We start from the raw sequence: 114,459 nt of genomic DNA, 5'->3' as shown, positions 1-114,459 counted from the left end.
ACACTGCTGGGTGGCCGGATTCTCGTTCGGTGCGTGGATCGGTATGCAACTGCTGATGCGTCGTCCGGAAATCACCGGCTTTATTAGTGTATCGCCCCCGGCCAACATGTACGATTTTTCGTTCCTGGCCCCCTGCCCCTCGTCCGGGCTGATCATCAACGGTTCCGCAGACCGTGTTGCACCACCTGCAGACACAACATCGCTGGTCAACAAACTGCACGAGCAAAAGGGCATCACCATCACCCATAACGAGGTTGAAGGCGCTGATCACTTTTTCCAGGATCGCCACATGGACACCCTGATCACCGATGTCAGCGACTATGTGAAACGCCGGCTGACCGAGACCACGCGCTGATGTCTGACACGCTCAACTCGCTTGCGGCGAAACTGGCCGAAGACACGTTGAAAGTCATGGATGAAACCGGTGACGATCGCTTCTTTGTCGAGGTCGGCGACTTGCTGGGCGCATCCTCTCAGACATTGGAAGAGGCATTTCTGACGGAAATCCGGGTGCGACTGGCCGAACGCAAGGCGCGACAGTTCGTCATCAAGCGCCTGTCGGAACACCGCAAGCAAGTAAAAGCGATTGAAAAGCAATGACTGACAGGCTGTCCGCGCAAGTTGAGTTCCTGAATCGCGCGGACAAACTGAAATCGGTTGATCGCGCCAACGCATTGTTGGATCAGTCCCGTGCCGAAAATGCGGCCGAGCATAGCTGGCAATTAGCTCTTTGGGCCTTGGTCATGCAGCCTTTGGCTAGCGATGACGTTGATATCGACCGCGTCATACGAATGCTTCTGCTGCATGATCTGGTTGAGATCATAGTCGGCGATCATCCGATCCACCTAGAGACAGACTGGCAGGCCGTTGAGCGCGCGGAACAAGCAGCGGCAGCAGAGTTGTTCGGGCTGCTTCCTGACGATCAGTCGCAGTCGTTCCTGTCGCTATGGCAAGAATTTGAGGCGGACACATCCGCAGACGCCCGTTTCGCCAAGATCCTTGACCGGTGCCAACCCATGTTCCAGGTACTGTGCGCGCCGAAACCGCGCTCTGACCATTTGGACGTCGTCCGCGACAACCTGAACGGCGGACGTGCGGCTTATCTGGAAACAGACTTCCCCGAAGCGTTCCGGCTTGCCCGTGCAATGCTGGAAAACACGGATGGCCAAGACACACCGTTTGCAAGACGTCTTCCTTTCCTAACCGAGTCTGACCAGCTCAAATCCGTGTCACGGGCGTCGCGGCTATTGTCCGGAGAGCGGTTCGAAAACTCTGCGGAGCATTCCTGGCACATCATGCTGTTTGCGTGGGTGTTGTCCGAGTACGCCGACCCGGATGTATCAATCGACCGGGTCCTCAAAATGCTCTTATTGCACGACATCGTCGAAATTGACGCCGGTGATCATCCAATCCACGGTCAGGTAGACCACGCCGCCCAGGAAGCCGAGGAACAGGCTGCGGCGACCCGGTTGTTCGGAATGCTCCCGCCTGAGCAGAACATGAAGTTTTATGCACTTTGGCAGGAGTTCGAAGCCGCGGAGACGACAGATGCATGTTTTGCCAAAGCGATTGACCGGTTTCAAACCCCGATCGGAAATCTGGAAACCGGTGGCGGATCGTGGGTGGATTACAACGTGACCTTTGCCCAGATCGAAAGCCGCGTCGGCAAACCTATTTCGCGGGGCGCCCCAAAACTGTGGTCATGGCTGCGCCCCCAACTGGATAGGTATTTTTCAGAAACGCTGGCCGAATAACGAAAGAAGGGGCGCAAATGCCCCTTCTCCCCGCAACCGGCGGGCGCTTAGACCCGAGCACCATTTAACCATTCAACATTGTCGGCCACACTGTCGTTTACTTCCCCTCCGTCAGTCAGCCGCCCCAGCGCCACAATCAAAGCCGATACAGCAATGACAGAAATTGCAAATTTCGTCATGAAAATTACTCATAAAATACAACCTTCTAACACCTCCCGAATGCCACAAATTTGCGTGTCTAAACAGTAAGGTAAACCGGACCTTCAACGGAGTTTCTTGCTCTTTCCCCCTCGAAAAACCTGATCATCCAAAAAGGTCTTGCAGTGATCAGAAAAACCGTGCTCAACAACGCTTGGTTCAATCATATCGAGACCTACCGTGCCCAAAGCCTATTTGATCCTTCTTCTGGCAGTAATTGCTGAAACCGTTGGGACAACGTCATTGCAAGCCAGCCAGCAATTCAGCCGATTCTGGCCATCAGTACTTGTTGTTGTGGGCTATGGCATCGCGTTCTATCTGCTGGGTCTGACGTTGAAGTACATGCCAGTCGGAATCGTTTACGCGATTTGGTCCGGTCTTGGCATCTTTCTGATTGCGATCATCGGGTTTATTGTCTTCGGCCAAAAGCTGGACTGGCCAGCCGTACTCGGACTGACAATGATATTGACCGGAATCCTTGTCATTCATCTGTTTTCAAAAACCGCTGGCCACTGATCGCCGGTTAGGGCTGGTCTATTTGGTCAAACCACGTTATGCGCGCGGCAACTTCCCGTTCAAAGGCTGACCTCTCATGGACCTGCGCAATATCGCAATCATCGCTCACGTGGACCACGGCAAGACGACCCTGGTGGATGAGCTGCTCAAACAATCCGGCGCGTTCCGGGAAAATCAGGCCGTGGCGGAACGCGCCATGGACAGCAACGATCTGGAGCGCGAGCGCGGGATCACCATCCTGGCCAAGGCAACTTCGGTCGAATGGAAAGGCACGCGCATCAACATCGTCGACACCCCCGGCCACGCCGATTTCGGCGGCGAGGTTGAGCGAATCCTGTCGATGGTCGACGGTGTGGTTCTGCTGGTCGATGCCGCCGAAGGCCCGATGCCGCAGACCAAGTTCGTGACCTCCAAGGCGCTGGCGCTGGGCTTGCGTCCAATCGTGGTGCTGAACAAGGTAGACAAACCCGACGCTGAACCCGACCGGGCGCTGGACGAATGCTTCGACCTGTTCGCCAATCTCGGCGCTGATGATGACCAGTTGGACTTCCCGGCGATGTACGCCTCGGGCCGATCCGGCTGGGCGGATATGGAGCTAGACGGTCCGCGCAAGGACCTGACCGCCTTGTTCGACCTGATCGTCGATCACGTCCCTGCCCCCAAACAGGCCGACAAGAAAGACGAGCCGTTTCGTATGCTGGCAACGACGCTGGGCAGCGACCCGTTCATCGGCCGAATCCTGACCGGCCGCGTCGAGAGCGGCACACTGAAAGCGGGCGACAGCCTAAAGGCGCTCAGCCGCGATGGCACGCTGATCGAGAACTTCCGCGCATCGAAAATCCTGGCCTTCCGTGGTCTGGCGCAACAACCGATCGACGTAGCCGAGGCCGGTGACATCGTCACCATCGCTGGCATGAGCAAAGCGACCGTTGCGGATTCTCTGGTATCCCCGCAGGTTGAAGAGGCCCTGCCCGCCCAACCCATCGACCCGCCGACCATCACAGTGACCTTTGGCATCAACGACTCGCCTCTGGCCGGTCGTGACGGAAAAAAGGTTCAGTCCCGCGTGATCCGCGACCGTCTGATGAAAGAGGCCGAATCGAACGTCGCCATCCGCATCACCGATACGCCCGGCGGCGAAGCGTTCGAGGTCGCAGGCCGTGGCGAATTGCAAATGGGCGTTCTGATCGAAAACATGCGTCGCGAAGGGTTCGAACTCAGCATCTCGCGCCCACAGGTTCTGTTCCGCGAAGAAGACGGTCAGCGCATGGAACCCATCGAAGAAGTCACCATCGACGTCGACGACGAATTCTCGGGCGCTGTGATCGAGAAAGTCACCGGCGCGCGCAAAGGCGAGTTGGTGGAAATGCGCCCTGCAGGCGCCGGTAAGACCCGCATTATCGCGCATGTGCCGTCGCGGGGTCTGATCGGCTATCACGGCGAGTTTCTGACCGACACGCGCGGCACCGGCGTGCTGAACCGCGTGTTTCACGGCTGGGCGGCCCATAAAGGCCAAATACCCGGTCGTCGTGCAGGTGTTCTGATCTCGATGGAAAACGGACAGGCTGTCGCCTACGCCCTGTGGAACCTTGAGGAACGCGGTCGCATGTTCGTGGCTCCGCAGACCGATGTCTATCAGGGCATGGTGATCGGCGAACATTCCCGCGACAACGATCTGGAAGTGAACCCACTCAAGGGCAAAAAACTGACGAACGTGCGCGCTAGCGGGTCTGATGACGCGGTACGACTGACGCCGCATGTCCAGTTCTCGCTAGAAGAGGCGATTGCCTATATCGACGACGACGAACTTGTTGAGGTTACGCCCAACGCCATCCGGCTTCGCAAGCGCTATCTTGATCCGCATGAACGCAAGCGGATGGCCAAGTCTGCATAGGGTTTTCAGTGAATAACTTCACAACCCAAAAACAATGACATGAGTGTTGTATTTTTGATCCCCATTTGGGGACAATCGCACCCTAAAAGCCCACCCACCCGGTGGGCTTTTTCCTTGTTTAGAAACGACTTTCTACCTATGGGCGATTAAAATTAACTTTTCTTTTACCCTCACTTCTTGAAATTATGGCGAAGGATGGATGTATTTGTGGTCAAACTGTGACATCATTGTGTCCAGTAGTGACGTGTTAAAGAGTTCGAAGGAGTGACGCTATGCGCGTGAAATCCCGTTTGTTATCTGTGGTCTTTGTGTCCGCAACTTTCCCCTTTCTTTCGGTCGGGGCCGCTCAGGCCAACGAAATGTGCACGGTCAAAACCGCGCGGCAATCAGTGTCCACCGAAACACTTTGTAGTTGCCAGACGGTAGACGCCCGAATGCTGCGTTACATTCAGCGCCGGCCAGACTTTGACGACATTCTCGCGCGCACTTTAGAGGCCTGCCCCGCGTTCGCGGCTGTTCTGACTGATATTCCGACAGCGGCCATTGGCAATTCACAACGCTCCGGCGACGGGCCTGCAAATAACGATCCTAGTTTTCAAACTGCTTCTGACGATTCGGGCGGCGGCGGTACTGGTGGTGGATCTGGTGGCGGTAATGACGGTGGTTCCGGCGGCGGTTCTGGCGGCGGATCTAGTCCGTCACCGACTAGCGGCGCACCAGGTGGCGGTAATAACGACGACAGCGGCGATAACGGAAACGGAAACGGCGACGATAACGGAAACGGTGACGATAACGGCGACGGAAACGGCGGCGATAACGGAAACGGTGACGATAACGGCGACGGAAACGGCGGCGACAATGGCGACGGCGACGACAACGGTGACGGAAACGGCGGCGACAATGGCGACGGCGACGACAACGGCGACGGAAACGGCGGCGACAATGGCGACGGCGACGACAACGGTGACGGAAACGGCGGCGACAATGGCGACGACAACGGTGACGGAAACGGCGGCGACAATGGCGACGGCGACGACAACGGAAATGGAAACGGCGGCACAAACCGCTCTGGCCATGACGACGGTACTAATCCCGGCGGCCAAACCAACAACCCGAATGGCTCCGATAACCCAGGTGGCGGTAACGGTGGAAGCAATAATGGCGGCAACACCAACGGGCGCGGCAACGGCGGAAACAACAACGTCGATATTTTCGGCGGAAACGGCCAGGGCGGAAGCAACGGAAACGGTGGCGGAGGCAACTCGCGCGGACCGGGCCGTGGTGGTATTTTCGACTGATACAATTTCGGTCGGGCCGGAGATACCTGCCTATAACTCAATCCAAAAGGGCGGCCCTACGGGCGCCCTTTTATTTTTCTCTCTACTCCAATCAAATTCGAGTTCCAGATTGGGTCTAGCTTTTTCTGTAGACACCAACCCAATTACTGGGCTGTCTTGGGTCCTGCATCCTAAGAAAGAGGTAACGCGTTGAAGACCAAGGTTTTATCCGGTTGGTCAGATTGTCCAGGATCAGATCCCCGCCCGCAGAGCGATACACCAAAACAGCATGTGCCCGCCGCCGAGTATCCAATACGGTCGCGATCAAAAGTTTGCTTGGATCAATGCCTGCCCGGATCAAATCCCGCTTCTTGAGTAGTGCAAAGTCTTCACAATCACCCCCGCGCGAGGTGGGCAGCGCCCATCGCTCGACGGTTCTGTACTGCGACTGGTCCGTGACTTCTCGGGTGGTTGCGTTGACTTGGCGATTAACCCTGTGGACGATCTGCATTTCCTGCTGGGTCGACAAGGAAAGCGACGCCTTACTTGAACACGCCCATGAATATTGTCTGCACAACTGGCGCGCACCCGACGGAGGGGGCGACGCAGCCACCGCGCGGATAAAGCTTCCTTCGCTTGCCTGAACATTCGAGCCACCAAACATGGCGGCGCATGCCAAAGCAGATATTCCAATGGCCCGCCCTAGCGACAGGGCCGACCTCTTAACAATTGCTCTGTTTTCAATCCCAACAGAATCCATGCCTGTCCCTCGATCCTTGTGTCTCCAAGCGATTGCAAACAGACCGGACCGTATCCCCAGTTCGGAAACTATCGGTAAACGGAACCGCCTGCGCAATCTGACGTGACCGTGCGAAGGAAAAGAGGCGGAATTTCGTGACTCAATTTGACCATTTGGAGCAAGAATTGCGTTGAGTCAGCCACAATTATGGCACGCAGGGCGCGAGTTGCGTTCAGAAACCTGACGCAACTCATTGTAAACAGTAAAATATTAGAATGACATTGTGAGATCGGCGAAGGCCACAATTGGGATTTTGCGCGTTGGCTGAAATCCGCGCAATAAACACAGCCGCCGGGTTTGTTGTTACCCGGCGACCGAAAATACTGATTCTACTCGGTTATTTCCACGACCACGAGTTCACGCTCACTTGCGCCGCGCGCGTGGTCCAGGGCTTCTTGATACTCGGGCGAGTTATAGCATTCGACCGCAGCTTCTACGGACGGAAACCGGGCAACCACGTTGCGCGGCCGTTCTTTGCCTTCAAGCTGCACATATCGCGCGGCGCGCGCGATAAATTCTCCGCCGTGCTTGGCTATCGCTGGTCCAGCAAGCTCGGCGTATTTTCCATAAGCCTCGGTGTCCGTCACCGTGACATGTGCGATCCAAAGTGCGGGCATCCTACCCCTCCAGTACCTGTTCCGCGGCTTTGATCGCCGCATCAGAATTCGAAGCATCCTTGCCGCCACCCTGCGCCATGTCAGGGCGGCCACCACCGCCCTTACCGCCCAGTTCCGCGACAGCGGCGCGAACCAGATCGACCGCCGAAACTTTTTCGGTCAGGTCCCGCGTTACACCAGCCGCGACAGCCGCCTTGCCGCCTGCATCCGCAATCAGCAAAACAGCCCCCGATCCCAGACGGCTTTTGTGTTCGTCGATCAATGCAGGCAGGTCCTTGCCGGACACACCAGTTAGCGCCTGCGCCAGGAAAGGCACGCCGTTCACGTCTTTTGCTTCAGCGCCACCCTGACCTGAGCCCCCGGCCATCGCCAAATCGCGACGCAACTGCGCCACTTCGTTCTGCAAGGCCTTGCGCTCGTCCAACAGGGTCTTCACCCGGCTGACTACGTCGTCGGGCTGTGCCTTTAGTTCGGACGCAATCTGCCCCAACCGCTGATCCTGCGCCGACAAATGGCGGAAAGCCTCATCCCCGGTCAATGCTTCGATACGGCGCACACCCGCGCTGCTGGCGCTGTCGCCAATAACAACAAAGGTTCCGATATCGCCGGTCTGTTTGACATGCGTACCACCGCATAGCTCGATCGACCACGTTTCGCCGTCCTGCCCTTTGCCTGTGGGCGCTTTGCCCATCGAAACAACGCGTACCTCGTCGCCGTATTTCTCGCCAAACAGCGCCTGCGCGCCCAGTTCGCGCGCATCGTCCGGCGTCATGATCCGAGTTTCCACGGTCGAGTTCTGGCGGATAAAGGCATTCACCTCACGCTCGACCTTTTGCAGTTCCTCTGTGCTCAGCGCCTTGGAGTGGCTGAAATCAAACCGAAGCCGATCAGAGGCGTTCAGCGACCCGCGCTGTGCCACGTGATCACCCAACGTTTCGCGCAGCGCCTCATGCAGCAGGTGCGTGGCCGAATGGTTGGCCCGGATCGCACTGCGGCGGGTATGGTCCACCTCAAGCTCGACGCCGTCACCCTTGGACAGCGCACCCTGACTGACCGTCACACGATGCGCATAGACCTTACCTTCGGCGAATTTACGAGTGTCTTCGACCTCGGCCACATCCTGCATATTCTCAAGCCGTCGGATTTCACCGGTATCCCCAACCTGACCACCGGCCTCACCATAGAATGGGGTTTGGTTCACGATGACCCAGCCGGTGCCGCCCTGTTCGATAGTGTCGACCAGCGCGCCATCCACGACCAGAGCAGCCACCTGCCCTTCGGCCTTTTCAGTATCATAGCCTAGAAAATCCGTGGCCCCGGCACTGTCCAGCACGTCAAACCAAACTGCCTGATCGGCGGCCTCGCCCGAGCCCGCCCATGCGGCGCGTGCTTTGGCCTTTTGTTCGGCCATCGCCTCATCAAATCCATCGGCATCCACGGTTCGGCCCTTTTCACGCAGCGCATCCTGCGTCAGGTCCAGCGGGAAACCATAAGTGTCATACAGTTTGAATGCCGCTTCACCGGGCAGAGCGGCCCCTTCGGGCAGGCCCGCAACCTCATCATCAAGCAGTTTCAGACCGCGATCCAGTGTCTGCTTGAACCGGGTTTCCTCAAGCAGCAGCGTTTCTTCGATCAGCGCCTGCGCCTGTCCCAGTTCCGTGTATTGCGCGCCCATCAGCTGCACCAAAGAGGGCACAAGGCGGTGCATCACCGGGTCTTTCGCACCCAGCAAATGCGCGTGACGCATGGCGCGACGCATAATCCGGCGCAGAACATATCCGCGCCCGTCATTGCTGGGCATCACCCCATCGGCAATCAGGAATGAAGTCGACCGCAAGTGATCAGCGATTACGCGGTGATGCACGTTTTGATCGCCGTACGGATCAACGCCGGTCGCATCGGCCGACGCCTCAATCAGCGTTTTGAACAGGTCGGTGTCATAGTTGTCATGGCTGCCCTGCAACAACGCGCCAATCCGTTCCAGCCCCATGCCAGTGTCGATGGACTGCATGTCCAGCTCCACCATCGAGCCGTCTTCGAACTGTTCGTTCTGCATGAAAACGATGTTCCAGATCTCGATGAACCGATCACCGTCTTCCTCGGCCGAACCCGGAGGGCCGCCCCAGATGTGGTCGCCATGATCATAGAAAATCTCGGTGCACGGACCACAGGGTCCGGTCGGACCCATTTGCCAGAAGTTGTCACTGGTGGCGATGCGGATAATCCGATCCTCGGGGACGCCGACCTTCTTCCAGATCTCAAACGCCTCATCATCAGTGTGGTAGACCGTTGTCAGCAGGCGGTTCTTGTCGATACCGAATTCCTTAGTGATCAGCTCCCACGCGAAGGGGATCGCGTCATGCTTGAAGTAATCCCCGAACGAGAAATTTCCCAGCATCTCAAAGAACGTATGGTGACGTGCGGTGTAACCCACATTGTCCAGATCGTTATGCTTGCCGCCTGCGCGCACACATTTCTGCGCCGTCGTCGCGCGCTGATAGTCGCGGGTTTCAACGCCGGTAAACAGGTTCTTGAACTGCACCATGCCCGAATTTACGAACATCAGTGTCGGGTCATTGCGGGGCACCAAAGGGCTGGACGCCACCACTTCGTGCCCTTGTTTGGCAAAGTAGTTCAGAAAGGTCGATCGAATATCGTTCAGCGTTGGCATAAGGCTCTCTCAGCGCGCAGTCATCTTGTTCCAGAAGGGTTTATCCCCGTCCCATGGGATAGTCCACAGGATTGGAAGACCAAACGAAACAAGGCGGCCCCGAAGGACCGCCCGTCAGTCAGAAATCGGGATCGGATCAGGCTTCGAGGATGTCGTCATCCTCGGCCGCACCGGGCGGCATATCAAAATCCAACCCATGCGCAGCTCGGATCTTGTCTTCGATTTCAAGCGCGATCCGGCTGTTGTCACGCAGGTATTGCTTGGCATTCTCACGCCCCTGCCCGATCCTCTCGTCGCCATAGCTGAACCACGAGCCAGATTTCTCGACCACACCAGCCTTGACGCCCAGATCCAGCAGCTCGCCCATCTTGCTGATGCCTTCGCCATACATAATGTCGAATTCCACCTGCTTGAACGGAGGTGCCACCTTGTTCTTGACGACCTTCACACGGGTCTGGTTGCCCACCACTTCGTCGCGATCCTTGATCGCACCAATTCGGCGGATATCAAGACGGACCGAGCTGTAGAATTTCAGAGCGTTGCCCCCGGTCGTGGTCTCAGGGCTGCCAAACATCACGCCGATCTTCATCCGAATCTGGTTGATGAAAATCACCATGCAGTTGCTGCGGCTGATCGAGCCGGTCAGCTTGCGCATCGCCTGGCTCATCAAACGGGCCTGAACGCCGACATTACTGTCGCCCATGTCGCCTTCCAGTTCAGACTTCGGCGTCAAGGCTGCGACCGAGTCGACCACGACCATGTTCACTGCGCCCGAGCGCACCAGCGTATCAGTAATCTCAAGCGCCTGTTCGCCGGTATCGGGTTGCGAGATCAACAACTCATCCAGATCAACGCCCAACTTGCGGGCATATTGCGGGTCCAGCGCATGTTCCGCGTCAACGAACGCACAGACACCGCCGCGCTTCTGCTGTTCTGCAATACAATGCAACGTAAGCGTGGTCTTACCCGAGCTTTCGGGTCCGTAAATCTCAACAATCCGGCCCATCGGCAGGCCACCGATTCCCAACGCGATATCCAACCCCAGCGACCCGGTTGAGCTAGCGTCAATATCCTGCTTGGCATCTTCGCCCAGCTTCATGATCGAGCCCTTACCGAACTGCCGTTCGATCTGTGCCAGCGCACTGTCGAGCGCCTTTTGCTTGTCTGCGTTTTTCTTGTCGCTCATCGTCAGAAGATCCGCCATTGTCCTGTCGCCTTCCCTTTTGTCACACCCTTTAACGGGCGGCAATCACTGCTTTGTTCGCCTCTTGTTCCTTATGGGACCAAAAAGAGAACATTTCAATAAAAACTTACAGAAAGTACTGTTCAGCAATTGTGTTAAAGAGTCGTTTACGCCACTCTGCCCTTGTGACAAACTTGGCCAAGGACGCGATAATTGCTTGTTTTCTATAAAGAACGTCTTGCGTTCCTGGCCGTACCTAAAACCGGAAGTACAGCGTACCACACGGCGTTGCAGGATCGTGCTGACTTTGTGATTACCGGCCCGCCGGACCTGAAACACGCGCCGGTCCGACGCTATGATCGTTTTTTTCAGAATATCTTTCGAAAAATGTACGACACCGAGATGGAAATCATGGCCGTCGTCCGAGAGCCGATCGACTGGCTTGGCAGTTGGTACAAGTTTCGCGCCCGGCCCGAGCGTCTGGGCCACCCTCATTCCACCCACGACCTGAGCTTTGATGATTTCGTTCAAGCTTACATGCAGACCCCGCGCCAGGACTTCGCGGATGTAGGCAGTCAGAGCCAGTTTTTTCGCACACGGAACAACGGTGTTGGCGCAAGTCACGTTTTCAAATACGAAAATCAGGACAAAATACTGGATTTCCTACAAGACCGACTTGGCACCGAGATTTCTTTGACCCAAGAGAATGTCTCGCCAAAACGCGATTTGAGTTTGAGCCCGGAAACGGAAATAGCATTTCGCCAATCACATGCCGCCGAATTCGCATGTCATGACGCCGCGCTCTGACCGTTTCAATTGATTTGTTGAAACACCGCTTCTGTAAGTTGGTTCAAAGAAAAGGGTTTCGGCAGGAAGGTCGAATTGCTGATATCGTGGTCCGAGTTCCCGAATGCGCCTTCGGTATAGCCTGACATGAAGATGACCCGGACATCGGGACGATCTTCCATCGCCTTGCGAACCCATGTCGGCCCATCCATGCCGGGCATAACGACATCGGTGACAAAAACGTCCACATTCAAGGACCCGTCTTCCAGCAACCGTAAAGCCTCTTCCGCACAATCCGCCTCAAGCACCGTGTACCCTTTCAACCTCAACGCGCGGGTGGCAAATGCGCGGACCGGTGCTTCATCCTCAACCAAGAGGACAACGCCTTCGCCCGAGCGAGCAACCTGAGCGTCAGGCAAGGTGGCTTCTTCGGGAACAACCCGCTCCTCTGCGCCAGAGACAGGCAGGAATACCGTGAATTCGGTTCCGCGCCCAATCAGACTGTCAACAAAGATGAACCCCCCCGTCTGCTTTACGATTCCGTAAACAGTAGACAGGCCCAGCCCGGTGCCTTCGCCGGTTCTTTTCGTCGTGTAGAAGGGTTCAAACACCTTTTGCAATTTGTCCGAAGCAATCCCGGTGCCGCTATCAATGACCTTAACAGTAACGTATTCGCCGGGTTGAACCGTCGCGCGGTCCCTGCGAAGTGGCTCTGTCATACGAACAACCTCAGTTTCAATTCGCACATCCCCCCCTTCCGGCATGGCGTCCCGTGCATTCACGACAAGGTTCATGAAAACCTGTTCCAGTTGGCGCTTATCTGCCCGCACGGGTTTGAGAACCGGATCATGGCTGAGGATCAGGCGAATTTTCTCTCCGACCAGTCGGTTCAACAGATGGATGAGGTCAGAAATTGTATCCCGCAAGTCCAGAACTTCGGGCTGAAGGGTCTGTTTGCGTGAGAACGCCAGCAATTGACTTACCAGCGCAGCCGCGCGGTTGGCGTTTTGGTTGATCTGAACCAAATCTCCGTAGTTTGGATCATTCTGATCATGTCTAAGCAGCAACAGGTCACAATGCCCCGAGATCGCCGTTAGCAGATTGTTGAAGTCATGCGCGACACCACCCGCCAGTTGCCCAACGGCCTGCATCTTTTGTCCCTGAACGAACTGGGCCTCCAAAGTCTTGAGCTCCGTCGCATCGTTCAGCACGGCGATCAGGCAAACTTCGCCCTTGTTGACGACCTTGCTCAGAGTGACCTGAACGAAGACCTCTTTATCCTTGCGACTTAACCTAAGAAATTCCGAACACGGTACTGCATCATCGGCGGCAGAACGTGCCAGCCATTCGTGGATTGGATAGCCCAGCCCTTGCATGATCTGCGCCACGTTCGTTTCACCCGGGCGGATATCCCCGACAAGCTTGGCGGCCAGACGGTTGACCTCTTTGATCTGCCCGTCAAGCGAAAGGCACATGAGGGGGACTGGTAAATCATCAAATGGGGCCTCAGGCGCGGGGCCGGCTGACACATTCACTGGAAGAATAAGTGTATCTTGAACTGATCCCGAGCGTGAAAGCTCACACACTGTCACCGGGATTGACGTATCGGCAGTTTCGGCACGCACAATTTCACCAGCAGGCGGGAGTTCTGTCGCAAAGACTTGCTCTATGGTCTCAGGCCGGAAACCAAGCAGACTTTCTGCAGCCCCGTTGACACGCAGCAGCGCGCCATTTCTTCCGTGCGTCAGAACAGGAACATCCGCATCGTCCCATTGCCCCCGCTCGTCCATTTTGAAGCGCCAGCAATATAAGCCGTGCCCAACATCAAAGACCGAGACCGGCACAGTCGACCCAATGGTGACAACGTCTTCACGTGCCTTTCCGTGAATTTCCGCCAAAGCTTGCAGACGAAGCAAAACCGCAGACGGGTTGGCAAACACGGACTTGAGAGAACTGTCCAGCCTGACCCCCGGAAAAGCACGGAACCGAGCCGAAGCCCTGGAATTCGCGTGGCGCACGCACCCTTCGGAATCCGCGATCACGCAGGAAAACATGTCCTGTTCTGCGAACGATGCCATGACCTTGATGGCCTGCCGAAGGAATAGTTCTGCGATCTGCCCCCTGAGCACGACCAAAAATGCAGTCGACAGAAATGAGGCACCGACGACCAGAAATCCAGTTGCAATAGCTTCCGGTAGGTCTTTGGCAAAGGGTGCGAAACTAAGTGCGCCACCCAGCATGACCAAAGCAACAAGCCTTACGTTGGCAGGAAATTTCCTGAGGGAATGTTCAGAAATCAAGGCTAGGGTTTCAGGCATTAACAACTCGGATCAAAAGATTTTTTGGAGATCAGCCCAAATTGATTAACACCCTATTAATTTTCTCGCCACAATCTACCCCAAGTTGTTTGATGCGTCAAAATTACCGCTTTAGATGTGATGCGAAGAAACCGTCCGCGCCCTCAGTCGGCAACCACCTTTTGCGAAATGCCTCTCTCCATTCGGAATGCAGCGCCGTAAACCTGTCGACGACTTCGTCGTTTTCGGGCCTCAACATCGAACAGGTCGCGTAGGCCAGTGTTCCGCCTTGACCGACCAGCGACGACGTTGCCTCCAAAATTTCAAACTGCAATTCAGTCAACTCAGTCAGGCGCTGTGGGGTCAATGCCCACTTCCCGGCAGGTGCACGCCGCCATGAACCGCTTCCTGAACATGGTGCATCAACCAACACGATATCAAAAGGACCGTGTTTCCGAACTTCTTGCGTGGACACTGTCGTAATCTTGGCACCAGCGCGGTCAGCGCGTGCAGGAATGTCACGCATCCGACCTGCGTTAACATCATGTGCGAAAACTTCGACACCGTCATGCGCAGCCAAGGCCAAAGACTTTCCTCCGCCGCCAGCGCAATAGTCGAGAACGCGCAGACCGGGCTGCAAGTCCAGCGCAGATACGACAGCTTGACTTGCCGCATCCTGAAGTTCGACAAGCCCTTCTTTATAAGCCGGACTTTGTGCGATCTTGCGGGCCCCTTCGACGACTTCAAGTGCAGTGTCACTGGCCGGATGAGCGCGTGCAACGATCCCATCCTGATCCAGTGCCACAATTGCGTCGGACCGATTGGTTTTGATCAGGTTGGCGCGTAGATGGATCGGAGCACGTCTTTGCAACGCTTCTGCAGCAGGAACAGCCTGATCCCCCAAGGAATCCTTGAACACCGGCCATAACCAATCGGGGATATCGTACCGCTCTGCATCAGATGCAAAGTCTCGCCCGGCTTCCGTTTCCAGCACAGCAGTCGGCGCGTGGCGTTCGCCGGTGAAAAGCGCGGCAAGGTCAGCCTGGGCTGCGCGTGACGCGCCAATCATCAGCCCCCGCCCGGTTGCCGCTCCGCCAAGTGCTGCAAAGGATCGTTTGCAACGAACAGCACCGAATACATGGTCACGAATGGCCGCACGATCTTTTGACCCCGCAAAACGGCTTCGGCGCGCCCATCCCGTAAGAGCCTTTTCAACCGGCGTTCCGCCAAGAATCTCGTCCAGAATCTCGATGGAGGCCTGAACGCGGGCTGCTGGTGTCATCGGGCTGTCCCTTGCTCTTTAGAAACACAAAACGGCGCCCAAACAGGCGCCGCATTGCACAATTCGAGAGTTTACATCACGCGGTAGTTCGGGCTTTCGCGCGTGATCTGAACGTCATGCACATGGCTTTCCTTCAGCCCCGCGCCCGTGATTTTGACAAAGTTGCAGTTGCGTCGCATCTCTTCCACGGTTGCGCAGCCCGTATAGCCCATCGCCGCCCGCAGGCCGCCAACCAACTGATGCACAACGGCGCTGGCCGAGCCTTTGTAGGGCACCTGCCCTTCGATCCCTTCGGGCACCAGCTTGTCGTTGGCGGCGTCTTTCTGGAAGTACCGATCCGCCGAGCCGCGCGCCATTGCGCCCAAGCTACCCATACCGCGATATGATTTGAACGAGCGGCCCTGATACAAAATCACTTCACCGGGGCTTTCATCGGTGCCCGCGATCATAGAACCGACCATCGCGCAGGACGCCCCCGCCGCGATTGCCTTGGCAAAATCGCCCGAGAATTTAATGCCGCCATCGGCGATTACCGGCACATCCCCGGCCGCCGCAGCGCAATCCATGATCGCGGTCAACTGCGGCACGCCCACACCGGCCACCATCCGTGTGGTACAGATCGAGCCCGGCCCAATCCCCACCTTGATCGAGTCCGCGCCCGCGTCGATCAACGCTTTGGTCGCCTCGCCAGTGGCCACATTACCGGCAATGATCTGAACCTCGTTCGACAGGGTCTTTACCCGTTTCACCGCGTCCAGAACGCCTTGTGAATGGCCGTGTGCGGTGTCCACAACAATGATGTCGACGCCTGAATCCACCAATTGCTCGGAACGCTCAAACCCGGCATCCCCGACCGAAGTCGCCGCCGCAACACGCAGGCGGCCCAGGCGGTCTTTGCACGCAGTCGGATTCAGCACCGCTTGTTCTGTATCTTTCAGGGTCAGCAGGCCAGTCAGTTTGCCTTCGGCGTCAACAACCAGCAGCTTTTCGATCCGGCGCGCCTTCATCAGGCTTTTAGCTTCTTCCAGATCGGCGGGTTCCTGCAGCATCGCCAGATTGTCGGCGGTCATCATCGCGTGGATCGGCGTGTCGTCCGAGGTCGCAAACCGCATGTCGCGGTTGGTCACGATACCGACAACGCGCCCCTCGGGGTCGACAACGGGAAAACCGGTGAAGTTATACCGCTCGACCAGCGCCTTGGCATCAGCCAGCGTCTGATCCGCGCGCAATGTCACAGGGTTATAGACGATGCCGGATTCGAACCGCTTGACCCGGCGTACCTCGCGGGCCTGTTCCTCGGTGCTCAGGTTCTTGTGGATCACGCCGATGCCGCCCGCTTGCGCCATGGCGATGGCCATGCGCGCCTCGGTCACTGTGTCCATCGCTGAACTCAGCAGCGGGATGTTCATGGTAATCTCGCGCGTCACGCGCGTCGTCGTGTTCGCCGTTGCGGGCAGCACAGAAGATGCGCCCGGAACCAGAAGAACGTCGTCAAAGGTGAGTGCCTCACGAATCTGCATCTGCTAACCCCATGCAAAACCCCGTTTGACGGCGACCCTATTGCATGGATTCAAGCTAAGGAAAAGCCCCTGACCTAAACTAGTTTTGCCCTGCGGGACATTGCCGCGGCAAAAAACGACGCAAGACGGTCAAAACCTGCCGCTGATTGCCCTTTCCCTTTGCGCACAAACCCATATCTTGCGCGGCAGATGCGCGAATACAAAAGGCAGGCCAGATATGACCACCGAACCCCTTGTCGTTTTTACCCCCTCGGGCAAACGTGGGCATTTCCCTGTCGGCACCCCGGTTCTGACCGCTGCCCGGCAGTTAGGTGTCGATCTGGATTCGGTCTGCGGCGGGCGCGGGATTTGTTCGAAATGCCAAATCACGCCCAGCTATGGTGAGTTTCCCAAGCACGGCGTGTCGGTATCCGAAGGCGCGCTGAGCGAATGGAACGCGGTGGAACAACGCTATGACGACAAGCGCGGGTTGAAGCCGGGGCGCCGTTTGGGGTGTCAGGCCACCGTTCAAGGTGACGTGGTGATTGACGTGCCGCCCGAATCTCAGGTCCATCGTCAGGTCGTGCGCAAAGCGGCTGCGGCCCGTGCCATCACCATGGATCCGGCGACGCGGCTGTATTTCGTGGTGGTCGAGGAACCCGACATGCACTCGCCCACCGGCGATCTGGAGCGGCTGGAACGCGCCCTGCGCGAGCAGTGGAAGATCGACGCCGTCACCGCCGATCTGTCGCTGATGGCAAAGTTGCAGCCTGTGCTGCGCAAAGGCAAGTGGGAGGTTACCGTAGCCGTCCACAAAGGCCACAAGGATGAGGTCGCGCAGATCGTGGAAATCTGGCCCGGCCTGCATGAACAAGGGCTGTACGGTCTGGCGATCGACCTTGGCTCAACCACCGTCGCCGCCCACTTGACCGATCTGGAAACCGGTGAGGTCAAGGCATCGTCCGGCTTGATGAACCCGCAGATCCGCTTTGGTGAAGACCTGATGAGCCGCGTGTCCTACGCCATGATGAACCCCGGCGGTGATCAGGAAATGACCCGCGCCGTGCGCGAGGCGATCAACGACCTGACCACCTCGATCGCGGATGAGGCCGGGATCGACGCCGCGCTGATCGTGGAAACGGTATTTGTATGCAACCCGGTCATGCACCACCTGCTGCTGGGACTGGACCCGGTCGAACTGGGGCAGGCTCCGTTCGCGCTGGCGACATCGGAAAGCATGTCCCTGCCCGCGCGTCAGATGGACCTGACCAAGATGAACCCCCGCGCACAGGTCTATATCCTGCCCTGTATTGCGGGACATGTGGGGGCCGACTGTGCCGCCGTTGCCCTGTCCGAGGAACCGGGCAAGTCGGAAGACCTCGTGCTGATCGTCGATGTCGGCACCAATGCCGAAATCCTGCTGGGCAACACCACACGCGTGCTGGCTTGTTCCTCGCCCACCGGCCCCGCCTTTGAAGGCGCGCAGATCAGTTCTGGCCAGCGCGCTGCGCCCGGCGCGATTGAACGGATCGAGATCGACCCCATTACCAAGGAACCCCGCTTCCGCATCATCGGGTCTGACAAGTGGTCCGACGAGGACGGGTTCGATCAGGACATCGCCACCACCGGAATCACTGGCATCTGCGGCTCAGGCATTATCGAAGCCGTGGCGGAAATGCGCATCGCCGGGCTGCTGGATGAAAGCGGCCTGATCGGATCGGCTGAACAAACCGGCACCACGCGCTGCATCCCCGAAGGGCGCACACATTCCTATTTGATCCACGACGCCAGCGCCGAAGGCGGCCCGCGTATCACTGTGACCCAAGGTGACATCCGCGCCATCCAACTGGCGAAATCGGCGCTTTATGCCGGTGCGCGCCTGCTAATGGATGAGATGCAGGTCGACACCGTGGATCGCGTGGTTCTGGCCGGGGCGTTCGGCGCGCATATCTCGACCAAACATGCGATGGTTTTGGGGATGATCCCCGACGCACCGTTGGACAAGGTCTCCAGCGCAGGAAACGCGGCCGGTACCGGCGCGCGGATCGCCCTGTGCAACATCGGATCGCGCAAGGAAATTGAACGTGTCGTGCGCGAGATCACCAAAGTCGAAACCGCGATTGAGCCCAAGTTTCAGGACCATTTCGTAGCCTCCAACGCGATCCCGCACAAAACCGACCCATTTCCGGAACTGGCGCAGGTGGTCACCCTCCCCTCGCCTTCATTCAACACCGGTGGCGGGGATGAGGAAAAATCTGGCCGCCGCCGCCGCCGCAGGTCATAGTTACCCCAAAGAACCGGAGGCGACATGGCGATAACAAACGAAGAACAGGCTGAATTCTGGGGCAACTCACCCTCGGGTGCGAAATGGCTGACCTATGAGGATCAGATGGATGCCCTTCTGGCCCCGGTTCTGGATCTGGTGCTGGATCGCGCCGCTCTTCAACCGGGGCATCGTGTGTTGGACATCGGCTGCGGCACGGGCGCGAGCACGGTTCAGGCCGCCCAGGTCGTTGGCCCCAAAGGTCACGTTCTAGCCGCTGATTTTTCACAGCCTTTTCTGGATCGAGCTGCGGTACGCGCAGAGGCAGCCGGGCATTCAAATGTCGGCTTTCAATTCGCAGACGCGCAGACCCACCCTTTTGACGAAGGCGACCGGGATGCCATGATCTCGCGTTTTGGCGTGATGTTCTTCGATGATACGGTTGCCGCCTTTGCAAACATGGCACGAGCCCTGAAGCCCGGCGGGCAAATGACTTTTGCCGCTTGGGGGCCGCTCTCCGGCAACCCCTGGTTCTTTATTCCACACATTGCGGCCACCGCGCGCCTAGGAACACCACCAAAAGTGGATCGCAACGCACCCGGACCTTTGGCCTTTCATGATCAGGATCGCGTCACAGGTTTGCTGGCAGACGCCGGACTGACTGACATCAAGGTCGACGCGGTTGACCTGACCTTACCGGTATACGGAACGCTAGAGGATTGCGCTGCACTCTGTACACGAGTTGGCCCAGCGGCGCGGGTGATCGCCCACTTCGACGGTGGACCCGAAGATATCGCGGTCATTCGGGACGCAGTAGCAGGTGAATTCCAGCCCTATCAAGCAGGGGATATGGTCAACGTACCTGCGCTCATAAACTTGTTTCAGGCACGTAGGCCCGAGTAACTGGAGCGGGTAGCGGGAATCGAACCCGCGCGTTCAGCTTGGGAAGCTGATCAGCAACAGGTTGATTCGTCATATTTCATTGGGGTTTGGTGCGTTTTATTCAAATTCTTGTTCAAATTCTACTGAACCGAATTGAACCAAAAAGGCCCGTCATGGGATGGAACCACCGTTTGACTTACGCCGGAACAAAGTTAGAACTTTCAACATGCGCAAGTGGCCACGAACAATTCCGTATGATCTACGCTGCCGACTAGAGTCGCTGCATGAATACCGCAGCGCACCTAGCATCCAAACCCAATGGGGCGAAGTCTTGGAATGGCTGGAAAAGCATGGCGTAGAACCACCAGATCATGCGTTGCCGATTGCGCCCGAGTTGGACGGGCCGGTTGGTCACAGTTAGGACGCCAGACTATCCAGCTTGGCAATCTCTTTTGACTTGGCCGTCTCAATGATGACGTTGTGTCCATCTTTTGTCTCAACCGCGAAAAGCGTCGTGCCACGTGATCGCGCACCGTAGGCCGCACCAACCAGAGCACCAAACGGACCAGCCACAACTGCGCCTGCCGTTCCCCAGCCCGCAGCAGCACCGACAGACCGTGTCGTGCCGGACTCGGGCAGTTTAGTTACCTTGGTGATTTTGTGTTCGCGCAAGACATTCCCTCGCCCTATCGTTTGCTGAACAAACGGGGTGCCAAACCGCCAGACGAACCTGACGTCATAGCCGGTGTCCATATCGTGATTGATAACTTTGATCATTATTAGGCCGTCGGTTGCACAACTGTCCCCGCCACATATTCAATGTGACGAGGGCCAAAGTCCTTTATGCAAAAAGCTACCTATCAGAACTGCTTCTTTTTTTCAGGCGCACACTGGACTTCAGGCAGGGTAGAAATACTGTTCCTACCCAACACGCAATGTTTGACCGTGCCAGTTCTTGTGTCCACCACGTAAACGCCACCTTTCTCTCCACCGGCATTCAGAGCCACAAACGGCCCTTGCTGCGCTTGAGCAGTAGTCGCTGTCAAAGTAAGTATCACTGCCGAAATAATGAGCTTCATTTCCTGTTCCTCAGATTTGCAATTGGTAGCAATTTGATACCTCATCAAAGAAACGGGCTTTTTTTTGACGTTGCAGGAGAAAAAACCGCCACCAAGGTGGTGTCGTGCAGCTACCAGCCTGACAGCGGATTGATCACAATTGAGTTTGCATCATGAAACATCAGAGAAAAGGTGTAGCATCGAACGCCGCAGCGGGCCGTGCGTTTGAAAAAATCGCGCAAACCGTTCTGGCCGATCGCGGCATCAATGTGGACCTTGGCCACACGGTTCAAATCGGTGTCGGTGCGGTCAAAAAGGATCGTCATTACGATCTGGGTTCGGCTGATCCTGCGGTGCTTGTCGAATGTAAGTCATACAAAGTTAGTGAAAACAACTTTGGCGCAAGGTCCCTAAGGCTTGAAAGGGAAATGTATTGTTTTCACATCGCGCCTACCGAGTACCGGAAAATCTTGTTTGTTGAACGGTCGACCCGTGACGGCTACGACGAAAGTTTTGCCGAACGCTTTGTTCGCCTGAAACGCCATTTTATTCCCGATGATGTGGAAATCTGGGAATACGACCACGCGACCAAAAGTGTTCGGGTTCTACCGGAAAAAACGTGATCGATCAGTCGTCGCAAGAAACGTCATAGACAAGCACCATCGGGGCCGGAGATTCAATGTTACCAAAAGCATTAATAACAATGTCGCCTTTTCGCTCCAAGACGTTGAAGTGTGGTGCGTCGTAGTCCCAACAGGTGAACCCAGTGTGCCAGCACTCGTAATCGATTTGGTGAGGTTTGTTGGTTTCTGCGCCGTAGTAACGATGTACAGCCCACTCATCGCCAAAAATAAACGCTTCTTCTTGTCCCTTTGAAGTTATGTATTTGCATGTGACTTGGTCGTCGTTGGCGTTAGCAGCGTTAGACAGAACTATCAAAAACATTACAGACGACAACCTGATCATCAGATAACTCCATTTGCTGATTTTCAAACAGACTATTTCTCGTTGGCAGTCGTTAGTCCAATGACCATGAAACGGCCAAGTCTAAAGGGCTGGATAAACGGTACGTACGGGCCGCTTGGGGGTAAGTTATACATCTGTTTTTCTTTCGCTTGGCAGAAATTGGTATTCTTTTGGCCCAAAATCGAAAGAAATCAGGCCAAAGCTGAGCAGCCTCAACTGACTGGTCCAAGTTGATTGTTAGTGCATCATCGGCCAGTGATCCATCGGGATGATGGTTTCGGGCGCTGGCGGGCGGTAACCCAGAGCACTGTGGGGTCGTTTTGTGTTGTAGTGTTTTCTCCATTGTTCGATCAGGATTTGTGCTTCGCGCAAGCTGTAGAAGATCTCTCCGTTGAGTAGCTCATCCCTGAACCGGCCATTGAAGCTTTCACAATATCCGTTCTCCCATGGGCTGCCGGGTTCGATGTAAGCCGTCTTGGCGCCGACGGCAGCAATCCAGTCTCGGACAGCCTGGGCGACAAATTCCGGCCCATTGTCAGAACGTATGAAACTCGGCACGCCGCGAAGTATGAACAGATCCGTCAGAACGTCGATTACATCGGTCGAGTTCAGTTTCCGCTCGACCCTGATTGCCAAGCATTCCCTACTGTATTCATCAAGGATGTTCAGCGTTCGGAAGGCTTTTCCATCATCGGTTCGGCAATGGACGAAGTCATACGACCAAACATGGTTGCGAAACTCTGGCCGTAGCCGAACACACGACCCATCGTTCAGCCAGAGCCGTCCTTTCTTCGGTTGTTTCACTGGCACTTTCAGCCCCTCCCGTCGCCAAAGCCGTTCAATCCGCCCATCACTGACAGACCAGCCAGCCTCTCTCAGCAGTGCAGCGATCCTGCGATAGCCATATCGACCGTATTGACGGGTCAGCTCGATCATGTCGGCCACCAATCGGTCTTCGTCTGCGCGACCTTCTGGGACACGCCGTTGCGTGGACCGGTGTTGTCCAAGCACGCGGCAGGCGCGTCTCTCGGAAACGTTCAGATGGCTACGAACATGATCGATGCAGGCACGACGACGAGCGGGGCTCAGTAGTTTCCCTTTGCGGCTTCCGTCAGGATCAGTTTGTCCAGCGTCAGATCTGAAACCGCGCGTCTCAGTCGCTCGTTCTCTTTCTGAAGCCGCTTGAGTTCTTTCAACTGATCTACACCCATTCCACCGTACTTCTTTCTCCAGCGGTAATAGGTTTGTTCAACAACGCCGATCTGCCTGATCGCATCAAGACGGGACATGCCTTGCCCCATCAGAACTTCAACCTGCCGTAACTTCGAGACAATCTCTTCGGGCTTTGGTCTCTTGTTTGCCATTCGTGGTCCTCCGTTTCCTAAACATAACGGTGGACCAGTTCAGTGGGGGAGGCTCAATTGTCGGATTTACAATAAATCTTACCGCCCTCCTGCATTGCGTGCAGATAATCCATTCCTTCAAACGACCCCGAAAGGTACGCGGTCGCCAAGGTACGGTCTATTTCACGGTCGCTTTCCAGCTCTTTTAACAACTGGTCCGCAGTTGGCTGGGCAACAGCCGCAGATGACATAGCGACCATCGTCATGACGGGTAGAAAAAGCGATTTCTTCATAGGAGCCATACCCATTTGTTCAAAAATTGTTCAAATTTGTTCATAAACCGATTTGAATACGCTTGACCACCTTTTTGAACTATCCTGAACTAAGCCCATTGTTTTTATTGGAAAGATTTTGGAGCGGGTAGCGGGAATCGAACCCGCGCGTTCAGCTTGGGAAGCTGACAGGCTACCATTACATCATACCCGCCGCGCGGGTTTGAATAACATTGGCTCACGACCAGCTTCAAGCGCGTTTCGACAGGATGCCGCAAGATTATTCTGTCCGGGCTCGCAGGCTGTCGATCAGCGATTTTTCAACGTCCAACACTTCGCACGCAGCATCAAGGGTTCGCTGATCCAGATGTTGCGGGCTCAGGTCGATGTCCCTGGAGAACGCCTCAACAATCGTTCGCATCGTCTTGATCCGGGCGTATTTCTTGTTGTTGGCGGGGATCACGTGCCACGGCGCTATCTGGGTCGAGGTGCGCGCCAGCATCTCATCCACCGCGACTTCCGCCTCGGACCAGTGTTCGCGGTTGCGGAAATCCTCATAGGTCAGTTTCCAGCGCTTCAGCGGGTTGCGTAGACGTTCGGTGAATCGCGCCATCTGTTCCTCGGGCGAGATGTGGAAGAACAGCTTTACGATCCGCGTGCCGTCATCCACCAGCATTCGCTCGAAATCGTTGATCTCACCATAAGCGGCGCGCCAGCGATCTTCGGAGGTGAACTTTTCCAACCGCTCGACCAGCACCCGCCCATACCAGCTTCGGTCAAAAGCCGAGATCGCGCCCTCGGGCGGTAGCCGTTCCCAGAACCGCAACAGGTAATGACGATTCAGGTAGTAGTTGCGCGGCGCACCAATCGGCCAAACCTTGAAGCTGCGCGGGTCCAACGCCTGACTGATCCGCCGGATCGTGCCGCCTTTGCCCGCCGCGTCCCATCCTTCGAACACCAGCACGCCCTTGGTCCCGTGAAACAAAAACGCCTGTTGGATCAACGCCAGTTGCGCCTGCAACTCTACCAGTTCCTCAAAATACTCTTTCTTGCCCAGCCTCAGCGACAGATCTGCCTCGGTCAGTTTCGGGGGAACATGCTTGGTCATAATGGCGCCCTGATCTGCGAAAAAATCACAACCAGTGTCACTACAACGGCCACAAGAGGCATTGATCGGTGTCAAACGAAAAAAAGCCGGGCACTAGGCCCGGCTTTGACTCAAAATGTGATGCGGATCACGCGCGGCGGCGACGTCCACCACCACGACGACCACCTGCGGCACCGGCTGCCGCGGCTTCTTCAGGCGACTTGTTGAACTTGATCCATGCCCCGCCATGCGGGTCGTTGTTGGTCAGCAGGTTAGCGGCGCGGATGGCCTCCATCTCTTTGCCGGCGCGCGGTTGGGTCGAGCCCAGGCCGAACAGTTGGCAGAAGGTCTCATCATCCATATCCGCAGGCAGTACGATGCCTTTGGCTGCTACCTCGGCCTTCTTTTCAGCCAGCTTTTTGGGACCAACTGGCAAGGCCACAGGGTTCATGATCGCCGAGGTCATGCCAGCGCCCATTGCCATCGGCAGGAAGGCATTGTTGATGCCGTGACGGTTCGGCAGACCGAACGAGATGTTGGATGCACCGCAAGTCGTATTCACGCCCAGTTCCTCGCGCAGGCGACGAACCAATGCAAATACCTGCTGGCCAGCGGTTGCCATCGCGCCGATGGGCATAACCAGCGGGTCAACCACGATGTCATGGGCCGGAATGCCGAAATCGGCGGCGCGTTCAACGATCTTCTTAGCGACGTCAAACCGCACATCAGGGTCTTCGGAAATCCCGGTGTCGTCGTTCGAGATTGCCACAACCGGCACGTTGTATTTCTTGACCAGCGGCAGCACCAATTCCAGACGCTCTTCTTCACCGGTAACCGAATTCAGAAGCGGGCGGCCCTCAGCCGCCTCAAGACCGGCTTCCAGAGCGCCCGGAACCGACGAGTCGATACAGAGCGGGACGTCAACCAGGCCCTGAACCAGCTCAACGATCTTGGTCATAAGCGGTGGCTCGGTCTCGTTCGGGTTGGGGTTCGAGTTGTAGACAACGCCCGCATTGATATCCAGAACGGTCGCGCCTGCTGCAACCTGCGCGATGGCGTCCTTCTCGACAGTCGAGAAATCGCCCGCTTCCAGTTCTGCGGCCAGTTTCTTTCGGCCAGTGGGGTTAATCCGCTCACCGATCACGCAGAACGGTTCGTCAAAGCCCAGAACGGCGGTTTTTGTTTTTGATTCTACGACAGTACGGGTCATGTCCGTTCCTTAGGTATTTGCAGGCTTTGCCGAAGCGCCGCCATTGTTGATAGCCCAGTTGGCGTTGGTCTTGACGCCGCCAAGCGGGAAGAAATGTACGTTGGTGATGTTGAAATCCGGGTTGGCCGCTTTGTGGTTGGCCAATTCGGTGATCACATCGGTCGGCTCATAAGGCAGCAACAGCTTGGATACATCCATCGCGCGCTTTTGCAGAACCTTCAGCGATGGACCAACGCCACAGGCAATCGCGAATTTGATCAGGGTCTGCAACTTGGCCGGACCCGCAATACCAATATGGATCGGTAGGTCGATCCCCGCGGCCTTCAGACCGTCTGCCCATTCGATGATCGGCTTCGCGTCGAACGCAAATTGTGTCGCCAGCGCCATTTCGGCGTCGGTTGTCTCGCTGAATTTCTGTTTCCAGCGCAGCGCATCGTCAACATTCTTGGTCGAGCCGTCCGGGTCGATATCCTTGTTGCCCTCGGGGTGACCAGCCACGTGCAGACGCTTGAAACCTGCCTTGTCAAACAGGCCGGTCTCCATCAGTTGCATCGAACTGTCAAAATCACCCTGCGGCCTGTCCAGTCCACCGGCCAGCAGCAGCGCCTGATCCACGCCCGCTTCGCCCTGATACATAGAAATCCAGTTTTCCAGCGTCGCCGCGTCCTTAATGATCCGCGCAGGAAAGTGCGGCATGACCGGATAGCCCTCGGCAGCGATGCGCTTGGCGGTCTTGACCATGTCCTCGATCGGGGTGCCCTCGATATGGGCGATGTAGACGCGGGTGCCGTCGGGCAGCAGAGCGCGGAAATCCTCGACCTTTTCGGCCGTACGGGGCATTACCTCGATCGAATAGCCCTGCAAAAAGGCTTCGACGGTCGGGTTCACAGGGCCGTTTTCGGCCGCATCACGTTTCTTGAAGTTCAGCAAAGCCATCGCGGCCTCCCATATAGATTTCGGGCTCATGCCCAACCGTCATTTGCAATCAGCGCCTTGATGCGGTCCTGATCATATTCCGCTTCCAGACGCACGGCCTCGGCCTCGGCGATCTCGGACGGGTCGCCCTCAACCGCAAAAGGTTCGGCCTTGCGCCACTCGGCCAGATAGGCGTCGCTATCCTTGGCGTTCACCTTCATAGCCGCGCGGTCGATGGCTTGCTCGAACCGTTCCTCCAACTGCCGCTTTGCGCCCCGGCGGCCTTTGCCGACGATGACTTGAGCTGGGATATCGCGCCAAAAAACGATGGTGACGTCAGGCATCGCGTTTGATTCCTCCTAACCAGATGGATCGGTTCTAAACTTCAATATGGGCTCAGGTCGGTCGATTTTCGACACAAGGCAGAGTTCTAACGACCTTTTTACCCACGATGGGATACCGGCCTTGTAACGAAGTCTTGAGCAAACCCTCACATCAAAATTCTCATCACCTTAATGAGCGTCTTGCACGACGCAGGCGCGCGACCTATGGTCGGGGTAACTCGAAAATCGGAGGGCGTTACGATGGCGCCCAAGCGTCCCAAAGGTGCGGGCGCGTTCCCGAAGGCGGTCGAAAGCCCCGCGCCGGCAAGACCCGATCCAGATGCGTTGTATGCGGCGCTGGATCTGGGGACAAATAGCTGCCGCATGTTGATAGCCCAGCCCAAGGGCAGCGGGTTCCATGTGGTCGACAGCTTCTCAAAATCCGTGCAATTGGGCGCGGGTCTTGAGCGGACCGGGCGTTTGTCCCGGTCATCCATGGCGCGCACCATTCAGGCGCTGCGGATTTGCCAGCAAAAACTGAAACGCAATAAAGTCCGACGAATGCGGCTGGTTGCGACCGAAGCTTGTCGGCGCGCCAAAAACTCACGCGACTTCATCCGGCAGGTGCGGCGCGAAACCGGGCTGACGCTTGAGATCATCCAGCCCGAGGAAGAAGCACGGCTTGCCGTGATCTCCTGCGCGCCTCTGGTTTCAACCAAGACCGAACAATTGCTGGTCGTGGATATCGGCGGCGGCTCGACCGAACTGGTGTGGATCGACATCTCATCCGTTCCGCGCCGGGACAGACCTGCGGCGATCATGCGCCTGCACAATGGGTTCCACGCGGCCGAAAGCCCATTTCCTGCGGCCAAGGTTGTGGACTGGATCAGTGTTCCCTTGGGGGTCGCGACCCTTCGGGATCAGTTCAATGACGTCGAGGATGACTCGGCTCGGTTTGCCTTGATGAGCTGGTTTTTCGAAGAGAACCTGGCCGATTTCGCCCCCTACAAAGATGAGCAGGCACGTGAAGGGTTTCAGATTGTAGGCACCAGCGGCACGGTCACAACCGTTGCTGCCTCCCACCTTGGGCTCAAACGGTATGACCGAACCAAGGTCGATGGCCTGCGCATGACCAGCGATCAGATTGACAAAGTGATACGTGGTTATCTAGAACTCGGCCCTCAGGGTCGGCGCCGGGATCCGCGTATCGGTGATGACCGGCAGGCCCTGATCATGTCCGGCTCGGCCATTTTGCAGGCACTATTACGCTGCTGGCCCACCGACCGCCTTTCCGTGGCGGATCGTGGGCTGCGCGAGGGTTTGCTTTATGCACAAATGAGCGCGGACGGCGTATTGGAAGACGGACCGTTCTGATGGCGAAGACACCGACTGGCAAAAACAACTCGGGCCGCGGACAGCGCGACCTGAAGGTTAAGGTCAAGACTGCACGTGGGCGCAAGCTCAGCTCAACCCGCTGGCTCGAACGGCAGTTGAATGACCCTTATGTCAAGCGCGCTAATGCCGAAGGGTATCGCGGACGCGCGGCCTATAAGATATTGGAACTGGACGACAAGTTTCGCTTTCTGGTCCCCGGCGCGCGCGTCGTTGATCTGGGCTGCGCGCCCGGCGGGTGGTTGCAGGTCGCTGTCAAGCGGGTGAATGCGCTGGGCGAAAAAAGCGGCAAGCGGATCGGCACGGTTCTGGGCGTGGACCTGCAAGAAGTCGAGCCGGTCGCTGGCGCAACGGCCCATGTGCTGGACTTCATGGAAGACGACGCCGACCAAAAGGTTAAAGAATGGCTGGGCGGCAAGGCCGATGTGGTAATGTCGGACATGGCAGCCGCCTCATCGGGGCATAAGCAAACCGACCATTTGCGGATCATGGCACTGTGTGAGACAGCCGCCTATTTCGCATTTGATGTTTTGGAAGAAGGCGGCACCTTCGTCGCTAAAGTCCTGGCCGGTGGTGCCGAGGGCGATCTGCAAAAACTTCTGAAACAGAAATTCACCAAGGTCGCCAACGTCAAACCACCTGCGTCCCGCTCAGACAGTTCCGAGAAATTTGTTGTAGCGACTGGGTTTCGGGGCGACTCTTAATCCTCTAACGAAACCCGCTCTCCTGTCAGAACCTGTTCGCGCAGGGACGCAGCTGCGATGCCCTGTAGCAGCAGAGCCTCGCCATGGTTAAGGTATTGCGGCTTCCGTGTGCGCAGATCTTCAATGCGCTGGGACATTGATAGCGGTCGTTGCAATTGCGATATCCGAACCGGTTTTCCAAGCATTTCAAACCCCTTACCGAAAAAAGCTTCTACTCCTTCCGATTTAGATACCGATAGATTTTGCCGTGAACGTGGCCGAAAGCGGGTATTACAATGCCAATTCAGCGCCCGATCTGGGCCTTTAATTGCAGCAATTCGGGGTGGTTTGGAACCCGCGACAACCCTTCAGCAAGAACGCTCTGCGCGGCCTCGACCCCACGGTTCAATTGAACGAGTTGAACCAGTATCGGCCACGCTTCAGCACGCTGCGGGTCAAGGGTAATCACTTCGGCAAAGGCGCGTTCGGCCGCTTCAGGATTGCGAAGCGTCAAAGCCATGCCACCCAGCACCATGTGCGTTTCGGGAAAATCCAGGCGGTTGGCAATCGCGCCTTGCCACTCGGACATACCCTGCCCGGCCAGTTGCCCTTGTTCGCGGGTCATTACTTGCGGCGGAATGGTCAGAAACTCTTTCGCCGCTGCAATCCGAACATTACGGCGCGGGTCCGACAACAACGGTTCCAACCGCTGAACCCGATCCGACATACTCGCATATCGTTGCAGAGTGGCTGCGTTGGCGCGGACAACCGGATCAACGTCCGCCAGCAAAGACGCCGTCTGAGCCGCAATTTCGTCCGAGCCAAAATCCTGCAGCAAATACGCCGCTGTCGCGCGAACGATGCCCGCCTGCCCGGGATCGGTGGCGATATCAAGCAATGCGGCGGGTCCGTCCGCGCGGCCTGTCAGCGCTTGCTGAAACGACGTGCCATAATGCGTGCCACGCTGTTCCGACTGGGGAAACCATGCCTCAATCTGTGTCGCCGCCCATTCCTGATCCTCGTCCTTATGACAATCGGTGCAGGCATCTTCGCCAAGCCCCAAGTCCGGGCGCGGGATACGGAAACTGTGATCACGCCGACCATCAACCCCCATGTAGACACGCTCGATCATATGGCACGACTTGCAGTGTGCGCCGTCGCTGCCGTCAGGATGGTGGTGATGATCTGGCGAGTCATATTCTTTTGACATCAAGGTCGGAAATCGGCTGTTCCCAGCGGGAGAATGGCACTGTGTGCAAACACCATTCCCCTCGGCCCGCAACGTTGCGCTGTGAGGCTCGTGGCAATCCATGCACCCTACGCCTTGCGCGTACATTTTGGACTGCAGGAACGAGCCATAGACATAGACTTCATCCAGTATCTGCCCATCCGGGTGGTACAATCCCGGCCTTAGGACCGCGAGGTTATAGGCATCATGATACGGCGTTCCCGGCAAGGGGTTGCCGTCACCATGTGCTTCACGGCGTGAATGGCATCCGGCACATTGCTGGATTTCAGCTTCGGTCTGACTGCTGCCCCAATCCGTAGTGAACCCGTATTCTGTCAGGTCGCCGCCGACACTTTGGCCGTTGGTCCAGTCGATATGGGCAGAACCCGGGCCATGGCACGCCTCACACCCGACACCTATTTCCGACTGTATTGATGTGTAACTGCGGGTTTGCGCGTCGTAGTTCTTTTCAAAAGCAGTCGCATGACATTCTGCGCAGCGGGCATTCCAGTTTTTGTAGGGTCCGGTCCAATGCAAGCCGTCATCCGGGGGCAGATCTTGATCGGGGTAAAGGTGAAACCAACGCTTTTGCTCGGTATCCCAAACCACGTCAAAGCTTTGCAAGCGGCCCGGTTCGGTTTCGAACAGATATTGCTGAAGTGGCGCGATGCCAATCACCGAGTGCACATCATACTCGGTCGCTACACCGTCTTTCTCGGTGACCCGAGCACGCAGGGTATCGTCGCTGGAAAACTCGACAGACATGCCGTCATGCTCAAATCTGGTGCCGTCAAAGTCAGCGACAACATGACCGGCATCTGCCTCGGTCCACGCCAATGCGTGATGAGATTTGGCCCATGCGTCGGCTTCGGCCTTATGACACTCAACACATTTATCCGAGCCGACATAAGACGGAACCTGTGCCCAAGCGAACGCCGGGAAAAGCACTAACAAACCGAAAAGAAAATGTCTCAATCCACGGTCCCTTCGCCGGAATTCTGAAGGTCCATCAAAGCGCCGTTAAACTCAGCGCCCAAAATCAGGATCGCGGCGCATAGATACAGGAAGATCAAGGCCGCCATTGCACCGGCCAATCCGGCGTAGGTCGTGCTGTAAGACGCAAACTGACCGATATAGATCGAGAACGCCCATCCCCCTGCTGCCCATAGCGCCAGCGTAAGAACCACGCCGGGCAGAATCTGCATCACGGAATGTCGACGTGTCGGCAAAAGAAGATGCGCCAGAATCACGGTTCCGGCTGGAACGGCAACCGTAAAGGTCCATCGCAGCCGATCCACGGACAACCACTCTGATACGTTTACATCAGTCCTTTCAGACACAAGTTTTGTATAGACCGGCAAGACCACCTCGACCGCAGCGATCGCCAGAATCGTGGCGCCACCGATTACCACCAGCGCCAAACAGAACAGCCGGGTTTTCCAGAACGGCCAGCTATCGTGATCATGATATGCCTGGTTCATCGCTGCACGAACGGCCGCAACTCCGTTGGATGCGAAGAACACGGCCAACAAACCCCCGATGGTTATGACCCCTGAACCGGATTCTTCCAGCACGGCCCGCAGCTCGGCCACAATAGGGTCGGCCACGTCTTGCGGCCAAGCCCCAAAGATCAGCTCAATCAATTCGTTGGTGACATAATCCTGAGACAAGGATCCGGCCAAGGCCACAGTAAACAAGACGAACGGAAACAAGGCGAGCATAAGGGACATGGCGACATGGCTGCTCATCACCAACCCGTTCTTGGCACCAAAGCGACCAAGGGCCAGCCACAGCGCCTGAAGAGGCCGGCCAAAAAGGGGAATCACGTTCGCGCTCATGCCGAAAGCCTACCCCGGCTCATTGGATCACAGAACCATCAAATCCAGTATAAAGACAAATTAATCCGTACAAATATCTGGGTGCATTGCATAATCCCGCGCGGCTGTGCAGGATCAGGACAGGATAACCAGCTTGAGGCAATCTCAGCTCAGCGGCGGGAAACCGATGCCCTTGGACCAAAACGATACGTATACGACACCCCGGCTGAAGCTGTCTGTCGTCCGCGATACCGCCATTGTTGCCACGCTGACCGTGCTGGGCCTGTATGCCGGGTCCGCATTTCTTATTCCCTTGACGATGGCATTGCTGATCAACGTTCTGATTATCGCCCTAAGCGACCGGGTGATTTCTGTCACCCACGCCCCTGTCTGGCTGGCCAATGTCGCTGGTGTGACAGTCGTTTTGGCGGGCTTGTTCATGATCATGTATATTCTGGGCAGCCAAGCGACCCAGTTCGCGCGTTCCATCAGCACCTATGAAAATCAGTTCGACGGCGCGGTAAACCGCGTCACAGGGCTGGTCGGCAATGACGTGACTACCTTTATCAGGGACAACCTAATCAGCATCGACATGTCTTATGTCGCTCGCGTTCTGTTGGGCAGCGCCACGTCCTTGCTGAACCATTTCTTCCTGATCAGCCTTTATGTGGCTTTCCTCATGGCTGAACGGCTGGCCTTTCGAAAAAAGATACAACTGGCGGCAGGAAACCCTCAGACCGGGGCCGAATTTGCGTCGGTACTGGACGCGATCTCTTACAGCCTGCAGCGTTATGTCGGTGTTAAGACATTCATCAGCCTGATCACCGCCGGAATCAGCTATTCGGTTTTCAAACTATTGGGTCTTGAATACGCCGAAACATGGGCTGTACTTACTTTTGCGCTGAATTTCATCCCCTCAATCGGTTCGATCATTGCGGTGATTTTTCCTGCGATGATTGCACTTGTTCAGTTCGACAGCATCGGTCCGTTCCTCATCATCGTATTTGGATGCGGGACGATCCAGTTCCTCATCGGCAATTTTCTGGACCCCGCCATGCTGGGGCGTTCGCTGAACATGTCGACGTTTCTAGTCATTCTCGCGCTGACCTTCTGGACAACCGTCTGGGGCATGATCGGCGCCTTTCTAAGTGTACCTCTGACGGTCTGCATCCTTATTGTCTTCAGCCACATCCCCGCGCTGCGCCCGATCGCAATCCTGATGTCGCTGGATGGACGACTGGGTGAAGATCAACAACCAACTTCCACCACCTGAGCGATGCGCCCACTGTTCATCGGATCAGAGATCTATCGAAACTCGACCTATGGTTCGAAACACCCGCTTGCGATCCCGCGCGTTTCAACGGTTATTGATCTATGCCGGGCGCAAGGATGGCTTCCCCCCGAGGCATATCGGGTCAGCCCCCGGGCCAAGCCTAACGCCCTGCGCCTCTTTCACACGCCCGATTATATTGCCGCGCTTCAAAAAGCGGAAAAGACACAGTCGGTTTCCGATGAAACGCGCAAGAAATACGGCCTTGGCACACTTTCAAATCCAGTTTTCGCCGAAATGTTTCGCAGGCCAGCAACCGCCGCAGGGGGATCGTTGCTGGCCGCAGAACTACTGCGGGAGGGAGGGATTGTTTATAATCCGGCCGGTGGGACGCATCACGGCCTGCCTGACCGCGCAAACGGGTTCTGCTATCTGAACGATCCTGTACTTGCGATCCTGACCTTTCTGAATGCAGGTCTAGAGCGTATCGTTTACGTGGATATCGACGCGCATCATTGTGACGGGGTCGAAGCCGCCTTTTGCGGATCTTCCAAAGTCAGAATGATCTCGGTCCACGAGGCGCGGCGCTGGCCCTTTACCGGCGCGCTTGAAGACACGGCTGGGGGTGCTGCGTTCAACCTGCCAGTCGCGCGCGGACTGAACGATAGTGAGTTCTACGCGATACTGGATCAGGTGATCCTGCCCGCCACGGCAACGTTTCGCCCGCAGGCGATTATCCTTCAATGTGGCACGGATGCTGTCGCCGAAGACCCGCTGTCGCGCCTGTCTCTGTCAAACAACGCCCATTGGCGCGCCGTGGCACACCTAAGAGATATGGCACCCAGGTTTCTTGTTCTGGGCGGAGGCGGCTATAACCCATGGTCAGTCGCCCGGCTGTGGACCGGCGTTTGGGCGGTGCTTAATGGCTTTGAAATCCCTCAGGAATTAAACGCCGATGCGCAATCCGTCCTCGGCGCTTTGACGTGGAACCGGGCCGCTGGCAAACAGCCGCCGGGCCATTGGTTCAAGACGTTGCGCGACAATCCAAACACCGGAGAGATCAGGCCCGATCTGTTGGCGGATATGAGGCGGCTTGCAAGCCGGATTTCGTAGTGGATTGACTTCGGAAGGGCTGCTAACCTGCAGTCATTACGAAATATTTCTGACCGCCCGGATAATTTGGAAACCTGCCAGCCTGTTTTAACCGATTGGCTGCAATTGGATCACCAAAATGAATGCACACGAACAAATAAGCGACCTCAAGGCCCGAATGGGACAGTCCATCATTGGCCAGACCGAAGTCATTGATCGCCTGATCATCGGTTTGCTGGCAAACGGTAACCTGTTGATCGAAGGATTGCCCGGCCTTGCAAAGACCCGCGCCGTCAAAGCAATGGCGCGCAACATGGACGCCAGTTTCAGCCGGATTCAGTTCACGCCAGACCTTCTTCCGTCAGACGTGACCGGAACCGAAGTGTTTCAGCAAACCGATACGGGCAGCACGTTTCGCTTCGATCCCGGCCCGATCTTTGCCAACATCGTATTGGCGGACGAAATCAACAGAGCCCCGGCCAAGGTTCAGGCCGCGCTGCTTGAGGCGATGGAAGAACGGCAGGTCACGGTTTCCGGAACAACGCACAAAATGGACCCGTTGTTCATCGTAATGGCCACGCAAAACCCCATTGAACAAGAGGGCACGTACCCCCTGCCCGAAGCGCAAATGGACCGGTTTCTGATGCATGTTCAGATCACCTACCCGCCGGTCGAAGACGAGGTCGAAGTCATACGCCTGGTCCGGAACGAGGAAATCGCAACAGGCCGGGAAATGTCTGGGGAACGCCCTGCCCCAATCCCACAGGATGCTGTGTTCACCGCGCGTTCGGAAATCGGCCAGATCCATGTCTCGGACGCGATGGACAGGTATATGGCAGATCTTGTGCAAGCGACCCGAACACCAGAAAACCTGAGCGAAGAGCTTGCCAACTGGATCGAGATCGGGGCCAGCCCCCGCGCGTCATTGGCGCTTGATAAGTGCGGGCGCGCTCATGCCTGGATGAACGGGCGCGACTATGTCGACCCCGCCGACATTCGCGCTATTGCCCATGACGTCTTTCGCCATCGCATATCCTTAAGCTTCGAAGCGCAGGGCAGCACCAAATCAGCCGATGATGTCATCGCGGAAATCCTACGCCTTGTGGCGTTGCCGTAAGGGCCCCACATGGCGCAGACAGCCACATATCCCTCAGACCCGCGCATCCATGTGAATGCCGAACATTTACAACGACTGGGTCCGAAATCGCGATCGCTCAGCCTTTTGCCCCGGCAACCCGCGCGATCAATCCTCAATGGACGTCACGCATCGCGTTTACGCGGACGTGGGCTGAACTTTGAGGAATTGCGCACGTATATGCCAGGTGACGACATTCGAACAATTGACTGGAAGGTCACCGCACGCACCGGCACACCCCATGTTCGGGTCTATACGGAAGAGCGCGATCGCCCCGCCCTTTTGTTGGTCGACCAAAGGGTATCCATGTTCTACGGAACCGAGATCTATATGAAATCCGTGATCGCGGCAGAAGCCGCAGCCATTGCCGCACATCGGGTTCTGGGGCAAGGCGACCGTGTTGGCGGGATTGTTTTCGGTGATACGGACTTGGCCGAGCATCACCCGCAACGGCGCCCTGCTGCACTGACGCGGTTCCTATCATCTGTTGGAGAATTGAATTGTAGCCTGAACGCGAAGCTGCGCCCAAAACCAACTGTGACACTGAACGACGTACTGAAACAGGCCGTCCGACTTGCACACACGAACGCATTGGTGTGCGTGTTTTCCGATTTCGACGGGATCAACGACAGGTCCGAACGTCTTTTCAGCAGGTTATCGCGATCAAATGATCTGATCCTTTTCAATGTTTTTGATCCAAGTTCGCGCGCATTACTTCCGGGGGTAAAACTGACGGTATCCGACGGGGACAACCAGATCGAAATCGACAGCTCAATCCCTGATCTGCACGATCGCATCAAATCAGCGATGGAGGACAGGCTTTCGCAGTTGAACCTGTGGTCCCGCCGCTATGGCTTCCCAATTGTCCCTCTGACAACAGCGGTCCCTGCTCTGGATCAGTTGCTGAAGCTGTTCGGGCATCCGGGGGGACGATGATGGCGGTCGATGTTTCGGGCAAATCACTGGTTGAACTTTTGGATATGCTAGAGCCTGCTCCGGCCCCAGATCCAATCGCAATGACCCCGCAAACATGGGGTTGGGCGGTTCTTGCAGTGGTGCTGGCAACGGCCTGGACCTCTTGCTTCTACCTGGCCCGTCGACATTGGTCGGCAAATGCCTACCGACGCTCGGCCCTTGCAGAACTGGAGCGGGCCGGAACCGATGCGGCACGCGCGGCCGAGATTCTGCGGCGGACCGCTCTGGTCGCTTTTCCGCGTGCGACTGTGGCAAGTCTTCACGGGCAAGAGTGGTTGAATTTTTTAAATCAGACGTATGAAAAGAAAGAATTTAAAGGCGCCTCCGGCGAAGTCCTCCTTGCCGCGCCGTATCAAGAAACCGTTCAAAACACCGACGTCCCAGATCTGGTTCGCAGTTGGATCAAACTCCACAAAAGGGACCAAGGGGCATGACCTACACCTTCGCCGCGCCCTGGGTCTTTGTTCTTTTGCCATTGCCTTTGGTCGTGTTTTGGTTCGCCCCACCACATAAGGAAAAGGTGCAAGCCACACGCATTCCGTTTTTCCGGCACATCGCGGCCGCGACCGGCCTTGAACCCAAAACCGGATCAAGCATTCTAGGACGAACATGGTTGCAATCTATAATTGCGACGCTGGTTTGGGTCTTGTTGGTTACAGCGCTGGCACGCCCTGAACGGCTGGCAGATCCCATCGTGGTGGAAAAATCGGCGAGGGATGTGGTCCTGGCCCTAGATATATCCGGGTCAATGGACCAACGGGATTTCACGTCCGAGGATGGAACCCCCAAACAGCGCCTCGCAGCGGTCAAAGATGTACTGCGGGACTTCATTGCAGCGCGTCAGGGGGATCGAATGGCCCTGATCATCTTTGGGACACGCGCGTTTGTACAGGCACCGTTCACCGAAGATTTGAATAGTTTGAATGGGTTCCTCGACCAGACTGAAGTGGGAATGGCTGGGCCGAACACGGCGCTTGGCGATGCCATTGGGTTGGGCATACAGCTGTTTGACTCGAGCGAAGTTGACCAACGCCTGATGATCGTCCTCAGCGACGGGGCCGACACGTCAAGCCGCATGACACCCGTCAACGCGTCGGCAATCGCTGCGGACAAAAATGTGGTCATTTATACGATCGGAGTTGGCGACCCGAACGCAACAGGTGAAGACCGCGTAGATTTGCAAGCCCTTCAAGACATCGCGCAAACGACTGGCGGACAATACTTTTTTGCCGATGACGAAGCCGCTTTGACGCAGACCTACCAACAGATCGACGAGCAAAATCCAAGAGTTGTTGAAACCCAAAGCTATCGACCGCGCGAAAGCCTTACCCATATACCGCTTTTAATCGTCATTGCCGTGATCCTGTTCAGTTCCGCAGGATTTCATATCGCGCAACACCGGCGGAGTGTTCGATGATTGAGGCACTCGCAGATTTCCACTTTATCCGAGCGGCTTGGCTTCTTTTCCTGATACCGGTTTTTGCAGTTTGGTGGCTGATCCGTCCAAGATCGGAACGGTCCACTCAAATTCCAGACGGTATCGCCCCGCACCTGGCCCAAGCCCTTAAGGTGGGCGACACGGACAAACGCAAGCTGAACCCCGTAGACGGGGTCATGGCCATTGCAGTGCTGGTCACCTTGGCCGCCGCGGGCCCAACGTGGTCGCGCGCCCCTAACCCACTGATTGCAGACACCGCGCCGTTGGTTATTGCGCTGAAAGTCACCGAAAGCATGGAAGGCACCGACCTGCCCCCATCCCGGCTTGAGCGTGCGAAATACAAGATCACCGATCTGATCAACACGCGCTCAGGGGCGCGGACCGCTTTGATCGCGTATGCAGGCAGTCCGCACCGCGTTGCCCCCCTGACCGAGGATGCCAACATCCTTCGCCCGCTGCTGGAAGGGTTAACGCCCGCCGTTATGCCGCTGAAAGGCGACGCGGCAGCCGATGCCCTGGCACTGGCTCAGAACATACTCGCCGATGCGGAAACCCCGGGCGCCATTTTGTTTGTGCTGGACGATATCGACCCGTCGCAGGTTCAGGCAATGAATAGTGCAGAGGCCGACCTGTTGTTTCTTACGATGTTGCCAGAAGGCGAAAGACTGGTTCAGCTAGACGCGTTATCATCCGCGACCGTGGCGCCATTTTCGACGGGAGATCAGGATGTTACGCGACTAAACAGAGGTATTCACAACGCCTATGTCGACGCTCTGGACGAAGAGGATCAGTTGGATTGGCAGGATCAGGGTTGGATTTTGGCCTGGCCTGCGGCGTTGCTCTCACTTTTGTGGTTCCGGCGCGGCTGGGTCATTCGGTGGGCATTTTTGATGTTATTCATCACGCACCCATCCGGTCATGCGTGGGCCGAAGGTTGGAAGGACTGGTTCCTAACACCTGATCAACAAGGCCAGATCGCCATGAACCAAAAGCGCTTTTCTGACGCGGCCGATTTGTTTCAGGACCCATACCACCAAGGATACGCCATGCTCAAAGCAGGCCGCTATCCTGAGGCGACCGAGGTCTTTTCGTCGTTGAACACACCTGAAGCCGCGTTTGCGGAAGGAATGGCGCGCATCCGTAACCGCGAGTACCGCCCAGCGATTGCAGCATTTGAAACCGCGTTAGAACGTCGACCAGACTGGCCAGAAGCCCAGCACAATTTGGAAGTTGCAACAGCAATTCTGGAGTATGTCGAAACCACCCGAGAGCAATCGGATACCAGCGAAGAGGCCGGGATCGGCGCGGATGATACAGTATTCGACAATGAAGGCGCGCGTGGTCAGGACACCACAGTGCAAGCCCAGACCGAAGTAGCGCAGCCGATGTCTGCAGACCAGTGGATCAGCGCAATTGATACCGACATGCAGGACTTTCTGAGAAACCGGTTCCTGCTGGAAAATCAGGTGCAATCGCAATGAGATATTTTCTATTCCTCATTTTACTGTTCCTGCCGACGGTGGTCACTCCGCAGACCCCAACAGATATTGCCCCACTTGTAACAGTGGACCTTGCAGAGGGCGATGTGATCGTCGGGCAACCCACCATTTTGCGCGTCAAGGTTTTGGTTCCTACCTTCATGCCGGCCCCTCCGGTCTTTCCGTCATTGGAGCAAGAAAACTTATTGGTCCGCTTGCCCGAGCGCGCATCCGGCCCGGTCAGCGAAACTGTGCAAGGCGACACGTGGTCTGGTGTTCAGCGCGGCTATCGCCTTTATCCTTTGCAAGTTGGAAAAATCCAGTTGGGCCAGATGGATATTCTGGTTACTTACGCCGATCCTGATACCAACGCACCGATTGAGGTTTCGGTCCCGCTGCCACCAATATCCTTTGACGCTGTGATCCCGCAAGGCGCGCAAAATCTGGACCCGCTTATTCTGGCGTCGGGCTTTTCCATTGAACAAACGCTGGATGGTGACACTGACATTCAAACCGGAGGCGCGATTACGCGAAAGCTCACAGCCAAAATTTCGGGGACTACTCCGATCTTGATACCTCCTCTGATTCCGGAAAATCAGGATGAACTTCTGCGTGCATACCCAAAAGAGCCGCGTTTTACCGAAGCTGAAGATCGCGGAGTTTTGTCAGGTCAGCGCGTTGATGAAGTTGTCTATCTGGCTCAGGCAGATGGGCAGACGCAACTTCCTGCTGTTTCGATCGACTGGTTCAACCTGACAACCCAACAGGTTGAAACTGTTGATATCCCTGCAGTCGACTTAACCTTGGCTGCACCCAAAACGCCCCCGAAAGACATGGGCGATTTTCTTAGGCTTGGCTTAGGGGTAACACTCGTGTTGCTGATGATCTGGACCGGCTGGCGTTGGGTTGCACCCCGCTTCAGGACGCGCCGGGAAGAACGCGAACGTGCTTATAGGTCCTCAGCCGAATATGCCCTTGCACAGCTCAGGCTGTCTTTGAAAAACCACGACCTGTCAGGCGCCTATTCGGCACTGGATCTTTTGAAGGCACGCGCAGAAACACCCATGGATTTACATAAGCTTGAAGCGCAATTGGCATTGATCGGCGCAACACGCTACGGGTCTGATGCCGGCCGGCAGGCCCCGCATTGGTCCGAGGCTATCGCCACCCTTGACACCTTTGTCCGGCCGCGAGGGGCTAACGCCAATTCGTTGCCCCTATTGAACCCTTGAACCCATTGAACCCATTGAACCCATTGAACCCATTGAACCCATTGAACCCATGATGCTTAGTTCTGACAATTTGCAATAAGGCCACGCCGGTCCTTTAGAAGCACGCGGCCATAGCCCACCTCGACAAAACCAAGATCAGCAAGGCGGTGCAGACTACGGTGAAGTGTCGGTTGCGAGACCGCTATCATCTCGGCCAGCTCCTCTTGCGACACCTCAATCCAACCGTCGGACTTCGAAGTGCCCTCGTCCAGATGGAGAAGGCGCAGCGCAAGGCGCTTTTCCGTACCAGTCACTACAAGGTTCGCCACGATACGCAGCGCGGTCTGCATATTCTCATGACTGAGCGCATAGAAATCCCTAACATAATCAGGCTTCTCCTGAACTAACTTCGTGACACGCGAGTTTGGAAAGAACAGGGCGCGGGTTGTCTGTGTCGCGACAACACTGACCAGCCTTGAGGAATCGGCGAACAAAGCCAGGTCGCCAACCCAGAAACCTGCGCCTTCGCGGTGTATGACGAACTCCTGCCCATCATCGGCTGGCACGGTTATCTGTACGCCCCCCTCAAGGACGGCGAAAATACCGTTCACTGTATCACCATAATGATACAATGCCTCGCTCGCTTCAAAGTCCTTCGCGATTCCACACTCCAGCAAGTCGCGCTGAAATGCGGTCGAACGGTTGCTGAACCAGCCGCCTTTCCGCAAGGTCTTAAGATTGTTGGATTTGTTTAACATTAGAATTTTCCAAACTCGTCAAATGATAAGTTTTTAACACAGATCATCGCCTATGCTAATTCCGTTCGATTCCTTCTATCACGCATTATCGCAGATCAATATCGAACCAACTTTCAGGCCGCGTTTTTAATTAGTTATCGCGCCAAATTTAAGTTTCAACAAAGGGTCGTACAGGGCCCAGCAAAACGGGAGAAAACCATGTCACCACCACGTTCAATGGCAGACACTTGGCGCAGGGGCTTACGTAGATTCGCTGTCGCAACGGTTGCGGTCGCGCTGGCGGTTCCCGCATGGGCGCAAGACCAAAAGCCAAATATTCTGGTGATCTGGGGCGATGACGTCGGGCAATCCAACATCTCGGCCTACACGATGGGTCTGATGGGTTATCAGACGCCAAATATCGACCGTGTCGCGAAGGAGGGAATGATCTTTACCGATTACTACGGCGAGCAATCCTGTACCGCCGGTCGATCCTCTTACATCATGGGTCAATCCGTATTTCGGACCGGGCTGTCCAAGGTGGGTTTGCCGGGCGCCGATCTTGGTATGCAAGTCGAAGATCCGACCATACCCGGTCTGCTTAAGGATCATGGCTATGTCACGGGTCAATTCGGCAAGAACCACCTAGGCGACAAGGATGAACATCTTCCGACAAACCACGGTTTTGATGAATTTTTCGGAAACCTGTATCACCTGAACGCTGAGGAAGAGCCCGAAAACGAAGACTATCCCGGTGATACTGTACTGGCTGACGGTCGCACCTTTCGCGAAGCCTATGGCCCGCGCGGGGTGATCAAGTCAAAGGCCGACGGCACCATCGAAGACACCGGTCCGCTGACCAAAAAGCGTATGGAAACGGTGGATGACGAAACCGTTGCCGCAGCGATCGACTTTATCAAGCGTGCCCACGAACAGGGTCAGCCTTTCTATGTCTGGTGGAACGGGACGCGCATGCACTTCCGGACCCACGTCAAGGACGAGATGCGCGCTCAGGCCAACGAAATCGTTGGCGGAGTGGCTGACGAATACACCGCTGGCATGATCGAACATGACATGCATGTGGGTCAGTTGCTTGATCTGCTGGATGAACTCGGCATCGCCGACAACACCATCGTCCACTACTCAACCGATAACGGCCCCCATATGAACACGTGGCCTGATGCGGCGGCGACCCCGTTCTGGGGCGAAAAGAACACCAACTGGGAAGGCGGCTGGCGTGTGCCCTCAATGGTGCGTTGGCCCGGCAAGATCGAAGCCGGTTCTGTAACCAACGAGATCGTTCACCATATGGACTGGCTGCCAACCTATCTGGCCGTCGCCGGTGATCCGGAAATCAAGGACAAGCTGAAGGCGGGATACAGCTCTTCGGGCATGGGCCGTGATTACAAGGTGCATTTGGATGGCTACAACATCCTGCCCCTTCTGACTGGTGAGGCGACCGAAAGCCCGCGTAAGGAGATCTTCTATTTCTCAGACGATGGCGACCTGACCGCGCTGCGCTTTGAGGATTGGAAACTGATCTTCCTTGAGCAGAAAGCCTGGGCAACGCTTCGTGCGTGGATCGAGCCGTGGACCGAATTGCGCATTCCACTGATCGTCAATCTGCGCCGCGATCCGTATGAACGGGCCTATCGTACGTCCAACACTTATTACGATTGGTTGCTGGAACGTGCGTACTTCCTGGTGCCTGCGCAGCAGTATGTCGGATCCTTCCTTGAAACATTCCAGGAATTCCCGCCTCGACAGAAGGCGGCCAGCTTCAACCTGGATCAAGTGATGGAGAAACTGGCCACACCGACAAACAACTGAGGCCAGACAACAACAAACAAGGGGCCGCCACGCACATGGCGGCCCTTCTAAGATATTAAGGGTTTAGAATTTCTTATGAAGGCAGCTCTGTTCACCACGTTCCTTTCGATAACAGCGACGACCTTGTTCGCCGACCCGCTGCCCAGTTGGGATGATGGAGACTCCAAGTCCCGGATCGTTGAATTCGTGAGCACGGTGACCGACCCAAACCACTCGGATTATGTAACTCCAGCCGAACGGATCGCAGTATTCGACAACGACGGCACTCTATGGGCCGAACAGCCGGTCTATTTTCAGTTGATCTTTGCCATGGATCGGCTTGAAGAACTTGCAAAAACAGACCCGTCCATCCTGAACTCCCCCATTTTGGAAGCCGCAGCCAAAGGCGATGTCCAAACCATTGCAGAAGGCGGGCATAAAGCATTGATCGAGGTAATCAACGCCTCACACGCGGGCGCCAGCGTCGATGAGTTTCAGGCTTCCGTAGCCGACTGGCTGCAATCAGCGCGCCACCCTGACACGGGCCTGCCTTACGACCAAATGACCTATCAGCCGATGGTGGAACTTCTGCGGTATCTCCGGGACGAGGGTTTTAGCACCTATATCGTGTCCGGCGGCGGCCTGCACTTCATGCGCGTTTTCGCCGAAGACGCATATGGCATTCCACCCGAGCAAGTGCTTGGCACATATGCTGACGCCACATACGAATCCATCGACGGTACGCCCACTATTGTAAAGTCACCCGGAATTGCGTTCATCGACGACAAACAGGGAAAACCCATCAACATAGAACGTACAATTGGCCGACGTCCCATATTGGCGGCTGGCAACTCGGATGGCGATTTTGCGATGTTGGAGTGGACGACTGCTGGGGAAGGCAATCGTCTTGGGGTATTGATCCATCACACGGATTCTGAACGTGAATGGGCCTATGACCGCGAAAGCCCGATTGGCAAGCTTGTGGACGGGCTGGACAAAGGCCCGGACATGGGATGGGTCATCGTCGATATGGCGGAAGATTGGAAACGCGTCTACACTGGGGCAAACTAGGTAGAACAGAGACTGATAACCCCATGTGGACACTACTTGTTTCCGCGTTTGTCTTTATCCTATATGTCACCGCGATCCTCTTTGCGATCCGGGCGGCGCAAACGGCGCGCACGCCACAAGGTGCGGTTGGGTGGGTTGTCTTGTTGATCTCTGCTCCGGTGTTTGGCGTGCCGCTCTATCTGTTTTTAGGGCACCACCGGTTTCGCGGGTATCGGATTGCGCGCAAACAAAGCGAAACCGTGGTCGAAGGCATCAAGACTTTCGCCGACTTCTCAAAACCCGACCCAGACACAATGCAGGTGAACCCAAGACCGTTTGAGGCGCTGGCGCACCTGCCTGTATCTCGTGGAAACGGGGCCGAGTTGCTGATCGACGGTCAGGCCACGTTCGATTCCATTTTCGAGGCGATTGACGCCGCGCAGAATTACGTCCTGATCCAGTTCTACATCGTGCGCGATGACGCATTGGGCCAACAACTTCAGGCAAAGCTGATCGAAGCGGCTGAACGCGGTGTCAGTGTTCGATTCATGACCGATGCGGTCGGCAGTTATGGCCTGCCCACGGCGTATCTGGACAAACTACGCTCTGCAGGGGTTGAGATCGCCAATCCACGTGACCGACGCGGCCCGCAAAACCGGTTTCAGCTCAATTACCGCAACCACAGAAAAACCGTGATCATTGACGGGGAAACCGGTTTTATCGGCGGGCACAATGTGGGCGACGAATATCTGGGACAGGATCCGCATTTCGGCCATTGGCGGGATACGCATATCAAAATGTTCGGCCATATTGTCCGCCAGTTGCAACTTATCTTCTGCGAAGATTGGCATTGGGCACATGAAGAGGATCTGATTGATCAACTGGACTGGGCCGGAACAGAGGCCGAGCAGGACATGAACGCGCTTCTGGTCGCCACAGGTCCCGGCGACGATACCGAGACCGGGGCAATGATGTTCTTCGCCGCCATCGCTGCGGCAAAAGAAAGAATCTGGATCGCATCCCCCTATTTCGTGCCTGACATCGACATCATGACGGCGTTGCAACATGCCTCATTGCGCGGAGTGGATGTTCGAATTCTTGTGCCTGACGTGATTGACCACCGCCTGCCCTGGCTGGCCGCTTTTGCCTATTTTGACGAAATTCGCGAATGCGGTGCGCGCGTTTTTCGCTATACAAACGGGTTCATGCATCAAAAGGCATTTGTCGTTGATGATACTCTTGCGGCGGTCGGCACGACCAATCTGGACAATCGCTCTTTCCGATTGAACTTTGAGGCGATGGCCCTGTTCTTTGACGAACGCGCAGCGCAGGCTGTGGACGATATGCTAAAGGCCGATTTCAAAAACTGTTACGAACTAGAGCGGAACTTGCCTGAACAACCCGCCTTTATCCGCTTTGGCTCTCCACTGGCGCGGCTGTTTGCCCCGATCCTTTAGGACATCAATTCCTCTTTGAACACCTGAGTCATCAAGGCAACCATAAAGGCCGTCGACAATCCAAAGGCCAGCAAACCCGTGACGGAAGCAAACGCGCCAAAAATCCGCAGGTCCTCACCCAAAACGATGTCGCCATAGCCAAGCGTCGTGAAGGTCACCAAAGAGAAATAAAGCGCCGAATTCCAATCCGGCAGGGTTTCCCCAAGAACCCAGACGATCGCCCATAGCCACACCTGAAACGTGTGAATCGCGACGATAAACACCAAGGCAACGCAGATCGGTGCGGCGATTGTGACAAACCGTTTACTTTCTTCCAGTTTCAACGCCATGCTGCGGATCGTCTGCGTGCACCAAGTCAGCAGAACAAGTTCAATCAAAAAGCAAATACCAAGATAGATACTGCCCCAAAGAATCTGCTGCGCTAAGGTCATAATTCGGTATCTCTTGTCTTGGTCAGTGAATGCAGCGTCAGAATGACCGTTTAGGCAAAGGCTCACAACCCCGCCTCGGGCACCGCGACGAATAGAACCGAATCTGTGTCGGGTCTGGACTCTGCCCGGGTGGGTTCCACATTGTTGCAAATACGACCCGAGGCTTACTGATGCTGTTGAAAATAGACAATGTTCAGAAATCCTATCCCGGAGGGCGCCCTGTCCTGCGCGGCGTCTCGCTGGCGCTGGACAAGGGGCAAACGCTTGCGCTTACCGGTGAAAGCGGCAGCGGGAAAAGCACGCTGCTGAACCTTGCCGCCGCGCTGGACAGTTTCGACGGCGGAGAGATCACGCTGGACGGAACCGATCTGTCCGGGCTGGATGATCCCGGTCGTGCCGCGTTGCGCCGCCAGAGCGTTTCTTTGGTGTTTCAGCAATTCAACCTGATCCCTTCTTTGACCGTCGCACAGAACTTGTCCTTTCACGCGCGTCTGGCAGGAAGACCGGACGACACATGGTCAAACCATCTTGCGGACAGACTGGGGCTGTCGGATTTACTGGACCGCTATCCCGAAAATCTGTCGGGCGGCCAACAGCAGCGTGTTGCGATTGGGCGCGCTATGGCTGCGCAGCCTAAACTGCTGCTTGCAGATGAACCCACCGGAAATCTGGATGAAACCGCCAGCGCAACCGTTCTGGACCTCATGCTATCCCTCGTAGCCGAAACTGGGTCTGCGCTGCTGCTGGTCACGCATTCACAGGACATTGCCGCACGGCTGGACCGACGAGCGCATCTGTCCGGTGGGCGTATCACATGACTGTCGCGATTATTCAGGTGCTGCTGTCTCATTGGCGGCGGCACCGCTTGCAACTTGCAACCCTGTTGATCGGGATTGCGCTGGCGACCGGCCTGTGGTCAGCGGTTCAGGCTATCAACGCCGAAGCACGGGCAAGCTATCAGCGCGCCAACGAACAACTCGCGCTGGGACAACACGACGAGTTGAGAAATCCGGCTGGTCCAATCACGATCGACAGATATCTGTCATTGCGGCGGGCCGGATGGCAAGTTGCGGCCGTGTTGGAAGAAACCACGCGCATAGGGGGGCGCAGCATCCGCGTCATGGGCGTTGACATGGTCGCCTATCCAGCGCTGCCTGCTGTTACGCGCATTGAGCAAAGCGCCACCGCACCGGACCCGGCTGACATGCTGACCGCCCCCGGTCGGTTGCTGGCATCACCTGACTTGGCGCGGTTTCTGAGCAACCAAACCGGACTGCCGCCTGTTCTGACAAGCCCGGACCTTCCCCCTGATCTGATCCTGACAGATATCGGTGTGGCCGAGGTTTTGCTGGACAGGAAAGGTCAAATCTCAAGGCTGATCATTCTGCCAGACCAGCCACGCGCGCTTCCTGCAATCTCCGCGATAACACCCGAGCTAGAGCGGGTCGAAGCGTCGTCGCAACTGGACACGACGCAACTGACCGACAGTTTTCACTTGAACCTGTCAGCCTTTGGGCTGTTGTCTTTCGCCGTTGGCCTGTTCATCGTGCACGGAACGGTTGGGCTGGCTTTTGCGCAGCGTCGGGGGATGATCCGAACGCTGCGGGCGCTTGGCGTTTCCATGCGGCAACTGGTCTGGGTGATCCTTTTGGAACTGTCCTTGCTGGCACTGTTCGGCGGGTTGGCAGGGCTGATGCTTGGGTACTTTCTGGCGGGCGCGCTCTTGCCTGATGTCGCAGCAACCTTGCGGGGGCTGTACGGAGCTCCGGTAAGCGGCGAAATTGCATTACAGCCGAAATGGGCGGTGGCTGGTTTGGCAATGGCTCTGGGCGGAACGCTGCTGGCCAGTGGTCACGCACTAATCCGATTGTCCCATATGCCCCTGCTGTCCGGCGCCGGAATTCAAGCGTGGCGGACAGCCGCCTTTAACGGTTTCACCACCCCGCTTTTGGGCCTGTTGATCATATTGGTCGGCATCATCGTGCAACTGTCCATTGGTGGATTGGTCGCCGGGTTTACACTGATTGCCGGTATGCTGCTGGGTGCGGCGATGCTTTTGCCGTCCTTGCTTTCGCTGGTGATCTCGATTTTTCAACGCTTTACCAAAAGCCCAATAGCCCAGTGGATCTGGTCGGATATGCGCGCGCAGTTGCCCGGCCTATCCCTGGCGTTGATGGCGCTTCTACTGGCCCTTGCGGCCAATATCGGCGTTGGAACGATGGTTTCCAGCTTTCGCCTGACCTTCACAGGCTGGCTGGATCAACGCCTGACGTCCGAGCTGTATCTGACGGCAAAGGATGACCAGCAAGGGCGCGAAATCTCAAATTGGTTAGCGCCGCAAGTAGACGCAATTCTGCCAATTCGCAGCGTGGAACTGGCGCATCCCAGCGGACCCCTTTTTCTGTACGGAGTCGTCGACGATCAAACCTACCGCCAGCATTGGCCTCTGATTGCCTCGGGTGCGGATGTCTGGGATCGCGTGAATGCGGGCGAAGCGGTGCTGATCAATGAACAACTCGCCCGCCGTCAGGACCTGTGGCCCGGTGACGATCTTATAATCAACCGTGAATACACATTGCCCGTTGCTGGCGTGTACTCTGACTATGGCAACCCAACTGGACAAGCGATTGTCTCGATGACGCGGCTGGATCAAATCGCCCCGGGGGTTGAGGCAAGGCGCTTCGGGATACGTACGCGCGCCGAAAGTGCAACGGAACTGGCACACGTGCTACAGGACAGATTTAACCTTCCAAGGCAGGCCGTGATCCAACAGGCCGCGATGAAGGCACAATCCATGGCCGTGTTTGAAAAAACCTTTGTGGTCACTTCGGCGCTGAATGTGCTGACGCTGGGTGTCGCGGGGTTTGCCATTCTGACCAGCCTGCTGACCCTCTGGACCCAACGCCTGCCGCAGATTGCCCCCGTTTGGGCGTTGGGCCTGACCCGCGCCAAACTCGCGCAGTTTGAGCTGTTGCGCAGCGTATTGTTGGCGGCGATTACCGCGATTATTGCGCTGCCCCTTGGCTTGGCTCTAGCCTGGACCCTTTTGGCCATCATCAATGTCGAGGCATTTGGCTGGCGCCTGCCGATGTACCTGTTTCCCGCAGATTGGGCCCGATTATTCCTTCTAACCTTGCTGGCGGCTTTGGTTGCAGCGGCTTTACCCGCCATGCGCCTTCTGCGCCTGCCTCCGGCTGAATTGCTAAGGGTGTTCGCCAATGAACGTTAAATCGTGGCTATTGATCCTTGCTCTGCTGCTTCCATCCTTCGCGCAGGCCCAAGGATATGCGGGGTTGGGCGGATCGGCTGAAGGGTTCGACATTCCGCAGCCGGGATACCGATTCAAGTTTCCGCAGGACCACGGCCCACACCCGTCCTTTCGCATTGAATGGTGGTACCTAACGGCAAACCTGACCGGAGAGAACGGGCGGCCCTACGGTATTCAATGGACGTTGTTTCGTTCTGCCCTCAAACCCAAAGAAACCGAGGGTTGGCAAAGCCCCCAACTATGGATGGGGCACGCGGCGGTTACGACCCCGGATCACCACTACTTTGCGGAAAGACTATCACGCGGCGGCATCGGGCAGGCTGGTGTGACGGCGCAACCGTTCGAGGCTTGGATAGACGACTGGCACATGCGCGGGCCGGATATCAATAAGCTGTCCCTTTCGGCCAATGGGGGCAATTTCGGATATGACCTAAACCTGAACGCTCAGGGCCCGCTGGTGTTTCACGGCGACCAGGGATATTCGGTGAAATCAGGGGATGGACAGGCCAGCTACTATTACTCTCAGCCATTTTTCGCGGTCGAGGGCACGTTGCACCTGCCGGATCAGGATATCGCGGTCACCGGTCAAGGCTGGCTGGATCGCGAATGGTCATCGCAACCGCTGGCAACAGATCAAAGCGGATGGGACTGGTTTTCGCTTAGTTTCGACGACGGGAACAAACTTATGGCGTTTCGCCTGCGCGGGGATCGCAGTGACTTTACGGCAGCGACCCTGATCTCGGCAGAGGGCGAGACAACTGCCCTGCCCGATGGTTCCGTCACGTTTAGCCCGCTCGAAACGTCCACGGTCGCTGGCCGCACGATCCCGACACGCTGGCGCGTGACGCTGCCTGACCGGAACCTTGATGTCGACGTGTCCGCACTGACACCCGAGGCTTGGATGGCGACAAGGTTCGAATATTGGGAAGGTCCGGTTACGATCTCGGGCAGCCACTCGGGGCGTGGATACCTTGAGATGACAGGATACTGAGCCCTAGCGCACGACATAGACCGAAACCGTCGAATGCCGCACAACCCGCGCAGCGTTCGGGCCCAGCAAGTAATCCTTCAGGTCCGGTTTATGCGCCCCGATCACGATCAGATCGCTGCCTGCGCCCTCGGCCGTTTTCAGAATTTCCTGATAGGCCGTTCCCGTCGCGACAACATGGCGGATTTTTTCGTTCCGCTCTTTGCCAACCGCTGCGACGCACATCTCGACCAGTTTGGAATGCGCTTCTTCCATCGCCTTGTCGTGAAAGTCTGGCTGGAAGAACCCGGAAACCCAGCTTTCCCCGAAATCGGGAAGCACCGTCACCACATCCAGTTGCGCATTATCCTGATCCGCCAGAGCCGCGGCTTTGCTCAAGACATTGCTATCCAGTTCGCCGTTGCTGATGTCGACGGCACAAAGCACCGAGTTCGTCATGCGGGCACCTCTTGTCTGGCGGCTCGGCCGCGTTGCAGGAATGCGATCAGACCCAGAAAGATCATAGCGGGAATGTAGATCAATTGCTTGGGAGGCTGGCTGGACGGCAGGCTGACCGAGGTTAGACGCACCGCGTCATCGCCGTAATAGTCGAACATATCCAGCTCATCCGCCACGGGCGTGCCAAACAGCGGCTCTTCTAGTTTGACCAACCCGTCTTCTTCCAGAAGAAGCAAGCCCATGGCATCAACCCGCGCCGCGCCGCCCTCTTCGCTGCCGACCGTGACGACAACGGTTGTGTCAGTCATCTCGAGCGTGTCGAAATCCGGGCCGCTGACGACCATGCGTACTTCGGTTCCGGGCGGGGTCTGCCCGATGGTTTCCACAAATGCAGCAGGCTCGACCGATGTATAGGGCGGCGCGATGCGGTCCATGAAATAATCCGGCCTGAACAATGCAAAGGCCACCGCGATCAACGCCACGCTTTCGTAGATGCGGCTGTGGGTCAGGAAGTACCCCATCGTTCCCGCCGTAAAGACAAGGATCGCTATGGTCGCAAATATCGCGACGATTATCCCTTCTACCCACGTCACATCGATCAACAGCAGGTCAGTGTTGAAGATGAACACAAAAGGCAGCGCCACGGTGCGCAGGCTGTAGAAGAACGCGGTGAACCCGGTCTTGATCGCATCCCCACCAGATACAGCAGCGGCGGCGAAACTGGCCAGGCCCACAGGCGGTGTCACATCCGCCATGATACCGAAGTAGAACACAAAGAGATGGACCGCGATCAGCGGCACGATCAGTCCGCTTTGCGCACCCAGTTCAACGACAACCCCGGCCATCAATGAGCTTACTACGATATAGTTCGCGGTGGTTGGCAGGCCCATGCCAAGGATCAGACTCAGCAGACCGACCATCACCAGCATCAGGATCAGATTTCCGCCTGACAGGAACTCGACCAGGTCGGCCATGACCTGCCCCACTCCGGTCAGGGTCACGGTACCCACGATCACACCCGCGGTGGCCGTGGCCAGAGCGATCCCGATCATATTGCGAGCGCCGTCGATCAGGCCCTGCCACAGGTCGGCAACACCGTCGATGAACGTGTCATAAAGATTGCTTTGCCCCCGGAACAGCGCCTTGAGCGGCTTCTGCGTCAGCAGGATCACAAACAACAGCGTCGTCGCCCAGAACGCCGACAACCCGGGAGATTTCTGTTCGATCATCAGGAAATAAACCAACACGATGATCGGCAGCAGGTAATGCAGACCGGCTTTGTAGATATCCGCGATCACCGGCAGCGTAACTTCCTTGGCATTCGGATCGTCGGGCTCAAGGTCAGGCACCTGCGCGGCAAGATACAGCAGCGCCACGTACACCGCGCAGACAATAAGGCTCAGGATCAAACCCGCCGACGACGGTGCCCAGCTTGTCACGGCCTCGACCGGGAACTGCGAGCCATAGCAAAGACCGGCAAAGACCAGGAAGAAGGACAACATTCCCACAACAGTCCGCGCCAGATGCACATCGCGGTCACCCAGCGTGGGCATGTTCCGCTTCACCGCCTCAAGGTGGACGATATAGACCAGTGCGATGTAGGAAATCGCGGCAGGCAGGAAAGCATGGGTGATCACCTCGACATAGGAAATGCCCACATATTCCACCATCAGGAAGGCGGCAGCCCCCATAACGGGCGGCATGATCTGACCATTCACGGAGGAGGCAACCTCGACCGAGCCTGCCTGTTCACTGGAAAAGCCTACCCGCTTCATCAGCGGAATGGTGAAAGTGCCGGTGGTCACCACGTTCGCAATCGACGAGCCCGAGATCAGGCCGGTCGCGGCCGAACCCACAACGGCGGCTTTGGCCGGACCGCCACGCAGGTGGCCCAATGCACCAAAGGCCATCTTGATAAAATAGTTCCCCGCCCCCGCCTTATCCAAAAGCGCACCGAACAGAACGAAGAGGAACACGAATTTGGTGGACACACCCAAGGCAATGCCGAACACGCCCTCGGACGTGATCCACATATGGCTCATGGCTTTCTTGAGGCTGGCCCCTTTCCAACGGATAACTTCGGGCACCCATTCCGACGAGCCAAAAAAGACATAGGCCAGGAATATGGTCGCGATGATCGCCATCGCAGGGCCGAGCGCACGGCGCGCGGCCTCAAACAGCAGCAGCAGACCACCCAGCGCGACCCATTTATCGGTGTCATCGGCCAGACCGCCTGCGTTTACGATCTTGTCGTAGAAGAAATACCCATACAACGCCACAAAGGCGCCAAGCGCGCCCATGATCCAATCCTGCACGGGGATATAATCCCGAGGGCTGGACTTGAGCGCAGGATAGGCGGCAAACGCCAAAAACATAGCGAAAGCCAGATGAATCTGGCGCGAGTTGTTCACCACGCTGCCCGGCAGCACCACATTCGAAACAGGTGAGGCCAAAACAACCTGAAACACGGACCACAGCGCCGCGACAACAGCCAGAAAAATTCCGACATTACCGACCGGATTACGCCCGCCCGCATCGGACGAGGCGACAAGGTCCTGTAGCTCTTCTTCGGATAGCGGTCGGTTGGATTGGGTGTCGGAACTCATCAAGATGTCTCCCCGTCATGCGGCCTTTTGACCTTATTTACTGCCCGGTCGAGCCGGGCTTGGGTTGCGGGGCGCCCGAAGGCACCCCGCGTCAGGTCTGGCTTACTGAATCCAGCCTTTTTCTTTGTAGTACTTCTCGGCACCCGGATGCAGAGGTGCCGACAGGCCGTCTGCGATCATTTCCTCGGGCTTGAGGTTGGCAAATGCCGGGTGCAGCTTTTTGAAGTCGTCGAAGTTTTCGAAGACCGAGCTGACAACCGCGTAAACCGCGTCATCCGACACGTCGGCCGAGGTCACAAAGGTTGCACCCACACCGAAGGTTGTGGTGTCGCCGTCCGACCCACGATACATGCCCCCCGGAATGGTCGCGGTGCGGTAGTATGAATTGCCGTCGATCAGACCGTCGATCGCATCGCCGGTCACGTTGACCAGAACGGAATCACAGGCTGTGGTCGCTTCCTGGATCGAACCCGACGGGTGACCTACGGTGTAGATCATCGCGTCGATCTGGTTGTCGCACAGAGCCGCCGACTGTTCGGCCGCCTTCAGCTCGGACGCCAGTTCGAAATCGTCAAGGCTCCAGCCCATCGCTTCGAGAACGACGTCCATGGTGCCGCGCTGACCGGAACCGGGGTTGCCGATATTCACGCGCTTGCCCTTGAGGTCTTCAAAGCTGGCAATGCCGGAGTCAGCACGGGCCACAACGGTGAACGGCTCGGGGTGGACCGAGAACACCGCGCGCAGGCTTTCGAAGGGACCAGCCTCTTCGAATTTCGAGGTGCCGTTGTAAGCGTGGAACTGCCAGTCGGACTGGGCAACACCAAACTCCAGCTCGCCTTCGCGGATGGTGTTGATGTTGTAGACCGAACCACCGGTAAACTCGACCGAGCAACGCACGCCGTGCTCTTTGCGGCCTTTGTTGACCAGACGGCAGATCGCACCGCCTGTCGGATAGTACACACCGGTTACACCGCCGGTACCAATTGTGATGAATTCCTCGGCGTATGCGGCCGGAGCCATAAATGCCGCGGTTACGACCGCGCCAAGGCTAAGCTTGCTGCTGTTTTTCATTTTTGAGAACTCCCAAACTCTTATTATGGATGAGAGACTTTTCAGCGGTCCCTCATCTGGGACCTTGCCGGTACGACAAGCCACCCCGTCTTGCAACAGGGTCAAGCATCTGAATTTTCAAAATCTCCCAACTTATTTGACGTTTCATTCAGACACTCCGCTTGTCAACCCCCGCGCCCCCCTCAACCGCCCCGAGCAGCAAATGTGAGAGAATTTCCAGAACTTTCCCCCCGAGATCAGGGGAATTCACCAGAACTGGTCGGATTGCCTTTGTTCGAAGGTGCTCACATTGAATGACGACACAGCGTGTAAAGCACGCCGGTCCTTTCGGTCATGCGCGCAAATGGACTAAGCTGGCAGAAACGGCGCAGAAAGGCCTCGGATCGTGGACAGGAAATCCCCCAGCCCGCTTTTGATAATTGCTCTGACCCTCAGCGCGGCCATCGCTGGATGGGGCATTGCCGATCCGCATGGACTGGGTCGCCTTGCGACTGCGGCTGTCGAGACACAATTCAGCAGCCGTGGCTGGTTTATCATGCTCGAAGTCAGCGGCCTTCTGTTTGTTGCAATCTATCTGGCCTTTTCGCGCTTTGGCGAAATACGTCTGGGGACCGATACGTCCGAGCCCGAATTTTCAACGCCCGTCTGGATCGCGATGCTGTTTGCAGCCGGGATGGGCGTGGGTCTGCTGTTTTACGGAACGGCCGAACCCCTGACGCATTTTGAGCTTTTGCAAAACTATAGCGACGATGCCGAAGCCGCCAGTCACGCCATGTTCGTGACCTACTTGAACTGGGGTTTCCACGCCTGGGCGATATACGGGATCGTAGCGTTGGTCATTGCCTATTTCGCCTACCGTAAAGGCCGCGCACTGCTGCTAAGCGCACCACTGCTCGCCGCATTGGGAGAGGCTCGCTGGGTCAAGGCGTTGGGCTGGGTTTTCGATCTGCTTTCAATCGTCGCCATCGCGGTTGGTCTGGCGGGATCTATGGCGATGGGCGTCTTTCAAATTCAAACCGGGGTGGCCGGTCTGATTGGTATTGAGCAGCCCGATAGCCTGACCCTTCCAATATTTGGAGCCCTATGCATCGCCTTCATCATTCCCCTGCGCAGAGACCTCGGCGACGGCATGGCGCTTTTGTCGAATGCCGCGATGCTGATAGCCGTAGGGCTGATGATCTACCTTTTGATCTTCGGCCCGACTTCGTATGTGATGGACGACATCGTATCGGGGTTTGGGCGCTACCTGTTCGGCGTTCTGCCCGCTGGTTTTTCAACGGCCGGATTCTTTGACCAAAAAATCGTCAACTGGTTCCATAGCTGGACGCTGAATTACATGATCTGGTGGCTCGCTTGGTCACCATTTGTGGGTATTTTCATCGCCCGCATCTCGCGCGGGCGAACGATACGAGAGTTTTTGATCGGCGTTATTGTCACCCCCACCCTGTTTTCCATCCTTTGGTTCGGAATCTTCGGGGGGCTAGGATTCTTTGACACTCTCAGACAGGACGGAACGCTGGCCGCGGTAAATGCCGAAAACCTTGACGCGACCACATTTGCATTACTTGAAAAGTTTCCGCTGGACGGTTTGACCCGCACGGCGACAGTTCTGGCTGCGTTCCTGTTCGTCGTTACAAGCGTAGTCAGCGCAGGCTTTACCCTTGCTATGATTGGCGCCGGAGGGGATGAGAACCCTTCGCCCCGCATTCGTACAATTTGGGGCGGGATTCTGGGGGCCCTTGGACTTGCAATGATTTTGGTCGGGGATATCGGCCTAGTGCGCTCGATCATCGCGCTATCCGCCATTGCTTTTGTGTTTATTGTTCCGGTTCTGGTCATTTGCTTGTTCAAGTCCCTCACCAAGGAGGAAAACGCATGACTGGTGGACTGATTGATACAGTGCTGAACCTAAGTGTGTTCGCCTATGTAGGCTTTCTGATTTGGCTCAGCCAGCGCCCGGATCCGTGATCCACGGTTGCACAACTTAGAAGGCGACGCTGAACACCACGCACAAAACAGCCGCCACGCCGAACCCCATTGCAAAGCGACTGAACAGCTTTGACCCCGTGATTTCCTTCCACGCCAATTGAAAAGGTTTCAAATATAGCTCGACGATCGACCCAAACGGGTTGGGTTCGGCGCGTGAAATGCCAAATTCCAGCTTTTCGTATCCTTTTGGAACGTAAAGCGTGCCAAACAACCAATCCCAAATCGCGAAGATAAAGCCAAAGTTTTTGTCAAAGTGCTTTTCGTCAATCGAGTGATGGGTTTGGTGCTGCGCCGGGCTGATGAAGATGTAAGACAGCCAGCGCGGATAACTGAGCCAGATATGCGAATGCCTCAGATTGTACCCCAATAGGTAAAATCCAAAGAGCACAACATTCAGCCCTCCGATCGTAAGCTGCGCGGGTTCGGACATCGTCAGATAGGCATAGAACGCAAAAGCGACCTCGGTCAGAACCACCATGAACGTACCCGTAATGAACAGGTCGACCGGGTGTTGACGATAGACAGTTACGATGTTCAGCACTTCGGCAGAGTGATGAACAGAATGGAAATGCCACAACGGTGCAAACTTATGCTGCACGTAATGGGTTAGGAAAATGGCAAAATCAATCGCAAGGACCGCCACCAGAGTATATGCCAGTGACGTGAATACGGACAACGTGAACAGGGCCTCCTGACGCGGTCCGAGCACTGACTCAAAGACGTTACCGAATGCGTTGAACACGATATGCCCCGAGATCATAAAGTGGGCAATGATCCCAGAATAGATGAAAGTGTTTACGACAAAGAAATAATAATCCTGCTTTGAAGACGGGTGAAGCCAGACTTTTCGGTCAAAAATATACCCAAAAAGACCCTTCTCGATCTCATCAGGTCGGCGCTCGCCCTCTTTTCTTTCGAAGAAGAAAAACACCGTAGCCGAGATGATAAACGCTGAAACAACATAGAGATAGAATAGGCTTGTCGATGGCAGCAACGGTGCCATGAAGTTCTGAATAACTCCGTCTTTGAACAGATCAACAAACACTGCTGGATGTACCTTTTACTTCTTTTCCCAAACAGTGAGCGGAACGAGGCCGCAAGTCAACGTGCGCCTCAACCAGTCAATTTGGAAACACTGCGCGGAACGGCAGCAAGCACCGCAGGTCGCGCACGCGCGACTTTTCATTAGACCTAAGACCGCTTCCAGATTAGCACTTGAAGACTTAGTTTATTTTCGGAGCTTTGTCGGATGAGTTACTGGTTAGCTTTGTTGCTTGCGATTTGCGGAAATATTGGCGCGAACTTTGCTTTCAAGAAATTTACAGTTGAAACCGAGATATCCCGCTCGTGGTCTTCCATGCTGTCTGCCGCACTGCACCCGATGCTGTGGGTTGGACTGACGTTGGGTGTCATGCTTTTACTCAGTTATCTATATGCTTTGCGCGGGCTTCCTTTGCGCACCGCGTACACGCTTGCGACAAGCCTCTCTATCGTCGGAATTTCAAGCGTCGGGATGATCTTTTTTGGCGAGGTCATAGGTTTGAAAGCGGTACTTGGAATTGCCTTTGTTATTGTTGGAGTCGGGCTTCTGACAACCGGGTGACCTGTCCAGCAGTTTCAATTTTTACTCTTTCCTCAAAAGCAAACCGTATCCAAGGTCACCGAACTCAATCTTCTCGCCATTGGCAATCGCTTGCTTAGGCATTTTTGAGTAAACTTCCGTCAGATTACTGGCTTGCTTCAGAGCCAAGGCAGAGGGTGCAATGACGTCTGGGTAGATCATGACCTGATGACCACTATCCATGGTACCCTCCAGCCGACTAAGTATGACGTCGGTCTGTGTGTCCTTGGCAAAAATCGTATCGGCGGCGCCTACATAATTTAGATATTTAAACAACGGCCAGTCGGCCCCAATGATAACCAAGTCCTTCTCGCCAAGGCGGGTAATGGCGGGTTCGGCCAGTATGCGATTGTAGTCCCGCGTTGCATTGGCAAACACTCCAACGCCTGCAAACCAGTTATGAACTCCAAAGACCGCGACAATTAAAACAAGTACCGACACATGCCCAGAGCGTTGCAGAGGTCCGGAAATACGACTTCCCAACAATAAAAATACAGGCACAAGCGTTGGCAACCACGCTTCGAAACCTTCGGGGTGCAATCCCAGCACCATAAGCGCCTGCACGGTCAAAAGCGAAATCGCACTTAGTTCAGGGCTGGTCAGCGGGCGTCTTTCACGCGCCTTAAGAACGCGAACGACTGCAAGCAGCAACAAAACCAATGCTGCCGGAATCGTAAGAAGGAATAGGCGGTAACCCCAATAGGCCGGGTCAGTGGCGACCAACTCGTGCATGAAATGGTCCGCAAACTTGCTTTCGATGACATCCCGTGTTGGTGGGAACGCAAACATCCAATTCGCCGACAACAGGTTTTGAAAGAACGCCACCGCCGAAGCGGAAAGGCTGACCATGTCGGGCAGCACAACAACTTTGCCGTCCGTATCTAAAATTGTGTGCAACGGATCGCTGGATCCCCCGGTGCGTGCCAAGCTTAGGAACCCCGCCGCCAAGAACAGACCGTAGATTGCACAGTATTGAATAAGGTCTTTCATGACCCGCCGGGACAGGAAGAATACCGGGATTGCTATGCCTGCGACGATGCCCAACGGCTGATAGAAAAACGAAGCAACTGCACCCGCTATCGCAGTGATCCAGATCCGTTTTGACCGCGCAGAGGGCACCATCCCCGCCGAAGAGAAGGCCAAGGTAAGCAGAACTATCGTGAACAACATCGCTGAGGGATAAACCTCAAGCTCGGTTGCGTATCGCCATGTGCCGTAACTGACCCCGAATGTAGCGGCAGTAAGCCAAGACGCAGGTGAAGGCACAGCGAATTGTCGCGATAACAACCGTTCAAGCAAGATGACTGAAAGCGAAGCAAATATCGCGTTGGCGATACTCAGGATCAAAAACGGATCGGGCTCGGCCTGAAAAATTGAAACTATCCGGTAAAGCAACTGCATCGAAGACAGCCACAACAACAGCCGGACTGGCGCCTCGAAAAGGTCATGTTGCGAGATAATCTCGGCGAAATAATACGAGTCGATTGCTGTCGTATGATACTCAGGCGCAGTCACCAGATAGGAAACAGTGAGAATGCAGAACACGCTGACTCTCAGCAGCGCCTGAAAGGATTGGGTTTGCCGTGCCGCAATCATCGGGTGGCGCTCGTTTCTTGGGCCAAATCGACGGCATCCGTGTCTTCGACGGCGAAATCCGGTCTTCGCAAAGGCAGCTCGGTGCTATTCAGAGTCTTCGCGTGCCCAGCCATCGTCGTGACGTCATACTCTGCGTTCAGTTTGGACAAGAAGCGCTTCATGCGGGCAAGCTTTTCAGTAGAGGGTTGGTTCATACCGGGGAAAAAAGCCAACTGCTGCACGTCATCCCCCCCCATGAAGTCCAGCGGATGCAGTAACATCGAAGGGGCTACACCGGCCACATCACAAGCTCGTAAAGCGGATGCGTAATAGGCCGAAGCCAGCCCCTCGGACGCGCCTGCGATCCAGTGCAAATAACTGTAATGGAACGGTATTCGAGTAAACGGCATAGTCGAAACTGGGATTTCGACTATCCGCTCTCGGTTCAGGTCCCATGCATAGGGTTTTAAGGGTCGAAAGCCATCCTTTATCCCGCCGAACAGGACTTTTCGCCTTTCCTTTTGATCTGATGACAAGCGCGACTTGGCAAAATAATAAGCCCGCGCCAGAGGGCCGACGATCGTGGGAAAGGTCGAGCAGTCATAGTCATACCCACGTTGTTTCAGTACGTCCAAAACGGTTTCTGACAAACTGTAACCCGGACCCCGGAACCCCTTGGGCGTAACGCCTGTAGCAGAGTGGATCGCCTCTTCCGCGCGTTCGATTTCCTTACCGATCTCCTCGGGGGAATAAAGGTGCAACCAAGGTTCATGGTTGAATGAGTGATTGGCGATCTCGTGACCGGCATCGGCGATGGATTTTAGGATCGGTTTGTTTTCCTTGATCACCGCATCCTGCCCGACAATGAAAACCGTCATGCTTATGGAAAGCTCGTCAAGCATGTCCAGAAACCGCGGCACGACAACGTCCAAATATCCGGGAAAATCCTGCCATCCCGGATCGCCATGCGTTTTCATGTAGGACCACAGGTTATCAAGATCGAGCGACAGGCTTGCGAGCTTCTTTGTCATGCTGCTGGCCTCGCCTCGGCTTTGGTGCGACCCAGTTCGAGTTTCGCCATGGCCTCGTCCAAAACGCCCAGTGTCGCATCGACGTTCAACGTCCCGTCAATGATCTGGGCCGAGTTCACAAAGTAAAGGCCAGGCACCGAAGTCACCGATTGCGGAGCGTTCTCACGATACCCAATGGTTGGCACGGCCATCACCTCGCGTACTCTTGATACTTTTATGTCCAGAACATCGGTGCTTGCGACGTCCGGATGCACCTTTCGCAGCGCGTCGATAAATTGCAGCGCGATCCCTTCATCGCTTAGGGCCCAATACGGATCATCCTGCGTGACGTAACGTGGTAAATAGACCAGGGTTTTGCCGTCAAACGCATCGGTGCCCGTCAAAGCAGACATTTCAACGATGCCCGTGAAAGGCAGCGCCTCGTCTGTCAGGTAGGTCAGATAATAACCGGCCAGCGGTCGATCCAGTACAACAGACGCGCAGATTATGCCCTGGTAAACCACCCCATCCAGACGGTTTTTCTCGTCGGCATCCAGCCCCTCGCACACTGCCAGATTTGCTTTTGTCGGAAGTGTCGAGACAACATTTTGGAATACCTGCCTGCCGGATGGGGTTTCGACGCAAACACCTGCGGCGGAACCAAAAACCCGGCTTACGGGGGTGTTGGTTTGCACCTCGATCCCTCTTGCGGTCAACGTATCGCGAAGGGCGTTCAGGATACGGGCATAGCCACCATTCTTTACAAAACCAAGCTGTTCAACTTTTTGAACACCCTGCCGCGCAAGGTACAAACGGCGTATGCTTGACCAAATGAACGCCGCCGATGCCCGCGATGCATTATCACCCAACTTTGCCCTGAGTAGCGGCCGCCAGAGCCGTTCAAACCCAGCCTGTCCACACCAGCGGGTTAACCACTCCTGAACGCTGATCTGCTCAAGCGGAGCCCCATCCCTGATCCGTCCAGCCGCCATCAACAGATAGGCAACCCGCATCTTGGTCACCAAACCAATTGATCTGAGGCGCAGATAGTCGAGTGCCCCGTTCAGCGGCATCAGCCGTCCGTCGCTGAAAAAACCTGTTCGCGTTGACCTCCATTCAACGTCGTCCCCCAACCCTATGTCGTCGAGCAGAGCGAGAGTTCGTTTATCAAACGGCAAAATCACGTGATAGAACTTGTCGTAGGTGATACCTCCGACCTGCTGCGCCATTGCAAGACCGCCCAACTCTGGCGCGGCTTCAATTAGGGTCACGCGCTTACCGGCTTTCTGCAACCGAAGCGCCAGTGCCTGACCCAAAATCCCCCCGCCAAGGACCGCCCACGTATCCGCCTGCCCAACAGTCATGACACGCTTTCCAACTCGGACGAAACGACCCCGTCTTGATAACTGTATTGCCGGTCGCACTTTGGGCAGGTCACCCTTCCCTGCCCTTCAAGGCTTCCACGGACCAAAACGTGGCCGCATTTGCAGACAGCCCCCTTCAGCCGGGCCGGGTTACCAAATACCAGATGGAACGCGCCCACGTCTTTGGTGACAACCGATCCCATTCCTACCATTGCGAACTCAGCAATTGTTATCCCGCCAGAGATTCTGCTGCCCGCTCCGATGGTGACACCGTCCCCAACAAAGGTCGGGAGCGTACTATCCTGCGGACCGGAATCCAAAAGCTGTGTGATGTCGGGGTCAGTGGCACGCGGTGTGATGTCATTGGTAAAAATAGTGCCCGCAGAAATCATCACGCCATTCCCGACCCTGACGGCATTCGGAATGTAGACAAACGAGTTTATCTTTACGAAATCGCCGACTTCGACCCCGTACGCGATATAGCTTTTGCCACCAATAATGCAGTTGCTGCCGATCTTACTGGGACCGCGCAGATGAACGTTGTCCCATACCGATGTGCCGGCGCCGATTTCTACGCCCTTCTCGACGATCGCCGTTGGGTGAATCCTGGGCGTCACGACACCACACTCTTGGGCATGACCCTGCCGATGGTGGCAACGCCGTCAACATCAACCCATCTGCCGCCTTCTGCAATCGATGTGTAACCGGCGGATATCACGTCCACTGACGCCAGAATATCCCGCCCTGTCGCAAGGCTTTTGGTTGGTTCTCCGCGAACTCCGGCTGCAAAATCCAAGACCTGATTGGAGAATGCCTGCACCTTTCCATAACCGGCGCCAAAGGTTTCCCACTGTCCGGTCAAAGGACGCCGTATGCGCGAGGACTTCCAACCGACTTCAATGACGCCTTCGTCGCCGTACAACGCCAAGTAGTCCGAACTGTCCTTGTGGATACTCCAAGACGTTTCGATCTGCGCCAGAGCCCCGTTTGCCGTCCTGAGCGACATGAAGACGTGGTCTTCAACGCTGATATCCTGAAGACTTGGGCCCACCATGGCAGAGGCGGCGACAATACCGCCCGTGAAGAAGCGCACTATATCCACGCAATGCGTGCCATTATCCACCAAGACGCCACCGCCAGATATATCAGGCTGCGCGTTCCACCGGTCGGTCATGTCCACCACGCCCGTAAAGACGTTCTCGATCAGTTTGAGTTCGCCAATCTCTCCCGCAGCCACCTTTTCCCGCGCGATCTGAACGTCATCCACATAGCGGAACTTTGACGCCATCGAGATCAGAATGCCTTTCTCACCAGCCGCCGACGCCATTCTGCGCGCACTTACACCGTTAATCGCAAAAGGTTTTTCGCAGAGCACGGGTAAACCCGCCTCAATCAGATCCAAAACCACAGCTTCATGGGTCGCGGGCGGTGTGGATACGATCACCGCGTCACACAGCCCTGACAACGCCAATTCCCGATGCGACGCAAACGTCGCAGCGCCGTGGCCATCGGCCAACGAACTTGCGGCATCAAATACCGTATCTGCAACGGCAGCCAGGCAGACGCCTTCGGCCTGCTGCAGTGCTTCGGCATACGCTTTTGCAATGGCGCCAGCCCCAACAATACCAAATCGTACCATCAGCTTTACTCCGCCACGTCCAGATGCGGCACGTCAGAACACACAGCGGCAATCTGTTGTGCCAAGTAATCGACGTGCTCGTCGGTGTAACGCTCGTTCCACGGCAGAACGAGAACATCGTTCAGGAAAGAATAGGTTCCCTCAAATCGCTCGGGCGCATAGTCAACAGCTTCGGGCCGGGCAAGGTTAAAGGGAAAGCCGCTGTCTCCGAACGTCTGTTGATCACGGATCACAGCGCACTCAAACGCAGGCTTCTGGATGTATCGTGGCGCCGAGTTGATGCCAAATCCGCGTAACGCCTCGGCAACACGAACGGGGCCGCCAATTTCGGTCTGAACGATCAGCGGATATTTCCAATAGCTGTGAACAGTTTGGTCATCCGAATACGGAGCCACCAGCATAGGCAGGCCAGATATCGCGTCCGTCAGCTTTTGGGCCATCGCTTTTCTCTGGTGTACGCTGTCATCAAGCTTGGCGAACTGAGCAAGCGCCACCGCGCCTTGAAGTTCGGTCATCCGCCCGTTCAGCGCGACAAAGTAATGATCCGGCTTTGGATCTCCGTAACCCCACGCCTTGTCGATAAACAACCGTATGCGCCGAGCAAGACCTTCGTCGTTGGACGTTACAATTCCACCTTCGCCGGTCGTGATGTGTTTACCTTGCTGAAGGCTAAAGCACCCGATGTCGCCAAATGTCCCGACATGACGACCGTCTATGGTTGCGCCATACGCTTGCGCACAGTCTTCAATCACTGAAATTCCATGCTGACGGGCAACAGCGCAAATCGCCCGCATGTCTGCGGGATACCCAAAAAGGTGCGTGACGATGATGGCTTTCGTGCGGTCACTAATCGCGCGCTCAATCGTTTCCGCCGTCAGGTTTCCCGTGATCGGATCGACATCCGCAAAAACAGGTATGGCGGTCTGGTACAAGATCGGGGTTATGGCACCCATATCGGTGATCGCCGAGGTGATGATCTCGTCGCCGGGACTTGGGTCAATTGCTGAAACCGCGGCATGGATCGCCCCTGTACCCGAACTGCAGGCATACCCGAACACAGCCCCGATGGATTGGGCGAATTTGGACTGAAACTCTTTTACGAAATGACCTTTGGTCGACGTAAGCGTACCAGAGCGAATTGCGGACGTCAGGGCCACGATTTCTTCTTCACCCAACTGGCGACCGCTAGCATCCTGATCTGAAGGGAAATCGGGAACAGATGTACTCGTCATTAATCTCTTTCTCCACGAACTTGAGGGCCCGCAGAAACTTCCTGCGGGGGGATACGGTTAAAAAAAATCTTTCCGACTGCGATACTGGACATCAAGGACAGGTGATCGCGAACCACCCGCATCAGCTTCAGCTTGGACTGCCCGTATTTGCGTGTTGTCAAAACGGCCGGAACCTCGTCAATGCGCCACCCACGGCGGTCCAGCAAAGCAAGAACCTCGGCCACACCGGAAAACCCGTCATGCCGGCGGGGTAAAGATACAACCGAGCTTTTCCGATACAGGCGAAAGCACGACGTGTACGTAGCCAGATTGTTCCGAAGCAACTGCCGATAACCCCAAGACGCGCCCTTGGACAAAAACAGACGCCATTCTGGTACACCTTCCACTTGTCCCTGCGGATGGTACGGCGATGCCGTCACGATCGACGTGTCTTCTTTCAGCAAGGGCAGCATCTTGGAAATAAGCGCCGGATCGTAAGAACAATCGCTGTCGATGACGGCGACCGCCTCGTCTGTCGATGCCGCTATCCCGGTTGCCGTCGCCGCCATGATACCAAGATTTTCCTTATGACGCAGGCAGGTAACGTTCGGCGAACGCCCGAACAGGTCGTGCATGACATCCCACGTGTTGTCAGTGCTTCCGTCATCGACCAGAACGATCGACAGAACCACCTGCGAACCAAGGTTCGTCTGCAATTTGGCAAGCTTCTCTGCCAAATAATGCAGCCCCTCTTCCTCGTTGAAACACGGTGCGACCACGGTCAAGGACTGGTGATCAAGGAAGGTATCCGCCCCACTTTGTGCGCGCGGATTGGCCGCCGGAGTGGGATCGGACAAACGCGTCATTGCACCGTCCCCGCAGCAGCCAATTCAACGGCACGCGCCACCGTCTGCCTTTTTTGCAGGATGTCCAATATCCTGGCTGCGCTGTTTCCCCGGCCAAATGGGTTTTCAACCTCTCCGACCTTTGTGGCCCAACTTTTGGGGCAATCAAGCTCCATAAGTTCTTCCTGCAAGCGTTGCGCCGATTGACCGACAAGCCGCGCGATCCCACAGCTCACGGCTTCCGAACGTTCGGTTTCTTCACGCAAAATCAGCAGCGGCTTCCCGAGGCTTGGTGCCTCTTCCTGAATGCCTCCTGAATCTGACAGAATAACCCACGAGGCCGCCAGCACGTGCAGGAAATCCGGATAGGCCAAAGGCTCAACCAAGTGAATCTGATCGGACCCGGATAACTCGGCGCGCGCTACATTCTTGACCTGCGGATTGGGGTGGACCGGGAACACGAGGCTGATATCCGGCCGTTCTTCGACATAGCGGCGCAAGACCTTAAGGCGATCGCACATAACGGACCCAAAGCTCTCTCTTCTATGCGTCGTCAACACAATAATTCGACGCCCCTTAAGGCTGGATATCAACGACGCAACAGGCTTGGAGGGACGCCTTTGCCCCATTACATGCCTGATCGAGTCCACCACCGTATTGCCAGTCAGGAAAACCCCCTGCGCCGGTACCTTCTCGGCCAGCAACGCGTTTTTATTGCTTAGGGTTGGTGCGAAATGAAAACTGGCTATGCGGGAAATCAGCCTCCTGTTCGCCTCTTCGGGGAACGGAGAATCGATACTCGCAGTCCGCAGTCCAGCCTCGACATGACCAACAGGTATCTGGCGCTGCCACGCAGCCAAAGCACTGCCAAACGCGCTTGAGGTATCGCCCTGAACAAGAACCACATCTGGCCTCTCTTCCTCCAGAACGCGATCAATCCGTCCAACAACCCGAGAAATCACGTCATTCAATGACTGCGCGTGCTTCATGACTTCAAGGTCGTAATCAACGGGGATTGCCCATTCTTTAGCCAGAGACCGCACAAGGTCAGTGTGCTGGGACGTCATCACTGTAATCAGCTCAACATCTTCACGCTCACCCGCTTCGCGAATAATCGGCAGCATCTTGATTAATTCCGGGCGCGTTCCAAAAACCAACATGACTTTCAACGCCGCACGACGTGATTGTCTGCCCGAACGCCGACCCAAAGGTGCCTTTCCAAACACCTTTTGTTCAGACCTATTTTCCGAATGAGGGTTCCCCATAACGCTTAAACAGCGCCGAAAACTGCGCCCATTCGAGCGCACAAATAACCAAATTCACACAAACCAAACACCCCACTATTCATCATTACCTCGGGCGTAAAACTCCGCCCAAGTCACAATACTTTTCGTACTGCTCTGCTATGAATAGTCGCGAGATTTTTACTCGCAAAAATTGCCTGCCCCCACATTCAAAGTCCGTTATGGGATGCAGAATTGTCAATCGATTCGTTTAAAACGGCCTGAATTCGCCCCCGAGCATCCAGTCTTTTTAACAATTTAGGGCAAAGCGAAAGGGAAACTGAACGACAAAAAAGTGTCCACGAAAGAGAAACAATTATGGCTATTTTGGAAATATTGACGCCCAATTTATCCCGTCAACCGTCACAAAGATCTGACTTTCAATCAGCCGTCAACGCGCCCGAACTAAGTGCGACTTGATGTCAATTTAATTGTCGATCATTCAATCCATACGCCTTTAATTTTGACGATCGCGCACAGATTTGCGACATGTTGAAGACCGATTTGAACAATTGCGGCGGGATTTGCCGAGTGAAACATGCATGTGAATTAAAAACAGGCGAAAGCTCAATTTGCCCGGCCTGTGAAAATAGAACCGAATTTGCATTCGCCAAAAACGGACACTCGATTATGCAATGCCCGGCCTGCGGAAACCGCTCGGTTGCAGGCTTGTTTGATCAGGACCACGTTGCATCAGTTTATGACGATAGCTATTTTTTTGGTGGTGGCGCTGGGTATTCCGATTACCTGAGTGAGGCTCAGTTGTTGCGAGACCAAGGCCGACGGTACGGAGAACTCCTGTCCCGCCATTCAAAAAATGGGCGGCTTCTTGAGGTTGGTAGTGCCGCAGGCTTTCTTCAAGCCGGGATGGAGGATGCAGGCTGGGCGACGACAGGCCTGGACCCCAACCAGACGATGGTTTCGCACGCTCGGGACACGCTGGGTCTGAACGCGCTGCAGGGAAGCCTTGAAGACTGCAAAGGACTGGAACCTTTCGATGCCGTCAGTTTGATACAGGTTATCGGCCACTTTCACGACCTGCCCAAGGCCATGAAATCGGTCGCGGATTTGACGCGGCCAGGCGGTATTTGCGTGATCGAATACTGGCGTCTGGACAGTTGGATGGCCCGGCTGATGGGCAAGCGCTGGCACGAGTATTCACCCCCAAGCGTCCTGCATTGGTTTACGCGATCCGGGCTTGATACGTTGATGCGGCGCCATTCTTTTTCGGTGATTGATAGCGGCAAACCAAAGAAATACATATCCGCTGGACACGCCGCGTCGTTGCTGGAACATCTTCTGGGCAGCAAGATGCCTGTTAAGCCCCTACGAATGCTGCATCCTGACGCGAAAATCCGCTATCCGTCATTTGATCTTGAATGGAGGCTGTATCGCCGCGGGTAACGTGCACGAAACCACCAAGTAGACAGCCGACTGGACGGACGGACCAAACGCATCGGCGGAAATCGCTTGCCTCGAAGCGCCAAAAATATGGCTGCCGCATTGCGCAACAAATTCACAAACGTCGAAATCGGAATTGTGGTGCCCAAGGAGAGACTCGAACTCTCACGCCCGTGAAGGCGGGGGATTTTGAATCCCCTGCGTCTACCATTCCGCCACTTGGGCCACGGACACTGAATTATCGCCCAAGAACCGGAACGTCCAGAGGCAAAAAACACCCCAACGCCAGATTGTTTTCCTCCGGTAGGTTGACGACACATCTGGCCCGTGATTTTGCTTGAACATCAAACCAACAGGATTTTAGCACCTAATGTTGCGATCGCTTTATGACTGGACCATTCGTCTGGCCGAACATCCGCACGCGCTGTGGGCGCTGGCCGTGGTTGCCTTTATCGAAAGCTCGTTTTTTCCGATTCCCCCCGACGTACTGATGATTCCAATGATCATCGCCCGACCGTCGCGCGCATGGTTGATCGCGACCGTTGCCTTGGTTGCTTCGGTATTGGGCGGATTGCTGGGTTATGCCATTGGTGCGTTTTTCTATGAAAGCATTGGACAGCCCATTCTGGAATCCATGGGCAAGGCGCACGCCATGGAGGAATTCAACACGCGATTCAACGATTTCGGATTCTGGGCCGTTCTCGGCGCGGGAGTGACTCCGTTTCCCTACAAGGTCATTACGATCATGTCCGGGTGGACCGGTATGCCATTGGGCACCTTCGTCGCGACGTCTATTCTGGCGCGTGCTTTGCGCTTTTACGTTGTGGCAGGGCTGCTATGGGGATTCGGGGAACCCATTCGCGCCTTTATCGAAAAGCGCCTTGGCCTCATGTTCACGCTGTTTATCATCCTGCTGTTTGGCGGGTTTATTGCGGTGAAGTACCTATGACGCGTCGAAACCTTTATGTCCTGATCGCCGCCGGAGGCTCTGCTGCGCTTTTACTTGGGGCCTGGGGTTTTCAGTATTTGGGTGGACTGCCGCCCTGCAAGATGTGCATCTGGCAGCGATACCCGCATGGGGCGGCCGTTTTGATTGGTGTATTGGCGCTAGTCCTGCCCCGTAACACGTTGCTTCCGGTATTGGGCGCTCTTGCAGCGATGACAACCGCCGCCATTGGCGTTTTTCACGCAGGCGTAGAGCAGAAATGGTGGGAAGGCCCGTCAAGCTGCACTTCAGGAGACATTGGAGGCCTGTCCACACAAGAACTGATGGACCAGATCATGTCTGCCCCATTGGTACGCTGTGACGACATCCCGTGGGAGTTTCTGGGTTTATCCATGGCCGGCTGGAATGCGGCTATCTCGGCTGTGCTGGTTATGATCTGGCTCGCAGTGCGACGCGCCAGCGATTAAAACTCATCCAATTCTGCATCCCAGTACAGAAAATCAATCCAGCTATCGTGCAGGTGGTTTGGCGGGAATTTCCGACCGATATTCCGAAGCGCCTCGGCGTCCGGTTGACGTGGGGGCTTGCGCAACGCCATCCCGGCCTGACGCAACGATTTTGACCCCTTCTTCAAGTTGCAGGGGCTGCACGCTGCCACAACGTTTTGCCAGCTTGTCACGCCACCTGCCGCGCGGGGGACGACGTGGTCAAACGTCAGGTCTCCGCGTGCGCCGCAGTATTGGCAACGGAACTCATCCCTCAGAAATAAATTAAAGCGCGTGAAGGCCACGCGCTTTCTGGGTTTTACATAATCTTTGAGGACAACGACCGAGGGTATTCGTATCTCGGTACTCGGGCTTCGCACGACTTCGTCATATTCTGCGACGATGTCCACCCGGTCAAGCCAGGCCGCCTTGATCGCCTCCTGCCAGGGCCACAATGACAGTGGGTAATAGGACAAGGGGCGGTAATCGGCGTTCAAAACCAATGCCGGATGATGCTTTAGCGCACCGGGTTCCCTGACAAATTCGGTTCTGAAGTCTCCATCCATATCAGAATCGCTCCTCGCTCTGCTCTGCCCGTTTTGACATCAGAGCGGGGAACACCCGCCCCGGCCTTAACTCAACTATATATCGTGTTAAAACTCTGACAAGCCCTGAGTTTCCACAATATCTCGGGCATGGGGTAAGCTGCCTAAGTAACAGGCACGTGACAGTTATCCACAGGTTGCGTTGCCTGTGTCGCTCGGGCTATGGCGTGACCTATGTCCTGGTTCATCCGCTTCAACAAACCTTTCGACGTGTTGCCGCAGTTCACCGATCGCGCCAATGCAGATTCGCCGCGCAGCACCTTGTCTGACTTCATTGATTTACCCGGCGTTTATCCCGCCGGACGATTGGATCGCGATAGCGAAGGGTTGATGCTGCTGACCGACAATGGCCGGTTGCAGGCGCAGATATCTGACCCGCAGCACAAGATGCTAAAAACCTATTGGGTTCAGGTTGAAGGTCTGCCCGATGCTTCCGCGCTGAAGGCGCTGAGGAACGGGGTCGAACTGAAGGACGGTTTGACCCGCCCTGCAAAGGCACGCCTGATGGATGAACCCGACCGGCTGTGGCCGCGCACACCTCCGATACGGGTTCGTCAGACAGTGCCTGATTGCTGGATCGAATTGACCCTGCGCGAGGGTAAGAACCGGCAGGTCCGCCGGATGACGGCCGCGGTTAGCCACCCAACCCTGCGCCTAATCCGGGCCCGCATCGGAGACTGGACACTTGACGGGCTGGAACCGGGCCAATGGGACAGCCTGCCTGCACCTGCAATCGATGTCGCGCCTCAGCGCAAACGGGACCGCCGCCCGCGCCGGTGACAAAAACCGCGTTTTGTGATAGACTTACGCCATGAAAGTCACACCAGACATACCAAGAGCACAAGGTGTTCTGGAGGCCGCACTTTACGTCGATGATCTGGATTCAGCAGAACGGTTCTATGGCGAAATATTGGGGCTGGAGAAAATTCAACGTGTCACCGACCGCCATGTTTTCTACCGCCTCGGTGCAACGGTTTTGCTGATCTTCAATGCGGATGAAACTGAAAAGGCCCCAACGAACCTGGACCTTCCTGTTCCGCCCCACGGGGCACGCGGGCCCGGGCATGTCTGCCTGTCCATGCCACGCGCGCAGATACAAGTGATGCGCAAACATCTGCTGGACTGGAATGTACCCATTGAGGCCGAGTTCGACTGGCCGAATGGCGCGCGCTCACTCTATATCCGTGACCCGGCTGGAAACTCGGTGGAATTCGCCGAACCTCACCTTTGGGGCTAGACTTAGCGAAGGGGTTGCTTTTCGCCCCCGACGATGCGGCAGATATCGCTAGACGTCACCCCTGCTTCGCCCAATGCCGCCCGAAACGCGGCCATATGCGGAGCGGCAAAGTGCGCCTCGAGTGCAGCTTGGCTTTCCCATTCCTCATACACGCGGAACCGGTTGGTGTGGCCTAGGACCTGACTGAACTCATAGGTGATGCAGCCTGCTTCCTTGACCGTTTCCGCCACCATTTCCAAAGCCGCTTTCTCAGCCTTTTCAACACCTTCCGGCGCAACTTCAACCGTTCCTGTGACAACCAGCATTCTTAGCCCCTTCTCAATTCAAACCGTTTGGAAATCCGATCCACCGGGGTACCGTCCCTAAGAGGAACACCATAAGAGACCGAGTAATCCTGAAACCCCATTTTTTCGTAATAGCTTAGCCCCTGCCGGTTATCGGCCCTTATCGTCGCGTTGATCGCCCGCAGCCCAAGCGCCCCGGCATGTTTCGAAGTCTCGGCAAACAACGCCCGCCCTGCACCCTTCAACAGAGGCTCTCGGCGCGTGAATGTGGCGATGTCAGCGCATCCGTTGGGCAGAGCTTGGTTCAAACCCAACCATTGAAAGCCGGCGACTTCGCCCTGTTCATCAAGCGCGACATGGCAACAGATCTTGTCCGGCCCATCAAAGTAGCTTTGCGTGAATAAGGCCTCGGAATACGGGATTTCATGTGCGGTCGTGCCGCCGATGTCTATGATTTGGTTGAGGACATGGCAGGCAACTGCCACGTCCTCTCGCATCATCGGACGGACCGCGATCACGGGGTCAGAGGCTCAGCTTGTCGCGCATAAAGGCCAGCGCAACGCTGAGGCCGTCGGGCGCGATACCGTGGCCAGTGCCTTTCATGACATGGGCAAAAACCTCTTTGAAATCGGCGGCCTGCAACGCCTCGGCCGCCTCGGGCAAGGATTGCGGTGGAACCACGTCATCCGCATCTCCATGTACCAGAAGGATCGGCATCCGGCTGACGGTTTCATCGGGTAGTAGGTCTGGCTCCAGCAAACGGCCCGAGAAGGCTACGATCCCGGCCACCGGGTCTTCGCGGCGGGGGGCGACATACAAGCTCATCATCGTGCCTTGCGAAAACCCAAACAGAACCACCTGTTCGGGCAGAACGTCCTCGTCCACCATCAGCGCATCGAGAAACGCGTTGAAATCCTCAACCGCCATCGCCATTCCGCGCCGTGCTTCTTCCTCGGACGATCCGTCAATCCACGGGATCGGGAACCACTGGTAACCATTCGGCATTCCCGGGATTTGTTCCGGTGCATCAGGCGCCACGAAAAGCGTGTCGGGCAGGTGTTCGCCCAGTACATCCGCGATCCCCAGCAGGTCTGCGCCATTGGCCCCATAACCATGCACAAATACCACGACCGAGCGCGTGTCGCCCGAAACCGGCTCTTTTCGGAGCGCATTTAATACTCGAGTCATCTGATCCCTTCTCGTTCCTTTGCCACCCGGTAATAGGCCCACAGCACCCGCGCCGCAACCGACCGCCAAGGCGACCACGCCTCGGCCATTTGTCTCAGTTCTTTGTCGGTTGGACGCTTGGGCAGGTCATAGAGAATACGCGCGGCCTCTTGCAGGGCCAGATCACCGGGCGCGATCACATCCGCTCGGCCCAGCGAAAACATCGCGTAGATCTCGGCGGTCCAGACGCCAATGCCCGAAACCTCGGTAAGGATCGCGACAACTTCGTCGTTTGGGGCATCCCTCAACGCTTTGTAATCTATACGTGCCTCCGCCAGCGCGCGGGCATAGCGTATTTTCTGTCGGCTCAATCCGACGGCGCGCAGATCGTCATCCGTGGCCCACATTATCTTGCGCGGGCCGGTTAGTTTCGCATCCTGCAAGCGTTTCCAGATCGCATTGGCCGAGGCCACGCTGACCTGCTGACTGACAATCGCGCTAAGCAGTTGAGCGAATCCGTCCGGTCGCCGACGTAGAGGCAACGGCCCCACCTGATTCAACGCGTAAGCCATACGCGGGCAAGCGCTGGCCAGCCACACGGCACCCTCGCTGACACAGTCATTGGTTTCGATGATACGTCCGACGGACATGTGCGCTCCGGGGGCTGAATAATCACGAGCACGTTAGGCTGCTTTGCCGTATATGCAACCCGCTTGTATGCCACGCTTTTCACGGATACGCATAGGCACATGACAATGACCGCCTCTTCCCCAAATGATAGTGTGGCCAAGCGCAACGTCGCTGTGCTGGTCGCGGTGCAAGCCGTGCTTGGCGCGCAACTGCCGATTATCTTTATCGTCGCTGGATTGGCGGGGCAGTCTCTGGCAACCAACGCTTGCCTGGCAACACTTCCGATTTCGTTGATCGTGCTGGGGTCAATGCTGGCGGCTACGCCGATCTCCGCGATCATGCAACGCTGGGGCCGGCGCGCGGGTTTTCTTTTGGGGGCAACGGCCGGTGCCCTAGGCGGGCTTGTCGGCGCGTATGGGCTGTACCTTGGGTCTTTCCCAGTGTTTCTTTTTGGAAGCCTTCTGACCGGCATCTACATGAGCGCGCACGGCTTCTATCGCTTTGCCGCTGCAGACACGGCCTCGGATGAGTTTCGCCCCAAGGCAATTTCTTACGTTATGGCAGGCGGTCTGGTTGCAGCAATCATCGGGCCTCAGATCGTCAAGCTTACCTCGACGGCATATGTCATCCCTTTTCTCGGTACTTATCTGGCTGTGATTGCTTTGAACGTTGTTGGTTCAGGTCTGTTCTTCTTTCTGGACACCCCAACCCCCAACATGGCCGAGAAAGGCACACCAAGGGGCAGAACCCGGCTTGAGATGCTAAAGACGCCGCGCATCGCCGTGGCCGTCATCTGTGCGATGGTGTCCTACGCGCTGATGAACCTTGTCATGACTTCGACCCCGCTGGCTGTCGTAGGCTGCGGATACTCGGCGAATGATGCGGCGGATGTGGTAACCGGTCACGTGTTGGCCATGTATATTCCCAGTTTCTTCACCGGCCAGTTGATCGCACGTTTCGGGGTCGAAAAGATCGTTGCGCTTGGCCTCGCCATTCTGGGCGGTGCGGGTATCGTGGCCTTGCAAGGCGTTGAACTTGAAAACTTCTTTATTGCCCTGATCTTGCTGGGTGTCGGCTGGAATTTCGGCTTTATCGGGGCAACCACGATGCTGGCCGCCTCACACGACGTAAATGAACGCGGTCGGATGCAGGGCCTGAACGACCTGTTGGTGTTCGGCGGTGTGACGTTAGCCTCTTTGTCCTCGGGCGGGTTGATGAACTGTTCGGGCGGGTCCCCGGTTGAGGGGTGGACTGCCGTCAACCTTGCCATGATCCCGCTGTTGACTTTGGCTGGGGGCGCGTTGCTGTGGCTGGTCCTGCGCCCGACTGAACCGGAAACGGCTTGACCGTTACCAGCGCCCCCGGGCGACGTTCCACATCAGTGACAGCCTACGCCGGATTTCACCTTGCGCCAGCGCACTAGCGGCGACGCGATCTGGTTGCGCAATCGCCTGCCGCAACACCCATTCTGCCTGCCAACCGGCGTACAGGGCCGGACGCGCTTCGTTTGAGACAGCAGATCGCTGAGCGCGGGCGGCGTGAAGTCGATCCAGTGCCGATTTTGCCAATTGCTGCACCCCGTCCGGTGTTCCATCCAACAGGGGAACACGCCCGCGCGCCTCAAGCTCGGGGATCGCCCGCAACCAGTTCGCGACACCCACTGCATAACCGAAATTGCGCAGAACCTGTTCGTCCGCCTCGCCCAACGCCTGCGCGGACGCGACAATCAAAGTTCCGGCGCTATGGTTGAAATAGGACTCAAAATGCGCCTGATCCTCAAACGGATCACGGTAGATATCCCAACGCCTTACGGCCACATACTCATCCAACTGAGCCGCCAAATGCGGCGACAGAATACGGGACAAAGGCGTCACGACCTCATGCCTGCGTACCGCCTGCCCCTCGGCAATCTCCTGCAAAGCGTCACGCCACCATTGAAGGCGCATTTCGGCAATCATGGGTTCCTGCGTGACCCATGGTGCGCGGGCGACTTCGACATTCAACGCATAGATCGGAAACAGAACCGCCCGTGCTGTGACGGGGGCAGCCATTGCCGCCATAAACCGATCCGGGTCGGCGCGATGCACCAGTGCGGCACAGGCCTTTACGTCATCGTCGAAGGCAACGCTCACTCGGCCACCGCCGTCTGCGGTCCGCAATCGCGAACCAGTTTCCACTGAATCGCATCCAAAAGCGCCTCGAACGAGGCATCGACTATGTTCGCGCTGACGCCCACGGTCGACCAGCGCCGCCCCTGCCCGTCTTCGCTGTCGATGATGACGCGGGTGACAGCCTCGGTCCCGCCTTGCGTAATGCGCACCTTAAAGTCCACCAACCGCATATCCGCCAGCACCTGCGAATATTGCCCCAGATCCTTCGCCAGCGCTTTGGCCAGCGCGTTCACCGGGCCGCGATCGCTGCCATCCTCGTCCAAAGACTCGCTAACCGACAGCTTCTTTTCGCCGTCGACCTTCACCACGACCACGGCCTCGGACAGGCTGACCATCTTGTTGTACTTGTTCTTGCGCCGCTCGACCGTGACCTTGTATCGCTTGACCTCAAAGAACGCTGGCAATTGCCCCAGTTCGACCCGCGCCAGCAATTCGAAGCTCGCCTGAGCAGTGTCGTAGGAATAGCCCTCAGCCTCGCGCTGCTTGATCCGATCAAGGATACGCCCCAATGCCGGGTCGCCTTTATCCACCGACAAACCTGCCTCGGTCAGGCGTTTTCGCAGGTTCGATTGCCCCGCCTGATTGGACATCGGAATGATCCGCGCATTACCAACCGCACCCGGATCCACATGCTCATAGGTCGATGGATCCTTGAGGATCGCGCTGGCGTGCAGCCCCGCCTTATGCGCAAAAGCCGAAGCCCCCACATAGGCCGACTGCTTGCTGGGCACCCGGTTCAGAATATCATCCAGCATCCGGCTGATCCGCGTCAGACCGGCCAGCGCTTGCGCACTGACGCCGATTTCAAACTGCGAGGCATAGGGTTCTTTCAGCAACAAGGTCGGGATCAAGGCGGTCAGGTTCGCATTGCCGCACCGCTCTCCCAGCCCGTTCAGCGTGCCTTGTACCTGGCGTGCGCCTGCGTCCACGGCGGCCAGCGAACAGGCTACCGCGTTTTCCGTATCGTTGTGGGTGTGGATGCCCAACCGGTCGCCCGGCAGCCCTGCGGCGATCACCTCGGCCACAATGCGTGAAACCTCGGCAGGCAGCGCGCCGCCGTTCGTGTCACAAAGCACGACCCAACGGGCGCCTGCCTCCAACGCGGCCCGGCAGACATGAACCGCATAGCCGGGATTGTCCTTATAGCCATCAAAGAAATGCTCAGCATCGAACAACGCCTCGCGCCCCCGTGCCACAATATGCGCGACCGAGGCTCGGACATTCTCGACATTCTCCTCCAGCGTGGTCCCAAGCGCGTGGGTCACGTGGTAGTCATGCGACTTGCCCACCAGACAGACGGCTTGCGTGCCCGCATTCATCACAGCGGCCAGCACATCGTCATTCTCGGCCGACCGGCCCGATCGTTTGGTCATCCCAAACGCCGTCAACCGGGCCGAGGTCTGTGGCGCAACCTCAAAGAACGCGCTGTCGGTGGGGTTCGCACCGGGCCAGCCGCCTTCGATATAGTCCACACCCAACTCGTCCAGAGCCTTGGCGATCTGCACCTTTTCAGAGGTCGAGAACTGCACCCCCTGCGTCTGCTGCCCGTCGCGCAGTGTGGTGTCGTAGAGATAAAGCCGTTCCTTCGACATCACACACCCTCCAACTTGGTCGCATCGAAGCCCGCGCCGGGTACAAGATCCACACCGTCCTTGCTCATCCGCACTTCGAGCCCTGCCGCGACATAGGCCGCCTTGAGCCGGTCCACTTCCGAGAAGTCCTTGCTTTGCATCGCTTCGACTCGCGCATCGGCCAGACGCGCCGCATGGCCCGAAAGATCTGCCGAGCCCGTATCGGCCCAATCACCCATCTCAGGCTCCAACAACCCCAGAACCCGTGAACTGGCCAACAGTCCGGCGGCATCACCATCAGATGCCAAACGGTGCAGTTCCGTAAGAGCCCCCGCCGTGTTGAGGTCATCACTCAGCGCCGCGATCACCGAGGGGGCCGCGCTGGCGGCGGGCTCGATGCCAGCTGTCAGCGCCCGCCATTTGCGCAGCGTCGCTTCGGCCTCGCGCGCCTTCTTCTCGGTCCAGTCCATCGGCTTGCGGTAATGCGTCTGTAAGAACACAAACCGGATCACCTCACCCGGCACGCCCTGATCCAAAAGATCATGAACGGTGAAGAAATTGCCCAGAGATTTGGACATTTTCTTACCCTCAACCTGCAACATCTCATTGTGCAGCCAAACCCGAGCGAACTCGCCCTCGGGGTGCGCGCAGCAGCTTTGTGCGATCTCGTTCTCATGATGCGGGAACATCAAGTCATTGCCACCGCCATGAATGTCGAAACTTTCACCCAACAGTTCATAGCTCATAGCCGAGCACTCAATATGCCATCCCGGACGCCCGCGCCCCCATGGGCTGTCCCAACCCGGCAGTTCATCGCTTGACGGTTTCCACAGCACGAAATCCATCGGGTTCTTCTTGTAGGGCGCAACCTCGACCCGCGCCCCCGCGATCATGTCATCGACCGAGCGGCCCGACAGTGCGCCGTAACGCTCTTTCCAGCTATCCACAGCGAACAGAACATGCCCCTCGGCGACATAAGCGTGGCCTTTGTCAATCAACCCTTCGATCATCGCGATCATCTGCGGGATATACTCGGTCGCGCGCGGCATCTCGTTCGGTTCAAGCGCGCCCAAAGCGCCCATATCGTGCAGATACCAGCCAATCGTTTCGTCCGAACGTTCTTGTACCAATTGCTCCAACGTGCCTGGCGAACTTGCTTTTTGCCGCGCCAAGGCCGTGGCGTTGATCTTGTCATCCACGTCAGTGAAATTGCGCACATAGGTCACGTGATCCGCGCCATAGACATGGCGCAGCAACCGATACAGCACATCAAACACCACCACTGGCCGCGCATTGCCCAGATGGGCACGGTCATAGACCGTGGGACCACAGACATACATCCGCACATTGTCGGCGCTGATCGGCACGAAATCCTCTTTCGTCCGCGTCCGTGTGTTGTGCAGTTTGATCGTCTTCATCGGTCGGCTCCTCAGAACAGCATGGGCTGTGTCGCGTTGGCGCGGGCATAGCAACTTGTCTCAGGGATGAAAACGAAAGAAACCGGCCCGCTTGAATAATCAGCAGGAAATGCAGCAAATAATGATGCAGGTCATCCGGTTCATGACACCCTGATTATCACGCAGCATCACTCTCGCCAAGTCCCCACGATCCGGCGGGTATTCGATTGACAATTGAAACGCCCTCTGGCCCTTTCAGCCCAAAAGACCACCACAGGAGCGTGCCATGAAACTGTCGCAGCGTATCACTCATCTAACCCCGGGCGGCAACGACGGCTGGGATGTGTTCTATCGTGCGCGCCGGATGATCAGTGAGGGCCACGCAATTACTGAGCTGACTATTGGCGAACATGACATTCGCACCGACCCGTCGATCCTGCAGGCAATGGACCTGTCTGCCCGGCAAGGTCACACCGGATACGCGATGGTCCCTGGCACAGATTTGTTGCGTGATACGGTCGCGGCCCGTGTGCAGGCCCGCACGGGCGTACCCACTTCGCGCCGCAATGTCCTGATCACGCCAGGGGGCCAAGCCGCACTGTTTGCCGCCCATGTTGCGGTCTGCAATCCGGGTGACGTCGGGTTGTTTCTCGATCCATACTACGCCACGTATCCCGGTACGATCCGTGGCGCAGGCGCAATTGCCCGCCCGGTGCAAACCACCGCGGACGATGCCTTTCAACCCCGCGCCGAGCGGATCGACGAAGCAGCCGAAGGTGCTGTCTCATTGCTGATCAATACGCCCAATAACCCGACCGGCGTGACATATTCCCGGCAGACACTTGAGGAAATCGCCAAGGTTTGCCGCAGGCGTGACCTGTGGCTGATCTCGGACGAGGTCTACGACACTCAGGTTTGGGAGGGCGACCATATCTCTCCGCGAAGCTTGCCCGACATGGTCGAACGGACGTTGATTGTGGGGTCGATGTCAAAATCTCATGCGATGACAGGCTCCCGTTGTGGCTGGATTGTTGGTCCCGAGGACGTCATCTCACATCTGATCAATCTTGCAACCCATACGACCTATGGCGTTCCCGGTTTCATACAGGATGCAGCCAGTTTCGCGTTGACGGCAGGCGTGGCAATGGAAGAGGAAATCGCCGCGCCATTTCGCAGGCGACGCGCCAAAGCGGTTGAAATTCTTGCGGCACAAAACACGGTCGGTCTGGTTCCGGCGCAAGGTGCCATGTACCTGATGCTGGATATCCGCGCCACCGGTCAAAGCGGCGAAGGTTTTGCCAATGCCTTGCTGGATAGGCACGCGATCGCGGTCATGCCGGGTGAAAGTTTCGGTGATGCTGCTGCGGGGCACATTCGCGTAGCTATGACAATTGACGATGACCGCTTTGCTTCGGCGCTTCAGACAATTTGTAACTTTGCAAGTGAACTGGCCGACCGCCGCGCAGCCGAGTAGCGGTGTTCAAAACCGAAACGTTGTCCGCAGGTTGAACACGTTGGAATCAAGGCCGCCTTCGGAGCGGGTGACATCGTCGAAATTCTGGCGCAGCGCCTCGCCACTGATGACAAAGTTCTCACCGATCGGATAAGCGACGCCAATGCCGTAGACAGCGGCGGTGTCATTATCGACCGTCGAATCCACGCGCGCGGCTCCGACCACGACATACCCCAGCGCGGATCCAAAATCGTATCCACCCCGCAATTTCAGACGTGTCATGCTGTCCAGGCTACCCTCACCCTGCCCTAGATTCAGAGACAAGCGGTTATATTCCAGCTCACCCCCAAGCACGAAGTTCCCGAAGTCATGATCGTACCCGACATGAGGACCAAAAGTCAGGTCATTGCCGCTTGAACCATTGGGCCCATCTGCGTCGGCATACCCAAAGCTTAACCCGGCATAGGCCCCGCTCCAATCCTCGGCTGCTGCCGGGGCAGCGCACGTTATGATCAGAGTGGCGATAAGGGCCGAACGGGGTATCACAACTTTCACCAAAAACCTTTCAATAAGGAATTCGAGAATTTAGTTCACTTTCGCATAAAACTGGGTCGCAATCGTTAACAATCAATTGAGATCACGAACCGCTCTTAAATAAGTGACAGAAGTATAACAGATTTCCCGCGTTTCGGTAGAAATTATTGAACTCCTTCGCATCTTTGATCCGCACCCAAGCATCCATTTCGTTTTTGAACCCCAAAGTCGCAAACAGGACAGAATGTCGCGACCTGTATTGAAAGACTGATAGCATAAGGTGAGGACCTGCATGCAAAGCGACGTTTGGAAGATCCGTCTGATCAGCCGCACAATAGGCGCGGATCGAGGACGCGCGGCCCGAGGGCGCCCGACGGGGGTGTAACCACATTCACCCCCCTCACGTGCCACCTAGCGGAATCTCAACATGAACGATCAATCCCGTAATAATTCGCGCAGCGGCGGACGCGCCGCGCGCCGTGCCGCCCGTGCCTCTGCCCTTCCGGATCATTTGCGTCCCATACGCCCGGGGCTTGAGGGCGGAACCTACAAGCCGTTGACCCAAACTCAGGTTGAACAAATCCACGACGCAGCGCTGACCGCGCTTGAAACGATTGGTTTGGCAGACGCCCCGCAAAGCGGGATCGACTATCTGGTCGGTGCCGGATGCACATTGGGCGATGATGGCCGCATACGGTTTCCCCGGGCGTTGGTTGAAGACACGATCGCCAATGCCAACCGATCAGTTACCCTGTGCAGTCGTGACGGGAATACCGATCTGGAACTCTCGGGCACTCGCGTTCACTACGGCACAGCCGGGGCTGCTGTCAGCATGGTGGACGTGCACGGGCGCGAATATCGCGACTCGACCGTGCAGGACCTGCACGACGCAGCCCGGATTTGTCAGCAACTTGATAATATCCATTTTGTTCAACGCCCTATGGTGTGTCGTGACATTTTCGACAATCAGGAAATGGACCTGAACACAATCTACGCAAGCTGTTCGGGAACTTTCAAACATATCGGCACGTCTTTCACTGAACCAAGCCATGTCGCCCCGGCCATGGAAATGCTCCACATGATTGCGGGTGGTGAGGACAAGTGGCGCGAACGTCCGTTCGTCTCAAACTCGAATTGCTTTGTCGTGCCGCCGATGAAGTTCGCCACCGAAAGCTGCGAAGTGATGGAAGAATGCATCAAAGCAGGCATGCCCGTTCTTCTTCTTTCCGCAGGGATGGCCGGAGCGACCGCACCTTCAACCATCGCCGGTGCCATCACGCAAGCCACGGCGGAATGTCTTGCAGGATTGGTTTACGTAAATGCCGTAAGTCCTGGGGCACCAGCCGTTTTTGGCACTTGGCCATTTGGTTTGGACCTGCGCACCGGGGCAATGTCCATCGGCTCGGGTGAACAGGCCCTTTTGACCGCAGGCTGCGCCCAGATGCACCAGTTCTACGACCTGCCCGGTGGGGCTGCAGCGGGGGCGTCGGATTCGAAACTGCCGGACATGCAAGCAGGATGGGAGCAAATGTGCTCGAATGTCATGGCGGGGCTGTCTGGGGTTAATATGGTTTACGAAGCAGCCGGAATGCACGCTTCGCTGCTAGGATTTTGCTTTGAAAGCCTGATCTTGGGGGACGATCTTATCGGACAGGCCCAGCGTTGCATTCGCGGAATTGAAGTGAACGAAGAAACGCTGGCCTTGGATCAGATCGCCGAGGTTTGCATGGGCGGACCCGGGCACTATCTGGGTACCGACGCAACACTCAGCCGTATGCAGGCGGACTATGTCTATCCGACCTTCGGTGACCGGACATCACCAAAAGAATGGGCCGAACTAGGCAAGCCGGACCTGATCGAAAAGGCGACCGCGCGGAAAGAGGAAATCCTGTCCAGCCCGTCACGTGCACAGTTTGATCCGCTGCTGGATGCCCAGATCCGCGCCCGGTTCAACATTCACCTTCCGACGTAATCCAAGAAAAAAAGGGGGCCGAAGCCCCCTTTAAGTTTCGCCATCCAGGCTCATATCGTTGACCGCCCGGTGTTTTTTTGCCTGCGGCCTGGACTGCGCATGGGACGAGCGCACCCGTCCCGTGAAAGAGTGGGAAAGAGCAATATTCCGCCCCACCCTGTTCCCGGTCGACACGGGCATGTCGACCGAGTGGAGCAAGGCAGCTTGGGTAAGTCTCAGTGCCTTGCTCCGTATTCGTCGGGACCGGATATCCGGGGGGAAGATCGCGGTCCCTACACCCCGTTGCCGGGGCGTTTGCTTTATTGTTTTTTCCGAACCACCTCAAAAACAGAGGGTATCCTCATCTCTAACTCAGATGGAATTCGGTCCGAACCGTGCGTCGGGAAGCGACCATTGAAGCTACTCAACACGCTAATCTGATCTCGTTTGTCGAAAGACTTAAGTTCCACCACCGACCCCGGCGCCCAATGTTCAAAGATATCGTCCAAATCAAGATACAGGACACAAACTTCGTGATCGCCTTGAGTTTCGAAAGGTGCAACTACTTCACGTTTAAGCTTCCCAATCTGACAAATACCTTGGAACATTCGTTGGCCTCCTTTAGCTACACCCGCTTGTTGCCCCGCAGGTGTTGCATTTCATGCAGGTGCCGTTCCGCACCAGCGTATAATTTCCGCATTCGCCACAAGGATCGCCCTCATAGCCTTGCATCTTGGCTTTGGTCCGGGCGTCCATTCCGGTTGCGACGGCGGTTTCCGCGACAGGGGCCTCAAACGCCGCAGCAGCTTCGGCCATACCGGACAAATCCGCCTGGGGATTGAACACCGCCAGATCCTGCGGCAACCGCTTGCGCAGATACCCGGTCGAACTGATTTGTTTCAGCACTTCCAGCGACTTGGATGCCGCAGTATCAGTGACTTCGGAGACATTCGAGACACCTTCTTCCTCACCGCGGCCCAGATCATCGAAAGTTGCACCTTCGGGCTTTACGTGGGCCAGATCGGTGCGATCCAGATAGCTGACGGCCAGTTCGCGGAAGATGTAATCTAAGATCGACGTCGCGTTCTTGATCGAGTCGTTGCCCTGCACCATCCCCGCCGGTTCGAACTTGGTAAAGGTGAAGGCATCTACAAACTCTTCCAGCGGCACACCGTATTGCAGGCCAACCGAGACCGCGATGGCAAAGTTGTTCATCATCGCCCGGAATCCAGCACCTTCCTTGTGCATGTCGATGAAGATTTCACCCAATTGCCCGTCTTCGAACTCACCGGTGCGCAGGTAAACTTTATGGCCCCCTACGATCGCCTTCTGAGTGTACCCCTTGCGGCGATGCGGCAGTTTTTCACGATGGCTACGGATGACTTCCTTGACGACCACCTTTTCGATGACCTTTTCGGCCAGCACCTTCGCCTTTTCCTGCGGCGAGCCGCTTTCCAGAACTTCGGCCGCCTCGTCGTCATCCTCGACCAGCGCAGCCGCCAGCGGTTGCGACAGTTTCGAGCCGTCGCGATAGAGCGCGTTCGCTTTCACACCCAGTGACCACGACAGTTCATACGCCTTCTGGCAATCTTCGATGGTCGCGTCATTCGGCATGTTGATCGTTTTCGAGATCGCACCCGAGATAAAGCTTTGGGCCGCGGCCATCATGGTGATGTGGCTATCAACCCCAAGGAAACGCTTGCCTTTCTTGCCGCATGGGTTGGCACAATCGAAGATCGCATAATGCTCTTCTTTCAGGTGCGGGGCACCTTCCAGTGTCATGGTTCCGCAGACGTGGTCATTGGCTGCTTCAATATCGGCCTTGGTGAACCCAAGATGGCGCAGCAGGTCAAAGGTCGGGTCATTCAGCTTGGTCGCCGGGATGCCCAACACGCCGGTGCAGAAATCCTCGCCCAGCGTCCACTGGTTGAAGACAAACCGGATGTCGAACGCACTTTCCAGCGCGGCGTCCACCTTGGCCAGTTCATTCGGCCCAAACCCGTGACCAGTCAGCGACGTATGGTTGATCCCCGGCGCGTTGCCGATGGTGCCATGGCCTACCGCATAACCCACGATCTCTTCGATCTGCGCCGAGGAATAGCCCAGCTTTTCCAGCGCCGACGGCACCGAGCGGTTGATGATCTTGAAGTAACCGCCACCCGCCAGCTTTTTGAATTTGACCAGCGCAAAGTCCGGCTCAATCCCCGTAGTGTCGCAATCCATCACCAGCCCGATGGTACCGGTCGGCGCTATCACGGTGGCCTGCGCGTTGCGATAGCCGTTCTTTTCGCCCAAGCTTAAGGCATCATCCCAAGCGGACATTGCCAGATCGACCAAACGCTTATCGGGGCAGTTGCCGTGATCCAGAGGCACCGGCTTCACGGCCAGCTTTTCATAGCCCGTCGTGACACCCTGCGACGCGCGGCGGTGGTTACGAATAACACGCAGCATGTGGTCCGCGTTCCGCTCGTATCCCTTGAAAGGCCCCAGTTCACCCGCAATCTCGGCCGAGGTCGCATAGGCCACACCGGTCATGATCGCGGTCAGCGCGCCACAGATCGCCCGGCCCTCATCCGAGTCGTAGCTGTAGCCCATGTTCATCAACAGACCACCGATATTGGCATAGCCCAGACCCAAAGTGCGGAAGTCATAGGACAGCTGCGCGATTTCCTTTGACGGGAACTGCGCCATCGTCACCGAGATTTCCAGCGTCAGCGTCCAAAGGCGCGAGGCGTGCATATAATCCGCCGCCTGGAACTCACCCTCCTTGAGGAAGGTCAGCAGGTTCATCGACGCCAGGTTACAGGCCGTATCATCCAGGAACATATACTCGGAACACGGGTTCGAGCCGCGAATCTCACCATCCTCGGGGCATGTGTGCCACTCATTGACGGTGTCATGGAACTGAATACCCGGATCGGCACAGGCCCATGCAGCGTGGCCGACCTTTTCCCACAGATCGCGCGCCTTGACGGTCTTGGCGACTTGGCCATCGGTCCGATTGATCAGCTCCCAATCGGCGTCTTTCTCGACCGCAGTCAGGAACGCGTTGGTCACGCGGATCGAGTTGTTCGAGTTCTGACCCGAAACCGAGCTGTAGGCTTCGGAATCCCAATCCGTATCATAGGTGGGGAATTCGATGCTGTCGTGGCCCTGCCGCGCATAATCCAGCACGCGCTTGATGTAAGTCTCGGGGATCGCGACCTTTTTTGCCTCGCGAACCGCTTTCTTCAGGCTGTCATTCTTGTTGGGATCATACGCATCGTCCTGCGCGCCGTCCCATGAGCGGATGGCCTCGAAAATGCCGTTCAGCATCTTCTCGTGCATCTTCGATCCGGCAACGATCGAGGCCACCTTCTGCTCTTCGATCACCTTCCATTCGATGAATTGCTCGATGTCCGGGTGATCTGCATCGACGATTACCATCTTTGCTGCTCGACGGGTTGTCCCGCCTGATTTGATCGCGCCAGCGGCGCGGTCGCCGATCTTGAGAAAGCCCATAAGGCCCGAGGACTTGCCGCCACCCGACAGCGCTTCGCCCTCTGCACGCAGATGGCTGAAGTTGGTCCCGGTACCCGAGCCATACTTGAACAGGCGCGCCTCGCGCACCCACAAATCCATGATGCCGCCTTCGTTCACCAGATCATCATCGACGGACTGGATGAAACACGCGTGCGGCTGCGGATGCTCGTAAGCAGATTTCGATTTTGTCAGCTTGCCGGTTTTATAGTCGACATAGTGGTGACCCTGCGCAGGACCGTCGATTCCATAAGCCCAATGCAAACCGGTGTTGAACCACTGCGGGCTGTTCGGCGCGGCGCGCTGAGTGGCCAGCATATGGCGCATCTCGTCGAAATAGGCGCGCGCGTCTTCCTCGGTCGAGAAATAGCCGCCCTTCCAGCCCCAATACGCCCATGCACCTGCCAAGCGGTCAAAGACCTGCTTGGACGACGTCTCACCGTCGAATTCAGCGCCATCGGCAGGCACCGAGCGCCACAGGAATTCGGGAACGTCTTTCTCTTTAACCTTTTTCAGCTTGGACGGAACACCGGCTTTGCGAAAGTACTTCTGCGCAATGACATCGCTTGCGACCTGGCTCCAGCTGGCAGGAACTTCAATGTTATCCAGGCGAAATACTATCGTCCCGTCTGGGTTCCGAATCTCGGACGTTGCAGACACAAAGTCCAGGTCCGCATATGCATCCTGCCCCGATGTAGTGAATTTTCTGTCAATCTTCATGTCCGCCGCCCTAGATTCAATCAACTTATTCTTTGGTTTCAGGTCCGAAACTGTAGACCTTCGACCGCGCCAGAAATTTGGGCGCAAAAGACCGTTCGCTGCCTATGACAGCGCAACCCGTCCAAACGGTTGCACGTTAGTATAGCTGTGCTTTCCGACCCTCGCCCTGTACCATCTCTGGATTTACTACCAGATTTAGTGGCACCACCTTCGGCCCATACAAGTTGACGCATTCAGCCATAGATCGTCAACGTCATTTTTCGGTCATTTTTTGAATCTTTACTGTTGACCGGTTCGCATTCGAACACTCTCGAACTTTGGTGGCCGATTCCTCCACAGCTTCATCCACCACTCTTGGCCGATGAACACATGTTCGGGAGAACCAATTAACTGTGTTGCCTAGTATGGTTATCGGCATTTGATAAACCCGCGCTATGATTGCCGTGTCAAAAAAGAATCGGTGCAAGGACGGTCATGAAGAAAAATTCGGTCGGAAATTTTTGCAGGCCAAAAATTGGGCAAGCAGTCTGATGAGATGGATTGGATTGGTTCCTCTGATTGGCCTGATCGTGGCCTGTACACCACAAGATGTGCCCCTTCCATCGCGCAGCGCGCAATTCGAAAACTATCCAGAGCGCTTGTTTAAAACCTTTGAAATCGGATGCGACGGACCCGGCGAACAGTTTCAACGGCTTGGGAATCGGGTTTTTGAATGCTCCGAGTTGCTACCCCCGGATACGACGGCTTACCTGATTCTCAACTACGACGGTTACCCGCAGGATCTTCCCACCAGTGTCATGCGGCTGACATCGACCAAGAACTCAACCGGGTACCGAGTGGATGCTGATTTGTATTTTGACGTACCGCGACGAACAGGGCCTGCCGTTCAGGTCCCTGTGGAAAGCGAAACGCTGGATAAGGCGCTGACAGCGCTTTATCAGGCTATGGGTGGATCACCAGCGATTTAAGAAGAAGTGGTCGGGGCGGCAGGATTCGAACCTACGACCCCCTGTACCCAAAACAGGTGCGCTACCAGACTGCGCCACGCCCCGGACCGTGCGCCTTCCTAACGATGCCTTTCTGATTTGAAAAGCCCTAACAGGGCCAAATTGCGGGACCTTGTGCAAAAATTTCGTGCTGCACCTCGGTTCCCGGCGTAATCGAATACCGTGCAGACAGCCCGGCGTTGATTTCCAGTACGGCAAACACGGAATCACCGCCTTCAATCGGCGTCAAATCGCCAGGAACAGCGCCCTGATGAATGTGTGTGATTACACCTGCCCGGTCGATGAAAATGATATCGAGGGGAATCAGTGTGTTCTTCATCCAGAACACAACAGGTTGTGGAGGATCGAAAACAAAAAGCATGCCCGACCGTGTCTGCAGTGATTCCCGGAACATCAACCCACGGGATCGCTCTTGCGGCGTGATGGCGAGCTCGACATCAAAACCCGCCTGCATCTTGTCATTCTTCAGGTTAACGCGATCCGCACGGCACGCGGCCAGCGCATCTTCGGTCCATAGCAGAGAGTTAAAAGCAAGAACCGTGAGAAACCTGAGCATTGTCCGACTTATTCGTCCAAAGCCGCTTCCCAGGCCAGCACCTGAGCCGCCATACGCCCGCGCTTGCCGTCGATAACGCGCATCGCCAACGCCTCTCCGGGCTGAAGATCAGCCAATCCGGATCGACGTAGAACCTCGATGTGAAGGAATACATCTTCGTCGCGCCCAAAGACATTCGCAAAGCCAAAGCCTTTGCCCTTATCGAACCACTTCACGCGTGCAGCTTCCAACGGAGCTTGCGCGATCACCACTGGATCGAGCTCGGCAAAATCGGCAAGCATCATCGAGTCGGTACGCACCGGCGGGTCGACGCTGACCACTTCAACCGCCTGAACACCACGATCGGTGCGATGCGTCATAATCTCGATTCCCGCGCCGTCAGCTACCGAGCTTTGGCCGAAATTGCGCAAAACATTTACATGCAACAGAATATCAGGACCGCCCTCATCAGACACAACGAATCCGTACCCCTTGGCGGGATCGAACCATTTTACGTGTCCACGGACGCGGTACATGCTGTTCAGGTCTTCTGGCACAGTGTTTCCATCGCGAGTTTTAGCACTTCGTTAAGAGTTCGATGTGTATGGGAATGGTCCGCAATTTCAAGCCGAAAAAATCCTTTATTCTCCGAGTCTTGCATTTCACGATACGCGAACGTCATGGATTCAGCCTTTGAATTTGCCAGGGCGAGCCCGAATGATCGCGTTGCCATCGAAACCGATCGTGCAGTCGAAACGCTCCGTCCGCCCAAAACTCGATCTCGACCGGCTCCAGCCTGTAACCACCCCAGAACGGAGGGCGCGGCGGATTCGGCCCCAGTTTCGCCGTTACTTTGGCAACCTCAGCCATCAAAGCCGCGCGACTACTCAGAGGCTGCGACTGCTTCGATGCCCAGGCCCCCAAACGGCTTTTTAAAGAACGGGACGCATAGTATTCGTCTGCCTGCGGCCCACTCTCGCGTGTTATTGTACCACGAACTCGGATTTGACGCCGCAAAGATTTCCAATGCATCACAAATGCGGCTTTGCCAGCACTGTCGAGCTCAGCAGCTTTGGCGCTTTCATAGTTTGTATAGAAAACAAAAGCGTTCTGTTCGATCTCTTTCAACAGAACCATGCGCACGTTCGGCAAACCAGAATCATCCACGGTTGCCAAGGCAATCGCGTTCGGATCGTTCGGTTCACTATCCCTGGCCTCGTCCAACCACCGCGCCGCGATAACAAACGGATCGGTGCCGGCGAAAATGCCGTCTCGTTCGTTCATTTCCATCCCCTGGAAACTCTTGCCTTCCACCCTAGGGCGAGAACCCGCCTCGGGCAAGAGCGCGCGGCCTTGATGCCGCGCATCCAATGGCATAAACCATCTCAACATGACGCGAAGACAGGCGGAGAACCGAACATGTCAAATCAGTTGATGGCCGGAAAGCGCGGCCTCATCATGGGACTGGCCAATGATAAATCAATCGCTTGGGGAATTGCCCGTGCATTGTCAGAAGCCGGAGCAGAGCTGGCTTTTTCCTACCAAGGGGACGCGCTTAAGAAACGCGTCGACCCTTTGGCAGCGCAACTCGGCAGCGAAATCGTGCTGCCCTGTGACGTCAGCGATGAAGAGTCAATCGACGGGCTTTTCACGGCGCTGTCGGAAAAGTGGGGCAAGCTGGACTTTGTCGTTCACGCCATTGGGTTCTCGGACAAGAACGAACTGCGCGGTCGTTATGTCGATACATCGCGCGCAAACTTCAAACTGACGATGGATGTTTCGGTCTACTCCTTCACTGCCGTCATGCAGCGCGCCGAAAAGATGATGTCTGAAGGCGGCAGCGCCGTCACCCTCACATATTATGGTGCCGAACAGGTTATGCCGCATTACAACGTCATGGGCGTTGCAAAGGCTGCGCTGGAAGCTTCTGTAAAGTACCTGGCCGAAGATCTTGGCAAGGACGGCATCCGGGTCAACGCGATCTCGGCCGGCCCCATCAAGACACTGGCCGCCAGCGGCATTGGCGATTTCCGCTATATCATGAAGTGGAACGAGTATAACTCGCCCCTGCGCCGCAACGTGACAATCGACGATGTGGGCAAGTCGGCCCTGTACCTGTTGTCAGATCTCAGCAGCGGTGTGACCGGCGAAAACCTGCACGTGGATTCGGGATATCATATCGTCGGCATGAAGGCTGTCGACGCGCCAGACGTTGAGAAGGGTTAACAGCATGAGCGCCAAGGACCGTCTGCCCCACGAAAAAGGTTTTCACATCAGCTGGGATCAGATCCATCGCGATTCCCGTGCTTTGGCGTGGCGTCTGGATGGGCAAGGCCCCGACGACGGCGCATGGCGCGCTGTGGTTGCCATCACGCGTGGTGGCATGGCCCCTGCGATGATTGTCAGCCGTGAACTCGACATTCGAACCGTCGATACCATCAGCGTGCGGTCCTATCACCATCAGGAACAAGGCGAGGCCGAAGTGCTCAAGGCTCCGGACGCGGATTTGATGGGCGACGGAACCGGCGTTCTGATCATCGACGATCTTGTCGACAGTGGAAAAACGCTGGAGCTGGTACGCGCGATGTATCCCAACGCCCATTTTGCGACCGTCTATGCCAAACCCAAGGGTCGGCCAATGGTGGACACCTTCATCACCGAAGTCAGCCAGGACACCTGGATTTTCTTCCCGTGGGACATGGCCCTGCAATATGTCGAACCCTATCGAGGAACCGACTGACGCCAACAGCAATAACACTCAGTTTTCCAACGGTCAGAGAATACAAATGCCCCGGACACGCACTGCCTCAACCTTCGCGCCACCGGTGATGGAGGCGAGGCGTTGGCTAGACGGCGTGGAATTCCCGGAAGATCGCCCGCTTATCAACGTCAGTCAGGCAGCCCCGGTTGATCCACCGCCACTGGCTCTGCGACAGGCAATGGCAGAGTTCGCGATTTCCGAAGATGCGGCCCACCTTTATGGGCCGGTGCTGGGCAATACGAACCTGCGAGATGAACTGGCAGGCCAGATCAGCGCACATTACGATGCAAAGGTTCACCCGGATCAGGTAGCAATAACCTCGGGGTGCAATCAGGCATTCTCAGCGGTGATATCAGCGATCACGGATCAAGACGATGAGGTTATCCTTCCAACCCCTTGGTACTTCAACCACAAAATGTGGCTGGATATGGCTGGCGTGCGTGCGGTTGACCTACCGACCGGCGACGACCTTCTGCCCGACCCTGATGCGGCCCGAGCGCTGCTGACCGATAAAACCCGGGCAATTGCGTTGGTTACTCCCAACAATCCGGGCGGCGTTGAATACCCTGCCGATCTGGTGTTGGCCTTCTACCAGCTATGTCGTGACGCTGGTATCCGCTTTATCGTGGACGAAACCTATCGTGACTTTGACAGCCGCAGCGGGCCGCCGCACGATTTGTTTCAGCAGCCGGGGTGGGAAAAAACTCTGGTGCATCTCTATTCGTTCTCGAAAGCCTACCGGCTGACTGGCCACCGTGTTGGTGCAATCGCAACCGATGTCGCGCTTTTGGCTGAGATTGAAAAGTTTCTGGACACCGTTGCGATCTGCCCCGGTCAGATCGGCCAGTTCGCAGCACTTTGGGGAATGAAGAACCTTCCAGAATGGCTTGCGGGTGAAAGACAAGAAATTCTGGACCGGCGCGCTGCCATTCAGGAACTGCTGCCTGTGTTAACGTACAAGGGATGGCGTCTGCTTGGGCTTGGGGCCTATTTCGCGTATTTTGAGCATCCGTTCGATACTCCGTCTGACGAGCTGGCCCGTCGTCTGGTGCCAGAGGCCGGTGTGCTTTTACTGCCAGGCACCATGTTCACGCCCACGGGCGACCCAGCAGGAAAACGCCAGGTACGCATCGCATTCGCCAATCTGGATCGCACCGGGCTGGGACAATTGTTCGATCGGCTACGTACCCTTTCCTTCTGAGCTTGCCCCCCGGCGGTGCGCGTCGTATTCAGGGCCGCAACCGACGGGGCAGTAACCTGCCACAAAGCACAAAGAGGGCAAAATGGCCGCAGGCATGAAAAACCTTTCGAAGACCTTTGTCTGGATATTGATGGGCCTTCTGATGCTGGGTCTTGCAGGGTTCGGAGCAACCAGCCTGACCGGAACAGTTCGGACAGTGGCGCAGGTGGGCGACGAGGATATCTCGGTCAACGAATATGTGCGTGAGCTTCAGCGAGAAATCCGTGCCGTCGAAAATCAGACCGGTCAACCGCTGCAAATGTCCCAAGCGATTGAGATCGGATTGGATCAGCTTGCCCTATCTCGCCTGACCGCGTTGGCCGCGATTGATAACGAAGTTGGCTTGCTTGGCATTTCGATCGGCGACGAGAACCTGCAAAAGGAAATTCTGGCGATCCCCGCCTTTCAGGGTGTCAACGGCACATTCGACCGCGAGGCCTATCAGTTCCAGCTAGAACAGGTCGGCATGACCGACACAGAGTTCGAGACCGACCTTCGCAAGGAATCGGCCCGTACCATCGTACAGGGCGCAATCATGGGTGGTATTGAGATGCCGCAGGCCCTGACCGATGTCCTGACGGATTTCATCGGCGCACGGCGCAGCTTTACCGTTGCTACGCTGACACCTGATGCCCTGACCACGCCGGTTGCCGACCCGACGGACGCGCAGGTGCAGGCGTACTATGATGAAAATTCCGACCAATTCACCCTGCCCCGCACCAAGCAGCTAACCTATGCAATCCTGTCACCTGACATGCTGTTGGACAGTGTCGAGGTTGACGAGGATTCGGTTCGCCGCCTGTATGACCAGCGCTCGGCTGAGTTTTTGCAACCCGAACGCCGCTTGGTCGAACGCCTTCCCTTCCCGTCCGAGGAAGAAGCAAAAGACGCAATGGCGCAGCTTGAGGTCGGCGGCACGTCTTTCGAGCAACTTGTTCGCGACCGCGAGCTTGAACTTAGCGACGTCGACCTTGGCGACGTGACCCGTGAGGATCTGGAAGGTGCCGCCGACGCTGTTTTCGCGGCAGAACTGGATACCGTCGTCGGACCTTTGCCGTCGGTTTTCGGACCTGCCTTGTTCCGGATCAACGGATCGCTTGCTGAAAACAACACCTCGTTTGAAGACGCCGCCCCGATCCTGCATGAAGAACTGGCAGCAGACCGCGCCCGCCGTCAGATCGAGGCACAGTCCGAAGACATCAATGACTTGCTGGCTGGTGGTGCCACATTGGAAGAACTGGTCGCGGAAACCGAGATGGAGTTGGGCCAGATCGACTGGACACGCCAGAGCGAAGACGGTGTTGCCGCCTATGAAGGTTTCCGTGCCGCCGCCGAGGCAGTTCAAGAAGGTGACTTCCCCGAGGTTGCTTTTCTGGAAGATGGCTCGATCTTTGCGATGCGCCTGAACGAAGTGCTGCCCCGCCGACCTGAACCTCTGGACACAGCCCGCGAACGCGTGGCCATGGCGTGGACCCTGGCCGAAACCGGCAAAGCCCTTGAAGAACAGGCAAACGTGGTTCTGGAACAACTGAAGGAAGACGGCGACTTTACCGCCACGGTCCTGCCGTTCCGGGTGGAAAATGCCCTTACCCGCACGGCCTTCCTTGATGACGTGCCTGCCGACTTCATGACGCAGGTATTTGAGATGGAGCCGGACGAACTGCGGGTAGTTCCCGGCGCGGGAACCGCCCTGATCGTGCGTCTGGATGAGCTGTTGCCGCCAGATGAGACTGACGAGCTGCGTCAAGCACAAGAGGCATTGGCCGCCCAGTTGAATCAAGCTCTGGCACAGAACATTTTCGACGTTTACGTCCGCGATGCACAGGTGCGCGCGCGCCCCGTCGTGGATCAACGTGCCCTGAACGCCGTGCAAGCGAGCTATTAAAGAGACCAAAGATGGCCCTTACCCCAGAATTCGACAGTTTCGCGCGCGCTTACGAGGCGGGTGAAAATCAGGTCGTTTACACGCGTCTTGCCGCTGATCTGGACACTCCGGTATCGCTGATGCTGAAGCTGACCGGCGCGCAAAAAGATGCATTTATGCTGGAATCGGTGACTGGCGGCGAAGTCCGTGGACGGTACTCGATCATCGGTATGAAACCTGACCTGATCTGGCGGTGCCAAGGCGAAACCTCGGCCCTGAACCGCTCGGCCCGGTTTGATCCCGAAGCGTTTACCGCGCAAGATGGCAACCCAATGGACAACCTGCGGGCGCTGTTGGCGGAAAGTCGGATTGCCTTGCCCGAAGACCTGCCGCAGGCCGCTGCTGGATTGTTCGGGTATCTTGGATATGACATGGTTCGTCTGGTCGAATATCTGCCGGATGTGAACCCAGACCCGCTTGGCCTGCCGGATGCGGTCATGCTGCGCCCTTCGGTCGTTGCTGTGCTCGACGGGGTCAAGGGCGAGGTAACCGTCGTGTCGCCTGCATGGGTCAGCGAAGGACAATCTGCAAAAGCGGCCTACGCTCAGGCGGCAGAGCGCGTTATGGATGCGGTACGCGATCTTGAACGCGCAATGCCTGCCGAAACACGCGATTTGGGGGATGCGTCCGAGGTCGCCGCGCCGGTATCCAACTTTACCAAATCCGGCTATATGGAGGCCGTTGAGAAGGCCAAGGAATATATCCGCGCAGGCGATATCTTTCAGGTCGTTCCCGCGCAACGCTGGACTCAGGATTTCCCGCAGCCGCCCTTTGCGCTCTACCGGTCCCTGCGGCGCACAAACCCGTCGCCCTTCATGTTCTACTTCAACTTCGGTGGTTTTCAGGTTGTTGGTGCCAGCCCCGAGATTCTGGTCAGGGTGTTCGGGGATGAGGTTACAATCCGCCCGATCGCCGGAACCCGTCCGCGTGGCGCGACCCCCGAAGAAGATAAGGCCAACGAAGTGGATCTGCTGGCCGACAAGAAAGAGCTTGCCGAACACCTGATGCTTCTGGATCTGGGTCGCAACGATACCGGTCGGGTCGCAAAGATCGGCACTGTGCGCCCGACAGAAGAGTTCATCATCGAACGGTACAGCCACGTCATGCACATCGTATCGAACGTTGTCGGTGAACTGGCCGACGACAAAGACGCATTGGACGCGTTTTTTGCCGGAATGCCGGCTGGCACGGTCTCGGGCGCGCCCAAAGTGCGGGCGATGGAAATCATCGACGAACTAGAACCTGAAAAGCGCGGAATTTACGGCGGCGGCGTGGGGTATTTCAGCGCAGGCGGTGACATGGATATGTGTATCGCGCTGAGAACGGCAATCGTGAAAGACCACAAACTCTATATTCAGGCAGGCGGCGGTGTTGTCTACGACAGCGACCCCGAGGCCGAATTCATGGAGACCGTCCACAAGTCGAACGCGATCAGGCGCGCAGCCGCAGATGCCGCGCGATTTACCGGCACCGGGAACAGTTAAGCCAGAGGCCAATCGCTGATTGGCCTCGCAACAGTGTTATTGAACTTCTTGCATCATGACTGCTGAAATTGGCGCCATGGCGACCCGACCACCGCGATCTTCCAGCCCCCACAACAGCAGGGCAGAGATCGTGTCAGGCCGCAACCTGCCAAGCATAACGACGGTTCCTTCCTGACCAGCGCGAAACGCCGCTTGATCCAAAAAACGACGCATGATTTTCGGGTCCTGCCGGGCGCCATCCATGTCACGAAAGATCACGCCCGACGGGATACCGTTTCGCGCAGCCAGTTTCTGCACTGTGTTCAGACCATTATCCTGCGTAATCAACCCACGCCCTGTGCCACCTGCAATCGCAGCGACCTGATCTGCGAGTTTTCTGTTGCCCTGAATTCCTGTCTCAACACCTTCGAGAATACCGACGGTTTCGGGCAGCATATCCAGCCATACAGACAAAGAGACCTCGGCATCCTGTGCGCTCGCCGCCTTGGGCAAATCTGCCATGGCCAATACCTCGAACCCTGCTGCACGGTGCTTAGCCATCTTTTCGGCAGCGTCCGGATCAGCGGGGCTGATGGCAAAACTGATTGGGTACGGGAAATCCTGCAGCGCTTCGGCACCAAACGCACCTTCGTCGTCAATCAGAATGATGGACATCAAGGGTTTCGCTTCGGGATTTTCAAACTCAGCCGAATACGCTTCGATCGGTTTTCCCGTGGCAACAACGGTTCCGTCAGCCGATTCGACAATCGGTGCGTCATCACGCTCGGTCAAGGGCACAATCCGCTTGCCGACCGAATTCGAGCTTGCATCAATCTGCTCTCCTCCGATCTGGGGAACAGACGCAATTCGCGGCAGTTCGGCCGGCGCGACCTCTTCCTCACCTTCAACTGCGATCGGATTGTCCTGCGGAAGGGTTTCGTCCTGATCCAGCGTTTCGGCATCTGCGACTTCGTCGCTCTGATCCTGAGGAATTTCTTCCACTTCGGCCTCTTCCACTACAGGCGCAGGAGGTTCAGGGGACTGTTCAGCCACCTCCGGACCCGTTTCTTCCAACGGCGTATCTGGCAACGGTGCAGGTGCTTGCGGCGCGATCGGCGCTTCGGTCGACACGGTCACATCCTGTGCTTCGGTCGGCTGTGTCGCCTGTTCCACCTGAGTCGCCGTATCGTTGACCTGAGGCTGCGTGTCTGTGGCGGTTTCCGCCTCATCCAAACCTGCTAATGTATCGGCCTGTTCCTCGGCCGGTTCAGCGTCTTGCGGTGGAATTTTGACAAGCCCGGCATCGGAGACGCTTTCTTCCACTTCAGAGTCGCTTGAAACTGATTCCACCGGCGCCGGTTCCGGAGCGTCCTCGGCGACAATGGGTTTTCTGGTCAAAGGTGTATTCAGGGACAAAACTGCACCAAGCAGTAACACAACGACCGCGCCTGCGATCATTCCACCCATAAATCCGCCCATAACAATTGCCTCTCGTCTAATTCCTGCTTCGACCGCCAGTGTGCCATCTTGCGCAGCACTCACCTGCCGGTTCGTCAAGAATGGGATGTCCTCTTGACGCTGCCCCGCAAGCCTGAGCATGTATGTGCAAACATTATATCGCGGCTCGGGGCTGCATCACCAGCCCGAAATGCCCAATCCGAGACAAGTGCCCAAATGCTGCTGCTCATCGACAACTATGACTCGTTCACCTACAACCTCGTCCATTATTTAGGCGAGCTTGGCGCTGAAATGGTCATTCGCCGAAACGACGCACTGAACGTGCAGGAAGCGATGGCCATGAACCCGGCCGGTATCCTTCTTAGCCCCGGACCGTGTGATCCCGATCAGGCCGGAATTTGCCTTGCCCTGACCGAAGCGGCGGCTGAAACCGGAACACCTCTGTTGGGGGTTTGCCTTGGGCATCAAACAATCGGGCAGGCTTTTGGGGGAAACGTTGTTCGCTGTCATGAAATCGTACATGGCAAGATGGGCACAATGCACCACACGGGCAAAGGCCTGTTTGCGGGTCTGCCCTCGCCTTTTGAAGCAACGCGGTATCATTCCCTGATCATAGAGCGGGAAACACTACCCGATTGCCTTGAGGTCACCGCCGAATTGGAAGATGGCACCATCATGGGTCTGCAACACAAAGAACTGCCGATCCACGGGGTTCAGTTCCACCCCGAATCCATCGCTTCCGAGCACGGTCATGCCATGCTCAAGAATTTCCTGACTGAAATGAAAGTCCCTGCATGAGCGACGCCCTTAAACCGCTGATCGGTGCCGCAGCCGACCGGCCCTTGTCTCGTGCCGAAGCAGAACAAGCCTTTGGCATCCTATTTGACGGTGCAGCCACGCCCAGCCAGATCGGTGGGCTGCTAATGGCCATGCGTACACGGGGTGAAACCGTTGAGGAATACGCGGCAGCCGCCGCTGTGATGCGCGCAAAATGCAATGCCGTCAAAGCCCCGGCGGGCGCCATGGATATCGTTGGAACCGGGGGTGACGGCAAAGGGACGCTGAATATATCGACCGCGACTGCGTTTGTCGTCGCAGGTGCCGGTGTCACGGTCGCCAAGCACGGCAACCGCAATCTCAGTTCAAAGTCTGGCGCGGCCGATGCGCTTGGACAACTGGGCATCAACGTTATGGTCGGCCCACAAACCGTTGAAAAGGCTTTGGAAGAGGCCGGTATTGGCTTCATGATGGCCCCGATGCATCATCCCGCAATCGCGCATGTCATGCCCACCCGCCAAGAGCTGGGAACTCGGACGATATTCAACATTCTGGGGCCGCTGACCAATCCTGCAGGGGTCAAACGGCAACTGACCGGTGCTTTTTGCCGCGAATTGATCCGCCCCATGGCCGAAACTCTGGGTTTGTTGGGATCAGAGCACGCCTGGTTGGTCCATGGCTCTGACGGAACCGATGAACTGACCATAACCGGCGTGAGCTGGGTTGCCTCAGTAGAAGACGGCGTAATCAAAGAAGTTGAGCTTCATCCCGAAGATGCCGGACTGCCGGTTCATCCTTTCGAAGATATTATCGGCGGCACCCCCGAAGAAAACGCCGTCGCTTTTCGTGCCCTTCTGGACGGTGCGCCGTCAGCCTATCGTGACGCGGTATTGCTGAACGCCGCCGCTGCGCTGGTTGTGGCGGATGCGGCTGGCGACTTGAAGGAAGGCGTTGCCAAAGCTGCCGAAAGCATCGACAGCGGGCGCGCCAAAGAAAAAATAGCGGTACTGGCCCGCATCACTCAGGAGGCCGCATGACCGAGACGGTACTGGACAAGATCAAGGCTTACAAGCTTGAGGAAGTTGCTTCAGATAAGACGCACAAGTCACTGGAAACATTAGAGAGTGAGGCCAGGTCCGCCCCGGAAGTTCGCGGTTTTGCAAAAGCACTCCAAACCGCGGCGCGTCAGGGCTATGGGTTGATTGCAGAAGTCAAGAAAGCCAGCCCGTCCAAGGGCTTGATCCGTGCTGATTTTAATCCGCCTCTACTTGCGCAAGCCTATGAGGAAGGCGGTGCAGCTTGCCTTTCCGTTCTAACAGACGCACCCAGCTTTCAGGGTGCCAAAGAATACCTGACCCAAGCGCGTGAGGCTTGTGGGTTACCCGCGCTACGCAAAGACTTCATGTATGATCCATATCAGGTCGTCGAAGCCCGTGCTTTGGGCGCAGACTGTATCCTGATCATAATGGCCTCGGTCGAGGACGAACAAGCCGCCGAGCTTGAGCAGACAGCTTTTGATTGGGACATGGACGTTTTGATCGAAGTTCACGATGAAACCGAGTTGGAGCGCGCAACAAAACTTAAAAGCCCGCTGATTGGAATAAACAACCGCAATCTCAAGACGTTCGAAACCACACTTGATACGACAAGACGCCTGTCCAAGCTGGTACCGGCAGATCGGACGATCGTGTGTGAGAGTGGCCTCAGCAACCCGGAAGACCTAGCGGATATCGCCCGCTATGGTGCGCGCAGTTTCCTGATTGGTGAAAGCCTGATGCGACAAGACGACGTTGCGCTTGCCACGCGCACCCTGTTGGCGAACCCACTGATACCCGGAGTGATGTGATGCCTTTGACGCATTTTGATGCCCAGGGTCAGGCCCATATGGTTGACGTCTCGGACAAGGCTGTAACCGACCGCGTTGCCGTTGCCGCAGGACACATCCAGATGGCGCAGGAAACCTTTGATTTAATATCCGAAGGTCGCGCAAAAAAAGGGGATGTGCTTGGTATCGCTCGATTGGCGGGGATTATGGGGGCGAAGAAAACGCCAGACCTAATTCCTTTGTGCCATCCCTTGCCTGTGACGAAGGTAGCCGTTGAACTGACGTTAGACCCCGATCTACCCGGAGTTCAAATTGAGGCTACCGTAAAAACATCCGGGCAAACCGGAGTGGAGATGGAGGCGCTTACGGCAGTATCAACCGCTGCGCTGACGGTGTACGACATGACTAAAGCCGTGGACAAGGCGATGGAGATTGGCGGCATTCGCGTTATCCTGAAAGATGGCGGTAAATCAGGACGTTATGAGGCGTCATGATTACAGTTGAAGACGCACGAGCACTGCTTTTCGACCTAGTGGAACAACAACCCATCGAAATGGTTCCGCTGGCGCAGGCCGCTGGACGTGTGTTGGCGCAAGATATCGCCGCGACGCGGGATCAGCCGCCCTTTGCGGCCTCATCCATGGATGGATATGCGGTCAAATCGTCCGAAGTGGAACCGCACGCGATGTTCAAGATCGTGGGGGAATCCGCTGCCGGACGCCGGTACGAGGGCCAAGTCGGTGCCGGGCAAGCCGTGCGCATCTTTACCGGCGCACCGGTTCCGGAAGGTGCTGATTTCGTTGTAATTCAAGAAGATACGGAACGCCGTGAAGATCTTCTTACGATCACCGACAATCCCGGCGCCAAGGATAACATCCGCCCGTCTGGCGTGGACTTCAAAGCTGGCACCAAGATCACGTCGCCTCGGCTTTTGCGACCCGAAGACCTTGCGCTGATGGCCGCCATGAATGTCGCAGTGGTCCCGGTTGCGCGCAAACCGTCGTTTGCGCTGATTTCGACCGGAGACGAGCTGGTTATGCCGGGTGAGGTTCCTGGACCGGATCAGATCATCGCGTCAAATACCTTTGGCCTCAAGGCGTTGCTCGAAAAAGCTGGGGCGGATGTTAGAATCCTTCCCATTGCGCGCGATACGATTTCTTCGCTGGAGGCCGCTTTTGGCCTCGCACAGGGGGCTGACCTAGTTGTCACCATTGGTGGGGCATCGGTTGGGGATTATGATTTGGTTTCAGAGGCCTCTACCGGATTGGGTATGGAGAGGTCTTTTTACAAAATCCGAATGCGACCCGGGAAACCTCTGATGGCTGGCCGGTTGGGGGACAAACCAATGGTTGGACTTCCGGGGAATCCTGTCAGTGCAATGGTTTGCGGGTATTTGTTCCTAGCTCCCATGGTCTTCCGCATGTTGGGGATTGAACAGGCTGTACCCTCCTTCCGCAACGCTGCGCTGACAGCTCCATTAACAGAGAACGGCCCGCGCGAGCATTACATGCGGGCGGTTCTGGACGAAACCGGCATCCGGGCTTGTGATGATCAGGACAGTTCGCTGCTTAGTGTCTTGGCCCATGCAAACGCATTATTGGTCCGCGACCCCAATGATCCGGCACGCGCTGCCGGAGAGATAGTCAGGTACCTGCCAATCTGAACGGCGCGCAAATCCATTGACACAAAACGTGAACATGCGTAGAACAAAATAAAACGCATGACCGACGAGGTGTGAGCAATGCTGACCAAGAAGCAGTTGGATTTGTTGGAATTCATCCACAAACGCGTGCAAGCGGATGGTGTTCCCCCCAGTTTTGACGAGATGAAGGCCGCATTGGACCTCAGATCCAAGTCGGGCATCCATCGACTAATTACCGCGCTCGAAGAACGCGGGTTTATTCGTCGATTGGCGCATCGTGCTCGTGCGATCGAAATCGTCAAGCTACCAGAAAGTCTTGGCGGTGAGCCAACGGTTGCTTTCAAACCCCGCGTGATTGAGGGCGACAAACCTCAAGGCCCGAGACCAGCGAATTTTGAACCGGTGACGGTCGACGCCATGGAACTGCCCGTAATGGGACGTATCGCCGCCGGTGTGCCGATCGAAGCGATCAGCCATGTGTCGCATCGCGTTGCTGTCCCCGGCAGCATGGTGTCCGGCAAAGGCGAACATTATGCGCTGGAGGTGCGTGGCGATTCGATGATCGACGCGGGCATCAATGATGGCGACGTCGTTGTGATCAAAGAAACCTCTGTCGCGGATAATGGTGATATCGTTGTGGCCCTTGTTGAAGATCAAGAGGCGACTTTGAAGCGGTTCTTCCGCCGTGGTCACGCCATCGCACTGGAGGCTGCCAACCCCGCCTATGAAACCCGCGTCCTGCCCGAAGAAAAAGTCAAGGTCCAAGGCCGGCTGGTTGGTTTGATCCGCAGCTACTGATCGAACTTGTGGTCCTTGTCCTCAATCGGGGACCACAGTCTATTGCCAATTTCATCCCTGCTGGTTCTGAACGTGTTGCCATGGAGCGCAAGGCTCCCGATTTTCGAAAGGCGCTGAGGGTCAAATATCTGGCAGTTGCCCGGCAGTTCCATAGAAACAGCGGATATGATGATCTGATGCTCGGCACATTCGTCAAATGCGCGCGCGGCGCGTTTGCCGGTGATATGGATCAGCTCTTTGCCACGCCACAAATGGCGTTGAACCAAGTCTGAACCCTGAGGCCAGCGATCTGCCGATTGAATCTGATCCACGCCATCCCCGTCGTTCTCTAACCAGACCGTAGCGACAAAACCGCTGGCTTTCCCTTTGCTCACCGCCCTGCCCTTGTCCGTCATGACGCCAACAAGACCTCCGGATTCCGCGACCAGGACTTCGGGGCGATCACCCTGCCCCCAAAGAAGGAACGCGGCCAGGACCACCACCCCACCGATCCACCGCGCGGACCCAAGCCATAGCGCTAGCCACAATGCGCCCAATGCGAACATCGGCAACACATGGAAGGGCGGGCTGACCACGTGACTTTGCGCGCCATCCAATCCGGATACCCAATCCGATACTGTCAGAATCCATTCAAGCCCAAGGCCCATTACACCCAAAGCCACCCCCTCAAGACCAAAGGGGGCGAGCAAGGCGGCGACCACCGCCGACGGAACCACTACGGTTCCCATCACGGGAACAGACAGCATGTTGGCCAACAATCCATAGTGCGACAAACTGTTGAAATGCGCAGCGCCAATAGGAGCCGTCGCCAACCCGGCAATGGCAGACGACAAAAGTAAGCCAATTACAGGCTTGAACCATTTCGGGCCTGGCAAAGGGCCATAGTCACGCAATTCACCAAACACCGCGACCAAGGCCGTTGTTGCTGCGAATGACATCTGAAAACCCGGACTCAGCAGAGTTTCCGGCCGTAAACACAGGACAATAAGGGCCGCAACCGCAACTGCGCGCAGAGAAATCGCGCGGCGGTCGATCAGAACGGCGACCAGCATGACACTTGCCATGATAAAGGCGCGTTCGGTGGCGACATTCCCGCCGGACAACATCAGATAGATGACAGCCGCAAGCAATGCGCAAACCGCCGCCAATTTACGGACCGGCCACCTAAGGGAAATCACGGGCAACGCCGACAGCGCGATCCGGCAGGCAAAAAATACAAACCCGGTCAAAAGCCCCATGTGCAGGCCAGAAATCGCAAGAAGATGGGCAAGGTTGGACGCGCGCAGGGTTGTCAGCGTTTCTTGCCCCATGCCGCTGCGGTCGCCAGTGGTCACAGCGGCCGCGAACCCTCCGACCTCACCCGGTAGTTTCGTTCGAACATGGTTGGATATCACCATGCGCCATGCGGTAATACGCAGTCCAGTTTCGTTAGCAGCGGAAGCCGTCAGAACAGGAACACGGGTATACCCAACAGCCCCGAGCCCCTGAAACCACGCGTGACGGCGAAAATCGAAGCCGCCCGGTTCAACCGGGCCTTGCGGAGGAGATAGGTGACCTGTGGTCATGATCCTTTGCCCCGGCGACACTGATACATCCGTGCCGTGCAGAGACAGGCGAACCCGCTGGGGGCGCAAGTCTTCCGGCACATCATTCAGCCGCACTTGATCAAGTGTCAACCTGAGCGCGTCAGAGGCGGAACGATCAATTGCGACCACGCGCCCTTCGATCGGACCATAGTACCGCCATCCAAGAACCGGTTCCGCTACAGAGTGCGCCCGCACACCTGCCAGAACAAATCCAGCCGCGACAAGCATACCGCCAATCGCCAAGGACACCCGGACCGAACGCCAGTGTCTGACAGCCCACGCACCCACAGCGATGACGCCCAATAGGGCTCCATAAAAGTGCCATCCCGGTTCAAGCCTGAGCGAGAAATACAGCGCAATGCCAATGGCAAGACACACTGGAGACCACTGGAACAAATGGCCCGTCTGGTTCAGCAATGCCGCCTCGACCCGTGCCAGAACACGCATGGTTGCCCCCGTCCCTCCGGCTCGTTAGACAGGCGCCAAACTATGCCCGACACGGTTACCAAAAGGTTAATCCACACAATGTCCGATCAGGTCGTCACTCGTTTCGCTCCTTCACCCACCGGCTTCTTGCACATCGGCGGCGCGCGTACTGCGCTGTTCAACTGGCTTTATGCTCGTGGACGTGGTGGTAAGTTCCTGCTGCGGATCGAAGACACCGACCGCGAACGCTCGACCCCCGAGGCGACAGCGGCAATCTTGCAAGGCATGGCATGGCTGGGGCTGGATCATGATGGCGACGTGATCAGCCAATTCGAAGGTGCCGACCGCCACGCCGAGGTTGCCCGTCAATTGCTGGCCGAGGGTAAGGCTTACAAATGTTTTTCGACCCAGGATGAGATTGCAGCGTTCCGTGAACAGGCCCGCGCCGAGGGCACGTCCACCTTGTTCCGCAGCCCATGGCGCGACGCAGATCCTGCGACCCACCCGGACGCGCCCTTTGTGATCCGCATCAAGGCCCCGCAAGACGGTGCAACCGTGATCCGCGATCAGGTGCAGGGAGAAGTAACCATCCGCAACGATCAGTTGGACGACATGATCCTGCTGCGCTCGGACGGGACGCCGGTCTATATGTTGGCCGTGGTGGTAGACGATCACGACATGGGCGTCACCCATGTGATCCGGGGCGACGACCACCTGAACAACGCCGCGCGCCAGATGATGATTTACGAGGCGATGGGATGGGACGTACCGGTCTGGGCCCACATCCCCCTGATCCACGGACCTGACGGCAAGAAGCTGTCCAAACGCCACGGCGCATTGGGTGCGCAGGAATATCAAGCCATGGGTTACCCCGCTGCCGGGATGCGCAATTACCTCGCGCGGCTGGGTTGGAGCCATGGGGACGATGAGTTCTTTACCGACGAACAGGCCAAAGAATGGTTTGATCTTGACGGAATCGGCAAAAGCCCGGCCCGTTTCGATCTGAAAAAGCTCGAGAACCTGTGCGGCCAACACATAGCCGTTGCAGATGATGCTGCATTGCGGCAAGAGATCGAAGCCTATCTTGCCGCGGCTGGATTGCCTGCTCTCAGCGACACACAATCCAGTGATCTACAACGTGCGATGTATTGCCTCAAGGATCGGGCCCGCACCTTTCCTGAACTCCTTGAAAAAGCGCAGTTTGTATTGGCATCCCGCCCCATTCAACCAGATGAGAAAGCCCAAAAAGCCCTTAACTCTGTATCCGATGGTATACTGAATGAATTGACGCCGCAGTTGCAAAATGTTAGCTGGTCGCGAAACGAACTGGAGGATGCCCTGAATTCCTTTGCGGAAGCGAATGGGCTGAAGTTCGGCAAGCTGGCTGGACCCTTGCGGGCGGCATTGGCCGGTCGGGCTGTGACACCTTCGGTCTTTGACATGATGCTTGTGTTGGGGCGAGAAGAAACCCTTGCACGGCTTTCTGATGCAGCAAGTTAAACCAAAGCTTCACATTTGGGTAACGCTGCTCCGCTAACACCCGGACTGCGCGTCTGCGCGCATCCGTTGCCCGTAAGTTCGGACAGCGATCCGACTTGCGCATGAATGAGGAAGGGACACTATGACCGACAGCAATAAATCAGCCACTCTGACAGTCCATGGTGAAACGTACGAGTTGCCGGTTCATTCGCCGACCGCCGGTCCTGACGTAATCGACATCCGCAAACTGTATGGGCAGGCGGGTGTGTTCACGTATGACCCCGGTTTCACCTCAACCGCGAGCTGCGACAGTACCATCACCTATATTGACGGTGAAAAGGGTGAACTGCTGCACCGCGGCTATCCGATCGACCAGTTGGCTGGCAAGTCTCACTTCCTCGAGGTGTGCTACCTGCTGCTTTACGGAGAACTGCCGACAGCACCCGTTCTTGAAAAGTTCGAGACGACGATCACCCGCCACACTATGCTGCACGAGCAGATGCAGTACTTCTACCGTGGCTTCCGCCGTGACGCGCACCCGATGGCAATCATGGTTGGCGTAGTTGGTGCGATGTCCGCCTTCTATCACGACTCGACCGATATCTCGGACCCGCATCAGCGCGAGGTCGCCTCGCACCGCCTGATCGCCAAGATGCCGACGATTGCGGCGTGGGCGTTCAAGTATCACACCGGTCAGCCCTTCGTGTATCCGCGCAACGATCTGGACTATGCGTCGAACTTCCTGCGCATGTGTTTCAGCGTTCCGGCGGAAGAATATGAGGTCAACCCGATCCTCAGCCGTGCTATGGATCGTATTTTCACCCTGCACGCGGACCACGAACAGAACGCCTCGACCTCGACCGTGCGCTTGGCCTCGTCCTCGGGTGCGAACCCGTTCGCCTGTATCGCGGCCGGCATCGCATGTTTGTGGGGTCCGGCCCATGGTGGTGCGAACCAGGCCTGTCTGGAAATGCTGGAAGAGATCGGCAGCGTTGATCGAATCCCCGAATTTATCGCCCGCGCGAAGGACAAGAACGACCCGTTCCGTCTGATGGGCTTTGGCCACCGGGTTTACAAGAACTTCGACCCCCGTGCGAAAGTGATGAAGCAGTCGGCGGACGAAGTGCTGGACCTCTTGGGCATCGAGGACAACCCGAAGCTGCAGGTCGCCAAAGCGCTGGAAAAACAGGCTCTGGAAGATCCGTATTTCGCCGAGAAGAAACTGTTCCCGAACGTCGACTTCTACTCGGGCATCATCCTCGAGGCGATGGGCTTCCCGACGTCGATGTTCACCCCGATCTTTGCCTTGTCGCGCACCGTTGGCTGGGTCAGCCAGTGGAAAGAGATGATCGCGGATCCGCAGAACAAGATCGGCCGTCCGCGTCAGTTGTATTTGGGTGAAACCAACCGCGACTATGTGGATATCGAAAACCGCTGATTTGCCAGACTAAAACAAACCGCCCCGGATCAGAACTCCGGGGCGGTTTTGATTCAGAACAGGCAAAGTTGATCTCCGGCCTGCGCTGGTTTGGAAAACAAATCACATCGCAGGGACGGAGTTCGCATCGCAAGACCCAACCGTTTGACGGCCAAGGCGAATCTTTTTGCGATCACCCCTGCGTATTCCCCCTCTCCGCGCATCCGGTGCCCCCAACGCGGATCATAATCCCGCCCCCCGTGCATCTCGCGGAGTTTTGACATGATCTTTTCGGCGCGGGCCGGTTCGTGTTGCTTCAACCAGTCCTGCCACAAGCCCGATACTTCGCGCGGCAACCGCAGCATGATCCAGCTTGCGGCGTCTGCACCTGCATCTCGCCCGGCTTCCAGCAGGGCCTCCAACTCGTGATCTGTTAGCCCCGGGATCAAGGGCGACGTCATGACGCGCACCGGCACCCCTGCCCCAGTCAACCTTCGAATAACGGCTAGACGACGCTGGGGTGATGGCGCGCGTGGCTCCATCCTTCGAGACAGGTCAGCGTCCAAGGTGGTCAATGAAATCCCGACCCTCACCAACCCGTCCTGCGCCATTTCTGACAGTATGTCCAAATCCCGCTCGATCAGAGTGCCCTTGGTCACAATTCCGATGGGATGCCGAAACTCCTGCAGAACTGTCAAACAAGATCTGGTGATTGATAGGTCACGCTCAATAGGTTGATATGGATCGGTGTTTGTTCCCAACGCAATTGGCGCGACCTTATAACCACGCGCCGACAGCTCTTTTCTGAGGACCGCCGCCGCGTTGGGTCGCGCAACCAAACGGGTTTCAAAATCCAATCCCGGGGAAAGGCCAAGATAGGCGTGGCTTGGACGCGCAAAGCAATAGACACACCCATGTTCACATCCCCGATAGGGATTAATGGAACGGTCAAATGGCAAGTCGGGCGATCGGTTATAGGTTATCACGCTGCGCGCAACCTCTTGGCGAACCTCGGTCCGAAGAACAGGTAGATCGTCCTCCGCATCCCACCCATCGTCAAAAGATTCGGTCTCATACCTCTCAAACCGGCCTGCGGAATTTGACAGGGTCCCCCGGGCCTTGATGTTGTGCGAAACCATGATGTTTCCCTTTTGTTCTCACCTATGCATACGCCCGTTCTGCGTCTGCGGCAAGCATTTCGGAAGTTTCGTTGGGAATTGAGCATCCGGACAAAGACCCGCGTACCGCCACCTTTTCTGAACGAAATGCAGGATGTTCATGCAGAAAATGACGTCGAGTTGATCAATAATTTGCCGTATAGGTCGGTCCCGGAACCGCCAAGGTCGCAATCGTCACAGTCGAACTGCGGCGAAATGGCCAAAACGGAAAAAATGCCACCACGGGCGCAATGCCCGAACAGCTCAGGGAAACGCCCCATGTCCGATGAAGAAGACATCGTCCTGTCCGAACTAAATGACGACGAACTGGTCGAACAGATGTTCGACGATCTTTATGACGGCCTGAAAGAAGAAATCGAAGAAGGTGTGAACATCCTGCTGGAGCGCGGATGGACCCCCTATGACATCCTGACCAAAGCCCTGGTCGGTGGCATGACCATCGTTGGCCATGACTTCCGCGACGGCATCCTGTTCGTGCCGGAGGTTCTGCTGGCCGCAAATGCAATGAAGGGTGGCATGGCCATCCTGAAACCGCTGTTGGCTGAAACCGGTGCACCGCGCGTTGGTAAGATGGTTATCGGCACCGTGAAAGGCGACATCCATGACATCGGCAAGAACCTTGTTTCGATGATGATGGAAGGCGCTGGCTTCGATGTTGTGGATATCGGCATCAACAACCCGGTCGAAAACTACCTCGAAGCGCTGGAATCCGAGAAACCCGACATTCTGGGCATGTCCGCCCTGCTGACCACGACCATGCCCTACATGAAGGTTGTGATCGACACTATGGTCGAACAAGGCCTGCGCGAAGAGTATATTGTTCTGGTCGGTGGCGCACCGCTGAACGAAGAGTTCGGCAAAGCGATTGGGGCCGATGGCTACTGCCGCGATGCGGCTGTGGCCGTGGAAATGGCCAAGGACTTCGTTTCTCGCAAACACAATCAACTCGCCGGTTGACAATAGTGACACAGATTTGAACGAGACCGCCCAACCCGGGCGGTCTTTTTGTTGGACGCCTTGAAAAGAACTTCATTATTTTAGAGTTTGGTTTCGTGATGCCGAGCTTTGCGATTTAAGCTCGATAAGTGACCAGTTTTTACGAGGTAGTTTATGCCTACGACGTTCAATGTGCTTTTCCTCGGAACGCTTCCGATCATCGACCCGACCGAGGGCAACAACACTGCTGAAAACGCGGGTGCGCTTGTCGGCCAGACCTTTGGTAGCCAAGGCGACCCCCTGTTCGAGGAAGCCGCTGTCTGGAGCCCGGTGGGAAATCCCGGCGGCACCTATGAAAACAACGCAAATGTCGACACCGACTCTTTCTCGATTGATGGCAACACGGCCCAATTCGATGCGGCGGTCGCGTATAACGCTACAATTACCTATGTCGACGGAACTACGGCGAACATAACTGCCGTAGTGGCGCAGGATGATGCTGGAAATACCTATCTGGTGCCGGAGTTTTCGGCCAACACGGATCAGGCCGCGCTAGAGGATCAGGGCATCCGCTCCGTAACCTTCAACAGTATTAACACCGATACAGCCAGCGGTCTGAACTCTAACCGCCAAGAGTGGGACATTGCCACGTGCTTTACCACCGGCACCCTGATTGAAACAGAATACGGAGCTGTCGCGGTTGAAGACCTTCGGATCGGCGACAGGATTAAAACACTGGATCACGGATTGCAGACGTTGCGCTGGGTCGGTCGCCGAACCGTTCGCGCCACCGGTGCATTCGCGCCCGTTCTTTTCAAGGCCGGAGCACTTGGAAACAGCAGGGATTTGCTGGTGTCCCAACAGCACAGAATGCTGATCGACACCTGGCAGGTTGAATTGAACACCGGATTTTCCGAGGCGCTGGCGCCCGCAACTCAATTGGTGAACGGCAACGACATCGTGATGCAAGCGGGCGGCCTTATCACCTATTATCACCTGATGTTTGATCGACATGAACTGGTCTGGGCCGAGGGGTGTTTGACCGAGAGCTTTCATCCGGGCATCCAAGCCTGGAATAGTTTGACCGACGCGACACGGACCGAGATTCTGAACCTGTTCCCGACACTGGCAGATCAAGGAATTACCGCATACGGTCCCCCTGCCCGTCCGTCGCTGCAGCACTTCGAGACGCAAGCGTCGGTCGCCTAGCGCGGGATGTCGTAAGCAGGCTTGTCTTCACCCCGATTTCGGCCTTTGATGTCGCAATCGCAGCCGGAACAATGCCATGCAGCACAACAGCCCGCCAGATGACGAAAGCCTGACGTCGCAATGCTATAGTGAAACCGGGCGCTCGGGCAGTATTCTTCTGCTGGCCTGTGGCGCGCTGGCGCGTGAAATTCTTGACCTGAAAAATCGTAACGGCTGGGATCACATCTCGCTGACCTGCCTGCCCGCGATATTGCATGTTCATCCAGAACGGATCACGCAAGCTGTTGAAGAGGCCGTCGCCAAGCATCGCGACGAATATGACCAGATCTTTGTTGTCTATGCTGATTGCGGCACCGGAGGGCTGCTCCAGAAGGCCTGTGCCGAATTGGGGGTTGAGATGGTTCAGGGCCCGCACTGCTATTCGTTTTTTGAAGGCAATCAGGCCTTCGACGCGCGTGGCGAAGACGAGACCACGGCGTTCTATCTGACGGACTTTCTGGCCCGCCAATTCGATGCCTTTGTCTGGAAACCGCTGGGCTTGGATCGTCACCCCGAACTCAGGGACATGTATTTCGGGAATTACACGAAACTGGTCTATCAGGCACAGACGGACGATCCGGATCTGACAGATCGCGCCCGCGACTGCGCCGACCGGATGGGGCTGGCGTTCGAGCGTCGCTTTACCGGGTATGGAGACCTTGAAACCACGCTTGCCGATTGGGCCACTCGCAGGCCCAATAACTAACGGGGTCAGGCGTTTTCCTGAGCCACTTCCCGAATGCGCTGGATCATCGCCCGCAGGCCATTTGAACGCTGGGCGGACAGGTGATCATTTAGGCCCAGCCGCGCCAATTCTCCGCCTGCATCGACCTTTGGCACCTCTGCAACCGGCAAGCCGTTATAAAGCGACCGCAGCACAGCGATCAGGCCCCGCACGATCAACGCATCGCTGTCGCCATCAAAGCGAAACACACCACCTTCAATAATGGGTTGCAACCATACTTGGCTGGCACAGCCATTCACCTTTGTGGCAGGCACCTTGAGCGCATCGTCCAACGGCTCCATCGCTTTGCCCTGTTCTATGACGTGGCGGTACCGGTCTTCCCAGTCCTCCAGAAACTCGAAATCCTCAACGATTTCTTCAAAGGCTGGCGTTGCCATCTTGCGGCGATCCTTTTGTTGCGACCATACAGGAGAACTATGCCGCGCACCCGCATCTGTCCAGCCCTGCCATGGGTTTTCAAAGCTTGCAAATTACGATAACCCATTGCGGAATTTAATGCTCTGAGCTGGGTCTATGCAAAAATCACTGTCACTCCTTATGATCGCCGCACTGACCCTGTCTGCCTGCAACAGTTGGAGCGACTCGCGGGCGAACCCATCCAACTGGTTCGGGTCCAGCACGTCGACCCCACCACCCACCGAGGCGGCCTATGACCCCAACGTCCTGGTACCGCCAGAACGCGAAGGGTCCGGCCTGTTTTCAAGACCTGATCCCGTGGACAACAGCGTGCCGATCGCCAAGGTTGATGAGCTGCGGATTAACCCCACGCCCTCGGGTGCCATCATTTATGTAAGGGGTACCGCTGCGCGCCAAGGCGCTTATGGGGCCCAACTTGTCCGGGTTGAAAACGCAGAGAACCAAAAGAACGGGGTTCTGGAGTTCACGTTCAGGGTCAGCTACCCCAGTTACGCCACCAATCAGGGGACAGAACGGTCACGAGCGGTGTCCGATGCGGTTAATGTTAGCCTGGATGACCTGCAAAACACCCGTCTGGTTCGGGTCGTCGGTCAGCAGAACGCACTGGAATCCCGGCGCCGGTAACTGTCGCTAAAGCGTGACGACCTTCACCGTTTGCCCCTTGGCAGCCAAAGCGATCTTACCTTCACACAGTTTGAGGGCGTCCTCGCCGAACACCTCGAAACGCCAGCCTGACATGGCGGGCACGTCGCGCTCACCGGCGGCAATCTGATCCAACTCGGAACTGGTTGCGATCAGCTTTGCCGCAACGCCCGCGCTTTCGGTTTTTGACTTCAGCAACACGCGCAAAAGGTCCGCCAGCGCAGGATTGACCTTAAGCTTGTCTCGGCTGGTGTCCACGCGCGGCATTTGTTCGGGCGGGCAACTGACCCCTTGTTTGACAGCGTTCAAAATACCTTCGGCAATAGCCCCCTTGCGGGCTTCGCGCAGCAACAAACGAGAGCCACCCAGGTCTGACGGCGATTTCGGCTTGGTAGATGCAAGTTCGATCAGTGCATCATCCTTGAACACACGGCTGCGCGGTACATTATTTTCCTGCGCATAAGCCTCGCGGAACCGGGCCAATTCGCGCACGACGGCCAGAAACTTGGCGGAATTTGTCCGCGTCTTTACCCGCTTCCAAGCGTCTTCTGGGCGAATATCGTATGTGTCAGGCAAGGTCAGTGTCCGCAACTCTTCGGCGACCCAATGACTACGCTGGGATTTCTCCAACTCAGCGGCCAAATGTTCGTAGATTTGCCGCAGGTGCGTTACATCTGCTAGAGCATAGGTTTTTTGCGCTTCGGACAGAGGCCGCCGGGACCAATCTGTAAAGCGTGAGGTCTTGTCCAAACCTTGTTTGCAAATCTTGCGCACCAGCGTTTCATAACCAACCTGTTCACCAAAACCGCAAACCATCGCCGCCACTTGCGTGTCAAACAACGGCTTGGGGAACACGCCAGCCTCGACCCAGAAAATCTCAAGATCCTGCCGGGCCGCATGGAAGACTTTGACAACACTTTCGTTAGCAAAAAGCTCGTACAACGGGTCCAGCGACAGTCCGTCCGACAAAGGATCAACAAGAACAGCACTGCCCTCGTCCGAGGAAGGAACCGCAAGTTGCAGCAGGCAGAGTTTGGAATAGTAGGTGCGTTCCCGGAGAAACTCGGTGTCCACGGTGACATAGTCATGATCCGCAGCCGCCGTGCAGAACTCGGCCAACTCTTGCGTCGTTGTCAGGGTTTTCATTCGTGGTGCTATTCTTGCTTTTGTTCTTTGTGACTGCCCGTCAGTTTTTTGACATACCGAGCCGTAGTGCAGACCATAGGCCGAATAACACGTAAGTGTAAATCACCCTGAAATGTTCAAGGTAGCAACACCGGAGTGCGATCCGCGCCTGCATAACGTCTAAGCACCGTCGGGTAGAGTTTGTGCTCTAATACCAGGACACGTGCAGCCAACGCTTCGGGCGTCTCATCTGGTTCAATGTTCAAACGGGCCTGACCCAGGATTGGACCGTCATCCAATGCGGCCGTGACCTCATGAACCGAGCAGCCATGTTCAACATCGTCTGCTTCGATTGCCCGGGCGTGGGTATTCAAACCCTTGTATTTTGGCAACAGTGACGGGTGGATATTCAGCATCCGACCCTGAAATCGCGACACAAAATCCGCCGTCAAAACCCGCATGAAACCAGCAAGGCATACGATGTCAGGCTGGGCTTGCTCCAAGGGCTTCAGCAACTCGGCCTCAAAAGCGGCGCGGTCCCCCTTGAACGGTCGGT

The 114,459-nt window shown here is 56.5% G+C and carries 108 protein-coding genes and 3 tRNA genes (2 of these 111 cut by a window edge); 54 read left to right on the top strand and 57 right to left on the bottom strand.

The window, feature by feature from the left end; translation table 11 throughout:
- The 3 genes in view from ACT2B1_RS09900 to ACT2B1_RS09890 are tightly spaced (each overlapping or abutting the next) and all read left to right on the top strand, a layout consistent with a single transcriptional unit that may run on beyond the window.
- Positions 1–355, top strand: the 3' portion of a protein-coding gene (locus ACT2B1_RS09900; protein WP_170450609.1) for an alpha/beta hydrolase. It extends 299 nt beyond the left edge of the window; only the last 355 of its 654 coding nucleotides appear in the window; its start codon lies off the left edge, out of view; its stop codon occupies positions 353–355.
- On the top strand, positions 355–600 hold the full coding sequence (locus tag ACT2B1_RS09895; RefSeq protein ID WP_171121471.1) for a hypothetical protein: 246 nt from the start codon (positions 355–357) through the stop codon (positions 598–600). The genes ACT2B1_RS09900 and ACT2B1_RS09895 overlap by 1 nt, the downstream gene beginning before the upstream one ends.
- Positions 597–1,754 (top strand): HD domain-containing protein, encoded by a 1,158-nt coding sequence (locus ACT2B1_RS09890; RefSeq protein WP_481667668.1) that lies wholly within the window; start codon positions 597–599, stop codon positions 1,752–1,754. Before ACT2B1_RS09895 ends, ACT2B1_RS09890 begins: the two co-directional genes overlap by 4 nt.
- A gap of 47 nt (positions 1,755–1,801) precedes the next feature.
- On the opposite strand, the gene ACT2B1_RS09885 is transcribed toward ACT2B1_RS09890, so the two are convergent.
- Positions 1,802–1,933, bottom strand: coding sequence for a hypothetical protein (locus tag ACT2B1_RS09885; protein WP_256367684.1), 132 nt, complete (start codon positions 1,931–1,933; stop codon positions 1,802–1,804).
- 199 nt (positions 1,934–2,132) lie between these two features.
- Here ACT2B1_RS09885 and ACT2B1_RS09880 point away from each other — a divergent pair, with 199 nt between their 5' ends.
- The 3 genes from ACT2B1_RS09880 to ACT2B1_RS09870 all read left to right on the top strand — a co-directional run bounded on the left by ACT2B1_RS09880 (position 2,133) and on the right by ACT2B1_RS09870 (position 5,660).
- Positions 2,133–2,468 (top strand): DMT family transporter, encoded by a 336-nt coding sequence (locus tag ACT2B1_RS09880; protein ID WP_171121473.1) that lies wholly within the window; start codon positions 2,133–2,135, stop codon positions 2,466–2,468.
- A gap of 76 nt (positions 2,469–2,544) precedes the next feature.
- Positions 2,545–4,362 carry a translational GTPase TypA gene (typA, locus tag ACT2B1_RS09875; protein WP_171121474.1) on the top strand — a complete coding sequence of 606 codons (1,818 nt, stop codon included), beginning with the start codon at positions 2,545–2,547 and terminating at the stop codon, positions 4,360–4,362.
- Between the two features lie 272 nt (positions 4,363–4,634).
- Positions 4,635–5,660 (top strand): hypothetical protein, encoded by a 1,026-nt coding sequence (locus ACT2B1_RS09870; protein ID WP_481667667.1) that lies wholly within the window; start codon positions 4,635–4,637, stop codon positions 5,658–5,660.
- A 115-nt stretch (positions 5,661–5,775) separates the two neighbouring features.
- Here the strand turns inward: ACT2B1_RS09870 and ACT2B1_RS09865 are convergent, their stop codons facing one another.
- From ACT2B1_RS09865 to recA, 4 genes are all read right to left on the bottom strand, one after another.
- Positions 5,776–6,303 carry a transglutaminase-like cysteine peptidase gene (locus tag ACT2B1_RS09865; protein ID WP_171121711.1) on the bottom strand — a complete coding sequence of 176 codons (528 nt, stop codon included), beginning with the start codon at positions 6,301–6,303 and terminating at the stop codon, positions 5,776–5,778.
- A 464-nt stretch (positions 6,304–6,767) separates the two neighbouring features.
- Entirely contained in the window at positions 6,768–7,055 is a 288-nt protein-coding gene (locus ACT2B1_RS09860; RefSeq protein WP_171121476.1) for a DUF1330 domain-containing protein, read from the bottom strand.
- Between the two features lies 1 nt (position 7,056).
- Complete coding sequence (gene alaS / locus ACT2B1_RS09855; RefSeq protein ID WP_481667666.1) at positions 7,057–9,726, bottom strand: alanine--tRNA ligase; 2,670 nt, start codon at positions 9,724–9,726, stop codon at positions 7,057–7,059.
- Between the two features lie 136 nt (positions 9,727–9,862).
- Entirely contained in the window at positions 9,863–10,930 is a 1,068-nt protein-coding gene (recA, locus tag ACT2B1_RS09850; protein ID WP_170629954.1) for a recombinase RecA, read from the bottom strand.
- Positions 10,931–11,122: 192 nt separating this feature from the next.
- Here recA and ACT2B1_RS09845 point away from each other — a divergent pair, with 192 nt between their 5' ends.
- A complete protein-coding gene (locus tag ACT2B1_RS09845) occupies positions 11,123–11,716 on the top strand; it encodes a sulfotransferase family 2 domain-containing protein (RefSeq protein ID WP_481667665.1) in 594 nt (197 codons plus the stop codon).
- A 5-nt stretch (positions 11,717–11,721) separates the two neighbouring features.
- Here ACT2B1_RS09845 and ACT2B1_RS09840 read toward each other — a convergent pair whose 3' ends face one another.
- The 3 genes from ACT2B1_RS09840 to guaB form a co-directional block, all read right to left on the bottom strand.
- On the bottom strand, positions 11,722–14,013 hold the full coding sequence (locus ACT2B1_RS09840; RefSeq protein WP_481667664.1) for an ATP-binding protein: 2,292 nt from the start codon (positions 14,011–14,013) through the stop codon (positions 11,722–11,724).
- A gap of 103 nt (positions 14,014–14,116) precedes the next feature.
- Positions 14,117–15,274, bottom strand: coding sequence for an RsmB/NOP family class I SAM-dependent RNA methyltransferase (locus ACT2B1_RS09835; RefSeq protein ID WP_481667663.1), 1,158 nt, complete (start codon positions 15,272–15,274; stop codon positions 14,117–14,119).
- A 71-nt stretch (positions 15,275–15,345) separates the two neighbouring features.
- Positions 15,346–16,794: an IMP dehydrogenase gene (gene guaB, locus ACT2B1_RS09830; protein WP_171240777.1), complete on the bottom strand. Its 1,449-nt coding sequence runs from the start codon at positions 16,792–16,794 to the stop codon at positions 15,346–15,348.
- A 217-nt stretch (positions 16,795–17,011) separates the two neighbouring features.
- On the opposite strand from guaB, the gene ACT2B1_RS09825 reads away from it, so the two are divergent.
- Together ACT2B1_RS09825 and ACT2B1_RS09820 are read left to right on the top strand one after the other, a co-directional pair.
- Positions 17,012–19,057, top strand: a complete 2,046-nt coding sequence (locus ACT2B1_RS09825) for an ASKHA domain-containing protein (RefSeq protein WP_481667662.1) — start codon at positions 17,012–17,014, stop codon at positions 19,055–19,057.
- A 24-nt stretch (positions 19,058–19,081) separates the two neighbouring features.
- Positions 19,082–19,939, top strand: coding sequence for a class I SAM-dependent methyltransferase (locus tag ACT2B1_RS09820; RefSeq protein ID WP_171211457.1), 858 nt, complete (start codon positions 19,082–19,084; stop codon positions 19,937–19,939).
- 396 nt (positions 19,940–20,335) lie between these two features.
- Here the strand turns inward: ACT2B1_RS09820 and ACT2B1_RS09815 are convergent, their stop codons facing one another.
- Positions 20,336–20,695, bottom strand: coding sequence for a hypothetical protein (locus ACT2B1_RS09815; RefSeq protein WP_170551220.1), 360 nt, complete (start codon positions 20,693–20,695; stop codon positions 20,336–20,338).
- Positions 20,696–20,778: 83 nt separating this feature from the next.
- Positions 20,779–20,997 (bottom strand): hypothetical protein, encoded by a 219-nt coding sequence (locus ACT2B1_RS09810; RefSeq protein ID WP_170551221.1) that lies wholly within the window; start codon positions 20,995–20,997, stop codon positions 20,779–20,781.
- Between the two features lie 152 nt (positions 20,998–21,149).
- Here ACT2B1_RS09810 and ACT2B1_RS09805 point away from each other — a divergent pair, with 152 nt between their 5' ends.
- Complete coding sequence (locus ACT2B1_RS09805; RefSeq protein WP_481667661.1) at positions 21,150–21,599, top strand: hypothetical protein; 450 nt, start codon at positions 21,150–21,152, stop codon at positions 21,597–21,599.
- Positions 21,600–21,603: 4 nt separating this feature from the next.
- Here ACT2B1_RS09805 and ACT2B1_RS09800 read toward each other — a convergent pair whose 3' ends face one another.
- The 8 genes from ACT2B1_RS09800 to ACT2B1_RS09765 form a co-directional block, all read right to left on the bottom strand.
- A complete protein-coding gene (locus ACT2B1_RS09800; protein WP_170645081.1) occupies positions 21,604–21,942 on the bottom strand; it encodes a hypothetical protein in 339 nt (112 codons plus the stop codon).
- 237 nt (positions 21,943–22,179) lie between these two features.
- Positions 22,180–23,306 (bottom strand): IS3 family transposase gene (locus ACT2B1_RS09795; protein ID WP_481667660.1). Its coding sequence is split into 2 segments (ribosomal slippage): positions 22,180–23,042 and positions 23,042–23,306, totalling 1,128 coding nucleotides; the frame shifts between segments, so codons are not numbered across the junction.
- Positions 23,307–23,359: 53 nt separating this feature from the next.
- Complete coding sequence (locus tag ACT2B1_RS09790) at positions 23,360–23,578, bottom strand: hypothetical protein (protein ID WP_481667659.1); 219 nt, start codon at positions 23,576–23,578, stop codon at positions 23,360–23,362.
- Positions 23,579–23,697: 119 nt separating this feature from the next.
- Positions 23,698–23,771: transfer RNA gene (locus tag ACT2B1_RS09785), tRNA-Gly, on the bottom strand.
- Positions 23,772–23,837: 66 nt separating this feature from the next.
- Complete coding sequence (locus ACT2B1_RS09780; protein WP_171240775.1) at positions 23,838–24,665, bottom strand: polyphosphate kinase 2 family protein; 828 nt, start codon at positions 24,663–24,665, stop codon at positions 23,838–23,840.
- Between the two features lie 127 nt (positions 24,666–24,792).
- Positions 24,793–25,854, bottom strand: coding sequence for a methyltetrahydrofolate cobalamin methyltransferase (locus tag ACT2B1_RS09775; RefSeq protein WP_171121484.1), 1,062 nt, complete (start codon positions 25,852–25,854; stop codon positions 24,793–24,795).
- A 9-nt stretch (positions 25,855–25,863) separates the two neighbouring features.
- Complete coding sequence (locus ACT2B1_RS09770) at positions 25,864–26,790, bottom strand: methylenetetrahydrofolate reductase (protein WP_481669018.1); 927 nt, start codon at positions 26,788–26,790, stop codon at positions 25,864–25,866.
- Positions 26,791–26,816: 26 nt separating this feature from the next.
- A complete protein-coding gene (locus tag ACT2B1_RS09765; protein ID WP_171121485.1) occupies positions 26,817–27,113 on the bottom strand; it encodes a virulence factor in 297 nt (98 codons plus the stop codon).
- Between the two features lie 240 nt (positions 27,114–27,353).
- On the opposite strand from ACT2B1_RS09765, the gene ACT2B1_RS09760 reads away from it, so the two are divergent.
- Complete coding sequence (locus tag ACT2B1_RS09760; protein ID WP_171124965.1) at positions 27,354–28,466, top strand: Ppx/GppA phosphatase family protein; 1,113 nt, start codon at positions 27,354–27,356, stop codon at positions 28,464–28,466.
- A complete protein-coding gene (locus tag ACT2B1_RS09755) occupies positions 28,466–29,188 on the top strand; it encodes an RlmE family RNA methyltransferase (protein ID WP_171124964.1) in 723 nt (240 codons plus the stop codon). Before ACT2B1_RS09760 ends, ACT2B1_RS09755 begins: the two co-directional genes overlap by 1 nt.
- Here the strand turns inward: ACT2B1_RS09755 and ACT2B1_RS09750 are convergent.
- The 3 genes from ACT2B1_RS09750 to ACT2B1_RS09740 form a co-directional block, all read right to left on the bottom strand.
- A complete protein-coding gene (locus ACT2B1_RS09750) occupies positions 29,185–29,373 on the bottom strand; it encodes a hypothetical protein (protein ID WP_481667658.1) in 189 nt (62 codons plus the stop codon). The genes ACT2B1_RS09755 and ACT2B1_RS09750 overlap by 4 nt on opposite strands.
- A 98-nt stretch (positions 29,374–29,471) precedes the next feature.
- Positions 29,472–31,370 carry a tetratricopeptide repeat protein gene (locus tag ACT2B1_RS09745; RefSeq protein WP_481667657.1) on the bottom strand — a complete coding sequence of 633 codons (1,899 nt, stop codon included), beginning with the start codon at positions 31,368–31,370 and terminating at the stop codon, positions 29,472–29,474.
- Positions 31,367–32,233 (bottom strand): YihY/virulence factor BrkB family protein, encoded by an 867-nt coding sequence (locus tag ACT2B1_RS09740; RefSeq protein WP_171121490.1) that lies wholly within the window; start codon positions 32,231–32,233, stop codon positions 31,367–31,369. The genes ACT2B1_RS09745 and ACT2B1_RS09740 overlap by 4 nt, the downstream gene beginning before the upstream one ends.
- Before the next feature lie 166 nt (positions 32,234–32,399).
- Here ACT2B1_RS09740 and ACT2B1_RS09735 point away from each other — a divergent pair, with 166 nt between their 5' ends.
- From ACT2B1_RS09735 to ACT2B1_RS09700, 8 genes are all read left to right on the top strand, one after another.
- The gene (locus ACT2B1_RS09735) at positions 32,400–33,485 is read left to right on the top strand and encodes an AI-2E family transporter (protein WP_171121713.1); all 1,086 of its coding nucleotides are present in this window, start codon (positions 32,400–32,402) and stop codon (positions 33,483–33,485) included.
- 3 nt (positions 33,486–33,488) lie between these two features.
- On the top strand, positions 33,489–34,595 hold the full coding sequence (locus ACT2B1_RS09730; RefSeq protein ID WP_481667656.1) for an acetoin utilization protein AcuC: 1,107 nt from the start codon (positions 33,489–33,491) through the stop codon (positions 34,593–34,595).
- 118 nt (positions 34,596–34,713) lie between these two features.
- On the top strand, positions 34,714–35,691 hold the full coding sequence (locus ACT2B1_RS09725; protein WP_171240771.1) for an AAA family ATPase: 978 nt from the start codon (positions 34,714–34,716) through the stop codon (positions 35,689–35,691).
- A gap of 9 nt (positions 35,692–35,700) precedes the next feature.
- Positions 35,701–36,645: a DUF58 domain-containing protein gene (locus tag ACT2B1_RS09720; RefSeq protein WP_171240770.1), complete on the top strand. Its 945-nt coding sequence runs from the start codon at positions 35,701–35,703 to the stop codon at positions 36,643–36,645.
- Complete coding sequence (locus ACT2B1_RS09715) at positions 36,645–37,118, top strand: DUF4381 domain-containing protein (RefSeq protein ID WP_171240769.1); 474 nt, start codon at positions 36,645–36,647, stop codon at positions 37,116–37,118. The genes ACT2B1_RS09720 and ACT2B1_RS09715 overlap by 1 nt, the downstream gene beginning before the upstream one ends.
- The gene (locus tag ACT2B1_RS09710; RefSeq protein ID WP_481667655.1) at positions 37,115–38,101 is read left to right on the top strand and encodes a vWA domain-containing protein; all 987 of its coding nucleotides are present in this window, start codon (positions 37,115–37,117) and stop codon (positions 38,099–38,101) included. Before ACT2B1_RS09715 ends, ACT2B1_RS09710 begins: the two co-directional genes overlap by 4 nt.
- Positions 38,098–39,603, top strand: a complete 1,506-nt coding sequence (locus tag ACT2B1_RS09705) for a VWA domain-containing protein (protein ID WP_481667654.1) — start codon at positions 38,098–38,100, stop codon at positions 39,601–39,603. Before ACT2B1_RS09710 ends, ACT2B1_RS09705 begins: the two co-directional genes overlap by 4 nt.
- Entirely contained in the window at positions 39,600–40,832 is a 1,233-nt protein-coding gene (locus tag ACT2B1_RS09700; RefSeq protein ID WP_481667653.1) for a hypothetical protein, read from the top strand. The genes ACT2B1_RS09705 and ACT2B1_RS09700 overlap by 4 nt, the downstream gene beginning before the upstream one ends.
- 56 nt (positions 40,833–40,888) lie before the next feature.
- Here ACT2B1_RS09700 and ACT2B1_RS09695 read toward each other — a convergent pair whose 3' ends face one another.
- The gene (locus ACT2B1_RS09695; protein ID WP_481667652.1) at positions 40,889–41,569 is read right to left on the bottom strand and encodes a Crp/Fnr family transcriptional regulator; all 681 of its coding nucleotides are present in this window, start codon (positions 41,567–41,569) and stop codon (positions 40,889–40,891) included.
- Positions 41,570–41,767: 198 nt separating this feature from the next.
- Between ACT2B1_RS09695 and ACT2B1_RS09690 the strand changes: the two genes are divergently transcribed.
- The 3 genes from ACT2B1_RS09690 (at position 41,768) to cls (ending at position 45,864) form a co-directional block, all read left to right on the top strand.
- A complete protein-coding gene (locus ACT2B1_RS09690) occupies positions 41,768–43,378 on the top strand; it encodes an arylsulfatase (protein WP_371808243.1) in 1,611 nt (536 codons plus the stop codon).
- 75 nt (positions 43,379–43,453) lie between these two features.
- Positions 43,454–44,428 carry an HAD family hydrolase gene (locus ACT2B1_RS09685; RefSeq protein WP_481667651.1) on the top strand — a complete coding sequence of 325 codons (975 nt, stop codon included), beginning with the start codon at positions 43,454–43,456 and terminating at the stop codon, positions 44,426–44,428.
- A 23-nt stretch (positions 44,429–44,451) separates the two neighbouring features.
- Positions 44,452–45,864 carry a cardiolipin synthase gene (cls, locus tag ACT2B1_RS09680; protein WP_171240763.1) on the top strand — a complete coding sequence of 471 codons (1,413 nt, stop codon included), beginning with the start codon at positions 44,452–44,454 and terminating at the stop codon, positions 45,862–45,864.
- On the opposite strand, the gene ACT2B1_RS09675 is transcribed toward cls, so the two are convergent.
- Positions 45,861–46,295, bottom strand: coding sequence for an ion channel (locus ACT2B1_RS09675; protein ID WP_171121501.1), 435 nt, complete (start codon positions 46,293–46,295; stop codon positions 45,861–45,863). The genes cls and ACT2B1_RS09675 overlap by 4 nt on opposite strands.
- Before the next feature lie 170 nt (positions 46,296–46,465).
- Here ACT2B1_RS09675 and ACT2B1_RS09670 point away from each other — a divergent pair, with 170 nt between their 5' ends.
- Genes ACT2B1_RS09670 through ACT2B1_RS09660 form a run of 3 tightly spaced genes read left to right on the top strand, consistent with a single transcriptional unit; the run spans position 46,466 to position 50,554 of the window.
- A complete protein-coding gene (locus tag ACT2B1_RS09670; protein ID WP_481667650.1) occupies positions 46,466–47,113 on the top strand; it encodes an ABC transporter ATP-binding protein in 648 nt (215 codons plus the stop codon).
- Positions 47,110–49,524 carry an ABC transporter permease gene (locus ACT2B1_RS09665; RefSeq protein WP_481667649.1) on the top strand — a complete coding sequence of 805 codons (2,415 nt, stop codon included), beginning with the start codon at positions 47,110–47,112 and terminating at the stop codon, positions 49,522–49,524. The genes ACT2B1_RS09670 and ACT2B1_RS09665 overlap by 4 nt, the downstream gene beginning before the upstream one ends.
- A complete protein-coding gene (locus ACT2B1_RS09660) occupies positions 49,514–50,554 on the top strand; it encodes a lipocalin-like domain-containing protein (protein ID WP_481667648.1) in 1,041 nt (346 codons plus the stop codon). The genes ACT2B1_RS09665 and ACT2B1_RS09660 overlap by 11 nt, the downstream gene beginning before the upstream one ends.
- Positions 50,555–50,557: 3 nt before the next feature.
- Here the strand turns inward: ACT2B1_RS09660 and ACT2B1_RS09655 are convergent, their stop codons facing one another.
- The 3 genes from ACT2B1_RS09655 to ACT2B1_RS09645 form a co-directional block, all read right to left on the bottom strand.
- A complete protein-coding gene (locus tag ACT2B1_RS09655; RefSeq protein WP_171124940.1) occupies positions 50,558–50,989 on the bottom strand; it encodes a universal stress protein in 432 nt (143 codons plus the stop codon).
- Entirely contained in the window at positions 50,986–53,595 is a 2,610-nt protein-coding gene (locus ACT2B1_RS09650; protein ID WP_481667647.1) for a TRAP transporter permease, read from the bottom strand. Before ACT2B1_RS09650 ends, ACT2B1_RS09655 begins: the two co-directional genes overlap by 4 nt.
- A gap of 102 nt (positions 53,596–53,697) precedes the next feature.
- Positions 53,698–54,666 (bottom strand): TAXI family TRAP transporter solute-binding subunit, encoded by a 969-nt coding sequence (locus ACT2B1_RS09645; protein ID WP_481667646.1) that lies wholly within the window; start codon positions 54,664–54,666, stop codon positions 53,698–53,700.
- Between the two features lie 385 nt (positions 54,667–55,051).
- On the opposite strand from ACT2B1_RS09645, the gene ACT2B1_RS09640 reads away from it, so the two are divergent.
- A complete protein-coding gene (locus tag ACT2B1_RS09640; RefSeq protein ID WP_171240757.1) occupies positions 55,052–56,545 on the top strand; it encodes a BCCT family transporter in 1,494 nt (497 codons plus the stop codon).
- Positions 56,546–56,650: 105 nt separating this feature from the next.
- Here ACT2B1_RS09640 and ACT2B1_RS09635 read toward each other — a convergent pair whose 3' ends face one another.
- On the bottom strand, positions 56,651–57,700 hold the full coding sequence (locus ACT2B1_RS09635; protein ID WP_171240756.1) for a sterol desaturase family protein: 1,050 nt from the start codon (positions 57,698–57,700) through the stop codon (positions 56,651–56,653).
- Positions 57,701–57,904: 204 nt separating this feature from the next.
- Between ACT2B1_RS09635 and ACT2B1_RS09630 the strand changes: the two genes are divergently transcribed.
- A complete protein-coding gene (locus ACT2B1_RS09630; RefSeq protein ID WP_171240755.1) occupies positions 57,905–58,258 on the top strand; it encodes a DMT family transporter in 354 nt (117 codons plus the stop codon).
- Positions 58,259–58,279: 21 nt separating this feature from the next.
- On the opposite strand, the gene ACT2B1_RS09625 is transcribed toward ACT2B1_RS09630, so the two are convergent.
- The 8 genes from ACT2B1_RS09625 to wecB are packed head-to-tail and all read right to left on the bottom strand — an operon-like array spanning position 58,280 to position 67,044.
- Positions 58,280–59,872, bottom strand: coding sequence for a DUF2723 domain-containing protein (locus ACT2B1_RS09625; protein ID WP_171240754.1), 1,593 nt, complete (start codon positions 59,870–59,872; stop codon positions 58,280–58,282).
- Positions 59,869–60,882: a polysaccharide deacetylase family protein gene (locus ACT2B1_RS09620; RefSeq protein WP_481667645.1), complete on the bottom strand. Its 1,014-nt coding sequence runs from the start codon at positions 60,880–60,882 to the stop codon at positions 59,869–59,871. Before ACT2B1_RS09620 ends, ACT2B1_RS09625 begins: the two co-directional genes overlap by 4 nt.
- Positions 60,879–62,225 carry an FAD-dependent oxidoreductase gene (locus tag ACT2B1_RS09615; protein WP_481667644.1) on the bottom strand — a complete coding sequence of 449 codons (1,347 nt, stop codon included), beginning with the start codon at positions 62,223–62,225 and terminating at the stop codon, positions 60,879–60,881. Before ACT2B1_RS09615 ends, ACT2B1_RS09620 begins: the two co-directional genes overlap by 4 nt.
- On the bottom strand, positions 62,222–62,842 hold the full coding sequence (locus tag ACT2B1_RS09610; RefSeq protein WP_481667643.1) for an acyltransferase: 621 nt from the start codon (positions 62,840–62,842) through the stop codon (positions 62,222–62,224). The genes ACT2B1_RS09615 and ACT2B1_RS09610 overlap by 4 nt, the downstream gene beginning before the upstream one ends.
- The gene (locus ACT2B1_RS09605; protein ID WP_481667642.1) at positions 62,839–63,864 is read right to left on the bottom strand and encodes a Gfo/Idh/MocA family protein; all 1,026 of its coding nucleotides are present in this window, start codon (positions 63,862–63,864) and stop codon (positions 62,839–62,841) included. Before ACT2B1_RS09605 ends, ACT2B1_RS09610 begins: the two co-directional genes overlap by 4 nt.
- A gap of 5 nt (positions 63,865–63,869) precedes the next feature.
- A complete protein-coding gene (locus ACT2B1_RS09600) occupies positions 63,870–65,096 on the bottom strand; it encodes a DegT/DnrJ/EryC1/StrS family aminotransferase (RefSeq protein WP_481667641.1) in 1,227 nt (408 codons plus the stop codon).
- Positions 65,096–65,941, bottom strand: coding sequence for a glycosyltransferase family 2 protein (locus tag ACT2B1_RS09595; RefSeq protein WP_171240749.1), 846 nt, complete (start codon positions 65,939–65,941; stop codon positions 65,096–65,098). The genes ACT2B1_RS09600 and ACT2B1_RS09595 overlap by 1 nt, the downstream gene beginning before the upstream one ends.
- Positions 65,938–67,044 carry a non-hydrolyzing UDP-N-acetylglucosamine 2-epimerase gene (gene wecB, locus ACT2B1_RS09590; RefSeq protein ID WP_481667640.1) on the bottom strand — a complete coding sequence of 369 codons (1,107 nt, stop codon included), beginning with the start codon at positions 67,042–67,044 and terminating at the stop codon, positions 65,938–65,940. Before wecB ends, ACT2B1_RS09595 begins: the two co-directional genes overlap by 4 nt.
- A 789-nt stretch (positions 67,045–67,833) precedes the next feature.
- Here wecB and ACT2B1_RS09585 point away from each other — a divergent pair.
- Positions 67,834–68,607 carry a class I SAM-dependent methyltransferase gene (locus tag ACT2B1_RS09585; protein ID WP_171240747.1) on the top strand — a complete coding sequence of 258 codons (774 nt, stop codon included), beginning with the start codon at positions 67,834–67,836 and terminating at the stop codon, positions 68,605–68,607.
- 136 nt (positions 68,608–68,743) lie between these two features.
- Here the strand turns inward: ACT2B1_RS09585 and ACT2B1_RS09580 are convergent.
- A tRNA-Leu gene (locus tag ACT2B1_RS09580) sits at positions 68,744–68,829 on the bottom strand.
- 145 nt (positions 68,830–68,974) lie between these two features.
- Here ACT2B1_RS09580 and ACT2B1_RS09575 point away from each other — a divergent pair.
- Both ACT2B1_RS09575 and ACT2B1_RS09570 read left to right on the top strand, forming a co-directional pair.
- Positions 68,975–69,553, top strand: coding sequence for a YqaA family protein (locus ACT2B1_RS09575; RefSeq protein WP_171121522.1), 579 nt, complete (start codon positions 68,975–68,977; stop codon positions 69,551–69,553).
- Positions 69,550–70,017 carry a disulfide bond formation protein B gene (locus ACT2B1_RS09570; protein WP_171240746.1) on the top strand — a complete coding sequence of 156 codons (468 nt, stop codon included), beginning with the start codon at positions 69,550–69,552 and terminating at the stop codon, positions 70,015–70,017. Before ACT2B1_RS09575 ends, ACT2B1_RS09570 begins: the two co-directional genes overlap by 4 nt.
- On the opposite strand, the gene ACT2B1_RS09565 is transcribed toward ACT2B1_RS09570, so the two are convergent.
- A complete protein-coding gene (locus ACT2B1_RS09565; RefSeq protein WP_171121524.1) occupies positions 70,014–70,601 on the bottom strand; it encodes an HNH endonuclease in 588 nt (195 codons plus the stop codon). The genes ACT2B1_RS09570 and ACT2B1_RS09565 overlap by 4 nt on opposite strands.
- A 213-nt stretch (positions 70,602–70,814) precedes the next feature.
- Between ACT2B1_RS09565 and ACT2B1_RS09560 the strand changes: the two genes are divergently transcribed.
- Positions 70,815–71,420: a pseudouridine synthase gene (locus tag ACT2B1_RS09560; RefSeq protein WP_481667639.1), complete on the top strand. Its 606-nt coding sequence runs from the start codon at positions 70,815–70,817 to the stop codon at positions 71,418–71,420.
- A 31-nt stretch (positions 71,421–71,451) separates the two neighbouring features.
- Positions 71,452–71,877, top strand: a complete 426-nt coding sequence (locus ACT2B1_RS09555) for a VOC family protein (protein WP_171121526.1) — start codon at positions 71,452–71,454, stop codon at positions 71,875–71,877.
- A 2-nt stretch (positions 71,878–71,879) separates the two neighbouring features.
- On the opposite strand, the gene ACT2B1_RS09550 is transcribed toward ACT2B1_RS09555, so the two are convergent.
- The 4 genes from ACT2B1_RS09550 to ACT2B1_RS09535 are packed head-to-tail and all read right to left on the bottom strand — an operon-like array spanning position 71,880 to position 73,978.
- Positions 71,880–72,182, bottom strand: coding sequence for a putative quinol monooxygenase (locus tag ACT2B1_RS09550; RefSeq protein ID WP_171121527.1), 303 nt, complete (start codon positions 72,180–72,182; stop codon positions 71,880–71,882).
- Positions 72,183–72,184: 2 nt separating this feature from the next.
- Complete coding sequence (locus ACT2B1_RS09545) at positions 72,185–72,679, bottom strand: N-acetyltransferase family protein (RefSeq protein ID WP_481667638.1); 495 nt, start codon at positions 72,677–72,679, stop codon at positions 72,185–72,187.
- Between the two features lie 4 nt (positions 72,680–72,683).
- The gene (locus ACT2B1_RS09540; RefSeq protein WP_171121529.1) at positions 72,684–73,349 is read right to left on the bottom strand and encodes an alpha/beta hydrolase; all 666 of its coding nucleotides are present in this window, start codon (positions 73,347–73,349) and stop codon (positions 72,684–72,686) included.
- A complete protein-coding gene (locus ACT2B1_RS09535) occupies positions 73,346–73,978 on the bottom strand; it encodes a DNA-3-methyladenine glycosylase family protein (protein ID WP_171121530.1) in 633 nt (210 codons plus the stop codon). The genes ACT2B1_RS09540 and ACT2B1_RS09535 overlap by 4 nt, the downstream gene beginning before the upstream one ends.
- Positions 73,979–74,077: 99 nt before the next feature.
- Here ACT2B1_RS09535 and ACT2B1_RS09530 point away from each other — a divergent pair, with 99 nt between their 5' ends.
- Positions 74,078–75,304 carry an MFS transporter gene (locus ACT2B1_RS09530; protein ID WP_171121531.1) on the top strand — a complete coding sequence of 409 codons (1,227 nt, stop codon included), beginning with the start codon at positions 74,078–74,080 and terminating at the stop codon, positions 75,302–75,304.
- 3 nt (positions 75,305–75,307) lie between these two features.
- On the opposite strand, the gene ACT2B1_RS09525 is transcribed toward ACT2B1_RS09530, so the two are convergent.
- The 3 genes from ACT2B1_RS09525 to cysS are packed head-to-tail and all read right to left on the bottom strand — an operon-like array spanning position 75,308 to position 79,118.
- The gene (locus ACT2B1_RS09525) at positions 75,308–76,090 is read right to left on the bottom strand and encodes a squalene/phytoene synthase family protein (protein ID WP_171240742.1); all 783 of its coding nucleotides are present in this window, start codon (positions 76,088–76,090) and stop codon (positions 75,308–75,310) included.
- Positions 76,087–77,721, bottom strand: a complete 1,635-nt coding sequence (cimA, locus tag ACT2B1_RS09520; protein WP_171240741.1) for a citramalate synthase — start codon at positions 77,719–77,721, stop codon at positions 76,087–76,089. The genes ACT2B1_RS09525 and cimA overlap by 4 nt, the downstream gene beginning before the upstream one ends.
- Positions 77,721–79,118 (bottom strand): cysteine--tRNA ligase, encoded by a 1,398-nt coding sequence (gene cysS / locus ACT2B1_RS09515; protein ID WP_481667637.1) that lies wholly within the window; start codon positions 79,116–79,118, stop codon positions 77,721–77,723. The genes cimA and cysS overlap by 1 nt, the downstream gene beginning before the upstream one ends.
- Positions 79,119–79,383: 265 nt before the next feature.
- Between cysS and ACT2B1_RS09510 the strand changes: the two genes are divergently transcribed.
- Complete coding sequence (locus ACT2B1_RS09510) at positions 79,384–80,571, top strand: pyridoxal phosphate-dependent aminotransferase (protein ID WP_481667636.1); 1,188 nt, start codon at positions 79,384–79,386, stop codon at positions 80,569–80,571.
- A gap of 6 nt (positions 80,572–80,577) precedes the next feature.
- On the opposite strand, the gene ACT2B1_RS09505 is transcribed toward ACT2B1_RS09510, so the two are convergent.
- Positions 80,578–81,096, bottom strand: coding sequence for an outer membrane protein (locus tag ACT2B1_RS09505; protein ID WP_481667635.1), 519 nt, complete (start codon positions 81,094–81,096; stop codon positions 80,578–80,580).
- A gap of 415 nt (positions 81,097–81,511) precedes the next feature.
- Between ACT2B1_RS09505 and ACT2B1_RS09500 the strand changes: the two genes are divergently transcribed.
- On the top strand, positions 81,512–83,056 hold the full coding sequence (locus tag ACT2B1_RS09500; protein ID WP_481667634.1) for a trimethylamine methyltransferase family protein: 1,545 nt from the start codon (positions 81,512–81,514) through the stop codon (positions 83,054–83,056).
- 299 nt (positions 83,057–83,355) lie between these two features.
- Here ACT2B1_RS09500 and ACT2B1_RS09495 read toward each other — a convergent pair whose 3' ends face one another.
- Both ACT2B1_RS09495 and ACT2B1_RS09490 read right to left on the bottom strand, forming a co-directional pair.
- A complete protein-coding gene (locus tag ACT2B1_RS09495) occupies positions 83,356–83,643 on the bottom strand; it encodes a hypothetical protein (RefSeq protein WP_171240736.1) in 288 nt (95 codons plus the stop codon).
- Positions 83,644–83,656: 13 nt separating this feature from the next.
- Positions 83,657–87,274 carry a vitamin B12-dependent ribonucleotide reductase gene (locus tag ACT2B1_RS09490; protein WP_481667633.1) on the bottom strand — a complete coding sequence of 1,206 codons (3,618 nt, stop codon included), beginning with the start codon at positions 87,272–87,274 and terminating at the stop codon, positions 83,657–83,659.
- A 530-nt stretch (positions 87,275–87,804) separates the two neighbouring features.
- On the opposite strand from ACT2B1_RS09490, the gene ACT2B1_RS09485 reads away from it, so the two are divergent.
- Positions 87,805–88,242 carry a hypothetical protein gene (locus ACT2B1_RS09485; RefSeq protein ID WP_481667632.1) on the top strand — a complete coding sequence of 146 codons (438 nt, stop codon included), beginning with the start codon at positions 87,805–87,807 and terminating at the stop codon, positions 88,240–88,242.
- Positions 88,243–88,249: 7 nt separating this feature from the next.
- On the opposite strand, the gene ACT2B1_RS09480 is transcribed toward ACT2B1_RS09485, so the two are convergent.
- From ACT2B1_RS09480 to pdxH, 4 genes are all read right to left on the bottom strand, one after another.
- A tRNA-Pro gene (locus tag ACT2B1_RS09480) sits at positions 88,250–88,326 on the bottom strand.
- A 43-nt stretch (positions 88,327–88,369) separates the two neighbouring features.
- Entirely contained in the window at positions 88,370–88,735 is a 366-nt protein-coding gene (locus tag ACT2B1_RS09475; protein WP_371808241.1) for a DUF192 domain-containing protein, read from the bottom strand.
- A gap of 110 nt (positions 88,736–88,845) precedes the next feature.
- Positions 88,846–89,373, bottom strand: coding sequence for a cold-shock protein (locus tag ACT2B1_RS09470; protein ID WP_171121541.1), 528 nt, complete (start codon positions 89,371–89,373; stop codon positions 88,846–88,848).
- A 121-nt stretch (positions 89,374–89,494) separates the two neighbouring features.
- Complete coding sequence (gene pdxH / locus ACT2B1_RS09465) at positions 89,495–90,100, bottom strand: pyridoxamine 5'-phosphate oxidase (RefSeq protein ID WP_171121542.1); 606 nt, start codon at positions 90,098–90,100, stop codon at positions 89,495–89,497.
- Between the two features lie 135 nt (positions 90,101–90,235).
- Between pdxH and fabI the strand changes: the two genes are divergently transcribed.
- From fabI to trpE, 5 genes are all read left to right on the top strand, one after another.
- Positions 90,236–91,042, top strand: a complete 807-nt coding sequence (gene fabI, locus ACT2B1_RS09460) for an enoyl-ACP reductase FabI (RefSeq protein ID WP_171124888.1) — start codon at positions 90,236–90,238, stop codon at positions 91,040–91,042.
- Between the two features lie 4 nt (positions 91,043–91,046).
- The gene (gene gpt / locus ACT2B1_RS09455; RefSeq protein ID WP_170413262.1) at positions 91,047–91,556 is read left to right on the top strand and encodes a xanthine phosphoribosyltransferase; all 510 of its coding nucleotides are present in this window, start codon (positions 91,047–91,049) and stop codon (positions 91,554–91,556) included.
- A 46-nt stretch (positions 91,557–91,602) separates the two neighbouring features.
- Positions 91,603–92,778: an aminotransferase gene (locus ACT2B1_RS09450; RefSeq protein WP_171240732.1), complete on the top strand. Its 1,176-nt coding sequence runs from the start codon at positions 91,603–91,605 to the stop codon at positions 92,776–92,778.
- A gap of 82 nt (positions 92,779–92,860) precedes the next feature.
- Positions 92,861–94,702 carry a peptidyl-prolyl cis-trans isomerase gene (locus ACT2B1_RS09445; protein WP_481667631.1) on the top strand — a complete coding sequence of 614 codons (1,842 nt, stop codon included), beginning with the start codon at positions 92,861–92,863 and terminating at the stop codon, positions 94,700–94,702.
- A gap of 11 nt (positions 94,703–94,713) precedes the next feature.
- Positions 94,714–96,225, top strand: a complete 1,512-nt coding sequence (gene trpE, locus ACT2B1_RS09440; RefSeq protein WP_481667630.1) for an anthranilate synthase component I — start codon at positions 94,714–94,716, stop codon at positions 96,223–96,225.
- 36 nt (positions 96,226–96,261) lie between these two features.
- Here the strand turns inward: trpE and ACT2B1_RS09435 are convergent, their stop codons facing one another.
- A complete protein-coding gene (locus ACT2B1_RS09435; RefSeq protein WP_481667629.1) occupies positions 96,262–97,746 on the bottom strand; it encodes a divergent polysaccharide deacetylase family protein in 1,485 nt (494 codons plus the stop codon).
- Positions 97,747–97,878: 132 nt separating this feature from the next.
- Between ACT2B1_RS09435 and ACT2B1_RS09430 the strand changes: the two genes are divergently transcribed.
- The 6 genes from ACT2B1_RS09430 (at position 97,879) to lexA (ending at position 102,704) form a co-directional block, all read left to right on the top strand.
- Positions 97,879–98,460, top strand: a complete 582-nt coding sequence (locus ACT2B1_RS09430) for an anthranilate synthase component II (protein ID WP_171240729.1) — start codon at positions 97,879–97,881, stop codon at positions 98,458–98,460.
- A complete protein-coding gene (gene trpD, locus ACT2B1_RS09425) occupies positions 98,457–99,476 on the top strand; it encodes an anthranilate phosphoribosyltransferase (protein WP_171240728.1) in 1,020 nt (339 codons plus the stop codon). The genes ACT2B1_RS09430 and trpD overlap by 4 nt, the downstream gene beginning before the upstream one ends.
- Positions 99,473–100,285, top strand: coding sequence for an indole-3-glycerol phosphate synthase TrpC (gene trpC / locus ACT2B1_RS09420; RefSeq protein ID WP_171240727.1), 813 nt, complete (start codon positions 99,473–99,475; stop codon positions 100,283–100,285). Before trpD ends, trpC begins: the two co-directional genes overlap by 4 nt.
- Positions 100,285–100,758, top strand: coding sequence for a cyclic pyranopterin monophosphate synthase MoaC (gene moaC, locus ACT2B1_RS09415; RefSeq protein WP_171240726.1), 474 nt, complete (start codon positions 100,285–100,287; stop codon positions 100,756–100,758). The genes trpC and moaC overlap by 1 nt, the downstream gene beginning before the upstream one ends.
- Positions 100,755–101,927, top strand: a complete 1,173-nt coding sequence (locus ACT2B1_RS09410; protein ID WP_481667628.1) for a molybdopterin molybdotransferase MoeA — start codon at positions 100,755–100,757, stop codon at positions 101,925–101,927. The genes moaC and ACT2B1_RS09410 overlap by 4 nt, the downstream gene beginning before the upstream one ends.
- Positions 101,928–102,005: 78 nt before the next feature.
- Positions 102,006–102,704 (top strand): transcriptional repressor LexA, encoded by a 699-nt coding sequence (gene lexA, locus ACT2B1_RS09405; RefSeq protein WP_180887075.1) that lies wholly within the window; start codon positions 102,006–102,008, stop codon positions 102,702–102,704.
- Here the strand turns inward: lexA and ACT2B1_RS09400 are convergent.
- Positions 102,698–104,737 (bottom strand): ComEC/Rec2 family competence protein, encoded by a 2,040-nt coding sequence (locus ACT2B1_RS09400; protein ID WP_481667627.1) that lies wholly within the window; start codon positions 104,735–104,737, stop codon positions 102,698–102,700. The genes lexA and ACT2B1_RS09400 overlap by 7 nt on opposite strands.
- Before the next feature lie 78 nt (positions 104,738–104,815).
- On the opposite strand from ACT2B1_RS09400, the gene gltX reads away from it, so the two are divergent.
- Entirely contained in the window at positions 104,816–106,216 is a 1,401-nt protein-coding gene (gltX, locus tag ACT2B1_RS09395; protein WP_481669017.1) for a glutamate--tRNA ligase, read from the top strand.
- A 121-nt stretch (positions 106,217–106,337) separates the two neighbouring features.
- Positions 106,338–107,633 (top strand): citrate synthase, encoded by a 1,296-nt coding sequence (gene gltA / locus ACT2B1_RS09390; RefSeq protein ID WP_171124867.1) that lies wholly within the window; start codon positions 106,338–106,340, stop codon positions 107,631–107,633.
- A gap of 53 nt (positions 107,634–107,686) precedes the next feature.
- On the opposite strand, the gene ACT2B1_RS09385 is transcribed toward gltA, so the two are convergent.
- Positions 107,687–108,751 carry a PA0069 family radical SAM protein gene (locus ACT2B1_RS09385; protein WP_481667626.1) on the bottom strand — a complete coding sequence of 355 codons (1,065 nt, stop codon included), beginning with the start codon at positions 108,749–108,751 and terminating at the stop codon, positions 107,687–107,689.
- A 297-nt stretch (positions 108,752–109,048) separates the two neighbouring features.
- Here ACT2B1_RS09385 and ACT2B1_RS09380 point away from each other — a divergent pair, with 297 nt between their 5' ends.
- From ACT2B1_RS09380 to ACT2B1_RS09370, 3 genes are all read left to right on the top strand, one after another.
- Positions 109,049–109,747 (top strand): corrinoid protein, encoded by a 699-nt coding sequence (locus tag ACT2B1_RS09380; protein ID WP_171121556.1) that lies wholly within the window; start codon positions 109,049–109,051, stop codon positions 109,745–109,747.
- Positions 109,748–109,900: 153 nt separating this feature from the next.
- Positions 109,901–110,935, top strand: a complete 1,035-nt coding sequence (locus ACT2B1_RS09375; RefSeq protein ID WP_171121557.1) for a Hint domain-containing protein — start codon at positions 109,901–109,903, stop codon at positions 110,933–110,935.
- Between the two features lie 76 nt (positions 110,936–111,011).
- Entirely contained in the window at positions 111,012–111,680 is a 669-nt protein-coding gene (locus ACT2B1_RS09370) for a DUF1638 domain-containing protein (protein ID WP_171240721.1), read from the top strand.
- A gap of 5 nt (positions 111,681–111,685) precedes the next feature.
- Here ACT2B1_RS09370 and ACT2B1_RS09365 read toward each other — a convergent pair whose 3' ends face one another.
- A complete protein-coding gene (locus tag ACT2B1_RS09365) occupies positions 111,686–112,096 on the bottom strand; it encodes a SufE family protein (protein ID WP_171121559.1) in 411 nt (136 codons plus the stop codon).
- A 136-nt stretch (positions 112,097–112,232) separates the two neighbouring features.
- Here ACT2B1_RS09365 and ACT2B1_RS09360 point away from each other — a divergent pair, with 136 nt between their 5' ends.
- Positions 112,233–112,760, top strand: coding sequence for a hypothetical protein (locus ACT2B1_RS09360; RefSeq protein ID WP_171124859.1), 528 nt, complete (start codon positions 112,233–112,235; stop codon positions 112,758–112,760).
- Positions 112,761–112,766: 6 nt separating this feature from the next.
- Here ACT2B1_RS09360 and rnd read toward each other — a convergent pair whose 3' ends face one another.
- The gene (gene rnd / locus ACT2B1_RS09355; RefSeq protein WP_171121561.1) at positions 112,767–113,924 is read right to left on the bottom strand and encodes a ribonuclease D; all 1,158 of its coding nucleotides are present in this window, start codon (positions 113,922–113,924) and stop codon (positions 112,767–112,769) included.
- A gap of 116 nt (positions 113,925–114,040) precedes the next feature.
- Positions 114,041–114,459 carry the 3' portion of a phosphoribosylglycinamide formyltransferase gene (gene purN, locus ACT2B1_RS09350; protein ID WP_171240719.1) on the bottom strand. 178 nt of this gene lie beyond the right edge of the window, so the window shows 419 of its 597 coding nt (coding positions 179–597); the start codon falls outside the window, past its right edge; its stop codon occupies positions 114,041–114,043.

Source organism: Ruegeria sp. S263 (assembly GCF_056780525.1).
The sequence above is the reverse complement of the archived record's forward strand: the minus strand, read 5'-3'. Positions and strand labels throughout refer to the sequence as shown.

Bases quoted from the DNA above. Each gene is read 5' to 3' on its own strand.
- ACT2B1_RS09895 (WP_171121471.1), top strand. From the start codon at position 355: ATGTCTGACACGCTCAACTCGCTTGCGGCGAAACTGGCCGAAGACACG.
- ACT2B1_RS09890 (WP_481667668.1), top strand. From the start codon at position 597: ATGACTGACAGGCTGTCCGCGCAAGTTGAGTTCCTGAATCGCGCGGAC.
- ACT2B1_RS09885 (WP_256367684.1), bottom strand. From the start codon at position 1,933: ATGACGAAATTTGCAATTTCTGTCATTGCTGTATCGGCTTTGATTGTG.
- typA (WP_171121474.1), top strand. From the start codon at position 2,545: ATGGACCTGCGCAATATCGCAATCATCGCTCACGTGGACCACGGCAAG.
- ACT2B1_RS09870 (WP_481667667.1), top strand. From the start codon at position 4,635: ATGCGCGTGAAATCCCGTTTGTTATCTGTGGTCTTTGTGTCCGCAACT.
- ACT2B1_RS09865 (WP_171121711.1), bottom strand. From the start codon at position 6,303: ATGTTTGGTGGCTCGAATGTTCAGGCAAGCGAAGGAAGCTTTATCCGC.
- ACT2B1_RS09860 (WP_171121476.1), bottom strand. From the start codon at position 7,055: ATGCCCGCACTTTGGATCGCACATGTCACGGTGACGGACACCGAGGCT.
- alaS (WP_481667666.1), bottom strand. From the start codon at position 9,726: ATGCCAACGCTGAACGATATTCGATCGACCTTTCTGAACTACTTTGCC.
- recA (WP_170629954.1), bottom strand. From the start codon at position 10,930: ATGGCGGATCTTCTGACGATGAGCGACAAGAAAAACGCAGACAAGCAA.
- ACT2B1_RS09840 (WP_481667664.1), bottom strand. From the start codon at position 14,013: ATGCCTGAAACCCTAGCCTTGATTTCTGAACATTCCCTCAGGAAATTT.
- ACT2B1_RS09835 (WP_481667663.1), bottom strand. From the start codon at position 15,274: ATGACACCAGCAGCCCGCGTTCAGGCCTCCATCGAGATTCTGGACGAG.
- guaB (WP_171240777.1), bottom strand. From the start codon at position 16,794: ATGCAGATTCGTGAGGCACTCACCTTTGACGACGTTCTTCTGGTTCCG.
- ACT2B1_RS09825 (WP_481667662.1), top strand. From the start codon at position 17,012: ATGACCACCGAACCCCTTGTCGTTTTTACCCCCTCGGGCAAACGTGGG.
- ACT2B1_RS09820 (WP_171211457.1), top strand. From the start codon at position 19,082: ATGGCGATAACAAACGAAGAACAGGCTGAATTCTGGGGCAACTCACCC.
- ACT2B1_RS09815 (WP_170551220.1), bottom strand. From the start codon at position 20,695: ATGATCAAAGTTATCAATCACGATATGGACACCGGCTATGACGTCAGG.
- ACT2B1_RS09810 (WP_170551221.1), bottom strand. From the start codon at position 20,997: ATGAAGCTCATTATTTCGGCAGTGATACTTACTTTGACAGCGACTACT.
- ACT2B1_RS09805 (WP_481667661.1), top strand. From the start codon at position 21,150: ATGAAACATCAGAGAAAAGGTGTAGCATCGAACGCCGCAGCGGGCCGT.
- ACT2B1_RS09800 (WP_170645081.1), bottom strand. From the start codon at position 21,942: ATGATCAGGTTGTCGTCTGTAATGTTTTTGATAGTTCTGTCTAACGCT.
- ACT2B1_RS09790 (WP_481667659.1), bottom strand. From the start codon at position 23,578: ATGAAGAAATCGCTTTTTCTACCCGTCATGACGATGGTCGCTATGTCA.
- ACT2B1_RS09780 (WP_171240775.1), bottom strand. From the start codon at position 24,665: ATGACCAAGCATGTTCCCCCGAAACTGACCGAGGCAGATCTGTCGCTG.
- ACT2B1_RS09775 (WP_171121484.1), bottom strand. From the start codon at position 25,854: ATGACCCGTACTGTCGTAGAATCAAAAACAAAAACCGCCGTTCTGGGC.
- ACT2B1_RS09770 (WP_481669018.1), bottom strand. From the start codon at position 26,790: ATGGCTTTGCTGAACTTCAAGAAACGTGATGCGGCCGAAAACGGCCCT.
- ACT2B1_RS09765 (WP_171121485.1), bottom strand. From the start codon at position 27,113: ATGCCTGACGTCACCATCGTTTTTTGGCGCGATATCCCAGCTCAAGTC.
- ACT2B1_RS09760 (WP_171124965.1), top strand. From the start codon at position 27,354: ATGGCGCCCAAGCGTCCCAAAGGTGCGGGCGCGTTCCCGAAGGCGGTC.
- ACT2B1_RS09755 (WP_171124964.1), top strand. From the start codon at position 28,466: ATGGCGAAGACACCGACTGGCAAAAACAACTCGGGCCGCGGACAGCGC.
- ACT2B1_RS09750 (WP_481667658.1), bottom strand. From the start codon at position 29,373: ATGCTTGGAAAACCGGTTCGGATATCGCAATTGCAACGACCGCTATCA.
- ACT2B1_RS09740 (WP_171121490.1), bottom strand. From the start codon at position 32,233: ATGAGCGCGAACGTGATTCCCCTTTTTGGCCGGCCTCTTCAGGCGCTG.
- ACT2B1_RS09735 (WP_171121713.1), top strand. From the start codon at position 32,400: ATGCCCTTGGACCAAAACGATACGTATACGACACCCCGGCTGAAGCTG.
- ACT2B1_RS09730 (WP_481667656.1), top strand. From the start codon at position 33,489: ATGCGCCCACTGTTCATCGGATCAGAGATCTATCGAAACTCGACCTAT.
- ACT2B1_RS09725 (WP_171240771.1), top strand. From the start codon at position 34,714: ATGAATGCACACGAACAAATAAGCGACCTCAAGGCCCGAATGGGACAG.
- ACT2B1_RS09720 (WP_171240770.1), top strand. From the start codon at position 35,701: ATGGCGCAGACAGCCACATATCCCTCAGACCCGCGCATCCATGTGAAT.
- ACT2B1_RS09715 (WP_171240769.1), top strand. From the start codon at position 36,645: ATGGCGGTCGATGTTTCGGGCAAATCACTGGTTGAACTTTTGGATATG.
- ACT2B1_RS09710 (WP_481667655.1), top strand. From the start codon at position 37,115: ATGACCTACACCTTCGCCGCGCCCTGGGTCTTTGTTCTTTTGCCATTG.
- ACT2B1_RS09705 (WP_481667654.1), top strand. From the start codon at position 38,098: ATGATTGAGGCACTCGCAGATTTCCACTTTATCCGAGCGGCTTGGCTT.
- ACT2B1_RS09700 (WP_481667653.1), top strand. From the start codon at position 39,600: ATGAGATATTTTCTATTCCTCATTTTACTGTTCCTGCCGACGGTGGTC.
- ACT2B1_RS09695 (WP_481667652.1), bottom strand. From the start codon at position 41,569: ATGTTAAACAAATCCAACAATCTTAAGACCTTGCGGAAAGGCGGCTGG.
- ACT2B1_RS09690 (WP_371808243.1), top strand. From the start codon at position 41,768: ATGTCACCACCACGTTCAATGGCAGACACTTGGCGCAGGGGCTTACGT.
- ACT2B1_RS09685 (WP_481667651.1), top strand. From the start codon at position 43,454: ATGAAGGCAGCTCTGTTCACCACGTTCCTTTCGATAACAGCGACGACC.
- cls (WP_171240763.1), top strand. From the start codon at position 44,452: ATGTGGACACTACTTGTTTCCGCGTTTGTCTTTATCCTATATGTCACC.
- ACT2B1_RS09675 (WP_171121501.1), bottom strand. From the start codon at position 46,295: ATGACCTTAGCGCAGCAGATTCTTTGGGGCAGTATCTATCTTGGTATT.
- ACT2B1_RS09670 (WP_481667650.1), top strand. From the start codon at position 46,466: ATGCTGTTGAAAATAGACAATGTTCAGAAATCCTATCCCGGAGGGCGC.
- ACT2B1_RS09665 (WP_481667649.1), top strand. From the start codon at position 47,110: ATGACTGTCGCGATTATTCAGGTGCTGCTGTCTCATTGGCGGCGGCAC.
- ACT2B1_RS09660 (WP_481667648.1), top strand. From the start codon at position 49,514: ATGAACGTTAAATCGTGGCTATTGATCCTTGCTCTGCTGCTTCCATCC.
- ACT2B1_RS09655 (WP_171124940.1), bottom strand. From the start codon at position 50,989: ATGACGAACTCGGTGCTTTGTGCCGTCGACATCAGCAACGGCGAACTG.
- ACT2B1_RS09650 (WP_481667647.1), bottom strand. From the start codon at position 53,595: ATGAGTTCCGACACCCAATCCAACCGACCGCTATCCGAAGAAGAGCTA.
- ACT2B1_RS09645 (WP_481667646.1), bottom strand. From the start codon at position 54,666: ATGAAAAACAGCAGCAAGCTTAGCCTTGGCGCGGTCGTAACCGCGGCA.
- ACT2B1_RS09630 (WP_171240755.1), top strand. From the start codon at position 57,905: ATGAGTTACTGGTTAGCTTTGTTGCTTGCGATTTGCGGAAATATTGGC.
- ACT2B1_RS09625 (WP_171240754.1), bottom strand. From the start codon at position 59,872: ATGATTGCGGCACGGCAAACCCAATCCTTTCAGGCGCTGCTGAGAGTC.
- ACT2B1_RS09620 (WP_481667645.1), bottom strand. From the start codon at position 60,882: ATGACAAAGAAGCTCGCAAGCCTGTCGCTCGATCTTGATAACCTGTGG.
- ACT2B1_RS09615 (WP_481667644.1), bottom strand. From the start codon at position 62,225: ATGACTGTTGGGCAGGCGGATACGTGGGCGGTCCTTGGCGGGGGGATT.
- ACT2B1_RS09605 (WP_481667642.1), bottom strand. From the start codon at position 63,864: ATGGTACGATTTGGTATTGTTGGGGCTGGCGCCATTGCAAAAGCGTAT.
- ACT2B1_RS09600 (WP_481667641.1), bottom strand. From the start codon at position 65,096: ATGACGAGTACATCTGTTCCCGATTTCCCTTCAGATCAGGATGCTAGC.
- ACT2B1_RS09595 (WP_171240749.1), bottom strand. From the start codon at position 65,941: ATGACGCGTTTGTCCGATCCCACTCCGGCGGCCAATCCGCGCGCACAA.
- wecB (WP_481667640.1), bottom strand. From the start codon at position 67,044: ATGCTGCCGATTATTCGCGAAGCGGGTGAGCGTGAAGATGTTGAGCTG.
- ACT2B1_RS09585 (WP_171240747.1), top strand. From the start codon at position 67,834: ATGCAATGCCCGGCCTGCGGAAACCGCTCGGTTGCAGGCTTGTTTGAT.
- ACT2B1_RS09575 (WP_171121522.1), top strand. From the start codon at position 68,975: ATGTTGCGATCGCTTTATGACTGGACCATTCGTCTGGCCGAACATCCG.
- ACT2B1_RS09570 (WP_171240746.1), top strand. From the start codon at position 69,550: ATGACGCGTCGAAACCTTTATGTCCTGATCGCCGCCGGAGGCTCTGCT.
- ACT2B1_RS09565 (WP_171121524.1), bottom strand. From the start codon at position 70,601: ATGGATGGAGACTTCAGAACCGAATTTGTCAGGGAACCCGGTGCGCTA.
- ACT2B1_RS09560 (WP_481667639.1), top strand. From the start codon at position 70,815: ATGTCCTGGTTCATCCGCTTCAACAAACCTTTCGACGTGTTGCCGCAG.
- ACT2B1_RS09555 (WP_171121526.1), top strand. From the start codon at position 71,452: ATGAAAGTCACACCAGACATACCAAGAGCACAAGGTGTTCTGGAGGCC.
- ACT2B1_RS09550 (WP_171121527.1), bottom strand. From the start codon at position 72,182: ATGCTGGTTGTCACAGGAACGGTTGAAGTTGCGCCGGAAGGTGTTGAA.
- ACT2B1_RS09540 (WP_171121529.1), bottom strand. From the start codon at position 73,349: ATGACTCGAGTATTAAATGCGCTCCGAAAAGAGCCGGTTTCGGGCGAC.
- ACT2B1_RS09535 (WP_171121530.1), bottom strand. From the start codon at position 73,978: ATGTCCGTCGGACGTATCATCGAAACCAATGACTGTGTCAGCGAGGGT.
- ACT2B1_RS09530 (WP_171121531.1), top strand. From the start codon at position 74,078: ATGACAATGACCGCCTCTTCCCCAAATGATAGTGTGGCCAAGCGCAAC.
- cimA (WP_171240741.1), bottom strand. From the start codon at position 77,721: ATGTCGAAGGAACGGCTTTATCTCTACGACACCACACTGCGCGACGGG.
- cysS (WP_481667637.1), bottom strand. From the start codon at position 79,118: ATGAAGACGATCAAACTGCACAACACACGGACGCGGACGAAAGAGGAT.
- ACT2B1_RS09510 (WP_481667636.1), top strand. From the start codon at position 79,384: ATGAAACTGTCGCAGCGTATCACTCATCTAACCCCGGGCGGCAACGAC.
- ACT2B1_RS09500 (WP_481667634.1), top strand. From the start codon at position 81,512: ATGAACGATCAATCCCGTAATAATTCGCGCAGCGGCGGACGCGCCGCG.
- ACT2B1_RS09495 (WP_171240736.1), bottom strand. From the start codon at position 83,643: ATGTTCCAAGGTATTTGTCAGATTGGGAAGCTTAAACGTGAAGTAGTT.
- ACT2B1_RS09490 (WP_481667633.1), bottom strand. From the start codon at position 87,274: ATGAAGATTGACAGAAAATTCACTACATCGGGGCAGGATGCATATGCG.
- ACT2B1_RS09485 (WP_481667632.1), top strand. From the start codon at position 87,805: ATGAGATGGATTGGATTGGTTCCTCTGATTGGCCTGATCGTGGCCTGT.
- ACT2B1_RS09475 (WP_371808241.1), bottom strand. From the start codon at position 88,735: ATGCAGGCGGGTTTTGATGTCGAGCTCGCCATCACGCCGCAAGAGCGA.
- pdxH (WP_171121542.1), bottom strand. From the start codon at position 90,100: ATGAACGAACGAGACGGCATTTTCGCCGGCACCGATCCGTTTGTTATC.
- fabI (WP_171124888.1), top strand. From the start codon at position 90,236: ATGTCAAATCAGTTGATGGCCGGAAAGCGCGGCCTCATCATGGGACTG.
- gpt (WP_170413262.1), top strand. From the start codon at position 91,047: ATGAGCGCCAAGGACCGTCTGCCCCACGAAAAAGGTTTTCACATCAGC.
- ACT2B1_RS09450 (WP_171240732.1), top strand. From the start codon at position 91,603: ATGCCCCGGACACGCACTGCCTCAACCTTCGCGCCACCGGTGATGGAG.
- ACT2B1_RS09445 (WP_481667631.1), top strand. From the start codon at position 92,861: ATGGCCGCAGGCATGAAAAACCTTTCGAAGACCTTTGTCTGGATATTG.
- trpE (WP_481667630.1), top strand. From the start codon at position 94,714: ATGGCCCTTACCCCAGAATTCGACAGTTTCGCGCGCGCTTACGAGGCG.
- ACT2B1_RS09430 (WP_171240729.1), top strand. From the start codon at position 97,879: ATGCTGCTGCTCATCGACAACTATGACTCGTTCACCTACAACCTCGTC.
- trpD (WP_171240728.1), top strand. From the start codon at position 98,457: ATGAGCGACGCCCTTAAACCGCTGATCGGTGCCGCAGCCGACCGGCCC.
- trpC (WP_171240727.1), top strand. From the start codon at position 99,473: ATGACCGAGACGGTACTGGACAAGATCAAGGCTTACAAGCTTGAGGAA.
- moaC (WP_171240726.1), top strand. From the start codon at position 100,285: ATGCCTTTGACGCATTTTGATGCCCAGGGTCAGGCCCATATGGTTGAC.
- ACT2B1_RS09410 (WP_481667628.1), top strand. From the start codon at position 100,755: ATGATTACAGTTGAAGACGCACGAGCACTGCTTTTCGACCTAGTGGAA.
- lexA (WP_180887075.1), top strand. From the start codon at position 102,006: ATGCTGACCAAGAAGCAGTTGGATTTGTTGGAATTCATCCACAAACGC.
- ACT2B1_RS09400 (WP_481667627.1), bottom strand. From the start codon at position 104,737: ATGCGTGTTCTGGCACGGGTCGAGGCGGCATTGCTGAACCAGACGGGC.
- gltX (WP_481669017.1), top strand. From the start codon at position 104,816: ATGTCCGATCAGGTCGTCACTCGTTTCGCTCCTTCACCCACCGGCTTC.
- gltA (WP_171124867.1), top strand. From the start codon at position 106,338: ATGACCGACAGCAATAAATCAGCCACTCTGACAGTCCATGGTGAAACG.
- ACT2B1_RS09385 (WP_481667626.1), bottom strand. From the start codon at position 108,751: ATGGTTTCGCACAACATCAAGGCCCGGGGGACCCTGTCAAATTCCGCA.
- ACT2B1_RS09380 (WP_171121556.1), top strand. From the start codon at position 109,049: ATGTCCGATGAAGAAGACATCGTCCTGTCCGAACTAAATGACGACGAA.
- ACT2B1_RS09375 (WP_171121557.1), top strand. From the start codon at position 109,901: ATGCCTACGACGTTCAATGTGCTTTTCCTCGGAACGCTTCCGATCATC.
- ACT2B1_RS09370 (WP_171240721.1), top strand. From the start codon at position 111,012: ATGCAGCACAACAGCCCGCCAGATGACGAAAGCCTGACGTCGCAATGC.
- ACT2B1_RS09365 (WP_171121559.1), bottom strand. From the start codon at position 112,096: ATGGCAACGCCAGCCTTTGAAGAAATCGTTGAGGATTTCGAGTTTCTG.
- ACT2B1_RS09360 (WP_171124859.1), top strand. From the start codon at position 112,233: ATGCAAAAATCACTGTCACTCCTTATGATCGCCGCACTGACCCTGTCT.
- rnd (WP_171121561.1), bottom strand. From the start codon at position 113,924: ATGAAAACCCTGACAACGACGCAAGAGTTGGCCGAGTTCTGCACGGCG.